82 protein-coding genes, 3 rRNA genes, 3 pseudogenes and 4 riboswitches are annotated in these 106,115 nt (G+C 46.3%); of the genes and pseudogenes, 55 read left to right on the forward strand and 33 right to left on the reverse strand.

Annotated elements, in window-relative coordinates:
- Positions 1-85 (forward strand): 23S ribosomal RNA (locus FKV70_RS22920); the annotation flags it as partial.
- 146 nt (positions 86-231) lie between these two features.
- Positions 232-348 (forward strand): 5S ribosomal RNA (gene rrf, locus FKV70_RS22925).
- Between the two features lie 175 nt (positions 349-523).
- Here the strand turns inward: rrf and FKV70_RS26215 are convergent.
- Positions 524-682 (reverse strand): hypothetical protein, encoded by a 159-nt coding sequence (locus FKV70_RS26215; RefSeq protein WP_167669747.1) that lies wholly within the window; start codon positions 680-682, stop codon positions 524-526.
- A 294-nt stretch (positions 683-976) separates the two neighbouring features.
- Between FKV70_RS26215 and FKV70_RS22930 the strand changes: the two genes are divergently transcribed.
- From FKV70_RS22930 to FKV70_RS22950, 5 genes are all read left to right on the forward strand, one after another.
- A complete protein-coding gene (locus FKV70_RS22930; protein ID WP_142614670.1) occupies positions 977-2,308 on the forward strand; it encodes an extracellular solute-binding protein in 1,332 nt (443 codons plus the stop codon).
- A 164-nt stretch (positions 2,309-2,472) separates the two neighbouring features.
- Entirely contained in the window at positions 2,473-3,363 is an 891-nt protein-coding gene (locus tag FKV70_RS22935) for a carbohydrate ABC transporter permease (protein WP_063212384.1), read from the forward strand.
- A gap of 5 nt (positions 3,364-3,368) precedes the next feature.
- Positions 3,369-4,202: a carbohydrate ABC transporter permease gene (locus FKV70_RS22940; protein WP_419866083.1), complete on the forward strand. Its 834-nt coding sequence runs from the start codon at positions 3,369-3,371 to the stop codon at positions 4,200-4,202.
- Between the two features lie 30 nt (positions 4,203-4,232).
- Positions 4,233-6,029 carry a cache domain-containing sensor histidine kinase gene (locus FKV70_RS22945; protein WP_142614671.1) on the forward strand — a complete coding sequence of 599 codons (1,797 nt, stop codon included), beginning with the start codon at positions 4,233-4,235 and terminating at the stop codon, positions 6,027-6,029.
- On the forward strand, positions 6,010-7,200 hold the full coding sequence (locus FKV70_RS22950; protein ID WP_063212381.1) for a response regulator: 1,191 nt from the start codon (positions 6,010-6,012) through the stop codon (positions 7,198-7,200). Before FKV70_RS22945 ends, FKV70_RS22950 begins: the two co-directional genes overlap by 20 nt.
- 65 nt (positions 7,201-7,265) lie before the next feature.
- Here FKV70_RS22950 and FKV70_RS22955 read toward each other — a convergent pair whose 3' ends face one another.
- Positions 7,266-8,171: a LysR family transcriptional regulator gene (locus FKV70_RS22955; RefSeq protein ID WP_142614672.1), complete on the reverse strand. Its 906-nt coding sequence runs from the start codon at positions 8,169-8,171 to the stop codon at positions 7,266-7,268.
- 159 nt (positions 8,172-8,330) lie between these two features.
- On the opposite strand from FKV70_RS22955, the gene FKV70_RS22960 reads away from it, so the two are divergent.
- From FKV70_RS22960 to FKV70_RS22985, 6 genes are all read left to right on the forward strand, one after another.
- Positions 8,331-8,921 carry a flavin prenyltransferase UbiX gene (locus tag FKV70_RS22960; protein WP_063212379.1) on the forward strand — a complete coding sequence of 197 codons (591 nt, stop codon included), beginning with the start codon at positions 8,331-8,333 and terminating at the stop codon, positions 8,919-8,921.
- Between the two features lie 28 nt (positions 8,922-8,949).
- Complete coding sequence (locus tag FKV70_RS22965; protein ID WP_063212378.1) at positions 8,950-10,368, forward strand: non-oxidative hydroxyarylic acid decarboxylases subunit C; 1,419 nt, start codon at positions 8,950-8,952, stop codon at positions 10,366-10,368.
- 41 nt (positions 10,369-10,409) lie between these two features.
- Positions 10,410-10,634 carry a non-oxidative hydroxyarylic acid decarboxylases subunit D gene (locus tag FKV70_RS22970; RefSeq protein ID WP_142614673.1) on the forward strand — a complete coding sequence of 75 codons (225 nt, stop codon included), beginning with the start codon at positions 10,410-10,412 and terminating at the stop codon, positions 10,632-10,634.
- A gap of 72 nt (positions 10,635-10,706) precedes the next feature.
- Complete coding sequence (locus tag FKV70_RS22975) at positions 10,707-11,168, forward strand: pyridoxamine 5'-phosphate oxidase family protein (RefSeq protein WP_142614674.1); 462 nt, start codon at positions 10,707-10,709, stop codon at positions 11,166-11,168.
- Positions 11,169-11,332: 164 nt separating this feature from the next.
- Positions 11,333-12,493 carry a serine hydrolase domain-containing protein gene (locus FKV70_RS22980; protein WP_142614675.1) on the forward strand — a complete coding sequence of 387 codons (1,161 nt, stop codon included), beginning with the start codon at positions 11,333-11,335 and terminating at the stop codon, positions 12,491-12,493.
- 140 nt (positions 12,494-12,633) lie between these two features.
- The gene (locus FKV70_RS22985) at positions 12,634-14,970 is read left to right on the forward strand and encodes an Ig-like domain-containing protein (RefSeq protein WP_142614676.1); all 2,337 of its coding nucleotides are present in this window, start codon (positions 12,634-12,636) and stop codon (positions 14,968-14,970) included.
- A gap of 159 nt (positions 14,971-15,129) precedes the next feature.
- Here FKV70_RS22985 and sdaAA read toward each other — a convergent pair whose 3' ends face one another.
- Together sdaAA and sdaAB are read right to left on the reverse strand one after the other, a co-directional pair.
- Entirely contained in the window at positions 15,130-16,029 is a 900-nt protein-coding gene (gene sdaAA, locus FKV70_RS22990) for an L-serine ammonia-lyase, iron-sulfur-dependent, subunit alpha (protein ID WP_142614677.1), read from the reverse strand.
- Positions 16,019-16,708 (reverse strand): L-serine ammonia-lyase, iron-sulfur-dependent subunit beta, encoded by a 690-nt coding sequence (gene sdaAB / locus FKV70_RS22995; protein WP_064796885.1) that lies wholly within the window; start codon positions 16,706-16,708, stop codon positions 16,019-16,021. The genes sdaAA and sdaAB overlap by 11 nt, the downstream gene beginning before the upstream one ends.
- 211 nt (positions 16,709-16,919) lie before the next feature.
- Positions 16,920-17,034, reverse strand: a riboswitch (glycine riboswitch).
- A 213-nt stretch (positions 17,035-17,247) separates the two neighbouring features.
- Between sdaAB and FKV70_RS23000 the strand changes: the two genes are divergently transcribed.
- From FKV70_RS23000 to FKV70_RS23030, 8 genes and pseudogenes are all read left to right on the forward strand, one after another.
- Complete coding sequence (locus tag FKV70_RS23000) at positions 17,248-18,852, forward strand: DUF6359 domain-containing protein (protein ID WP_142614678.1); 1,605 nt, start codon at positions 17,248-17,250, stop codon at positions 18,850-18,852.
- A 330-nt stretch (positions 18,853-19,182) separates the two neighbouring features.
- The gene (locus tag FKV70_RS23005) at positions 19,183-20,214 is read left to right on the forward strand and encodes an ABC transporter ATP-binding protein (RefSeq protein WP_142614720.1); all 1,032 of its coding nucleotides are present in this window, start codon (positions 19,183-19,185) and stop codon (positions 20,212-20,214) included.
- Entirely contained in the window at positions 20,192-21,118 is a 927-nt protein-coding gene (locus tag FKV70_RS23010; RefSeq protein WP_142614679.1) for an ABC transporter ATP-binding protein, read from the forward strand. The genes FKV70_RS23005 and FKV70_RS23010 overlap by 23 nt, the downstream gene beginning before the upstream one ends.
- A gap of 13 nt (positions 21,119-21,131) precedes the next feature.
- Positions 21,132-22,100: an oligopeptide ABC transporter permease gene (opp4B, locus tag FKV70_RS23015; RefSeq protein ID WP_061831945.1), complete on the forward strand. Its 969-nt coding sequence runs from the start codon at positions 21,132-21,134 to the stop codon at positions 22,098-22,100.
- A gap of 37 nt (positions 22,101-22,137) precedes the next feature.
- Complete coding sequence (locus FKV70_RS23020; RefSeq protein WP_167669748.1) at positions 22,138-23,037, forward strand: ABC transporter permease; 900 nt, start codon at positions 22,138-22,140, stop codon at positions 23,035-23,037.
- A gap of 43 nt (positions 23,038-23,080) precedes the next feature.
- Complete coding sequence (gene opp4A / locus FKV70_RS23025) at positions 23,081-24,901, forward strand: oligopeptide ABC transporter substrate-binding protein (protein ID WP_142614681.1); 1,821 nt, start codon at positions 23,081-23,083, stop codon at positions 24,899-24,901.
- Between the two features lie 160 nt (positions 24,902-25,061).
- Positions 25,062-25,142: pseudogene (locus FKV70_RS26765) on the forward strand (LysR family transcriptional regulator); the annotation flags it as partial.
- A 6-nt stretch (positions 25,143-25,148) separates the two neighbouring features.
- A complete protein-coding gene (locus tag FKV70_RS23030) occupies positions 25,149-25,904 on the forward strand; it encodes a LysR family transcriptional regulator substrate-binding protein (RefSeq protein WP_244310820.1) in 756 nt (251 codons plus the stop codon).
- A 26-nt stretch (positions 25,905-25,930) separates the two neighbouring features.
- Here FKV70_RS23030 and FKV70_RS23035 read toward each other — a convergent pair whose 3' ends face one another.
- From FKV70_RS23035 to FKV70_RS23050, 4 genes are all read right to left on the reverse strand, one after another.
- The gene (locus FKV70_RS23035; RefSeq protein ID WP_064796890.1) at positions 25,931-26,581 is read right to left on the reverse strand and encodes an amino acid ABC transporter permease; all 651 of its coding nucleotides are present in this window, start codon (positions 26,579-26,581) and stop codon (positions 25,931-25,933) included.
- Positions 26,582-26,595: 14 nt separating this feature from the next.
- Positions 26,596-27,255: an amino acid ABC transporter permease gene (locus FKV70_RS23040; protein ID WP_142614682.1), complete on the reverse strand. Its 660-nt coding sequence runs from the start codon at positions 27,253-27,255 to the stop codon at positions 26,596-26,598.
- Between the two features lie 72 nt (positions 27,256-27,327).
- Complete coding sequence (locus tag FKV70_RS23045; protein ID WP_142614683.1) at positions 27,328-28,158, reverse strand: transporter substrate-binding domain-containing protein; 831 nt, start codon at positions 28,156-28,158, stop codon at positions 27,328-27,330.
- 41 nt (positions 28,159-28,199) lie between these two features.
- Entirely contained in the window at positions 28,200-28,982 is a 783-nt protein-coding gene (locus FKV70_RS23050; RefSeq protein ID WP_142614684.1) for an amino acid ABC transporter ATP-binding protein, read from the reverse strand.
- Positions 28,983-29,267: 285 nt separating this feature from the next.
- Here FKV70_RS23050 and FKV70_RS23055 point away from each other — a divergent pair, with 285 nt between their 5' ends.
- The gene (locus FKV70_RS23055) at positions 29,268-29,732 is read left to right on the forward strand and encodes a cupin domain-containing protein (protein ID WP_142614685.1); all 465 of its coding nucleotides are present in this window, start codon (positions 29,268-29,270) and stop codon (positions 29,730-29,732) included.
- 78 nt (positions 29,733-29,810) lie between these two features.
- Here FKV70_RS23055 and FKV70_RS23060 read toward each other — a convergent pair whose 3' ends face one another.
- The 5 genes from FKV70_RS23060 to FKV70_RS23080 all read right to left on the reverse strand — a co-directional run bounded on the left by FKV70_RS23060 (position 29,811) and on the right by FKV70_RS23080 (position 37,265).
- Positions 29,811-30,413, reverse strand: coding sequence for a GGDEF domain-containing protein (locus FKV70_RS23060; RefSeq protein WP_244310821.1), 603 nt, complete (start codon positions 30,411-30,413; stop codon positions 29,811-29,813).
- Between the two features lie 150 nt (positions 30,414-30,563).
- Positions 30,564-31,214, reverse strand: a complete 651-nt coding sequence (locus FKV70_RS23065; RefSeq protein WP_244310822.1) for a class D sortase — start codon at positions 31,212-31,214, stop codon at positions 30,564-30,566.
- 106 nt (positions 31,215-31,320) lie between these two features.
- Complete coding sequence (locus tag FKV70_RS23070; RefSeq protein ID WP_142614687.1) at positions 31,321-34,902, reverse strand: collagen binding domain-containing protein; 3,582 nt, start codon at positions 34,900-34,902, stop codon at positions 31,321-31,323.
- A gap of 357 nt (positions 34,903-35,259) precedes the next feature.
- Complete coding sequence (locus tag FKV70_RS23075) at positions 35,260-36,069, reverse strand: transglutaminase-like domain-containing protein (RefSeq protein WP_244310823.1); 810 nt, start codon at positions 36,067-36,069, stop codon at positions 35,260-35,262.
- Positions 36,070-36,081: 12 nt separating this feature from the next.
- Positions 36,082-36,163: riboswitch (cyclic di-GMP riboswitch) on the reverse strand.
- 40 nt (positions 36,164-36,203) lie between these two features.
- Positions 36,204-36,282, reverse strand: a riboswitch (cyclic di-GMP riboswitch).
- 107 nt (positions 36,283-36,389) lie between these two features.
- Positions 36,390-37,265 (reverse strand): AraC family transcriptional regulator, encoded by an 876-nt coding sequence (locus FKV70_RS23080; RefSeq protein WP_142614688.1) that lies wholly within the window; start codon positions 37,263-37,265, stop codon positions 36,390-36,392.
- Between the two features lie 581 nt (positions 37,266-37,846).
- Between FKV70_RS23080 and FKV70_RS23085 the strand changes: the two genes are divergently transcribed.
- Both FKV70_RS23085 and FKV70_RS23090 read left to right on the forward strand, forming a co-directional pair.
- On the forward strand, positions 37,847-39,103 hold the full coding sequence (locus tag FKV70_RS23085) for a DUF445 domain-containing protein (protein ID WP_142614689.1): 1,257 nt from the start codon (positions 37,847-37,849) through the stop codon (positions 39,101-39,103).
- Between the two features lie 145 nt (positions 39,104-39,248).
- The gene (locus FKV70_RS23090; RefSeq protein ID WP_142614690.1) at positions 39,249-42,314 is read left to right on the forward strand and encodes a hybrid sensor histidine kinase/response regulator; all 3,066 of its coding nucleotides are present in this window, start codon (positions 39,249-39,251) and stop codon (positions 42,312-42,314) included.
- 97 nt (positions 42,315-42,411) lie between these two features.
- On the opposite strand, the gene FKV70_RS23095 is transcribed toward FKV70_RS23090, so the two are convergent.
- The gene (locus tag FKV70_RS23095; RefSeq protein ID WP_142614691.1) at positions 42,412-43,563 is read right to left on the reverse strand and encodes a response regulator; all 1,152 of its coding nucleotides are present in this window, start codon (positions 43,561-43,563) and stop codon (positions 42,412-42,414) included.
- 200 nt (positions 43,564-43,763) lie between these two features.
- Positions 43,764-44,438 carry an NAD(P)H-dependent oxidoreductase gene (locus tag FKV70_RS23100; RefSeq protein WP_064796891.1) on the reverse strand — a complete coding sequence of 225 codons (675 nt, stop codon included), beginning with the start codon at positions 44,436-44,438 and terminating at the stop codon, positions 43,764-43,766.
- A 189-nt stretch (positions 44,439-44,627) separates the two neighbouring features.
- On the opposite strand from FKV70_RS23100, the gene FKV70_RS23105 reads away from it, so the two are divergent.
- Positions 44,628-45,011: a winged helix-turn-helix transcriptional regulator gene (locus tag FKV70_RS23105; protein WP_142614692.1), complete on the forward strand. Its 384-nt coding sequence runs from the start codon at positions 44,628-44,630 to the stop codon at positions 45,009-45,011.
- Between the two features lie 81 nt (positions 45,012-45,092).
- On the opposite strand, the gene FKV70_RS23110 is transcribed toward FKV70_RS23105, so the two are convergent.
- From FKV70_RS23110 to FKV70_RS23130, 5 genes are all read right to left on the reverse strand, one after another.
- A complete protein-coding gene (locus FKV70_RS23110) occupies positions 45,093-46,340 on the reverse strand; it encodes a stalk domain-containing protein (protein WP_142614693.1) in 1,248 nt (415 codons plus the stop codon).
- A gap of 190 nt (positions 46,341-46,530) precedes the next feature.
- Positions 46,531-47,280, reverse strand: a complete 750-nt coding sequence (locus FKV70_RS23115; RefSeq protein WP_142614694.1) for a YcnI family copper-binding membrane protein — start codon at positions 47,278-47,280, stop codon at positions 46,531-46,533.
- Between the two features lie 31 nt (positions 47,281-47,311).
- Positions 47,312-49,030 carry a copper resistance CopC/CopD family protein gene (locus FKV70_RS23120; RefSeq protein ID WP_142614695.1) on the reverse strand — a complete coding sequence of 573 codons (1,719 nt, stop codon included), beginning with the start codon at positions 49,028-49,030 and terminating at the stop codon, positions 47,312-47,314.
- A gap of 253 nt (positions 49,031-49,283) precedes the next feature.
- Entirely contained in the window at positions 49,284-51,134 is a 1,851-nt protein-coding gene (locus tag FKV70_RS23125; RefSeq protein WP_142614696.1) for a bifunctional diguanylate cyclase/phosphohydrolase, read from the reverse strand.
- Between the two features lie 283 nt (positions 51,135-51,417).
- A complete protein-coding gene (locus FKV70_RS23130; RefSeq protein ID WP_142614697.1) occupies positions 51,418-52,011 on the reverse strand; it encodes a DUF5317 domain-containing protein in 594 nt (197 codons plus the stop codon).
- 203 nt (positions 52,012-52,214) lie between these two features.
- On the opposite strand from FKV70_RS23130, the gene FKV70_RS23135 reads away from it, so the two are divergent.
- From FKV70_RS23135 to nfsA, 6 genes and pseudogenes are all read left to right on the forward strand, one after another.
- Positions 52,215-53,444, forward strand: a complete 1,230-nt coding sequence (locus FKV70_RS23135; protein ID WP_063212351.1) for a multidrug effflux MFS transporter — start codon at positions 52,215-52,217, stop codon at positions 53,442-53,444.
- A 370-nt stretch (positions 53,445-53,814) separates the two neighbouring features.
- A pseudogene (locus FKV70_RS23140) lies at positions 53,815-54,258 on the forward strand (DUF3600 domain-containing protein); the annotation flags it as partial.
- A gap of 119 nt (positions 54,259-54,377) precedes the next feature.
- Positions 54,378-54,728 (forward strand): metal-sensitive transcriptional regulator, encoded by a 351-nt coding sequence (locus tag FKV70_RS23145; RefSeq protein ID WP_063212350.1) that lies wholly within the window; start codon positions 54,378-54,380, stop codon positions 54,726-54,728.
- Positions 54,729-54,785: 57 nt separating this feature from the next.
- Positions 54,786-54,986: a copper ion binding protein gene (locus tag FKV70_RS23150; RefSeq protein WP_017427195.1), complete on the forward strand. Its 201-nt coding sequence runs from the start codon at positions 54,786-54,788 to the stop codon at positions 54,984-54,986.
- 114 nt (positions 54,987-55,100) lie between these two features.
- Entirely contained in the window at positions 55,101-57,557 is a 2,457-nt protein-coding gene (locus FKV70_RS23155; RefSeq protein ID WP_142614698.1) for a heavy metal translocating P-type ATPase, read from the forward strand.
- A gap of 289 nt (positions 57,558-57,846) precedes the next feature.
- Positions 57,847-58,590 carry an oxygen-insensitive NADPH nitroreductase gene (gene nfsA, locus FKV70_RS23160; RefSeq protein ID WP_063212348.1) on the forward strand — a complete coding sequence of 248 codons (744 nt, stop codon included), beginning with the start codon at positions 57,847-57,849 and terminating at the stop codon, positions 58,588-58,590.
- 180 nt (positions 58,591-58,770) lie between these two features.
- Here the strand turns inward: nfsA and FKV70_RS23165 are convergent, their stop codons facing one another.
- The 5 genes from FKV70_RS23165 to FKV70_RS23185 form a co-directional block, all read right to left on the reverse strand.
- Entirely contained in the window at positions 58,771-59,616 is an 846-nt protein-coding gene (locus FKV70_RS23165; RefSeq protein WP_142614699.1) for a TatD family hydrolase, read from the reverse strand.
- Positions 59,609-60,562, reverse strand: a complete 954-nt coding sequence (locus tag FKV70_RS23170; RefSeq protein WP_142614700.1) for an ABC transporter ATP-binding protein — start codon at positions 60,560-60,562, stop codon at positions 59,609-59,611. Before FKV70_RS23170 ends, FKV70_RS23165 begins: the two co-directional genes overlap by 8 nt.
- Positions 60,563-60,606: 44 nt before the next feature.
- Positions 60,607-61,383, reverse strand: coding sequence for an ABC transporter permease (locus FKV70_RS23175; protein ID WP_064796897.1), 777 nt, complete (start codon positions 61,381-61,383; stop codon positions 60,607-60,609).
- Positions 61,380-61,673: an MTH1187 family thiamine-binding protein gene (locus tag FKV70_RS23180; protein ID WP_064796898.1), complete on the reverse strand. Its 294-nt coding sequence runs from the start codon at positions 61,671-61,673 to the stop codon at positions 61,380-61,382. Before FKV70_RS23180 ends, FKV70_RS23175 begins: the two co-directional genes overlap by 4 nt.
- A 494-nt stretch (positions 61,674-62,167) precedes the next feature.
- Complete coding sequence (locus tag FKV70_RS23185; RefSeq protein WP_064796899.1) at positions 62,168-63,211, reverse strand: ABC transporter substrate-binding protein; 1,044 nt, start codon at positions 63,209-63,211, stop codon at positions 62,168-62,170.
- Positions 63,212-63,404: 193 nt separating this feature from the next.
- Positions 63,405-63,514, reverse strand: a riboswitch (TPP riboswitch).
- A gap of 267 nt (positions 63,515-63,781) precedes the next feature.
- On the opposite strand from FKV70_RS23185, the gene FKV70_RS23190 reads away from it, so the two are divergent.
- From FKV70_RS23190 to FKV70_RS23200, 3 genes are all read left to right on the forward strand, one after another.
- Positions 63,782-64,216: a pyridoxamine 5'-phosphate oxidase family protein gene (locus FKV70_RS23190; protein ID WP_142614701.1), complete on the forward strand. Its 435-nt coding sequence runs from the start codon at positions 63,782-63,784 to the stop codon at positions 64,214-64,216.
- A 224-nt stretch (positions 64,217-64,440) separates the two neighbouring features.
- Entirely contained in the window at positions 64,441-66,543 is a 2,103-nt protein-coding gene (locus FKV70_RS23195; RefSeq protein ID WP_142614702.1) for a bifunctional 2',3'-cyclic-nucleotide 2'-phosphodiesterase/3'-nucleotidase, read from the forward strand.
- A 275-nt stretch (positions 66,544-66,818) separates the two neighbouring features.
- The gene (locus tag FKV70_RS23200; protein ID WP_142614703.1) at positions 66,819-67,880 is read left to right on the forward strand and encodes an EAL domain-containing protein; all 1,062 of its coding nucleotides are present in this window, start codon (positions 66,819-66,821) and stop codon (positions 67,878-67,880) included.
- Between the two features lie 131 nt (positions 67,881-68,011).
- Here the strand turns inward: FKV70_RS23200 and FKV70_RS23205 are convergent, their stop codons facing one another.
- On the reverse strand, positions 68,012-69,103 hold the full coding sequence (locus FKV70_RS23205; RefSeq protein WP_142614704.1) for a hypothetical protein: 1,092 nt from the start codon (positions 69,101-69,103) through the stop codon (positions 68,012-68,014).
- Between the two features lie 265 nt (positions 69,104-69,368).
- On the opposite strand from FKV70_RS23205, the gene FKV70_RS23210 reads away from it, so the two are divergent.
- The gene (locus tag FKV70_RS23210; protein ID WP_142614705.1) at positions 69,369-71,069 is read left to right on the forward strand and encodes a glycoside hydrolase family 13 protein; all 1,701 of its coding nucleotides are present in this window, start codon (positions 69,369-69,371) and stop codon (positions 71,067-71,069) included.
- Positions 71,070-71,351: 282 nt separating this feature from the next.
- Here FKV70_RS23210 and pdaA read toward each other — a convergent pair whose 3' ends face one another.
- Positions 71,352-72,149: a delta-lactam-biosynthetic de-N-acetylase gene (pdaA, locus tag FKV70_RS23215; RefSeq protein WP_142614706.1), complete on the reverse strand. Its 798-nt coding sequence runs from the start codon at positions 72,147-72,149 to the stop codon at positions 71,352-71,354.
- Positions 72,150-72,414: 265 nt separating this feature from the next.
- Between pdaA and FKV70_RS23220 the strand changes: the two genes are divergently transcribed.
- Together FKV70_RS23220 and FKV70_RS23225 are read left to right on the forward strand one after the other, a co-directional pair.
- Positions 72,415-73,437: a methionine ABC transporter ATP-binding protein gene (locus FKV70_RS23220; protein WP_142614707.1), complete on the forward strand. Its 1,023-nt coding sequence runs from the start codon at positions 72,415-72,417 to the stop codon at positions 73,435-73,437.
- Positions 73,434-74,099: a methionine ABC transporter permease gene (locus FKV70_RS23225; protein ID WP_063212335.1), complete on the forward strand. Its 666-nt coding sequence runs from the start codon at positions 73,434-73,436 to the stop codon at positions 74,097-74,099. Before FKV70_RS23220 ends, FKV70_RS23225 begins: the two co-directional genes overlap by 4 nt.
- An 89-nt stretch (positions 74,100-74,188) precedes the next feature.
- On the opposite strand, the pseudogene FKV70_RS23230 reads toward FKV70_RS23225, so the two are convergent.
- Positions 74,189-75,045, reverse strand: a pseudogene (locus FKV70_RS23230) (aldo/keto reductase).
- Between the two features lie 279 nt (positions 75,046-75,324).
- Between FKV70_RS23230 and FKV70_RS23235 the strand changes: the two are divergent.
- From FKV70_RS23235 to FKV70_RS23245, 3 genes are all read left to right on the forward strand, one after another.
- Positions 75,325-78,792, forward strand: a complete 3,468-nt coding sequence (locus FKV70_RS23235) for an S-layer homology domain-containing protein (protein WP_208738440.1) — start codon at positions 75,325-75,327, stop codon at positions 78,790-78,792.
- A gap of 159 nt (positions 78,793-78,951) precedes the next feature.
- Entirely contained in the window at positions 78,952-82,095 is a 3,144-nt protein-coding gene (locus FKV70_RS23240) for a hybrid sensor histidine kinase/response regulator (RefSeq protein WP_142614708.1), read from the forward strand.
- Between the two features lie 154 nt (positions 82,096-82,249).
- Positions 82,250-83,401: a response regulator gene (locus FKV70_RS23245; RefSeq protein WP_142614709.1), complete on the forward strand. Its 1,152-nt coding sequence runs from the start codon at positions 82,250-82,252 to the stop codon at positions 83,399-83,401.
- Between the two features lie 142 nt (positions 83,402-83,543).
- Here FKV70_RS23245 and rpoN read toward each other — a convergent pair whose 3' ends face one another.
- Complete coding sequence (gene rpoN, locus FKV70_RS23250; protein WP_142614710.1) at positions 83,544-84,860, reverse strand: RNA polymerase factor sigma-54; 1,317 nt, start codon at positions 84,858-84,860, stop codon at positions 83,544-83,546.
- A gap of 254 nt (positions 84,861-85,114) precedes the next feature.
- Between rpoN and FKV70_RS23255 the strand changes: the two genes are divergently transcribed.
- The 5 genes from FKV70_RS23255 to manZ all read left to right on the forward strand — a co-directional run bounded on the left by FKV70_RS23255 (position 85,115) and on the right by manZ (position 90,673).
- Entirely contained in the window at positions 85,115-87,907 is a 2,793-nt protein-coding gene (locus FKV70_RS23255; RefSeq protein WP_142614711.1) for a sigma-54-dependent transcriptional regulator, read from the forward strand.
- Positions 87,908-88,106: 199 nt separating this feature from the next.
- The gene (locus FKV70_RS23260; protein WP_013369099.1) at positions 88,107-88,526 is read left to right on the forward strand and encodes a PTS sugar transporter subunit IIA; all 420 of its coding nucleotides are present in this window, start codon (positions 88,107-88,109) and stop codon (positions 88,524-88,526) included.
- A 2-nt stretch (positions 88,527-88,528) separates the two neighbouring features.
- On the forward strand, positions 88,529-89,017 hold the full coding sequence (locus FKV70_RS23265) for a mannose/fructose/sorbose PTS transporter subunit IIB (protein ID WP_142614712.1): 489 nt from the start codon (positions 88,529-88,531) through the stop codon (positions 89,015-89,017).
- A gap of 31 nt (positions 89,018-89,048) precedes the next feature.
- A complete protein-coding gene (locus FKV70_RS23270) occupies positions 89,049-89,819 on the forward strand; it encodes a PTS mannose/fructose/sorbose transporter subunit IIC (RefSeq protein ID WP_063213883.1) in 771 nt (256 codons plus the stop codon).
- An 11-nt stretch (positions 89,820-89,830) separates the two neighbouring features.
- On the forward strand, positions 89,831-90,673 hold the full coding sequence (gene manZ, locus FKV70_RS23275; protein ID WP_269203258.1) for a PTS mannose transporter subunit IID: 843 nt from the start codon (positions 89,831-89,833) through the stop codon (positions 90,671-90,673).
- A 514-nt stretch (positions 90,674-91,187) separates the two neighbouring features.
- Here manZ and FKV70_RS23280 read toward each other — a convergent pair.
- Positions 91,188-92,990, reverse strand: coding sequence for an alpha-glycosidase (locus FKV70_RS23280; protein ID WP_142614713.1), 1,803 nt, complete (start codon positions 92,988-92,990; stop codon positions 91,188-91,190).
- Between the two features lie 146 nt (positions 92,991-93,136).
- Between FKV70_RS23280 and FKV70_RS23285 the strand changes: the two genes are divergently transcribed.
- The 5 genes from FKV70_RS23285 to FKV70_RS23305 are packed head-to-tail and all read left to right on the forward strand — an operon-like array spanning position 93,137 to position 97,659.
- Positions 93,137-93,811: a response regulator transcription factor gene (locus FKV70_RS23285; RefSeq protein WP_063213886.1), complete on the forward strand. Its 675-nt coding sequence runs from the start codon at positions 93,137-93,139 to the stop codon at positions 93,809-93,811.
- The gene (locus FKV70_RS23290; RefSeq protein ID WP_142614714.1) at positions 93,811-95,241 is read left to right on the forward strand and encodes a sensor histidine kinase; all 1,431 of its coding nucleotides are present in this window, start codon (positions 93,811-93,813) and stop codon (positions 95,239-95,241) included. Before FKV70_RS23285 ends, FKV70_RS23290 begins: the two co-directional genes overlap by 1 nt.
- Positions 95,242-95,300: 59 nt before the next feature.
- Positions 95,301-96,218 (forward strand): ABC transporter ATP-binding protein, encoded by a 918-nt coding sequence (locus tag FKV70_RS23295; RefSeq protein ID WP_142614715.1) that lies wholly within the window; start codon positions 95,301-95,303, stop codon positions 96,216-96,218.
- On the forward strand, positions 96,215-96,931 hold the full coding sequence (locus FKV70_RS23300; protein WP_142614716.1) for an ABC transporter permease: 717 nt from the start codon (positions 96,215-96,217) through the stop codon (positions 96,929-96,931). The genes FKV70_RS23295 and FKV70_RS23300 overlap by 4 nt, the downstream gene beginning before the upstream one ends.
- Positions 96,931-97,659: an ABC transporter permease gene (locus FKV70_RS23305; RefSeq protein ID WP_063213890.1), complete on the forward strand. Its 729-nt coding sequence runs from the start codon at positions 96,931-96,933 to the stop codon at positions 97,657-97,659. The genes FKV70_RS23300 and FKV70_RS23305 overlap by 1 nt, the downstream gene beginning before the upstream one ends.
- Positions 97,660-97,765: 106 nt before the next feature.
- Here FKV70_RS23305 and FKV70_RS23310 read toward each other — a convergent pair whose 3' ends face one another.
- Positions 97,766-98,722, reverse strand: a complete 957-nt coding sequence (locus FKV70_RS23310; RefSeq protein WP_142614717.1) for an L-lactate dehydrogenase — start codon at positions 98,720-98,722, stop codon at positions 97,766-97,768.
- A gap of 535 nt (positions 98,723-99,257) precedes the next feature.
- Here FKV70_RS23310 and FKV70_RS23315 point away from each other — a divergent pair.
- The 3 genes from FKV70_RS23315 to FKV70_RS26295 all read left to right on the forward strand — a co-directional run bounded on the left by FKV70_RS23315 (position 99,258) and on the right by FKV70_RS26295 (position 101,239).
- A complete protein-coding gene (locus tag FKV70_RS23315; protein WP_142614718.1) occupies positions 99,258-100,073 on the forward strand; it encodes a MerR family transcriptional regulator in 816 nt (271 codons plus the stop codon).
- A 359-nt stretch (positions 100,074-100,432) separates the two neighbouring features.
- Complete coding sequence (locus FKV70_RS23320; protein WP_063213893.1) at positions 100,433-101,014, forward strand: RNA 2'-phosphotransferase; 582 nt, start codon at positions 100,433-100,435, stop codon at positions 101,012-101,014.
- Between the two features lie 114 nt (positions 101,015-101,128).
- Entirely contained in the window at positions 101,129-101,239 is a 111-nt protein-coding gene (locus FKV70_RS26295) for a YjcZ family sporulation protein (protein WP_208738441.1), read from the forward strand.
- A 213-nt stretch (positions 101,240-101,452) separates the two neighbouring features.
- Here FKV70_RS26295 and gntK read toward each other — a convergent pair whose 3' ends face one another.
- Complete coding sequence (gene gntK / locus FKV70_RS23325) at positions 101,453-103,000, reverse strand: gluconokinase (protein WP_142614719.1); 1,548 nt, start codon at positions 102,998-103,000, stop codon at positions 101,453-101,455.
- Positions 103,001-103,258: 258 nt separating this feature from the next.
- A complete protein-coding gene (locus FKV70_RS23330) occupies positions 103,259-103,948 on the reverse strand; it encodes a GntR family transcriptional regulator (protein ID WP_063213895.1) in 690 nt (229 codons plus the stop codon).
- 191 nt (positions 103,949-104,139) lie between these two features.
- Here FKV70_RS23330 and map point away from each other — a divergent pair, with 191 nt between their 5' ends.
- Positions 104,140-104,886 (forward strand): type I methionyl aminopeptidase, encoded by a 747-nt coding sequence (map, locus tag FKV70_RS23335; RefSeq protein ID WP_013369117.1) that lies wholly within the window; start codon positions 104,140-104,142, stop codon positions 104,884-104,886.
- Between the two features lie 761 nt (positions 104,887-105,647).
- A 16S ribosomal RNA gene (locus FKV70_RS23340) occupies positions 105,648-106,115 on the forward strand; the annotation flags it as partial.

Below are 106,115 nucleotides of genomic sequence, written 5' to 3' on the forward strand. Positions count from 1 at the left end.
GAAGACGACGAGGTAGATAGGTTGGGGGTGGAAGTGCAGTAATGCATGGAGCTGACCAATACTAATCGGTCGAGGGCTTATCCTAAAGATAAAACGCAAGGAAGTTTCGGATCCAGTTTTCAGGGTGGAAGCATGGCATCGTATAAGTTCGAGTAGCTTATATGAGGCAAGCGAACACACAGCATTTGGCGATGCTGTTCCTGAGTAAAGTGTTTGCGAATCAAATACATGTTTGGTGGCGATAGCGGAGGGGTTCCACACGTACCCATCCCGAACACGACCGTTAAGCCCTCCAGCGCCGATGGTACTTGGACCGCAGGGTCCTGGGAGAGTAGGACGTTGCCAAGCATACAAAAAAGCACAGCCTTATGGCTGTGTTCTTTTTTATATCTGATTCATTTATCGCTCACATGAAAGACTCATGTCATGCCTTCGGCTAAAAGCACTATAATATTCTTGTTGTCTTTTAGATAGCGCAGCCTGAGTGCGGTTTCAACTAAGATACAGATTGCATTGTGCGATGTTAATCTATTTCAACCTGTTCTGCCTGGAGGACACTTAAGGCTTGAAGTTTACGGGTAATTTCCTTTTGCCACTTTGTATCTCCGACTTGTACGGCAAGATTAAGAAGATCTAAATAATCATCGATATGCAGGGAGGTTTTACTAAAAGCTTCTTTCACTGCGGTCCTGCCTCCTTTAAAGTCTATGTGTATTTATTATTTAATAATGATAATCATTATCAAAAATAATCTTATTTATATTATGCCTGTCTTCTGGATAAATTGCAAGATATGATATGAATGAATTTTGAAGCACGCAAATGGAGGGCTTAAGAAAACAAACCCTTCTCCTTAAGTTCACGCATTGTTCACGTCTTTTCTATGGAACATAATGAAAAGAACAAGCGGGCATTGAGTGTCCACCGACTAGGAGGATAAATTGCGCAATGCTTCAACCAGAGGAGGAAAAGGAATATGAGCAGAGCAAAAATGAGAGCGTTTGCTGTTGTAGCGGCGGGCGCCTTGGCATTGACGCTGGCAGCTTGTAATAACGGACAAAGCGCAAGTCCGGGAAATCCAGGGGAAAAGGGTGGAGGCAATGTAACGAAGGATGTGACGATTACCTTTCAAAACATCAATCCTGATCCTAGCACCCCTTCGTACAAAATGATTAAGCAGATTGTAAGTCAATACGAGCAGGATCATCCTCATGTCAAAATTGAATTGGATTCGCTAAATACAGATCAGCAAAAACTCAAGCTGAAAACACAAGCAGCAGCGAAAGAAGTACCGGATATCACGATTGTAAATCCGGCTGCACAGATGAAGCCATTTGTAGATGCCGGGCTACTCGCGCCATTAAATGATGTGGCTGATAAAGAGGGGTTAAAAGATACGTTTCAGGATGGCCTTCTTAATTACTATAGCTTCGATGATAAGCTTTATGCTTTTCCGGATGGTAACAATATAGAAGTGGTTTTTTACAATAAAGAACTGTTCGAGCAGGCGGGAATTCAAAAATTGCCGACCACCTTTGATGAGTTGATTACGACGGTCAAGACGCTGAAAGCGAAGGAAATTACCCCAATTGCCATTGGAGAAAAGGATTCATGGACCGGCTCCCTCCTTTTTATGAATATTCTATTGCGTACGAATGAAGGACCCAATTTCCTCAATGATGTGCTGGATGGTAAAAAGACGTTCAACGACCCGGCTTTTGTGGAGGCTGTAGATGCATTTCAGGAGTTAGTGCAGGCCGGAGCTTTCCCGGATGGAGCCACATCTATTGACTATAATGCAGGCGGTAATATTTTTAAAACTGGAAAAGCTGCGATGTATATCATGGGTACTTGGGAAACGGGTTCTATTGATGCATCTCCGGTAGCAGGTAAGGTTGGGGCGTTCCAATTCCCCACGGTGAATGGCAAAGGGAATGTGAATGAGTATGTCATTGCGCCGGGTAGCGCGTTTGCGGTATCGGCGAATAGTGAACATTTACAGGAGACGAAGGACTTTCTGCACTATTTTATAACTGAGATGCCCAAGATTCAGTTTGAGCTAAAAAATGCAATTGGCAGCGGTCAGAAAATGAAAGGTGATCTGAAGGAAGCGGGTTATTCTGAGTTGGCCATTAGTCTCAATGAGCTGTTCAAAAATATAAAGGGAGGAGACCTCGCTTTTGACAATACGATGAACCCCGCTATTGCGCAGGCGCATCTGAGTAGCATTCAGAACCTGTTCGTGCAACAAGAGGACTCTGCACAAGTTGCGAAGGAGCATCAGAACACTTTTGAAGCGAATAAATAAGTGAAGATATTTGCATCTTTCGGAGCGAATGGATCGAATTTTTCAAAATCCTGAATAAGCAGACTCTAGGGGAGGGAGCGAAGGTTCCCTTCCCTGATTAGGAGTCACTCATGGCTAAACATCCTCCAGAAGCTGTTCCGAATCAACATAAAGGAGATTAGTGTATGAATGTACTGAAGGTGCCGACACGCACGATTGCCGTTTTCGTGCTACCCTGCCTGTTGCTGTATACCTGTATGGTATTTGTTCCGATTCTGGTATCTGTGTATTGCGGGCTGCTGGATTGGAATGGAATTGCTGAGGCGAAGTTTGTGGGACTGGCCAATTTTAAACGAATTTTTACAGCCGATCCAGTGTTCTGGCCATCTGTGAAGCGGACGATGATGTTCGCTGTATTTTCCATGCTGGAAATTCCGCTCTGTCTGCTGCTGGCTATTTTACTCAACCGTTATGTACGTAAGGCAAATACATTGGTAACGATGTATTTTCTGCCAGTCATTCTATCGGTGGTCATTATCGGCCAGTTGTGGAAGACGATCTACAATCCGGCCTCGATGGGTGGGATGCTAAACGGTATTTTGATGGCGGTCGGGCTGGAAAGCTGGACACGCTCTTGGCTGACGGAACCGCAGGTAGCGATGTATGCTCTATATTTTGTATCATTGTGGCAATATTTTGGCTATCATTTGCTTATCCAGTTTACCGGGGTACAAAATATACCCAATGAGCTGTATGAAGCAGCTAAAATTGATGGAGCAGAAGGATTCAAAGCAGACCTGCACATTACGTTGCCGCTCATTGTGCCTATTTTTAAAATATCGATTATATTAGCCTTTATCGGGTCCTTGCAATCGTTTGATTTGATCTGGGTTATGACAGGGGGAGGACCAGCCCATGCGACGGATACAGTATCCACGTATATGTACAATATGTCCTTTTTATCTATGAAATACGGGTATGGCAGTGCATTGGCCTCGTTTCTTGTAGTCATCTGCTTGTCATTTACAATTGTGATAAATTTTGTTTTCAAACGTATTGAAAATAAGGTAAGCTAAAGGAGATGGGACTGTTGAACGCCTTGAAGAAAATGGGGGTCTTCGCCCTGTTGGCCGTCTTAGTGGTCACGCAGCTGTATCCACTCTTTTGGCTGCTGACTTATTCGTTGAAGACGAATGAAGAGATATTAGGTTCAAGCTTCTTTGCGCTCCCTCAAGTGCCCCAGTGGCACAACTACCAGGAAGCCTATGAATCAGGGAGTTACTTGCGTTATTTAGGAAACAGTGTGCTGGTGACCGGGGTTACGATGATTTTCGTCATTGTATTAAGCTCGATGACTGCTTATGCAATTACACGTTTTCGCTGGCGTTTCGGGGCTGTTGTGCTGACGTTGTTTTTGGTCGGGATGATGATCCCCATGCAAGCTACACTGCTACCGCTGATGGTGATGTTTAAAAACGTCCATATTCTGAATACGTATTTCTCGCTGATTTTACCCTACATCGCTTTTCAGACACCGATTGCGGTCTTCATCCTATCCGGCTTTATGCGGTCCATTCCCCACGAAATTGAAGAATCCGCCTACATTGACGGAGCGAGCATTTATCGTATCTTCCGCAGTGTAATCTTACCTATCTCGATTCCGCCTATCATGACAGTGTGTATTTTAACTTTCATTAACATCTGGAATGAATACATTATGGCTGCCACTTTTATCTCGTCCGAAAAGCTAAAAACTCTCCCTTTCGGCGTATATACGTTCGTCAGCCAGTATTCTGTGAACTACGGCAATATTGGTGCTTTTCTGGTCATGGGAGCCTTACCGGTTATTATTATTTATTTTGTCCTGTCCGAAAAAATCACCAAGGGCATGGTTGCGGGAGCGGTAAAAGGATAGGCGGCCGATGCGAAAGGAGCGCACGGAGTTATGCTGCGCCGTTTTCAATCCATTCAATACCGCTTGTTTGTTTTGTTCCTATTGAGCATGTCCGGCATTGTGCTGGCGGTCAGTCTATTATTCTACAACCGTACTACGGTGCAGTTCAATGATAAGGTCAGCGAGCTTGCACGTAAAAATGTATCTCAGACGGCAGGATTGTTTGAATTGCTGCTCGGCAGCTATAACAGTCTCTCCAAGTCGATCAGCAACAATATGGATTTGGTTCGTCTGCTGACGACAGATCATAGTGACTTGCCTGCTGTCAATTACATTAACGAACGTACAATTACAAACATCCTTGGAGCCATCTATTATTCGCGCGAGGACCTGATCGGCATTCATGTGATCACAGACACAGGCAAGGTATATAATTACGGGAATTATATGAATGTCGTTGATACTCATTACGAGCAGACGGAATGGTACAGGGAAATTCAAAAGTCGGCGGGTAAAATTGCATGGCTGGGTGTTTATCCTCACTCTGTCATCGACCAAGTGGAAACCAGGCCTGTGTTTGCTTTTGGACGGCAGCTCTATGATCTGGATGAACACAAGCCGATTGGTATTGTTTTGTTTGAGGCTGAGCCGCGTTCCGTTTTGTCCGCTCTCCACAATTTACGGCTGAGCACTAATAGCCAGGTCTATCTGTTGGGCCATGAAAATCGAATTGTATCGGCTACCTCTTCTGATCCGCCACCAGATTTGAGAAATCTAGAGCAACAGGTCCCGGAGGAGGATGTAATTGTAGATCGGAGTAATGAGAGAGTTGTAATCGCTTCCAAGCTTCCGTTTGCTGATTGGTCGGTGATTAGTGTAACACCCGGTGAGGATCTGAACGTGGAACTGGCGCAAACTCAAAGATACTTGTTTATCGTGGCACCCATACTTATTATGTTGTCGGCGCTAATTGCATCCATCGTCTCCAGGGGCATCTCCCATCCGCTCAAACGAGTTATTCGAGAAATGAAACGGGTAGAGACAGGCAATTTCCGCCACACGGTAAACATCACATCCTATGAAGAAGTCAACCAGTTGGCTACCTCTTTCAATCATATGGTAAGACGGATTGCAGAACTGATTGAGCTGGTGCGGGTATCATCTGTCAGCGAAAAAAATGCAGAACTGCACGCTCTACAGACGCAGGTTAATCCACATTTTCTGTACAATACGCTGGATATGATCTATTGGATGCTAGATGAAAAGGGACAGGATCAGCTCGGAGAGGTAGTGCTCTCCTTATCCCATATGTTCCGTTACAGCAGTCACTGGGAAGAGGGAGCCGATGTAAGCCTTCGGGAAGAAGTAGAGCAGGTCGGTCATTACCTCACCATTATCCAGGCCCGGCTGGAGGGCAGGGTAGCTGTCGACGTCTACATTGAAGATCGATGGCTGGATATCCGTGTACCCAAAATGACTTTGCAGCCATTGATTGAAAATGCGGTGAAACACGGGCTGGAGCCTCTTCATGCAGATACAGGTGGCAAACTGCTCGTCAGAGCGGAGGAGTATGATGGTGTATTGAGCCTACACATCATCGACAACGGTGTAGGAATGGAGTACGAACGATGGGAGGTGGTCCAGATCGCTTTGGCAGAACCCGGCAAACAGGCGGGCAGCGGGCAGGCGGGAGGCATCGGCCTGCAAAACCTAAATTTAAGGCTACGGCACATGTTCGGAGAAGAGTACGGCCTACGGATCTCCAGCGCACCAGGAGCCGGAACAACAGTCACTGTAAATGTGCCTCTGCCACAGAAGGAGGAAAAACATGAATATTCTGATAGCTGACGATGAAAATATGATTCGACAGGGGATTCGGCGTACTATTGGCCAAGCACTACCAACCTGCGGCATTCATCTCGCTGCTTCCACCGAGGAAGCAGCAGGCATTCTGGCGGAGCATCCTGTAGATATTGTATTGACCGATATCCTGATGCCCGGTATGGATGGTCTGGAATTCATGCGTATCTCCAAGCGAAAGCATCCTCATCTGCAGTGGGTTGTCATTTCGGCCCATTCCGACTTCCAATATGCACAAAGAGCAGTAAAGCTGGGTGCCAAAGACTACCTGTTAAAGCCCATCGGTAAAAAGAAGCTGCTGGAATGTATTGAAGTATTAGCAGCCGAAGCGCTTGTGGCCTCGCAACAGGCGAACGAGGGCAGGCTTCTTAAATCCAATATGGTCTATTTGCGTGAAGCTGTTTTCCAGCGTTATGCACTTGGATTGGATACAGGCAAGCTGGATATACAGCCCTTCGTTGAAAATTATCCAGAGTTCCATCTTTTTATGGTTCGCATGGAACCTGATCACAAGCAGACGCATTTAGAGCATTTTATGATTGAAAATGTACTGTCCGAGCTCATTGAGGCTGGGGGCAGCGGCTTTGTCGTCAGTCTGGACCGCCACAGTCTGCTGGGGATTGCAAGGCTAAGGGATGAAGCAGAGGCTGCACGGCTGGAGTCTTTGCTTGAATCCCATTTGAAGCGTTATGTGAAGGTACCTTTGCAAATTACACGCTCGGGTGTTCATCATAATTTCTCATCCATACCTGAAGAGGTGGCGCGACTAAGACGAACGCCAGAGGAAATTGCAGCCGCAGCCGCGGATACAGGAGAATGTCTCCGTAAGGGCATGCACACGGTTGATGTAGCATTGCAGTATATTCAGGCTCACTTTACAGAGGAGCTGTCACTGGAAAAGGTGGCCTCCATCGTATTTTTAAATCCAGTATATTTCAGCCAGTTATTCAAGCAAAAAACGGGACAAGGCTATAAGGATTACGTCATTTCCTTGCGTATGGAAGAGGCAAAGCGGCTGTTAAGTGATCCTCTTTTGCGGCTGGCTGATATTTCCGAGCGGATCGGCTATCAGGATATGAGGCATTTTACACAGGTGTTCCGGCGCAAATGTGGGATGACTCCGACTGAATATCGGCATCAAGGGAATCAAGTAAGGTGAGCACAGCCTGAATGAAGGAAGTTTATCCAGCATCAGACTGTTTCAGGAGTAGAGCGGTAGAGCATCTACTCGGGAACAGTCTTTTTCGTGTCTCCAGCTTGTAGCAGTTCAACCAATTTGCGAGCTGCAATGGATAAATAACGATCCTTGCGCCATACGACGACAGGCCGTGTGAAGGGAAACGGCTCCTTAATGGAAAGTGTGCAAAATCTATCCCCGTATTCTTGTCCCAAGCCAGCGTCTGGAATGATGGTAATTCCCATGCCTGTGGAAACGAGCGAGAGAATGGTCGATATTTCAGGACAGTCCAGTACGACACGCGGAATAAGATGGTGTTCCTGAAATTTGCGGATGACGGTTTCGTATAATCCGTGTCCTTCTGTTCGGCGTCCCAACAAGAGATCATAGCTAGCAGCTTCCTGTAAGGTAATTTCCCCACTGGGATGACGATTTGCCCATTCAGACGGAAGTACGGCAACAAAGGAAACGCCCTCCAATTCAACTGAATGGTACGATTGGTCATCTACTGGAAGCAACAAGAGGGCCAGATCAACTTTATTTTGATGCAGCAGCTCTTCCAGATGATGTGTGTCTCCGTGTCCTATTTTAATGTATACCTCTGGATAATTGTGATGAAAGCGGCTGAGCTGTTCAGTAATCAGAGACATACAGGCGGATGAAGTGCCTATAGACAGTGTGCCGGTTACTTTGTTTTCGAACTCCCCAATTTCTCTACAGGTGTCCTCCATTTCAGCCAATAATCGCTTGGCTCGTGTATACAGTGCATATCCGGCCTCGGTAACCTCCCATTTCTTTCCTTCACGATAAATCAGCTTTACGCCAAGCTCGTCCTCCATATTTTTGAGTTGTTGACTCAGCGGAGGCTGGGCCATGTTGAGCGTTCTGGCGGCCTTGGTGATTTGCCCTTCCTCCACGATGACGCAAAAGTAATGCAGATGCTTCATATCCATTGGGATTCCCCTCATTTCTAGACAACGCCTCAATTTGAATACGTTTAAAGTATGCATTACATATATTATATATATTTTTCGTGTGCATGGAACAAGCGTATAATTTTTGACAGTAATGCATGGGTGAACGTAAAACGATGGAGTGGAAGGAGGGGACATATGAAGAAAATCATTGTAGGAATATCGGGAGCGACAGGGTCAATCTTTGGTATCCGTATATTGCAGCAATTACGGGAGGCTGGAGTAGAGAGTCATCTGGTGCTATCCCCGTGGGCTATTGCCAACATTCCCTATGAGACAGGCTACACGGTGAAGGAAGTGGAGGCGATGGCGGATGCAGTCTACTCGTATAAGGATCAGGCCGCACGTATTTCTAGCGGCTCCTTCCGGGTAGATGGTATGGTCGTCGCTCCTTGCAGTATGAAGACTCTGGCCTCTATTCGTATCGGTATGGCGGACAACCTGCTTACCCGATCAGCGGATGTGATACTGAAGGAGCGAAAGAAGCTGCTGCTCATGACCAGAGAAACACCATTAAGCAGTATCCATCTGGAAAATATGCTGGAGCTGTCACGTATGGGCGTGATGATCCTGCCGCCGATGCCTGCCTTTTATAATCATCCTGCAAGTATCGAGGAATTAGTGGATCATATTGTTTTTCGCGCATTGGATCAGTTCGGTATTGTCACAACCGCAGCCAAACGCTGGGATGGGATGAAGCAGAATGACTCCAGGCTGCACCAGAATTGAGAAATCGAAAGACGAAGGAGAATGAATGATGGCTTATAAAGACTTTCGCGATTTTCTAAACACCCTGGAAAAGGAGGGACAATTACTCACGATCAGCGATGAGGTAAAGCCGGAGCCAGACCTGGCAGCCGCTAACAGAGCATTAAACAACCTTGGAGATAAGACGCCTGCTCTCTTTTTCAACAACATCTATGGATATACGGATGCTCGTATTGCTATGAATGTGATGGGCTCCTGGCCCAATCATGCCCTCATGATGGGAATGCCCAAAAATACGCCGCTCAAGGAGCAGTTTTTTGAATTTGCCAGACGCTATGAACAATTTCCGATGCCTGTGAAGCGGGAAGAAACCGCTCCTTTTCATGAAGTCGAGATTACAGAGGATATTAATTTGTTTGATATTTTGCCGTTGTTTCGTTTGAACCAGGGAGACGGAGGATTTTATCTGGACAAAGCAATTTTAGTTTCACGCGATCTGGATGACCCGGATACCTATGGCAAGCAAAATGTTGGCTTGTACCGGATGCAGGTAAAAGGCAAGAACCGTTTGGGCATCCAGCCTGTACCACAGCATGATATTGCGATCCATATCCGTCAGGCTGAGGAGCGCGGCGAAAATCTGAAGGTGGCTATTGCCCTCGGATGTGAGCCTGTGATTACAACGGCTGCTTCTACGCCGCTGCTGTACGATCAATCCGAATATGAGATGGCGGGCGCCATTCAGGGCGAGCCTTATCGTGTGGTCAAAGCGAAGGATGCAGACCTGGATCTGCCTTGGGGAGCCGAGGTCATTTTGGAAGGCGAAGTGTTAGCAGGTGAACGTGAGTATGAAGGTCCATTCGGTGAATTCACAGGTCACTATTCCGGCGGTCGCGCGATGCCAGTCATTCAGATTAATCGTGTATATCACCGCAAACAGCCTATCTTTGAGCATCTGTACATCGGGATGCCTTGGACGGAAACGGATTATATGATCGGTGTGAATACAAGTGTACCGTTGTTTCAGCAGCTTAAGGATGCTTTTCCTAATGAAATCGTAGCCGTTAATGCCATGTATACGCATGGGCTGGTCGCTATTATTTCCACGAAAACCCGGTATGGCGGCTTTGCGAAGGCTGTGGGAATGCGTGCGTTAACGACTCCGCATGGATTGGGGTATTGCAAGCTGGTGATTGTGGTGGATGAGGAGGTCGATCCGTTCAATCTGCCACAGGTCATGTGGGCTTTATCCACCAAACTGCATCCGAAGCATGATGCTGTGATTGTTCCTGGCTTGTCTATTTTACCGCTTGACCCCGGCTCTGATCCGGCAGGTATGACGCACAAAATGATACTGGATGCGACGACACCTGTAGCACCGGATATTAGAGGCCATTACTCGCAGCCGCTCGATTCCCCGCTGGGTGTAGCGGAATGGGAGAAAAAGTTGAGCCAAATGCTTCGCTAAATATTTTTAAAAACAAAGAAAGATTAAAGGAGTGCTGACAGATGCATATTTGTCCCCGTTGTGAGTCCAATCGTTCAGAAGTCGTTTCCCATTCGCCGGTTAAAGGTGCCTGGGAGGTTTTGTTGTGCCCTGTATGCCTGTTCACATGGCGAACCTCAGAACCGGATAGCATTACTGATCCAGCAAAGTATAAATCGGCGTTCAAGGTAAACCCTCAAGAAATTCCGAATGCTGCTCATGTTCCTCCTATTCCAGAGCGGATATAGGGTCGTTCGTAAGCAGCCGTGAATTATGGTAACTTTGAAGTTATAAGCCAAATGTAAAGGGGATTATACATCATGCAGATACCAAGGATTAGTAAGGATCTGTTCACGCTGCTGGACGGCAAGGTATTGGAGGATAAGCAGCATGAAGCCATGATGCTGCTGACGGTCACGGAGGATCAGTGGCCGCACATAGCGATGATTAGTGTGGGCGAGGTTGTAGCGCTGGACGAGGGGAATTTGCGTCTGGCACTATGGCCGGGTACGACTACGACGGGTAACATGATCCGTACCGGGAAGGCGACACTTGCCGTGTTTACCGGGGGAAAGGCGCATTATGTGCGATTGTCGCTGGAACATCTGCCTGCTTTGCCCGGGGCCAAGCATGTGCGTGAGCGATTTGCGGCACGGGTTTTCGCTGCCCGAGAGGATTCAGCCCAATATGCAGATATCTTGACAGGTGTCACGGTTCGTCTCAAGGAACCGGAATCGGTGATCCATCGCTGGAAGGAAACGGTGGCTGAACTGTTAATGTAAAGCCATCTGATTATGACAAATAATCTATGTATTTACCAAGTTTACCGTTAAAATAAATGCGTGGAATAAGCGCTTACAAGGAATCGTGCTGAGTTTGTTGGAACAAGAAATTAGAGCGCGAGGGGAAGCTTGTTTCTTTTGAAGGAAAAATAGGAGGGATGAATATGTCTCGTTTTGACAAGGTAGATCAGCTATTGAAGCATTTCGTAGCAAATGGGCCGGCAGGTTGCGGTTGTGCCATTGCCCAGAATGGCAAAGTGTTGTATGAAGGGTATCATGGATATGCTGATCTGGAAGCCCAAAGACCAATCACTGAGGATACAGTGTATCGCTTGTTTTCCATGACAAAGGTCGTTGTCTGTGCGGCTGCACTTATGCTGTACGAACGTGGGCAATTTTTGTTGAATGAGCCTTTATATGAATATCTTCCCGAATTTCGTAATGCGCATGTATTCAAAACCGCTCCTAACGGATACACCTACGTGGATAAGGCAGAAAAACCCATTTTAATTAAGCATATATTCAATATGAATATAGGTCTTCCTTACGCTTCCGAGTCTTCAGAAACAGGAAAAGCTATGCAGAAGGCCATTGCAGGATTAAAGGAAAAGCAGGGGAAGTATGACCTGCGCACAGAAATTAAAGCGCTTTCTGGAGTTCCGCTTGCATTTGAACCGGGAACACGATGGTTATATGGATATGGGCACGATCTTGTTGCGGGTCTTATTGAAGTGATTTCGGGTAAATCAGTAGGACAATTCCTAAAGGATGAAATATTCGACCCGCTTGGAATGAACAACACAGGCTACCGCTATCGTGGAGATATTGAATCGCGGATGGCTTCCATGTATCAACGGACAGACGCCGGAAAACTTGAAAAAATTGAGGGTTTTTTGGATGAATATCATCAGTCAGATGCTATATATGAAGGTGGAGGCGCAGGATTATATTCGACGGTCACAGATTACCTCACATTTTCACAAATGATGTCAAATGGCGGCACGGTAAACGGAGTGAAGCTATTGGGGAGAAAAACCATTGATTTAATGCGTACAAATCATTTGAATACAGCTCAGTTATCGGATTTCACCAATTCATACCATACGGGTTATGGCTATGGACTTGGTGTACGCACGTTAATGGATAAAGCGGCTGGGCATGCCAATAGCTCAATTGGGGAATTTGGTTGGTCGGGAATGGCGGGCACCTGGGTTTCTATAGATCCGAGCGAGCAGTTCTCCGTCGTTTATATGCATCAGCTTGATCCCAATATGGAAGAGTACCACCATCTGAGAATTCGTGCAGCAGCTTATAGCTGTCTGTAAATGTTCCGATTCTAGTTAATAAGGACCAAATTTTCTCTAAAGTCTAAACTATTCTTTTCCATATGACGACATAAAACGTAGGTGTAGGGATTTTGCCAAATCCTTAATTTTTAGCTTTGAAAATAGGAGGGAATTAGATTTTGAAGAAAAGATGGTCCGGTTTTCTGGCGTTGGTCATCCTGATTTCAAGTTTTACATCATATGCAGGGTTTGCATCTGCAGCAGAAGCGGTGCTTTCCAAGATTGTCCTTTCGTCTAACGAGGTAACTTTGCAACAGGGGGATACAGCTGCGTTGACGGCAACGGCTGTTTATAGCGATGGGACAACCTCAAATGTAACAGTAAGCACAGATTGGAAAAGTGATAATACATCTATTGCTACGGTGTACAATGGTACAGTTTCAGCCAAAGCTGAAGGGGAAGCCACTGTGATTGCGACCTATAAGGAGAAGGTACAATCCGTTCAGGTACATGTAACGAAAAAGGTTAAGGCGCTGACATCCAGTGTACAAAGCCTGAGCCTGCGTTCAAGCGGCACAGGACAGATTGATCTGACAGCGACTTACAGTGATAATACAACAGCTCAGGTTTCAGGTGATGCGGCCTGGACTTCGGATAATCAGAAGGTAGCGACTGTAGTCAACGGATTAGTTACTGCTCAGGGAGCAGGTTCAGCTAATATTAAGGCTGTATATGGACAACAGACCGTAACGATTGCTGTACAGGTGGAGCAGGTTAAACGGCTGGATGCCAGTACATCAGAGGTTTCTCTTTTGTTAAAAGATACGGAGAAGGTTAAATTGACAGCCACGTTCCCGGATGGATCGACTCAGGATGTTACAGAGTCTGCCGAATGGAGCTCCAGCAATACAGCCGTGGCAGATGTTCTGAAAGGCACGATTACCGGCTATAGCACAGGGAAGGCGACAATTACAGGTAAATATGGCACGATGTCGGCTACGATTGCGGTGGATGTGGATCAGACGAATAAGCTGAAAGCCAGCGAAACTAATATTTTTCTCCGTTTGGATGAATCTAAGAAAATACAGGTATCTGCTGTGTACCCGGATGGAACGGTAACAGATATCACAGATAAAGCTACTTGGACATCAAGCGATGAAAAAATTGCAACAGTGAATAAAGGAACGATTATGGCCATTGGAGCGGGTTCGGCTACGGTGACCGCTAAGTATGGAGATAAGTCCGTTTCCATTAAAGCAGATGTCGAAACCTCTAGATTTCTGGATTTAAGCGAGGACAAGCTGAGCTTGAATGCTAAGGAATCCAAAAAGCTCAAGCTGACCGCAACCTATGTAACAGGGACGGAAGAAGATATCACAAGTAAAGCAGAGTGGAAGTCCAGTAATGAAGATGTTGCTTTTGTCAGCGGGGGAGAAGTCACAGGTTATAAAACAGGTGAGGCAACGATCACAGCTTCTTATGGCGGCAAAACAGCCACAGCTACCGTATCCGTAAACGTACCGGGTGATTTATCTTTGTCCTCTAAAACGGCAACGATAGATATTAATGAGGATTATACTGCGACTCTGACGGCTACTTATGCGGACGGGCGTAAGGAAGATGTTACAAAGGATGCAGAATGGACTTCAAGTGCAGAAGATATTGCTTCTGTGTCCAAGGGAACGATTACGGGTAAAGCGACTGGTAAAGCAGTGATTACAGCGACTTACAATGGCAAAAAACTGACGATTAACGTGCAAGTAGGCCTTGTTGACCGTCTGGAAACCGATTCGCGTGTCATTGTGCTCGGTGCTCAGGAAACAAAGCAACTGAAAGTAACAGGCGTTAAGAGTGGCGGTACAAAAACAGATGTAACCAAGGATGCCACCTGGTCCACTAGCAACGTCAAGGTCGTTGAAGTTAGCGAAGGTTTGATTAAAGCGAATGCCAACGGTAAGGCAACGGTCACGGCTTCCTATGGCAAGCAAACCATTACGTTTACGGTAGAAGTAGATGTAGCGCAAAAGATTGAAGCGGATGCCATCGCGTTATCCCTCAAATCTGGAGACCAAAAAACCATTTCCATTGTGGTTAAATCCAGTGATGGTAAAGAAAAGGATGTTACGACCCAAGCGGAATGGAAAACATCCAATTATAGGGTCGCCACTGTCAAAAAGGGTCAGGTTACCGCAGTTAGTTATGGTAAAGCTAACATTCAGGCGAAGTTCGGCGGGAAAGTGATCAGCGTGCCTGTAGATGTTGATACGCTTAAATATTTGCAAACGGACGAAGTCGCTTTGACCTTGAAGGCGGGGCAGCTGGCTAAGGTTACGGCTACAGCGACATATAAGGATGAGTCGGAGAAGGATGTCTCCAAGCCGGCTGTCTGGTCCTCGTCCAGAATTATTGTTGCGACCGTCAAAGACGGTAACATTAAGGCACAGGGCAAGGGCAAAGCTGTAATTACCGTAAAATATGCAGGTAAAATGACGAAGGTACAGGTAACTGTCCAGTAATCTGTAATCGATTGAAAAGAAAAGGAGCAAGCATGTCGTCCCTAGACGTATGCTTGCTCCTTTATTTTTAAGGGCGAATTCTCTTTCCCTTGGAGAATGTAGGGGAGAAATATTCGTCTTGTTTTATAGAGGAAAAGTAGTTGGTTTAAAGCTTAGAAGCTACGACTTATCTTTCTTGGCCAGTGTGTTGAGTGTAAGGGATTCGGTCAAACGCTTGCCGGTCGGTGTCTGGGCCAAGCCGCCTTTGGCGGTCTCGCGATGCTTCGACGGCATTGCGCTGCCGACTTCAAGCATCACGTCAATGACTTCGTCAGACGGAATGGCGCTGCGCACTCCCGCCAAAGCCATATCCGCTGCGGCAAGTGCAGTCACGGCGCCCAGCCCGTTGCGCACGATGCACGGAATCTCGACGAGCCCGGCAACGGGGTCGCAAATCAGACCGAGCGTGTTCTTGAGCGCTAGGCCTACAGCGTGGACGGCCTGTTCAGGCGTGCCGCCGCGCAGCTCGACCATTGCACCGGCGGCCATCCCAATGGCTGATCCAATCTCAGCCTGACAGCCTCCCTCCGCGCCGGAAATGAAAGAATTGTTGGCGATGACGTAGCCAATAGCTCCGGCTGCGAACAAGCCGTACACCATATGCTCGTCATCCCAGCCAAAACGTTCCTGCGCACTAATGAACACGCCAGGGATGACGCCGCAAGAGCCAGCAGTGGGTGTGGCGACAATGCGTCCCATGGACGCATTCACCTCAGACACGGAGAGTGCATAAGCCATGGCGAGCGCGGAGGCGTCGCCGGAGCAGGTCTCCCCTGTCCGCAGATACTCGGCCAGACGCTTGCCGTCCCCGCCCGTCAATCCACTGCGGGATACGGTGTCTTGCGTCTGACCACGATGAACGGCTTCCTTCATGACTTCATAATAATCAGACATTTGGCGGAAGATTTCTTCTTCCGTTGTATCCGTCTCTTGTATTTGTTCTTGAATCATTAGGCGGCCAATCGTGGTGGATTCCTCAGCGCATATCGCGCTGATTTCATGCAGATGGCTAAACCGCATCGGATTCAGCTCCTTTTTTCAGATTAATCATTTTAATTTCATACATATGAGGTATAGAACGCAGTTTGGCAATCAGTTCAGCCGTAGGAGGACTGTCCGTTTCGATGGCGGTAAGTGCTTCACCATCTCGGCCTTTGCGATCCACATGCATATAGGCAATGTTAATGTCAGCAGCGCCCAATGCTGAAGTCACCGCACCTAATGTACCGGGCTTATCCGAGTGGAGAAGCACCAACGTAGGCAGTTCTCCGGTCAGGTTAACTCGGAATTCGTTGAGCTGCTGGACATGGATACTGCCGCCTCCGATGGAGGAGCCGAGCAGGGTGCGCTGATCCTCGCCTTTCCATAGCTCGAAACGGACGGTGTTCGGATGGGGCGCAGGGAGTCCGCTAACGGCAAATTCTACGGCCATTCCAGCCTGCTCCGCCCATTGCTCGGCATCGGGAATCCGGTGATCGTCCGTATCGTAATTGAGCAGGCCTGCGATGAGTGCCAGGTCGGTACCGTGTCCTTTGTACGTGTCGGCGAAGGAGCCGTACAGTGTCATGCGGGCGCGGTCAGGCTGCGCCCCGAGCCAGTGCCGGGCAACGCGTGCAAGCCGCACCGCCCCGGCGGTATGTGAGCTGGAGGGTCCGGTCATGGCCGGACCGATAATGGAAAATACATCTTTGAAACGCATGGTGTGGCCCCCTGTATGTTCTACTACCATAGTATATTGTATTTTCGCGTCTTTGCGCGGATATGACGGTTCCTGATGCTGACGTACGATGTGAGCACAAAAAAGGACAGGATAAGGAAATTTCCCTTATCTCTGTCCTCGTTACCTGAGAGTTTCGTGCGGTGTCCATACCGCCTTACCCCTTGGGTGGCTTGCGCTCTCTCCAGAGTTGCGTCAGATGACGATACATGGACCTGAGAGATTATCCGCCAGCCGGGTGCTGGCGGCTTGCTCCTTCGGTGCCGCCAGCGTGTAAGCCTCTGGACAGACTCTCCCGTCATCTTCATTCGCGTATACCGTTCTACATATCTTCCTTAGCGTAATGTATGCCGCGCTCGCTGTCAATGCAGAGTTCGATTTTTACATAAACAGGTGTGTTTCCAATAAAAAAGATTAAAATTTACATAATTATGGATCAAACCAGGAAGGAATTAGAAGATTGATAGCTAATCTGATAGAGGACAAGTACATTTATGGAATTATAGGAGGGATATTGACGTATGGTAAAAGGCTTGCGGTTCACAGGTTCACGCTTGAAAGGAATGCTGCATCTGGCGGCGATCGTATCGCTGCTGATCGGCATCTTCGTTCCATTCGGTCAGGTCAAAGCAGAGGGAGTACTGACAGTAGCTGAAGCCCTTCAGCGTCAAGGCAGTGGAGGTACGGTGACGGTGGAAGGTTACATTGTTGGACATGCTACCGGATCGAAAACGGCTAATTTTTCTTCCCCGTTTGCGAATGATTTCAACGTACTGATTGCCGACCAGGCGAATGAACGTAGCACGTCCAACCTACTGGATGTGCAGCTGTCATCAGCGTACAGAGGACAATTTGGGCTAACAGGCCATCCTGAGCTGATCGGTAGTAAAATTCGTGTGACAGGTACACTTGGCGCCTACAATAATTTTGGCGGAATAAAAAGCCCAAGCGCTGTGGAACTGGTGAATGGAAGCGAGCCGGGGGAACCTGGTAATCCAGGCGAGCCTAATCCTGGAAACCCGGGTCAGCCCGGTACGACATTGCCGGACGGCAAAGGTAAAAAAGTGCTGTTCGATAATACGCATGCACAGACGGCTGGGGCAGCAGATTGGGTCATTGACGGAGCCTTCTCTGATTTTGCCGATGGGTTGCGTAATGTAGGCTTTACTGTGGACCAATTGAACCGCTCTATTCCTTTTACTTTTGGGGAACAAGCCATAACCTATGACAAGCTGCGCCAATATGATGTGTTCATCATCGGTGAAGCAAATGTTCCCTTTAAGGCTTCCGAGCAGGCGGCTTTGCTGCAATACGTGAATAACGGGGGAAGTGTCTTCTTCATCTCCGACCACTACAATGCGGACCGCAACAAAAACCGCTGGGATGCCTCCGAGGTTATGAATGGCTACCGTCGTGGAGCCTACACTAATCCGGCAAAAGGCATGACTTCAGAAGAAGCAGCATCACCAGCGATGCAAGGACTGACTAGCTCTGATTGGCTGGCAACCAACTTTGGCGTTCGTTTCCGCTATAATGCGCTTGGCGACGTGAATGCTACGGACATTGTAGCTGCAGATCAATCTTTTGGCATTACCAAAGGTGTACGTTCAATTGCCATGCATGCGGGCTCTACGCTGGCTATTATTGATCCTACCAAAGCGAAAGGAATTGCCTATATCCCGACAGGTACGAAAAAATGGGGCAATGCTGTAGATCAGGGTGTCTATAACGGCGGGGGCCGTGCGGAAGGGCCATTTGCGGCAATCTCCAAGGTCGGTCAAGGCAAGGCAGCATTTATCGGTGATTCTTCTCCTGTAGAAGACGCTACACCAAAATATGTGCGCGAGGAAAACGGACAGTCGAAGAAGACGTATGATGGTTTCAAGGAAGTGGACGATGCCACCTTCCTGGTACAAACGGTCCAATGGCTTGCATGGAAGCAGGATTACACCAAATTATCCGATGTGGCAGGCTTAACGCTGGATCAGCCCACGAAGCTTCTACCGTTTGAGGAGCCAGCGGCTTCCACGGAACCGCAACCTGAGCCTTGGTCTGCTCCAGCAACAGGCTACAAATGGTATGATCCAAAAACGTTCAAATCGGGCTCCTATGGAGCTGCTTCGTAACAAATGTGAAAAAACCAGAGTGAGTTGTTGTGTGCTAGTGAGCTGTTTGGTCCTCTATAGGGGATCAAACAGCTTTTTTTGTGATAAAAATTAACCTGTGGTTGGTTATTTAGTTACACTTTGTGCCAGGAAGGTCGCGCTGCTGCTGGATCATTGATTTTTTAAATGATGTTGATAGCATAATCTTAATTGATATATCCATATACTGGTGATAGGATGTATTCAAATTATTCCGACAAAAAAGGTATGTAATGTTTGTGGGAGGTTTTAACATCAAACATGGTGAGAATTAGCGGGACAAGACCATGGAGAATGGAGGAAGCGCACGCATTGAATATCGAACCTGTGTTGGAGATCAAAGGGTTATCCGTATCTTTTCGCATTAACGATCAATATCACCCCGCTGTCGACCATCTGGATCTGACGGTCAACCCCAATGAAGTGCTGGCTGTGGTCGGAGAATCCGGTTGTGGCAAAAGCGCGCTGGCGCTTTCAATCCCACAACTGCATGACATGGAGCGGACACGTGTCGAAGGAGAGGTTCTTTTTAAAGGCACGGATCTGATCCGTCTCTCCTTAGGGCAAATGAATAAAATCCGCGGAGCGGGCATTGGCATGATCTTTCAGGACCCGCTAACAGCACTGAACCCGTTAATGAGCATCGGTAAGCAGATCGAGGAAAATCTCGATTATCATACGTCCCTATCGACGAAGCAAAAAAGGGAGCGTGTACTGGAGCTACTGGAAAGCGTAGATATCCCCAATCCTGTGCGCGTGTATGAACAGTATCCACATGAACTTTCAGGAGGGATGCGCCAGCGTGTGATGATCGCGATTGCCATAGCCTGCCGTCCCTCTCTTATTATTGCAGATGAGCCGACGACTGCGCTCGATGTAACCATTCAATCGCAAATTCTTGACTTGCTCAAACAGCTTCAACAGGAGACCGGAAGCGGAATTATTCTGATTACGCACGATCTTGGCGTTGTGGCCGAAGTAGCTGACCGTGTGGTGGTCATGTATGCCGGAGAAATCGTCGAAAGCGCTGATGTTTTTGAATTATTCCGGCATCCACTGCACCCGTATACGCGTTCCTTGCTGGCCTCCATGCCGGGATCGCATACCAAGGGAGAAACGCTGCATGTCATCGGTGGCATGGTTCCCTCATTGCAAGATATTCCCCGTAATAGCTGTCGTTTTGCTCCGCGTATTCCCTGGATTCAGCAGGGAATGCATGAAGACCATCCTCAATTAAATGAAATTTCCTCCGGCCATTGGGTTCGTTGTACATGTTACCAGCATTTTCATTTTGAAGACGAGACAAAGGGAGAGACTGCTCATGGCACTGCTGGAGCTAAATAATTTGAAGGTTTATTATCCGGTGCGTGGTGGTTTTTTCCAGCGCCTTGTTGACCAGGTAAAAGCAGTGGATGGTGTGTCGATCAGCATAGAGGCAGGCCAAACCTACGGACTGGTAGGAGAATCCGGCTGCGGAAAAACGACGACAGGAAGGACAATTATCGGCTTGAATAAGCTGACGAGTGGACAGATTCTTTTTAGGGGCAAGGATCTTGCGGCTTTGAGTCGTAATAACCGCCATCCGCTGCGTAGAGACATTCAGATGATTTTTCAGGACCCCTATTCTTCGCTGAACCCGCGTAAGCGCGTATTGGATGTCATTGCTGAACCGCTGCGAAACTTTGAAAGACTGAGTAATGAGGAAGAGCGGAGAAAAGTACAGACACTACTGGAGAAGGTCGGCCTGAACGCTGATGCAGCCTACAAATATCCGCATGAATTTTCCGGGGGTCAGCGGCAACGGATCGGGATTGCGCGTGCGCTGACATTAAACCCAAAACTGATTATTGCAGATGAGCCCGTATCAGCGCTTGACGTTTCTGTGCAGGCACAGGTGCTTAATTTTATGAAGGATGTGCAGCGGGAGTTCAAATTGACGTATTTATTCATTAGTCACGACCTGGGGATTATCCGCCATATGTGCGACCAAATCGGCATTATGTACCGAGGTCGCTTAGTGGAACAGGGGAGCGAGCAAGATATTTATGAGCGTCCACAGCATTTGTATACCCAGCGGCTTATTGCCACCATTCCCAGTATCGATCCTGCGAAGCGGCTGGAAAATGCTCGAAGAAGGCAGATGCTTTTATCCTCTTACAAGTCAGAGCTCCCCAAACATCTAGATGCAAGCGGAAAGCCGTTTGCCCTGAAATCCGTAAGTCCATCCCATCAAGTTGCGCTACCATAGGGAGGTACAGAATATGTGGAAATTTACACTGCGCCGGCTACTGGTTATGATCCCTCAACTTTTTGCACTAAGTGTGCTCATATTTTTCCTAGCCAAGGCTATGCCGGGGGATGCCCTGACAGGGCTCATCACTTCAACACCCAATCTGAATCCGGCTGCACTGGAAGAACAGCGTCAAAAATTGGGGCTCAATGACCCGGTGTGGGTGCAATATGGGAACTGGCTTGTCCAGCTTGCTCATGGGGATCTGGGCAAATCTTATGTACATAAAATTAGCGTTACCGATTTGATTGGCAGTCGTTTGGGCAACACGTTTTTTCTGGGCGTAGTGATTCTGGTTCTGACGTATCTGATCGCCATTCCGCTGGGAGTGCTTAGCGGTCGGTATCAGCATAGTCTGCTGGATAAAACCGTGGTGGGATATACCTATCTCAGCTTTGCAACACCCCTATTTATACTCGCGTTGTTGCTGCTGTACGTGTTTGGATTCAGGCTTGGCTGGTTTCCAACCAGCGGCAGTGTGGATGTAGGTGTGGAGCCGGGGACATGGTCATATTACGTGAATAAGTCGTATCATCTCATTCTACCGGCGGTTACGGGCGCATTGCTCAGTACGACGGCTACGATTCAGTATTTGCGCAATGAGGTCATTGATACACGTCTGAAGGATTTTGTGAAAACAGCACGTTCCAAGGGGGTACCCGAGGGAAAGATCTATTCTCGTCATATTTTCAAAAACTCTTTATTGCCTATTGCTGCTTTCTTGGGCTATGACCTGACGGGTGTGATTGCGGGCAACATTTTCCTAGAATCTATTTTTGGTTATCCGGGGCTAGGTCAGTTGTTTCTACAGTCCATCACCCAACGGGACTTTTCAGTCGTGAATGCATTGGTCATGATCTCCGGTTTCTTGGCACTCTTAGGAACCCTTTTATCGGATGTCATCCTAAGCAAGGTCGATCCCCGTATTCGAATTGAATAGAGAACAAGTCTAGAAAAAAGGAGAGATTATGGTGTCTATGCAGGTGGAGGAAGTCTTCTCGCCGGAAACCATTCGTAAATCACCATCTAGCTGGTCTGTACTGCGTCGTGAACTGGTACGTGACAAAATGGCCTTGATTTCCATTGGGTTTGTGGCTTTGTTCTTGATTTTTATATATGCCTCTGTTCTGTTTGTCAATCAGGATGTAGTCACGACAGTCGATCTGGGCGCGATCCGCGAAGCTCCCGGCTCAGTGCATTGGCTGGGTACGGACCGAGCGGGCAGGGATATCTTCGGCCAGCTGGTCATTGGGGCTCGCAATTCTTTTACCATCGGCTTTACGATTACTTTATTATCGGCCGCCATCGGCTTGACGCTGGGCTTACTAGCCGGGTTTTATGGAGGACTGGTTGATAACATCATCATGCGAATCATTGATTTTATTCTGGTGCTTCCGTTTTTGATGCTGGTCATCGTATTTGTCAGTATTGTGCCCAAAAGCGGTATAGGGTCTTTTATTTTTATAATGACCGCTTTTCTATGGATTGGAAAAGCGCGCCTGATCCGGGCCAAGGTACTGTCAGAGCGGGAATTGGACTACGTACAGGCTTCCAAAACCCTGGGCACACCCAATTGGAAGATCATATGGTTTGGCGTGCTGCCCAATCTCAGTTCAGTTGTGATTGTGAATCTAACGCTTAATCTTGCTGGAAATATCGGGATTGAAACCGGGCTTTCCTATCTCGGTTTTGGCTTGCCGGAATCTACTCCAAGCTTGGGGACGCTGGTGAGTTATGCGAATGATCCGGATGTATTGCAGAATAGCTGGTGGATGTGGCTGCCTGCCTCATTGCTGATACTGGTGCTAATGCTGGCGATCAATTTTATCGGTCAGGCGCTCAAACGTGCCACGGACGCCAGACAACGATTGGGTTAACCGAAGTTCAAGGAATAAGGACAACAACAAGGAGGGGTTTACAATGGTTAAACACTGGAAAAAAGGAATTCTGCCTGTTCTATCTGCTATTTTGACGCTTTCTTTGGCCGCATGCAGCGGCTCGCCTTCCGCTTCGAATGGTGCAAAATCGTCTGACGGTACAGGTGGAACAGGGACCGACAGCAAGCAGGTGAATACGACGGCGCTGGCAAAGGCGGTCAAGAACGATAAAACCCCCATTAAGGGCGGCATCATCAATTATGCGCTTGTATCCGATACCCCTTTTGAAGGGATTCTGAATCCTGTATTTTATGATGGAAATCCGGATTTTGAGGTCTTCCAGTTTTTCTACCCTTCCCTGTTTTCGATTGATTCCAATCTGAATATTGATGATAAAGGAGCGGCGACGATTTCCTTTTCCGCAGACAATAAGGCAGTGACTGTCAAAATTGATCCCAAATTGAACTGGACGGACGGTAATCCCGTAACGGCAGAGGACTATGCTTTTTCCTATGAAGTGATCGGTCACAAAGACTATGAAGGTCCACGTTATGATAGCTTTATGACCAATATTGTGGGGATGGAAGATTATCATGCAGGTAAAGCCAAAACGATTTCAGGCATCGAGGTGCTGAATGAGAAAGAGGTTACGATTCATTTCAAGGAACCTAATCCTTCCGTAAAGTCGGGACTTTGGTCCACACCACTGGAGAAGAAGGTGTTTCAAAACATTCCCGTAAAGGATATGGCCGGATCTGATCCTGTCCGTAAACATCCGATTGGCTATGGACCGTTCAAAATTAAATCTATGGTCACAGGTGAGTCTGTGGAATTCGTTAAAAATGAAGATTATTTCCACGGTGCGCCCAAGTTGGATGGCCTTCATCTGAAGGTGGTGAATCCGAATGTCATTACCGAGGCGTTAAAAAGCGGAGAAATCGACTGGGGCAGCTATCCAACCACCCGTTACAACGAGGCCAGCAATCCGAAAAATGTACAGTTTCTCGGTCAGGAGGAATTATCGTATAGCTATGTAGGCTTTAAGCTGGGCAAATTCGATCAGGCCAAGAATCTAAATATTATGGACCCGAATGCCAAACTGGCAAACAAGTCATTGCGTCAGGCCCTTGGCTATGCGCTGAATAATGAGCAGGTTGGCAAGCAGCTCTATCATGGGCTTCGGATTCCTGCCACATCCTTGATCCCACCTGCTTTCAAGGGATACCACGATGTGCATGCGAAGGGCATCGCGTATGATCCAGACAAGGCGAAAAGGCTGCTGGACGAGGCGGGATATGTGGATACCAATGGAGATGGATACCGTGAGGACCCTAAGGGTAAGGAATTGGTTCTCCATTATGCAGCAATGAGCGGGGATGCGACAGCCGAATCGCTGGCCAAGTTTTATTTGCAAAACTGGAAGGATGTCGGGCTTCATGTCGAGCTAGTGGATGGTCGTCTGCTGGAGTTCAATTCCTTCTATGATCGTGTGCAGAAGGATGACCCCGGCATTGATATTTTTGGTGGCGCATGGAGTACAGGTACAGATGTAGACCCTAGTGGGCTGTATGGACGCGGAGCCAGCTTTAACTACTCACGCTTTACGAGCGAAGAGAATGATAAGTTGTTGCGGGAAGGTGTGTCTGTGAAAGCCTTTGACGACAATTATCGTAAAGATATATACAATCAGTGGCAGGCGTATATGAGCGAGGAGGCTCCTATTGTACCCACATTATTCCGTTACTCGCTGGAGGCATTAAATCATCGGGTAGCCAATTACGATATTACCCGTGGTAAGGAGTACGATGCAGACGCGTTTGCGAATATTTCGTTGACTTCGGAAAAAGCAGAAGTAGATCAATAATCTAAAAAAGCGCCTTAACTTGATGAAGAAGCGCGAACCGGAATGTTCCGAACTCGCGCTTCTTTTAAACTTTTCATGACATCATTCTGGGGATTCTCGAAGGGAGAGAAGGAAGACGGAAATACGTCAGCTTCAATACTTCATAGCCGTATGCGAGGAACTGCATTTTACGAAGGCTTCGGAAAAGATTGGCATTTCCCAACCCACGCTTAGCTTGCAAATTAAGGCGCTGGAAGAGGAATTGGGTATGACGCTCTTTGACCGTGCAGGCAAGAAAATTAAAATGACAGATGCCGGGAAACTGCTGTTGCAACACAGTGCCCATGCGCTCAAGGGATTACAGCAAGCGAAGGCTTCCATTGAGGAGTTGCGTACCGAGCAGCGCGGGAGTTTACGGATTGGTATCGCATTACCGGAATTGGAAGAGCCATTGCAAGAGATGCTTGCCCATTTCCATCGGTCATTTCCTAAAATCAGCTTGCACATCTGTCCATCCTTTGATGTAACAGAACAGCTGCTGGATAACCGTGTGGACGTTGGTATCACACTACACTCAGGTACAGATGACAGGCTTGTCCAGCTTCCACTTCGCACAGAGAGTTACTGTCTTATTGTCCCGGTAAATCATGCATTTTCTAATCGCTCTTCCCTTATGCTGGACGAATTGAGGCATCTACCTTGGGCGATGCAGCCAGATTGTCATCCCGGAAGGAGGCTGATTGAAAAGTGCTTCCGTGATCGCGGGTATGCCTTTACAACCGTCTTGGAGACAAATTCTATACCTTCCATCCTGAACTGGGTGCGGGAGGGACTTGCCGCAACCATACAGACGGAGTCCCTAGCAGCAGAACTGGATCGTTCACATTTTTGCAATGTACCTATTTTGCGTGGCGTGTCCCAAGGTCAGCTAGAGTTGATTTATCGGTCTGACCGTTATCAAGGAGAAGCAATGAAGCGATTGATTGAACAGATACAAGCTGAATTAACAGAGCGTTCCAACTAGTGGCAACCTGATGAGTACCATGAGCTTTAATGTGTGCGAACCTCCAGCCTGCGTGCAATCAGTGACATACTGTAATTGACGGCAAAGTACAGGGAAGCGGCGAACAGCAGAGCAGGAATGACAAAGGATTGATTTTGTCCACCGACGATCTGAATGTTATGCGTCAGCTCCGGCAAACTGATAATGACAGCCAGTGAAGTATCCTTGAATAGGGAAATGAACTGGCTGACAATGGGAGGCACCATGCGACGGAGCGCTTGGGGCAGAATGATATGCCATAAGGTTTGAGAATAGCTTAGACCGGAGGAACGTGCGGCTTCCAGCTGTCCTTTATGGACCGAATTCAGACCGCTGCGCACAATCTCGGCAATCATGGCTCCCTCGAAGATCGACAGTCCTGTAATGGCTGCCCATTTGAGGGAAATCGAAAATCCGATGGATGGCAAAACCATACCGATGAAGAAAATAATGAGCAATAAGGGCAGGTTGCGAATCAGATCAATGATAAAGGCTGCAACCTGTGAAAGGACGAGTATACGGGTATAGCGCAGGATACCGAACACAATACCGAGAGCGAAGCTGAATAGGATAGCGTAAATGGCGACCTCCAGTGTGAGCAGGAAGCCCTCCAGTATAAAACGCACATTAGGCCATACAAACAATCCACCGAAATCCATACGGGCTTCCCTCCTTAGGATGTTTTGGACAAGCGTCGCTCCATATATAGCACGAGAAAGCTGAGCGGAACCGTCAATACAAGATACAGCAGTGCCGTGATCGCATAGACTGTGATGGGCAGGAAGGTATCTGAGTTAATGAGATCCGAGTAATACATGAGATCCAGTCCAGCCACAATCGCCAGCACGGAAGAGTTTTTAACCAAATTGATGAATTGATTGCCGATCGCAGGCAGTACAATTTTAATGGCTTGCGGTAAAATAATGCTGATCATCGTCTGGTTGTAATTCAGCCCGGAGGACCTTGCCGCTTCAAATTGTCCTTTAGGTACAGATTGAATGCCAGCACGTATAGCTTCTGCAATAAAAGAAGCTGTGTACACAGTCAACCCAAGGGTGCCAGATATAAAGCCGTCCAAGGGGATGCCTAAAGTGGGCAGACCGAGATAAAAAAACAGCACGACGATCAGCAATGGAATATTGCGAATGACCTCTATATAGACAGTACCGACCCAGTTTAACCATTTAAAAGGTGCAATTCGGAAGATGGCAATGATAGCCCCCAGAATAAAGCTTCCGATCAAGGCAATGACACTAGCTTGAACGGTATGAAGCAAGCCTTCTCTGAAGCGGTCACCATGATCGAAAAGTACGTTGATATCAAAAGTAAGCATCTACGGATATACCTCCTTTTCCCTTAACTAAGAAAGGAAGGAGCACGCATTCGCGGCTCCTTCATAAGTTCCTTATTCGGGCTTAACCCCAAACCATTGTTCGTGGAGCTTATCGTATTCACCGCTGCTTTTCAGTTCCTTGATCGTATCATTAATGGCTTGTAGTAGTTCGGTTTGCCCCTTTTTCACTGCAATGCCGTAGGGTTCCTCTGTGAAGTTTCCGCCTACTAGGGTATAATTCGGATCTTGCTGCTGCATGCCAAGCAGAATAGAGTTATCGGTCGTCAGCGCTTGCCCTTTGCCTGCCTTGAGGGCATTGAAGGCATCCTGATAGTTTTCAAATTCCAATATCGTTGCATTGGGTGCCTTTTCGCGGATATTTTTTGCAGAGGTAGAGCCTTTAACAGCGAGCACCTTGGTGTCGGGAGTCAGGGACTCCAGACCTGTGATCGGGCTTCCCTTTTTCACGAGCAGGGATTGCCCTGCATTAAAGTAGACATCGCTGAAATCGACCTGTTTTTTGCGTTCATCCGAAATGGTCATCGTGGCGATAATAGCGTCGATGTCCCCGTTTTGCAGTAGGGTGATTCGTGTTTTGGATGTAACTTCCTTGAGTTCAAGCTTGGTTTCATCACCAAAAATATGCTTGGCAACAGCCTTGGCGATGTCGACATCAAAGCCCTCGACTTTCCCGCTAGCGGGGTCCTTTAGTCCGAACAGCTTGGTGTCGTACTTCACTCCAACGACCAGTTTGCCACGCTGTTTGATAGCCTCCAGCCCATTGGAAGCTGCTGCCTCATTTACAGACGTTGCTGCTTCTTGCTTGCCTCCACAGCCGGCCAAGACGAGCAGACAGGATAACACAACCAGCATTAAAGTACTCCACTGAAATCTTTTTCTCATAAGAACGATCCCCTTTCGATTTCATTCTATTGGTAGTCTGTTTAATGATGAATCAGACGGCTCAGGAACAGGCGAGCCCGTTCTTCACCCGGATTTTGAAAAAACTCAGCAGGTTGACTGTCTTCCAAAATCTGCCCTTTGTCCATAAAAATAACGCGATCCGCTACTTCACGGGCAAAGCCCATTTCATGAGTGACGATGACCATTGTGATGCCCTGATGGGCAAGCGAGCGCATGACATCCAGTACCTCTCCGATCGTTTCGGGGTCCAAGGCTGAAGTCGGCTCATCAAACAGCATAATTTTCGGATTCATGGCGAGTCCACGGGCGATTGCAACCCGCTGCTGCTGTCCACCGGACAATTGGGCGGGGTAGCTCTGTGCCTTTTCCTCGATTCCGACACGTTTCAGATAGGTGAGGGCAGTTTGAATAGCTTCTTCCTTCGGGATGCCCAGCACCTTCATCGGTGCCAGTACAATATTCTCAATCACCTTTTTGTGGGGATACAGATTGAAATGTTGGAACACCATCCCGATATTGCGGCGGAAGGCGTTAATATCAATCTTTTTGTCATGTACAGGGACCTCATTAACGATCAGTTCCCCATCAGATATCGTTTCCAGACGATTGATGCAGCGGAGCAGGGTGCTTTTACCCGAGCCGGAGGGACCGATGATGACAACGACCTCGCCCTCCTTAATCTGAAGATTGATGTCTTTAAGTACATGAAAGTGACCGTAATGCTTGTTGACATTGCGAAATTGGATCAGAGAGCTCACCCCTTTTTTTGTCTTGGATACATCGCTTTGCAGACAGACTGACATGATGTAGTTCTATTAGAATTTTAAAAATTTCTCTCATGATACTATAAGCTTACAATAAAAAACAAGATTTTATGTCAATAAACTTAACGTAAAATACGTTTTTGGCTGTTTTTTTACTAGTTATTTGTTATTTATATGATGAAAATGAGTATATATCCACAATTTAATGTTATATAATTTGACATTAAATATGAAACCTCGACATACAGAGGGAGAAACGTGACAAAAGCAGCGCTATGTTTTACAGTAGGGGAGAAGGAATTTAGGGTAAAGGAAGGATAGACAATGACGAAAGCTATTTCACCGCTAGTCACGGCATTGGGCATGGAGCCCCATCCAGAAGGCGGCTGGTACAAAGAGATGTGGAAGGCCAATTTTCAAATTCCGAAGCCTGTATTGCCGGATGTGTATTCCGGTCCGCGCTTTGCAGCTTCGTCTACGTATTTCTTGCTGCATCCGGGTGAGTTCTCCGAGTGGCATGTGGTCCATTCTGATGAGCTGTGGCTGTACCATAGCGGAAGCCCTATAGAGTTGAAATTGGGTGGAAGCGGAGAAGAGCCTGGCGAAGAAACAATAATTATCGTCGGTGCAGATGTGGAGGCAGGACAGCATCCACAAGCACTTGTACCGGGAACAGTATGGCAAACAGCACGCCCCCTGGGGGATGAGCCTGTATTGGTAACCTGTGTTGTTGCACCAGGCTTCCACTTTGATGATTTCAAGCTGATTGCAAAAGGTAAGGTGGAGTAGGAATTTTTTTCGGCGGGTGTAATCTTGGTTAACCAAGACTTACCCGCCTGATTTTATGTTATGGTATCTTTGTTAGTGTTAGAAGGTTGCTGTTTGTTGTATACCTTGGATCTTTGTTTTTTTTCGAAAACAAGCCGCAAGCTTCATCACTCGTGCCGTACCATATGATCTGACGTTTGGCCTCTTTTTGATCCTCTCGTATACAGCATAGCAGTTTCTCCCCATTTCTTTCGCTTGGTACATGGCAATATCGGCCTCTTTCAGTAAAGAAGGCAGAGTCTTTTTGGGAGAAGGATGCATAGTAATACCAATGCTTCCTGTAACTTGAAGATTGATTCCCTGGATATTATAAGGAGCACTGATTTTTTGCAGCAGCAGCTCTGCCAGAACTGTGACTTGATCGGCATCATAATCCTTCATAATGAGTAGAAATTCATCACCACCGATTCGAAAAGCTTTCTGATTGGAGTTTGTTACCTGGAGTAAATGATCGCTTACTCGTCTGAGCAGTTTATCACCGATTTGATGTCCATATGTGTCATTAATGGCTTTGAATCCATCCAGATCAAGATACATAATAGCAAAGCCCTCTTTGCCGTTGCTTCGTTTCCAAAATAGCTCAAGTGCATTCCGATTGAATAGACCCGTTACAGGGTCCTGATAGGCAAGTTTCCGCAGCAAATTTCTTTCCATCATCACAGAATGTAAAAAAATTAACGTATATATCCACAACGCCAAAGTTAGGCCTATTAGAAGTAAGGCTGTTAAAGATATACTCAATGGGGTCACCACCAATATAGTTTATAGGTTATTCCGCTTCTATTAGCGGCATTAGGTCAGTTGTCTGGCATGAACGATGAGTCGATGTGTCGGATTTACAAGAGGATCACAGGTAATTAATGTGAGGAGTTTTTGTTTTTTGATGCTTTTTAAAACGGAGACATTTGAAGGAGTGACGACTGAAATGTTGTAGACCTTGTATACGTATTTTTCACCCCGAGTGTGAATTAGAATCTGATCTCCGATTTTCACCTCATTAAGCCGGTTAAATAAACGTCCAGTTGTTCGTGAGCGATGAGCGGCTATGGCAGCATTCCCCACCTGGCCGAGTGTCCCAGTTTCCGACATATGTACGGCTGCATATCTCATATGCTGTTGGGTCGCACCTTCGAGTACAGGAAGTTCCAGCCCGATACGATCAATCTGGATTGTAGCGATTGGGGCTTGCTCTGAAGCCGACGATGGGGGAGTGGCTTGTGACAATTGTGGCCCATCCGCTGCTGCAGCATTTGTCAGCCAATTGGACAAATTTGTATAGCCTTTAATCATTTCGGGGGTCAGTGTCGATGTATCTGTATTTGATAATGATTCGGCTTCCTGTAATAGCTCTTGTTGCTTTTGATCTTCCAACCATTCATTAGCGGTAGGAAATAACATGATGATGATTCCTAACATGATGCTCACGTACGCCAGCTTACGCAATTGAAAAGCCTCCTAATACAGTAATCCATAGATCGGACATGTAAAATAATTCCCCTTCTCGCAAATGATGAGCTGAGAAGGGGGATTTTTGATTATAAAATGTTATTTATTTTTTATGCGTTCGTCTATAACCCAGATAGGCCCCCAGAAGAATTAAGAACATGCCACTTACATAGAAGGGAGCAGGACTGTTTTCTCCAGTCTTTGGCAATGTATCCACCTTGGGTGTATGCCCCGGGTCACTTGGATCTTCTGGTTTTTCTGCCGGTAGACGGATTACACCCTTAGGTATGGGATCTTCTTCGATCTTCACGGGCGGAGAAGGTTCCTGGTGAGGATCGGCTTCTGGTGTCTCAGGTTGCACCCCTGGTTCAGCGGGGGGTTGCGCCTCTGGTTCTACAGGTGGTTGTTCAATAACCGGAACGCCCAACGGAACATCCTCATCCTCGATAATTTGCGGATCTTCGGTTGTTACGGGTGTAACAGGCGTCACCGGAGGTTCAGTTATTTCAGGGTCCTTATCATGTTTTTTGCCTGAGCCCGGATTCGTAGGTGTACCTGGATTCGTAGGTGTACCCGGATCGGTAGGTGTACCTGGGTTTGTAGGTGTACCTGGACCCGGATCAACCGGAGTGTCCTTTTTGTTAGTGATTACGATTTGTTTAATGCCTGAACTTTGTTTGATGGTTGCATCTATTTTGATTTCTGTTTTTAGGGCTGTTATTTTGTAGCCTTCAGGAGCAGCAAGCTCTTCCAAAATGTAGTCATCATAACTCAATGAAGAGAATACAATCTTCCCGTCCGAATTGGTAGTTTGGACAAGAGGTGCTCTTTTCTGCTCCTTGTCATAGAGTGCAAAACGGGCCCCGGGCAGTACCTTATTGTGATCGTCCTCATCAACTTTGGTAATCTCCAAACTTCCCGTCACTCCTCCTCCTGATCCCGAACCAGAGGATGTGCGTACGATAATTTCTTTGCTTGTTTCCCTGGTTTCGGTGGTCAAACGATCACCCTCGAAATTAACCTTATTGCTCACTTTCGCCTTGTCTTCAGCTTGAAGAAAGGATTGATATTCCAAAATATAACCCGATGATATAGCTTTCGTGAAAGCAAGCTCAAAGGATTGCTGGCCTTGGGCAGTCGTTGTTATTTTTAGCATATAATCCTGATCCTTGACTAACTCCGTGTCCTTGACAGCTTCTCCGTTGGCAGACACTCTGGTGGAGTATAGATGGAAGGAGTCTTCAATCAGAATTTGATTATTGCTAGGCATATCCACGATCTTCGCGTTGGAGACATGGGATTGCCCTTCATTGATATGGATGTTCCAGTCGATTTTATTTCCATTCTGAGCACCGGACTTTGTCACGTATTCTCCACCGTGGGGTACAGATACCTTGGCAGCCCATTCCGAATCTACATTTTTTCCATCCATAAGCAGAGCGTTATTGTTAATCTCTTTATCAATAAGCTCTCCCTCCAATGTTGTCTGGAAAGTGACCCAGTAAGGAGAGTTAATGGACTGGTTAAACTGGATATTCAGTTCGTTGTTGTTAGCGGCGGAAGGTAAAACCAGAGTATATTGGCTCGAAGGTACTTCGGCCCCTTTCTGTACGCCATTCCACCATCCAAGCAGAGTCATATCGTATACCTTAACAGAATTTGGGACCAACTTTTGGCCCTGTAACAAGGTATCTCTAATCTCAGCATGATTGAGAGTTTTGCGGTTGTAGTTGGCCTTGATATCCCATGTAATTTGCTTGGAGCTGGCATTGTAACTACCTGACTTAGCCCCGTTTTTCTGGGTCATATTGTCCGGCCATAATCGAGCTTCGGCCTCTGCGGTTTGTGTTGTTCCGTTGTATAACCAAGTGATAGAGGCTTTGTTCCAAAAATCCGGCTTGGTTTTGTCGATTTTCCATTCGTTATTAAATGTAGTTGTATAGTTGATGGTATACGTATCTTGAATCTTTTTATGAAAACGGATAGTGAACCCTTTTTTGTAATCTAGCGTAAGAGGGATCAGTTCGTAGTCTGCCGGTGATGTTAGTGTTGTTTTTCCGTCCGCGCTTTGGATCTTCAATGTGTTCGGCAATAAGGCCAGACCGCCATTCGGGAAGACATCGTCAATAACGACTTGATCCATTGTATACTTATCTTGATTAATGGAAATGACCCAAGGAATCGTTTTAGTGTTATAGTTCGGTTCCTTATAGCCCTTGGTGATAATTATACTTTTTAGCTCTGTGGTGGTTTCTTTTGTTACTCCGTCAGACGTTACACTGTTCGTTATTTTACTATTTTTGACTACACGATCTATAGCCTTTGTTTGATAACGAATGGTATACGGAGCGTCAATATCCGTATTGAAAAGCAGATTGAAACCATTGGTACCACGATCGTCAGTAACTAGGGTGACGCTGTATTCTGATGTAGGGAGCTCATCCTGTGTATCCCCTTTAAACACTTTAAGTGAATCTATGATGAGTTGTTGGCTGTTATTAAAACGGTCACTCAACGCTGCTTTAGCTGCAGGGATTTTTTTGTTGGCAAAATTATATTTGATTGCCCATGAGATCGTTTGTGTGACGGGGTCGTATTTCTCCACTTTTTTGCTTAAAAAATCCCCGCGTTGAACAGTGACTGTAGCCGTTGCAGAGGCGTCCTTCACATTATCCCCTGAAAAAGTGGCTGTATTGGAGAAACGAGTATCCTCGCTTGTTATGTTCGTGGAGTATTGAATACGGTAGGCACTGTTAATACTCTCGTCGTTAAAGCGGATTTTGAAGCCTGATACAGCCGGATCAGTCTCAACTGTATACTTATCTACACTAACAGTGTCCCCCAGCACGGTGGTTCCGTTCACATTAATTTGTAAATGATTTACCCGGATGGAGTCCTTGACTAGTTCCAGTCCTTGGGGAGTTGGGTCGGTTACTACAGCGTGTTTGATAGGGTCCAAGTGTTTATTTACGTCAACCGTCCAATGGATCTGATTTTTCCCATCAAACTTTCCTTGTTTCTCCATAGTAGGACCAGCTGCAGGCTTAATATTTACGATAGCCGTTTGCTCGCCGCCTTTGATTGGGATCGCAATAACAACTTGTGTACTGCCTTTTTCTATTTGTGTGCTAAATTCAGTTTTGATCTCCAGCTTACCGCTGACATTAGAGTGGCTTTCTACGTAATCATTAAATGTCATAACCACTTTACCTTGTCGGTCTACGGTAAAATGGCCTACTTCTCCATCTGTATTCGTCAAAGGAGACGTAATATCTGTGTAAATTTGAAATTGTTCGGGTAATTGAAAGGTAAAGGTGTCTCCAGCTTTATACGCATGGTTCGGCAGTTCCCATTCATAGCCTAAATGGATGGCGGAACCAATATCAATACGGCTATCGGGATTATACACTGCATCAATAACAGTTCCTGTAGAATCTGTAAGGGTTAGCTTGGTTAAAATACTTTCCTGAGTTGCCCTAACTTCAGAAGTTGAGCCCGCAGTTGGGATGTTAATCGGCTCTGAGGGCATTGGATAAACATCGCTAGTCACACTCTGAACCGGATCGGTTCCAAGGGTCACTGGCAGAGTAGAGTCGGGATTTTGTGCATAGACTTGTGTGGTGCTGAGCAGACACTGCAAAAAGAGCAATAACGCAACCGTTGCTGCATTCCATTTTTTTCTCATACGGTAAACAAATCTCCTATTCTTAAAATACTCTTATTTAACGGCTAATGGTTATTCCTTCGAGGGCGAGAGAACTGTATTTATATATTCATCATTCATTCATATGATGCTATGTTAGCCGCATTAATACTTAGTGAAAATTTGTGGAAATTCATATTCGGGTGTGAAACTCCTCCTTTTGTCTCGAAATTAGGATCATGGTTAGAGATCTCATTGTCTTTCTGGACTAGAATACATGCCACATCTCAACAATTTCTCAACAAGGATCGAAAAAGAGCCTTGATCATGTGATCAAGGCTCTTCAGGAAATATAGCTCTATTTCTTATTTTTAAAAATATGAATTAAAAACATTGATATTAATATTGCTTTGTTTTAATGTATTTGGAGGGATCTTTGATCATTTCAAATTTTTGTTTACCCATATACAGTGCTGCGTCTACTGTAGTGTCTACGACCACCCACTGATTGTCGATGTAGACCTCATTCCAGGCATGGTAAGTGTCCACGTAGGAGGATTTGCCCATAACCAGCTTGGTTGGTACATCTACACTTCGCAACATAGCAGCCATCAGTGAAGCATAACCATAACAAATATCTTTTTGAGAGCTTAACGTACGATCAATTTGCGGCAGATAGTCAGTCGTTAAGGCAAAGGCCTGATTAGAATCATATTTGATATGACTAATTACATAGTCATAGATTTTTTGCAGCTTTTCGCGATCTGTTGTTGCGCCTTGGGTTAATTCCCGGGCTTTTTGAATCGCTTGATTCGTACCGCTCCAGTTAATATTTTGAACGGAATTGAGGTATACCGCTTTGCTATCGTTTAGATTTAACTCGATCGTATCTTGTCCTATTACTTTGTATTGATTACCACTCAGCTGTTCCAAAATACTGATGTTATAGTTCCCATTACCCATCTGGAGAGGAAATACTTCTTCGGACTTTCCGGGTGTTAGATTATAAGAGTATTTTTGCTCATCTTTGGCAACCAAAATTTTGGTTTTAACGTTAGATTTAACGGGGTAACGCACACTGACCGTCCCATGATTTACATTGTTTTGGTCCAACCATGCAACACTATCAGCAGCGTAAATTGTCGAATTTAAGAGAATTGCGGACAGTATGAAAAATAGGAGAAGTGTGGAAAATATCATTTTCCCCATAAAAAACTTCCTTTCGGTGGCCAGGCTGCCATCATCAATAGAAGGCCCTATAGCTTTGCGTCCCTGCCTTTCGACAGGTTTGCCATTTCGTATAAAGTTTTCGGGAAAAATAAGCACGACAAAAAGCCACTTCAACCGGTAGCTGGCTGCCATCATACAGAAGGCCCTGTAGCTTTGCGTCCTTGCCTTTCGACAAGTTTGCCATTTATCCTGAATAGCTTGTACTATTATTCTATCAGTTAGGTACTCTATTAGGCAAGTTTAAATCTCAAATTTTCGCTATTTATCGACAAAACAGGCTTGCAGAATATACATAAGACCTATTTTATTCGGTTTCCCCATTTTTTGCGATAGGAATGAGGCGTTTCTCCAATATGCTCTTTGAACAGATTGATAAAATGACTTGTGTTGGGAATGCCTACATACTGTGCAATATCCACAATAGCTACATCACTAGTTTTAAGCCAGCCTTGAGCAGCCGTGATACGAACATTAATAAGATACTCAATAGGGGAAAAGCCAACCTGTTTTTTAAAGTTTTTAGCCAGGTTGAACTTGTTTAGACCAAACATGTCTGCTAGCGAATCCAGCGTGATCCGTTCACAATAGGATTGATCCAGATATTGCTTTACCTTGCGCACCTCTGCAGTCCCATCTGAATTTGCATTGGGATTGCTGTAAGGGTGCTGTAGAATAATCGTTAATAACTCAACGATTATTTTGGATGAGAGTAGCTCAGAAGATAAGCTTCTTTCTGGCTGCACATGTAACAAGGTGCGCAGCTTGTCCAATACTACACTTGAATCCTGTACTGAAATTACAGGCTTATTGTGCTTATCGAACTGTTCGTAGAAATGGTCAATAAGATTGCCATTAAGGTTCACGCTAATAAACTCCCATGTCTTCTGACAGGAAGCTTTGTACTGTACATATTCTTCGCAATTAATAAAAAGCATATCATGAGGTTTCAATATATAATCCTTGCCCCGGTATTGCAATTCCCCTCTTCCGGACAGGGTAAAAAGGAGCAAAAAAGAGGTAAGCTTTTGCCGTTCCATTACATAAGCATCTGTTTTGAAATAGCCTATTTCCTGTATATAAAAGAGGGATTTTTTAGCGAAAGCAGAGGGTGTACATATAATTGCAACTGGATCTTCGCTCAAGACATACTGAGTATTTTTTTGGTTTGTTGTCATATCCAATTCCTTTACAAAAGAACAATTTTAGTAAGACAATTGTAGTTTGTTTCACGAATATCCTTTTAGAACCGGAGTTCCCATTTACAAAGGTTATTTTATCACATTAAAGTATATTCATGTATCGATTTGAGGCTATATAGTATATAACAAAATTAACCAGAAAGCACCTGTTTGAAAAGGACAGGGTCCTTCTGGAATTCATTTCTTAACTTCATGAAATGAAGGATAAAGTTAGGAAAATTAGTTTCCTCAATGCATATGTCATAGTCTTGCAATTCCACTTTTTGAGGTATATATCCTTTCGGTTTCAGGAAAATGGGACCATATTTCGACAAAATGATTCAAAGGGCTCATTTTGTTAGAAAATAGTTGTAGTTTTATTGTGGAGATATTATTCACGAAAATGTATGGATAAGTGTGGTTATGCGAACTCGATTTAAGCTAATGTGCAAATTTTAAATATCATGCAATTTGTTGACAAGAGAGTACAGCAACCTTTGGTATCTGTACAGGCAATGATATGATGGTACTACGGATGTAATGAAACAAATTTTACAGTCAGTTTGGAGGACTACAGGATGGGAAAAACAAAAAACACAAAAACCGCAGCAGCTTGGTCACTTGTGATGATGGGAGCGGGATTTGCTGCTACGTTACCTTTTCAACAATTTGGCTGGGCCCGTCTTTTGGCCGGATCTTTTGAAGCCGGACTTGTAGGAGGATTGGCAGACTGGTTTGCCGTAACCGCGTTATTCCGTCACCCGCTGGGCATTCCGATTCCACATACAGCGCTTCTCCCCAAAAATCGGGGAAAGCTGACCGATGCCTTGGTTAACACGGTCGAAAACAATTTGCTTCATAAAGAAAGCATTGCATCTAAAATTGCCGAGATTAAACTGGCTGAGCTGGTGCTGAAAAGTGTGGAAAAAGGAATACGTACGCCCGAAGCGGTCACTTTCATAGATGTTCTTGCCAAGCAACTTGTCCGTTCGCTTCCGATAGCAGAGCTGGTCCCGGTCATCACAATCGGGATTAAGCGACAGGCGACTGAATTCGATATAGGGCCATTGCTAGAGGCACTCGCCCGGCAAGCTGGCGAGCGAAAGTATGACCAACGGGCGTTGGATTATGCGCTGGAGCAGACGGAGTCCTGGCTACTGCGGCCAGAAACCGGTGTTACGCTTGGCACTCTGGGGATGCAGGCTGTTAGCGGCTTGCAGGTCAGCGGGCTCATGCAGTTTGCCCTGAACGCCTTCCTTGGGTATTTGAATGAGGAGCGTATGGGCGAGATGATTCGTCACTTTTTGCTGGACCGCGTAGCGGAGCTTCAAGTTGAAGGACATTCGCGTCGTCAGGCCGTCCTGGATGGGTTCAACACACAGTTGATCCATCTGGCAGCCAAAGATACGGTCAGGGAGGGGCTGAATCACTGGAAAAACACCTTGATTGATTCCTGGGAAGGTGATGCAGCTATATCCGAGAAGCTCGAAGAGCTTCGCCATCATCTGCTGGATTACATGGAGGATGCCAGTTATGTAACGACATACATTGTACCCTTACTGGATCAATTGCTATCTGATGTATGGAGAAATACGGAGCTGCTGGACAAGATCAACACGTGGATCGTAGCAGGTGTTACCGGAGTAGTGGAAGCAAACCATAGCCAAATTGGTAATCTGGTTCGGGAAAATGTAAATAAAATGGATGATGCTTCACTGATCGCTTTAATGGAGGACAAGCTGGGGCAGGACTTACAATGGATTCGGATTAACGGTGCGCTTACAGGCTTTCTGATTGGAATTGTGCTTACTGGGGTTCGTATGTTGCTTGAATAGCACGGGCAATCTGTGCTCAGGAACGATAATGAAATTTGTGTAGATAAGGTTGTGAAAATATGAGGATTGGTCACCATCCAATGCTGCTGGTTCAGATGAGAGCCCGGCAACGGTACGTTGAAGTATGGTGCCGGATCACGAGTGGATGAATAAGCGGAACTTTTTTTTAATTACGCTGTTATTCCTGATCGTGATTATTGGCTTGCGTTTGTTGTGGTTTGATTATTACCACAATCAGGATTATCCCCGGGCCAAGGCAGGAATTCTAGATCTGAGGGGCGTAAATTTACAGCAGATCAAGACCCTTCCATTAAATGGGGAGTGGGAGTTTTATCCTGGAACTTTATCTTCTCCTGCCGAACTGAAATCCTTACTTATGCAGAAGCAGCGCCAGACCATCCAGGTACCAGGATTATGGAGTGAGTCGGTATCTCCTAAGGATCATAAGGCATATGGTGTTGGAACCTATCGGCTGCTTATTTTGAGTGACAGGTCAGAGGACACTTTATACGGACTTCGGATCGGGAAGATCAGTACGGCATCCAACATATTTGTCAACGGCCGTTTAATTAGTCATAGTGGTCAGGTCTCTAGCAAGGTCGAACAGCATATAGGAACAACCGTTCCATTCTCTGCCATGTTTGATGCGAACAGGCAGGCCATTGAGATTGTCATCCAAGTATCCAATTTTGATTTCTCCGCTAGTGGAGGAATTATGAAGCCTATCATTTTTGGAAGCGCGGATGCTGTGAATAGCCGAACCAACTTCACGATCGCAATGCAAATTATGGTATGTATTATTTTGCTGCTTCACGGGTTATATATAGTCGTTATATTTTTTATGAATCCACAAAAGAAGGCGCTTCTGTATTTTGCGGGAATTGTAATCTGCACGGTATTATCCATCCTGACAGACGATGACAAGCTTTTATTGGACTGGTTCCCCATTAATCTGGGTCTTTCGTTAAAGATAACCACCCTTTCCTATATTGGAATAGGCATGTGTGTACTGAAGCTGGCGCAGTCTCTGTTGGTTCGATCCCGAATCATTCAGATTGTTTTTATAGGCCACTGTTGTTTTGCGATTTTGGTGTTACTTGCACCTGCATCCAGCCTTTATGCATTTCTTATGGTTCTTATCGCATTACCGGCTATTACTCTATGTGCTACAGTTCCCTCCCTTGCTTTTCTTAGAACATTCAGAGGGCAAAAAGAGGCTGTTTTTCTGTTGCTAGCATCCATTAGCATTGCATCCAGCATGCTGTGGGGCATTTTCAAGACGAATGATCTCCCCTATTATCCTTGGGATATTGTGCTTGCTTTTGTGGCATTTGCATCCTATTGGTTCAAGCGTTTTTTTAATACGAATGCTGAACTGAGAAGGCTGTCGGACAGATTGCAGCGCGCTGATCAGGTGAAAAATGAATTTTTAGCCAACACCTCTCATGAGCTGCGGAATCCTCTACATGGGATGATCAATATAGCACAGACTGTACTGGAGAATCAGGGCAGCGCCCTGGATGAACCCAACAGGAGAAACATGCAATTGCTCGTTACGGTCGGTCGCCGTATGTCCTTATTATTGAATGATTTGCTGGATGTTACACGTCTGCGTGAAAAGGATATTATTCTGGAAAAAAGAAGCTTGAAGCCCAAGGCTGTAGCCTCAGGTGTGTTGGATATGCTTCAATTCATGACAGATGGGAAACCTCTAAACATGGTAGTTAACATCCCTGCTGATTTTCCGAATGTATTAGCGGATGAAAACCGAGTAATTCAAATCCTGTTCAATCTCCTTCACAATGCTGTTAAACATACTGCTGAGGGTACCATTTCCGTTCACGCACACACCCAAGGCGAAATGGCCAGTATTCAGGTGCGTGACACTGGCGTTGGGATGGATGAGGAGACGCAAAAGCGAATATTTCGTCCATATGAACAAGGAAATTCCCATTTGACGGTTATTGGGGATGGGCTTGGACTTGGGTTGAGTATCAGCAAGCAATTGGTGGAGCTTCATGGAGGATCTTTGAGTGTAAGCTCTGAACTTGGTCAAGGCTCAACCTTTTCTTTCACACTACCGCTCGATCCCTCACCTACCGCAGAAGAATCAAGAGATAACGAGCAGGTGTGTATCGATGAAGAAGCAGGTACTGATTTTATAGCTCTACAGAATGAAGCTGTAATGCAGGTTGCGGCAGGCTCTGCACGATCTGCCATACTCGCAGTAGACGATGATCCGGTTAATTTAAGGGTGTTAGAGGGTATTCTCGCCTCGGACTCTTACGACCTTGTCACTGTAACCAGTGCCCAGGATGCCTTGAATAGGCTGGATCATCGGGAATGGGATTTAATTATAGCTGATGTCATGATGCCCGAAATGTCGGGGTATGAGTTAACTCGGCGTGTGAGAGAATACTTTAGCATTTCGGAGTTGCCTGTGTTGCTGTTGACAGCACGTAGTCAGCAGGAGGACTTGTATACGGGATTTCTTGCAGGGGCCAATGATTATATTATGAAGCCTGTGGATTCCATGGAATTGAAATCAAGGGTCCGTGCCTTGACTGACGTTAAAAAGTCCGCAAGGGAGAGGCTTTGGATGGAGGCTGCATGGTTACAGGCACAAATCAAACCTCATTTTTTGTTTAACACCTTGAATACCATTGCATCCTTAAGTCATGTGGATCACACCAGAATGGTGAAACTGATTGAAGAGTTCGGCAAATATTTAAGATCAAGCTTTAACCCTCAAAATCTAGATAGAGTCGTATCCCTGGAATATGAGCTTGCTCTCCTGAAATCTTATCTTTATATAGAGAAGGAACGCTTTGGGAATAGACTAGATATTGTATGGGAAGTAGACGAAGATATATTCTTACTATTGCCACCGTTATCGATTCAGCCACTTGCAGAAAATGCAATCAGGCATGGTATCATGAATCGGATCCATGGAGGAACATTGTGCATTCGTATTCAGCAGCGGGAGGATGACACAGAAATAGCGATCATTGATGATGGTGTGGGCATGAGTCAAGAGGAACTGGACCGTCTGCTGAGTCCTCATCAAGAACAGGACAACGGGATAGGATTACGGAATACAGATCGACGTTTGAAGCAAGTATACGGTAAAGGATTATCTATTAGTAGTCTTCCCAACCAGGGTACAACGGTAAGCTTCCATGTTCCCCAGGTACAAAGACAAGAAATATAATATCTCTGTCCCGTAGGTCCTATACAGAACGAGGCGAAGTAAGTGACGCTTCTAATGGGGACTCTACGGGTACGGAGAAGGATTCCCAGTCGTGAAATTAGGCATGAGCCATTTGCCACTCTTTAAACCAATTTGTAATTTGTTCATTGGGCTTCTCATGAAGCTCTTCCCATAAGACGGATGATAATAAACCATGCCATTTGATCACTAAGCTATTTTTATTCATCTCAGCATAGGTCTTCATTAATCCCCAGTAGGCTTCCTCTTCTTGGGGGTGACGACTACAGATGCCCTCATAAATAGAGATCGCCTCTTCAGGCTGGGAGTTCCCTCTGTACCATTCTGCCATTTTTAATGATATGGATAACCACATTTTATGCAGCCTTTGGCGTTCACTTTCAACCCACCAAAAATCATATTCTTGTAAATAGTCCCCTTTGTAAAGCTCCATCATTTTTACATAATAAGGGATGGATTCCTTGTTCATCTGTGGAGCGGATGCCAGGAGAGATTCCCATCTTTCTGTATCTAACAGTACGTTTTGCGTATGCAAAATATAACCGCCATTAGTATTGGAAATCTCTAAAAAGGAATGATACGGCGCTATCGTTTTTCTAATATAATAAGCGGCTGTATATAAAAGAGAGTAGGCCTTATCTTCTTCATATTCTGGCCATAGTAATTCAATCAAGGCTGATTTACGAACCCATTGGTCATGATTCTGGAGCAAGTACAAAAACAGTTCCTGGGTCTTTTTAGTCCTCCACTGAATAACAGTGGGTGGCTGATCCGGTAATGTGAAGACGACATATTGAAAAACCTGTAATTGAAGAACAGAAGGCTGATTCTCAGGCATGGAGGCAGCTTGATCGTCACGCTTCAGAATGCGATTCATGGTTTTAATAAGACGTTCTGTCGTGACCGGCTTGAGCAGATAATCCAGTGCGTTAAGCTCGAAGGCTTGAATAGCGTACTTATCGTAAGCCGTAACAAAAACGATCTGAATATGGGGTTTGTGCTCCAAAATTTGATGTGCTAATTCAATTCCGCTGATCCCTGGAAGTCTTACATCCAAAAAAGCTATATCTATATCATCAAGTAGAATATAGTCCTTAGCCACGAATGGATTCGTAAAAGCTCCTGCAATATGTATGCCTTGTAACTCGCCAAGCAGACGCTTCATATAATCCAAAGCTAACTCTTCATCATCGACAATAACAATCCTTGTCAATATCTCTGATCTTTCCACGTGTACTGTACTCCTTTTTAGGCAGATACATCTTATTATATAGGATAACTTGACTACGGCTATAAGCAAACAGTTGTAGAAGAAAAAAAATTTAAATAAAGAGGCGGGCTACGATAGGCCATCGTTAAGATGACTGACCGCGAGCCCGCCTGTTCAAGTTGTGCCAAACTTAAAAATTGACTAACAATATTGGACGAATATTACAGAACCCAGCGCGTGATCTTCTCCAGGGGTTGTCTGGATTTTTCCCGCTTGGGTTCATGAGCACGATAACCGAAGGCAGCGATGACTGAAATATCCAGTAGCCCGTTCTCCAGCAGTCCTTCTTCCTCCAAAATGGCATGCACCTGATCATAGTTAAAACCTTCAATTGGACAGGAATCAATGCCAATCTGAGCTGCCGCTGTCATCATATTGCCCAAGGCAATATAGGTTTGCTTGGAGGCCCAGTCAAATAACGTGCGTTCGTTTTCCAGCAGGCGTTGACTTTCACCTTGGAAAATCTTATAGCGGCCCGGTAGTGAGGCAAAGTCTTCGTCAGACATACCCTTAACCTCTTTATACATGTACTCTACGTAAGGAGAATCATAGCGGACATCCTTACGTGCCAAAATCAGAACGACATGGCTGGCCGCTGGGATCTGCTTTTGACCGCCACTGGACACTGCCGCCAGCTTTTCTCTCAATGCTTGATTTTGTACGACCACAAACTGCCACGGTTCAAATCCTACAGAGCTAGGGGAGAGGCGACCGGTTTCGAGAATAAATTGAAAATCCTCCTCCGGTATGATGCGATTAGGATCGAATTCCTTCGTGGCATGTCTGAATAGAAAGGCATCCAGAATTTCCTGCTTTTTAGCTGATGTATTGGACATAAAATGTACTCCTTTTGATATGGGGTTAGTTGGTGCTCTATGGATTTTCTGCTACTATAATGAGAGCTAATATCGAATATATAGTTATCATATAGAAAGTTTTTGCAGGGAACAAGTACGCACATATTTGTTCCTTGTCATACATCTGAGGCTATTGGTTACACATTCCAGCAGAAAGAAGGGGTATACATGCCACGGGAGACGGAACATGCGGTTAGCGTTAATTTTGGATGTCCGGTAGCCAAAACCGTCGGGGTGATTGGAGGCAAGTGGAAGGGGGTCATTTTGTATCATTTGACCACAGGACCACGGCGCTATAACGAAATTCGACGGACCTTGCCTAATATTACACAGCGGATGCTAACCTTGCAGCTGCGTGAATTGGAGAGAGATGGCATTGTACACCGTGAAATTTATAATGAGAACCCACCCCGTGTAGAATACTCGCTTACCCCGTTGGGAGAAACGTTAAGGCCGTTGCTGGATTTTATGAGAGACTGGGGGATCTTCTATGGAGAACAGGGTTGCGAGCCTGTAACGACAACTTCCAAATCGGGCAAGGATTTTTGTTAAAGGGCATGAAGAAAGCCCGCCAAATGATTTCATAGAAGACGCCTAAGAAATCATTAGCGGGCGGAATAAGGTCAGGTACACTTATTTAAACTCGATGGCTTCGTTCATCTGCGTCCAGGCCGTTTCTCCAATGATGCCCAAGCGCCAGATAGCGATTCCTTTGAGGTCATAACGTTTGGCTAAACCGATCTTGGCGTTAACGGTACTGTCTTTTTCGCTACCCATTGAAATCCCCAAAATGAGCTTGTCCCGTGAGGTTTCCTTCAAGGCCAGTTGTATGGCTTCATCCACTTTATCCAAAGGCTCAGGCGTAGCCTTTTGTCCATAATCATAGGCCATGATGATCAGGTCGTCCGCCAGATTGCCTAGCGTTTTGTAGTCATAGCCAGAGTAAGAGCTGTTCAGCGGATGCAGAACGACGGTGAGCTTGAGCCCGGCCTGATGCGCTTTGGCCGATAGCTTTTTAATAAAGGCGTTGTAGTCTGAACGCGCTTTAGCTTTATCGCCGCTCCATCCCAATCCTTCAAGGTCTAACGTAATGCCCTTGAACTGCTTATTGGTGGCGGTGCTGACGATTTGAGAAATGGTCTGTTCTTGAAGCTGCGCGCTTTCCAAAACCTTAGTTAGCTCGTGATTGCCGTCGACAGAATAAACCATCAGGTAAGGGGAAGTCCCCTGGCTATCTGCCTCCTGTAGAATAGACTCAGGCGTTACAGCTCCGGCAGCTTGAGGCCATTTATATTCTTTGCCGGTCGTCGTGAACTGTCCGTTCGTATCAATTCGACTCCAGCCGAAGGCAACTGCGTTAAAATCCTGTATTTTGGATTTTTGGTCAAAGGAAGACAGCGCATAAAAGCCCACAGTATACATAGCTTCACGTGGCGATGTAATCGAGACCGTTCGCGTTCCCTGATTCCAGTTCACTGTGGCTCCAAACTGCTGCCCGAAAAAGCCCAACGGAATCATTGTGCTTCCGCGTACGGTTTGCGGTGCGGCTGTTAGTTGAACGGTTTGTCCGTCTACTGTGGCATCACGGCTCCCCATTTTGAGAACCACCTGCTTGGTTGCATTGCCTTGTGCTTTGGTAGCGGTGATGCTTTGACTGGCTTGATCCCATTTTACTGTAATGCCTAGAGACTCAGAAATAGCGCGAAAAGGAACCATCGTCGTGCCGTTCATCATGGCAGGCTGTACAGGGAACGGCAATGGATATCCGTCCAACATGATGCTGATCTTCCCCGCCTCCGCTTGGGCTAAGGGACTATAGATGCCCGCTGCAGTACTCAAAAGGATAGCGCTAGATAACAGAGCCTTATTTACGATTTTCATCCTATGATCTCCTATGCTCAATAGATTGCAATGCTATCATGTTAGAATCGTGAGGTTTCTATCATTTTACCAAAAAAATGATAGATAGGTGAATGTGAAAAGATAGGATGAGATCATTATAAAAAAAGCTGGTGCCTGAATGAATGGCACCAGCTTTTTTTACATGTAAGGCTTTGTTGTTATGAATGAATTACTTGCGTCGCTTGAGTGCAATGCCTACTGCTGCCGCACCAAGCACGACTGCGATGATCGAGAGGACCAGTGCTGTTGTCTGTGCAGCAGAGCTGGCTGGAGCAGAAGCGGCAGACGTAGCCTGAGCAGCATTATCCGAGGTCGGTGCCGAGCTGCCGCTATCTTCAGTTGTATCTGTGCTCGCATGGCCCTTTGCTGTGCCTGCTGAATCATGTCCGCTGTCTGCGGCAGAAGCAGAAGTTTCGGGTGTGGTATTCGCTGTAATTGTGGTAATGGAATGAGGATTGTTACTTCCTTCATCACCGGTCCATTCCACAATACTTCCGTCACTGTAATATTGGAAAGCATTCCAGGCTGCTGTGGTATTCTGGTCTGCATTTTGGGCGACAAAGCTGAAGCGTTGATACTGTCCCGCTTGAATGCCGTCTTTTTCAGCCGTCCAGGTGACGGTGGTTATTTTGCCAGAGCTGTCTTTTTCGGTGGCTACCTTCCAATCCGGTACAGGCTCGTATTGTTTGAAGACGACCTCTTTAGGAACTTTTAAAGCGACTTTGGTGGTTGGAATGTTTTTTTCCACAGGTACTTTCAACGTGTACGTTTCCCACGCATTAGGCTGTGAAACGGAAGGCTTGACCGTCACATGCGCACTGGCCATACCTGCAAAAAGCAAGGCACCAGCCGCGATTAAGCCCATCGAGGTTGCTAACCTGGAAAACCTGGATTTTGCTGTTTGAATCGTTTTATTCATCTTTATTTCGCTCCCTTATAACATAAAATAATTATTTTTTACCGCCTACCTGTAGGGTAAATTCCGCGTCAACTGCATCGAGTGATGCCGTCAGGGCATGTACCTTGACTGCCCATGTTCCTTCGGAGGTTATCAATTCCTGACTGCGGAAGGGCTGTTGCTGCTTCACAGGCAGAACGAATTCCTGTTGGTCTTGGTCAGGATTGGATGGAGTAAGCGTTAATGTGACCTGCTGGATACCTGAAACGGCAGTACCCTTGCTATCCTGAACGGATACCTTGAATTCATTGCTGCCCACAGCATTTGGGCTAACTGCCAGTGTAACGCTGTATTCGCTAGTAGTGCGAGTCTCCTCAAACGGTACGGCAGGTGCCTGACCGGGTGACAGGTGAGTGAGCACTGCTGCCAACAGCATGACGAGCAGGCCGACGGACAGCTCGGCACGCAATCCTCCGGCGGCTCGCTTGCTCGCCGCTGCTTGCCGAGCGCTGCGGAACTGGCCGGCTGCAAAGACCAGCATCACTAGCAGTAGCGCTGCTTTGCCGAGCAGAACGAGTCCGTAGGACGTGTTCAGCAGCATGGAGGGAGTCGGTATGTACAGCACGGCTCCATATATACCAGTGGCGAGCAGCGCCGCCACCATCGCCATGCCCCAGCCAGCGAAGCGGCGCAGAGCGGCTTGTCGCAGAGTTGCCTGCCCGGATACAGGCAGCTCCGATCCGGCAACAGGCAGGCACACCACCATGACGGCAAGCGAACCGATCCAAAAGGCAGACGCCGCAAGATGAACGAAATCTGCCACAATGGCTGGAGCCGGATGGGTAGCCGCTGCTGGATGCCCGACAAAAGCCTTAGACAGCATAAGGCCGAGCGTTAGTAGAACGGAGCAGTATCCCCACACATAGCGCTGACGATTGGAAATGCTGGGATCGATCGCATAAATTAGCGTTACGCTCAGAAGCAGCACGAGAATCATCTGGATAAACCAGATTTGCCCCGCCCCCGTAAATTGAAGGGCTTCTCCCAGAATGGGGAGTGAAAAGCCCTCTCCGATGGATACTCCGGCATCCCAAGACGCCTGAAGTGGTAGGCTGATTAAAATGGCGGCAGACGTTATGCCGTAGCCACTCCATAGCAGCTTAGTCCAGCGGGGTAATGTGTCAGAGGGCCGCTGACTAAGCACCTGCTGTTCATTGCGGTTCCTGTCGCGGTTTATGTTTGGTAAGAGGAACAGCCGGAAACAAATCGCTCCAAAAAGCAGCGATAGCCCTATGTAAAAAAGCCAACGGACAGCGATTAAGTCGATTCGTGATGTCCCAGAGCCTTCAGAAGCGGTAGCTTGATGGGGAGATGTATTGGAACCGCTGCCTACTTGAAATGGAATCACTCCATTGACTGGATGTCCATCTGCGGACAAAGCTCTCCAAGTGATGGTGTAAATTCCACTTTTCATCCCTGGAATCAATTGGATTCCCATGGTGGATGGGTGCTCTGGGTTGAGCTGTGCTTTTCCTGTGTCGACCCGCTTGCCTGTTTCATCGGTCACTTTGATGGACATGAAGGCAGACTGCAAATCTTCGTTGAAGGTGATGGTCACCTGGGAAGGAGACTTGTCCAGAACCTGATTTTCGGTTGGACTGGATTCAACGACAAATGCATGAGCCCATGATAAGTGAGGAAACAGGAGCAGAAGAGGGAGACACAGCAATAAAAGACAAGCCGCACGGGCTGGTCTAGACAGTTGCAACATGCCTGTGAAGTCACCTTCTCTCGATTACTTGAAGCGAGGATATCCTCATTTGTAGCATTTTATACGGACAATCCAATTCCTATCTTAATCATAGTGCATATAACGGGAATAGATGGAGCAAATTATGACATTTATATGAAATTTGAAATAATCTGCAGTATGCAAAATGCCTATTATATGAAAAAAACTACCGTAACTAAAATCCAGGGGATTTCGTTCACGGTAGGTGGTAAGATGAGGAGGCTATAAGACATTAGAGACCTGCTTCTACAGACTGTGTGAAAGCAGGTTGTTTATGTTGAATATATTGGATAAAAATAGCCGTTAGTTCGGGATCGAATTGGCTACCTGAACAAGTACGCAATTCTTCGATGGCCTCCTCGAACGTTTTGGTCGGTTGATAGGGACGCTCCGTTGTCATCGCATCAAAAGAGTCGATAATTGTCAGCATCCGACACAGCCTTGGGATTTGCTCACCCTTAAAGCCGAATGGATAGCCTCCCCCGTCATAACGTTCATGATGCAGTTCCACAAAAGGAACTAAATCTATGAATCGATCGTTGGCCTCGACAATACGCTTGCCCCACATGACATGGGCTTGTACCATCCGCCATTCCTCGCCGGATAGCTTCTCTTTTTTATTAAGGATATTCCAGGGTATTTCCAGTTTTCCGATGTCATGAATGAGAGCTCCCAGTAAAAAACGCCGCTTCTCCTTCGGCCCGAGCTGAAGCACATCGCTCATGTCGGCTGCATATCTGAATACCCGTTTGGAATGCTTGAAGGTGTTAATATCCTTGTACAAGAACAGGTTAAGCTGCTGCTCCAGATCACGAATATCCTGTCCCAGATCGACCTCGCGTTCCACTTCATTTAGACTGCCGTGGGTATGAACGATGTTTTTGCCTTGTTTCTTGGCGTAGTACAGTGCTTTATCCGCTAGATCGACCAGCTGTGATTTGTCGTAGATGTCAATGCGGCTTTGTGCAATGCCTGCGGAGAAGGACAGACAACCGTGTGGGAAGATTTCGACTCCCTCGTAACGAGAATCATTCAGTTTTTTGCGGATAGCATTGACTTTTTCATAGGCTTGTTCAGCGGTATGATCAGGCATAAGCAGAGTGAATTCTTCTCCACCATAACGGGATACGGTAATAGGAGTGCCGAACGTTTCCTTTTTAAGAAACTCACCGAGGAAACCCAGGAGTTGGTCGCCCTTGAGATGACCGAAATGATCATTGTATTTTTTGAAATCATCAATATCAATCAGCGCGAGACTTAGGGGAGTGTTCTGCGATCTGGATACATTCAATTCAGTTTCAAGTGTATTTTCAAAGTAGCTATGATTGTACAGTCCTGTTCTGCGATCTGTGTTGGCTTTTTCCTCAATCTCACGATACATTGTGAACATTTGCTTGAATGCGTGGGATAAGAGCATGCTTAGCCCCAGGAACAGCAAAAGTCCTAAAATGCCGTTATAATAAATCAGCGTGGTCAACACCAAAGACAGGATGAGTGTACATAAGTATACAAGTAGGGATTCGGCCAAAAAAGCTTGTTTGAGCTCATTGAAAGATCCTTTATATGCGACATAAAAGTAGATGCCCAGGGTGATTGTGTTCACCGTAAAGTAGCAGATTAATGCGAGCAGGTAGGAAGCAAAATGGTCCTCGCTTAAAGCTCCCTGCGTTCCGCCGCTTAGTTCGAATACGGTGGAAGACAGGAAGATAGCAAGTGCGTAAATGGAAAAATTGACGGCATGCTTCCACCAGGATAGCTCTGTGTGCCGAAACGCAGCAATGACCACATTGAACAGCAAAATCAAAATGGCGATTTCAGTCCCATGCACAAAAATACAAGCGAGATACACGGAGGAATCCATGGACTGCTTGTTACTGGCTGGTGGTAGCTGGAATGTAAAATGCTCCAAAATCAGAACTGCTCCCAACAGGGAATAGATCGTGACCCACTCTGTCGTCGAATAATACAAAAAGGACCAATGGTTCGAATACAAGAGGACGATCAGGCCGGCCATGCATATGAAAAACACGTATATTCCCGTCGTGGTAACCCGTTCTTGCAGCTTTTTTAATATACTCATCATTTCTTCTCCTGCCTTGTCGTATCTTGATGTCAAAGCTACCAGGGGTGAATGAGATAATTTACAATTTTGTAATCGAAAATTTCACATGAAAAAACAGGCCGGAATCCAGCCTGTTTTGTTGAGCCTGTGCTTCCCTTTTTATCTTATCGGTGACTAGCCTCCGATTTTGTAACCGGAAGTCAAAGCGATTACGACAGAAGCAACGATAATAGCATTGATAATCACACGGGAGTATTTCAGGTTTTTCATAAGGTTCCCTCCCTTCCTTGGAATAAGATCTGAACTAGGCGTGGTGGGGGTTGGTTTCTTGTTGATTATCCTTAATTCTGTTCACGACCATCACATTTTGGATAAACAGGAACATCCCGAAGTTCATGACGACATCTCCAATACTAATCACCTGTGTGCGAGGATAGGGCTTGGATAGGGGGATGATGTCACCAAGAAATGATAAACGTGTGCTCGCATCCATCATGTAATGTTTCGAGATGACGCTTCCGGATTTCAGCATATCTGTATAATAGGGACCAAGCACCTCTGAAGCGCTCAACGAGACCGGCATTCTGCCACCATTTACCGCCATCACGATAAAATTCATTAATACGCCGATTAAAATAAGCTTGAAGCCCTTATGATGTCTGTTCAACCAGAGAAATATCAATCCGATCATGTAGATTCCCATAAATAGATACCCGTTCATGGCTGCTAGCCAAGCCCACTTTTCCTGAGCATAGAAAATAATAAATTGAACCACCAGCAGCAGCGGGAACATCCAGCCGGCTATAAGGCGAATATGACTGAAACGAATCAGACCTTGCCGCCAGCCTCCTCTGAACAGACCTACAATGAGACCCAGCAACACTCCATCATAGACCATTATCATTCTCCAGATTCTACAAATTTTTTGTTTTGGTTACCCTGATAATTCGACCTGAAATTGGTAAATTCCTGCCTGATTTATAGCAGTTTTGAAAAAAAAATGCGGATTAGCGTGTAATTATTCGAAGCCAGGCGAAATGAATGATATCATAACATATTGAAGTCAATATTTACATCTTAGTGAAAAGGATGATTATTATCATGAACCGGTTATCCAATACGGTAATGGTTGCCGCAGATATGACCAAATCACGGATATTATGGATTGCCTTTGTCCTGGGTGCTTTAAGTGCCTTCGGACCGTTGTCCATAGATATGTATTTGCCGTCACTGCCTACTTTAGCCGACAATTTGCATACGACGACTTCGCTGGCACAGCTTAGTCTGACAGCCTGTCTGTTGGGCCTGGCCGTTGGTCAGATCGTTGCTGGTCCGCTTAGCGATGTGAGGGGGCGCAGAGGACCGCTGGTTATCTCGTTAATTTTGTACGCTGCAGCATCGCTGTTATGTGTGTTTGCGCCGAATATCGGTGTGCTCATTGCGCTTCGGTTTATCCAAGGCCTTACGGGGTCAGCGGGGATCGTAATTTCTAGAGCTGTGGCACGTGATCTGTACTCGGGCAAAGAACTGACACGTTTTTTCTCACTGCTCATGTTGGTGAATGGCGTGGCTCCCATTGCTGCACCTGTGCTGGGCGGTGCCATTTTGAATTTTGTTTCCTGGCGCGGTGTATTCATGGTGCTATGTGTAGTTGGTGTAGCTATGCTGATTGCCGTCGTATTGGGTCTTCCAGAAACGTTGCCAACGAATCGCCGTTCATCCGGTGGCTTGAAGCAGACGCTAGGAACACTCGGTCATCTGTTTGCGGATCGACGTTTTATGGGCTATGCCCTTTCGCAGGCGCTGATTACGGGGGCGATGTTCGCGTACATCGCCGGCTCGCCTTTCGTGCTTCAGGATATTTTCGGGGTTTCTCCCCAGATGTATAGCATCATTTTTGCGGTGAATGGCTTGGGGATTGTACTGTTCTCCCAATTAACCGGTAGACTCGTAGGTCGATTTAGCGAACGACAGTTGCTCTTGTCGGGCCTGGTGATTGCGGCTGTAGCCGGGATCAGCTTGCTTGCCGTAGCTTTTACCGGAGGCCAATTGTTCGCTGTATTAATTCCGATGTTTTTTGTCGTATCTTGCGTAGGTATTGTGAGTACAACGACGACTTCACTGGCAATGCAGAGTCAGCAGCGTTCCGCAGGCAGTGCCTCCGCCATGCTTGGCTTGTTGCCTTTATTGCTGGGCTCCATTGCTTCACCGTTGGTGGGCTTGGGTAGTGGAACAACCCCCGTACCGATGGCGGTCGTTATTGCTGTAGCTGAGCTTGGTGCGTTGTTAAGCTTTGTTGTACTTGCCAAGGAAGCACACGCGAAGGCTTAAAACAGGGCAATTTGAACTGAAAACTCCCATGGACTGATGCATGAATCACTTCAGACCACGGGAGTTTTTTTATCGTTCTACAATCGAGCTATCTTCGGCTTCCATTGCAGGGGAAGGTGTCTGTTTTAAGTACATACGAGAAGGTTTGTGAATCAGAATCGAAATCAAAATGATGATATGAACGGGAAAGAAAGATATGCAAAGACTATCTCATCTCCTATTGATACAAAAAAATCGAACGATATTCCCCGTGCCTTCCAATATATAGTGTGAGCCGAAAGAGAGGAGGGGATTAGGATCGAACAGCGCAAGGAGGTGGCTAGATTGGCACAGGAAGATCAGATGACAATGCTTGTAGCTCCAACAAGCACAGGGACGTTTGTCGAAGGAAGAGTTTAGTGTTTTTATGGGATTACTAAAGGAACTGGGAGCCTATAATCTTAAAATAACGGGCAAAAACGGGACGCTCTATAAGGAGCGTTTAAGCGCCGAAGAACAGCGTGAGTATAATCGGATAACCGCCGAGCTGGAAACGTACTTTGATAAATTGAATCTGGAGGAATTTCAAACTCCTAAGCGTATAGATTTACAGGAGGAGTTAGACTATGCGAAAAAGGCATTAAGTGAGGATGAATTTGTGAAGTTCCGTGTTTTGTTCACGGAGTTTTATAAGTATGTTCCGCGCATAACGGGCGAAAATGGGGTATTGTATCCAGATCGTTTGTCTGAAAGAGAAAGGGAAGATTACGAGGGGCATTTGAAGCTGCTTCAGCCTTATTTTGATCAGTTTAAATCGCTTGAGAAGAAACAGTGACGAAAATTAAGGCGAAAAGGTGACATTTTATTGGAATGTTGACATACCCCATGGGGGTATATTATGATGGTGATATAACAAAAGCATGAATGCATATACACCACACAGGAGGCTGATGTATGGCTGAGGAGCAACCTGTTTCCCACACTGAAGTCCACGGGACTCATTGTGGAACAGATGGGGAAAAGACAGTTAGAAAAAGTCATCATTCGGCGGAATTTAAGAACAGCCTTGTAACCCGGTTAAACCGTATTGAGGGTCAGGTTCGTGGGATTAAGGGCTTGATTGAGAAGGACACCTACTGTGATGATGTGCTGAACCAGATTGCGGCTGTTCAATCGGCCCTGAATGGTGTCGGCAAGCTATTGCTGGAAGGGCATATGAAAAGCTGTGTCATTGAGCGCATGCAGGCAGGAGAGCAGGAAGTGATTGATGAACTGCTGGTGACGGTTAAGAAGCTAATCCGTTAAAAGTAGCAGGTATACACATTACGGGTATGAACGTACCCTTGAGGAGGAAACGAAAATATGGCACAAGTTACATTGAACGTAGAGGGCATGAGCTGTAATCACTGCGTAAAAGCCGTAGAAGGAGCTTTGGAGAAAGTAGGCGCTACCGGTAAGGTTAGCCTCGAAACGAAACAAGTAAGTGTAGAATATGACGAATCCAAGCTGAGTGTTGAGGCTCTGAAAACAGCTATTGAAGACCAAGGATATGATGTTGTTTAAGGTTAAGATGCTTTATGCGTGAACAGATTTGTTCGAAGGAAAAGCTTCCATATTAGGAGCTTTTTCTTTTTGAACATAACATACCCCTCAGGGGTATGTGGGAGGAGGCCTACCATGGAAAACCGTACAACTGACGGTGATAAGCATACAACGCTTCATATTACGGGGATGTCTTGCGCAGCCTGCGCAAGCCGTATTGAAAAAGGTTTAAATCGAATAGACGGCGTGGCGCACGCTAATGTGAATTTGGCTTTGGAGCAGGCGTCCATATCCTATGATCCCAAGCAGGTGGAAATCTCTGAATTCCGCGATAAAATTGCTTCTCTTGGTTTTGGAACTGTGAGTGAAGAAGCTAATTTGAATGTGACGGGCATGACTTGCGCGGCCTGTGCAGCTCGAATTGAAAAAGGATTAAACCGAATACCGGGTGTAACAGGTGCTACGGTAAATTTGGCGATGGAAACAGCTCATGTGGAATATGCTGCTGGGAGTACTACGATTAGTGATCTGGTAAGCAAGATTGAACAGCTGGGCTACGGGGCGATCCCGCAGAGTGCTGAGGACAATATTGCAGATGTCCGCAGTAAGGATATCCAGCGTAAAAAATGGAAGTGGATGATATCGGCAGTGCTGTCGCTTCCGTTGTTGTGGGCGATGGTGGCTCATTTTTCCTTTACCTCATGGATTTATGTGCCGCAATTGTTCTTGAATCCATGGTTTCAACTTGTACTTACAACACCCATTCAGTTCATTATTGGATGGCAGTTTTACGTAGGTGCTTATAAAGCGCTTCGCAACGGCAGTTCGAATATGGATGTATTAGTTGCTCTGGGTACGTCTGCAGCTTATTTTTACAGCTTGTACCTTACTCTACGTCCATCCGATGCTATGGAGGGAATGACGGGAATGCCTGTCATGACCATGCCAGAGCTGTATTACGAGACAAGTGCGGTACTCATTACGCTTATACTGGTCGGTAAATGGTTCGAGGCGGTAGCCAAAGGGCGCTCGTCTGAGGCGATCAAGAGCCTGATGAACCTACAGGCGACGACGGCACGTGTGGTACGTGATGGGCAAGAGCTGGATATACCGATCGAACAAGTGCGTGTAAAAGATATCTTTATTGTGCGCCCAGGGGAGAAAATTCCCGTCGATGGTGTGGTCGTGGATGGACGTTCGGCAGTGGATGAATCCATGTTAAGTGGGGAGAGCCTTCCGGTTGAAAAGGGAGCGGGTTCCCCAGTCACAGGAGCCACCCTCAATAAAAATGGAGTACTTCGTATTCAGGCTGAGCGTGTAGGTGGGGATACGGCGTTGGCCCGGATTATTAAGGTCGTGGAAGATGCGCAAAACTCCAAGGCCCCGATTCAGCGGATTGCGGATCAAATTTCGGGGATCTTTGTACCCATCGTTGTTGCTGTTGCCGTGTTGACGTTTCTCGTCTGGTTTTTCCTTGTGACACCGTCTGATTTTGCAGGGTCATTGGAGAAAATGATTGCAGTTCTCGTCATTGCTTGTCCTTGTGCGCTCGGATTGGCTACCCCAACGTCCATTATGGCAGGATCGGGACGTGCCGCTGAATACGGTATTTTGTTCAAGGGTGGCGAGCATTTAGAAATGACCCGTTCTGTCAACGCAGTGATTTTGGATAAGACAGGTACGGTTACGAACGGCAAGCCAGAATTGACGGATGTTATGGTTGGAGCAAGCAGCCTGACTGAAACGGATTTGCTGCGATTACTCGGTGCGGCAGAAAAAAGCTCAGAGCATCCGCTGGCGGAAGCTATTGTAAAAGGGATTACTGATCGAGGCATTGAGTTAGTGGATCCGACGGATTTTGAAAATATTCCGGGCTATGGTGTGAAGGCCCATGTGGAAGACAAACAAGTATTGGTGGGCACACGTCGATTAATGAGCAGGGAAGCCATCGCGATTGATGATTCAGTCGAGCAGCAAATGAATGAATTGGAAGGCGCAGGGAAAACGGCGATGCTTGTCGCTGTGGATGGTTCCTATGCCGGATTGGTGGCCGTGGCAGATACGATTAAAGAAACGTCACGGGAAGCTGTTGCCCGTTTGCGAGCAATGAACATTGAAGTCATCATGATTACAGGTGACAATGAAAGGACGGCGCAGGCCGTTGCCGCCCAGGCGGGAATTGAACGTGTGCTGGCGGAAGTGCTGCCTGAAGGAAAGGCCAAAGAAGTGAAACGACTTCAAGAACAAGGCAAGATCGTAGCCATGGTCGGGGATGGTATTAACGATGCGCCAGCGCTGGCCACAGCCCATATAGGGATGGCAATGGGCACAGGTACGGATGTAGCTATGGAGGCTGCCGATATTACTCTCATGCGTGGTAACCTGAACAGCATTCCGGACGCGATCGAAATGAGCCGCCGGACCATGACAAACATACGGCAAAACCTATTTTGGGCGCTCGGTTATAACGTGATCGGCATTCCCATTGCTGCTTTGGGCTTTCTTGCTCCATGGTTGGCGGGAGCGGCCATGGCATTTAGCTCTGTTTCGGTCGTACTGAATGCGCTGCGTCTCCAACGGGTGAAACTGTAAGTGTAGTTATGTATCAGGCAGACGCACGCTGCTGGAAATTTCCGCAGCAAGATCAATTTGTAATTTGGAGCAAGCACGCACCATTTTGGCTTTCTGTGTGCTTGCTTTTTTGTTGTTTTTTATTTTATGTATTCCATAGTGTCGTCCTTCATTGCGTTAGGTTGCTTATCACTGGCGAAAGTTTCATAATATTTGTAGGAGTGCCATGTAAGCATGCAAGAACTTTTTCGCGTACTCACAGCTTGAAGCAGATAAAGAGCTTAAATTATGGATTAGGAGTGAAGCAGTCATGAATGATACGATTTCCTTGTTGATGAACCATCGGTCTGTACGGAAATTCAAATCAGACCCCATTACCGACGAGCAGCTCGCAGCTATTGTGGCAGCTGGCCAAATGGCATCCTCGTCCAGCAATGTGCAGGCATATACCGTTATTGCCGTTACAGAGCCCGCTTTAAAAACAAAACTGGCCGAGTTGGCCGGAGGGCAGGCTTACGTTGAGCAATGCCCAACATTTCTGGTATGGTGCGCAGACCTGTATCGGTTGAAGCAGGTGACGATTCACCATCAGCCAGGGCAGCCTTCCTACGAAGGGTCCGTCGAAAATTATACGGTTGCAACCGTCGATGCCGCTTTAGCCGCACAAAATGCAGCGGTGGCCGCTGAATCACTGGGCCTGGGCATCGTTTACATCGGGGGCATTCGTACTAAAATAGCAGAGGTAGCCGAGTTGTTAGGGCTGCCAGAGCTGGTGTATCCAGTATTCGGGATGTGTATTGGTGTACCGGATCAGGAAACGGGCTTACGTCCACGTCTTCCGCTGTCCGGTGTGTTGCATATGAACGGCTACGACAAAAATCAGACGATGAAAGCTGTAGAGGCATACGACCACACATCAGCCGAATATTTGAAGGAACGTACGGGTGGTCAACGCTCTACACCTTGGTCTGAGCAAATGGCCACGAGATTGACCGAACCAGCGCGCTTGCAGCTAAAGCCATTTTTGGAACAGAAGGGTTTCTTGAAGCAATAAAAGTGGAATAGCGACAAAAAATACTTCCATGTGAAGTGGTGTTTGAGTAACATGTATATTTAAAATTAAAATTACAAGAACCTCCCTAATTACGCATGAAGTTTCGCGTACATAAGGAGGTTCTTTGCTTTGACTAGAAGCCTGTGATTGTGAGCTTTTTCGTAAATAGCTGATATGCCTTTAGGAATTAGACAGGGAGTAGAAGCGTTTCGTATTATCATAAAATAATTGACGGACAGCAGCCTCATCTTGACGGGTCAGTTTGCTATACGCGCGAATGACCTCGGCAGTCATCCATGGATGCGTCTGTTGTCCGGTAAAAGGACCCTCAAACGGCCATGGGCCGTCTGTCTCTGCCATAACCTGATTAGATGGATATTGTCTTGCCAAACTGCGGATCTCTTCTTCGTACAGGAGATCCGGAGTGAAGGACACATAATAGCCGTTCCGGGCCATACGTTCAGTCGTGGCGGCCGAGCCCTTGAACCAGTGAAAATGCGCCTGCGTAACGCCGTAACGCTCCAACAGGTCGCAGGCAATATCTGCGTCCTCGTAAACGGTGTGCAGTACGACGGGCTTGTTATGCTTGCTTGCAAATTGGACAAAACGCTCCAGCAACGCAATATAGGGAGCGAGGTCAAAAGCATCTCCACTGCGGGTAGCCTCCAGCCGATTGTAATAGGGCAAGCCGACTTCACCCACCGCGACCATCTGCTGTACATGTTCGTCCATCCAGTCAAATAACAGGTCAAGCTCGGTTTGTGGCGGTAGAGCCTGTTCGGGATGGAAGCCGAAGGCTGGTCGTACCAGCCCGGGCCAACGCTCTGCTAGGCGCAAGTTGGCTTGACTGGAGGCAAGATGCATGGACACAGCTATGATGGCTTCGACGTGGTTGTCGGCAAGCGAAGCGAGCAATGGCTCCTGTTGTTCCGGCGCGTAACTGTCTACATGAATGTGCGCGTCGATTAAGGGAACGGTTGCTGCCGCTTTCGAGTTATTTGCAGCGCGTAGGTTCCAATCATTCATAATGGTTTACCCCGCCGTCAGAGGTGTTTTTATGTACACCTTCAGCGTTGTTTATGTTATCGTCCAGTTTGTACTTCTCCTCACGCATCCAGCCAGTCATTGTCCGCTTCCATTCCACAAAGCGTGGATCGAGGGTGATTTCTTCCCTACGCGGACGGGGAAAAGGAACGTCTACGACATGCACCACTGAAGCAGGTCGCGCTGACAGCACATAGATGCGGTCGGAGAGCAGCAGGGCTTCCTCGATGCTGTGAGTGATGAACAGCACAGAGCGGCGGTTCTTCTCCCACATCTGCAACAACCATTGCTGCATATCTGCGCGTGTCAGCGCATCGAGTGCGCTGAACGGCTCATCCAGCAGCATTAGCTCCTGCGGGCTAAGCAGGGCGCGAAGAAAGGCCGCTCGCTGCTGCATGCCACCAGACAGCGTATGCGGGTATGCCTTCGCAAACTTGCCCAGTCCAACCTGCTCAAGCCATTGCAAGGCTTCTTTGCGGCGTTCACGTTCGCTGACGGATCGTGAGCTCGCTGCCGCATCTTTTCGCGGTGCGTTTTCCTGCCCGAGCAGTATGTTGTCCAGTGTAGTGCGCCACGGGAAAAGAGCGGGCTGCTGCGGCATGTAGCTGATATGCCCGCGTTCACCAGTTATATCCCGTCCATGCATACGAATACGTCCCTGCTGCGGCTGAAGCAGCCCGCCGATAATGTGAAACAGCGTGCTTTTGCCACTGCCTGACGGACCGATGAGGGAGACAAATTCTCCCGGCTTGACGGTGAGAGATACTTCCTGCAATACAGGCAGTGAGCTTCGCTTTTCCCGGAAGGCGAGGCTGATCCCGTCCAATTCCAAAGCAGGAGGAGTAGACGTCAATACCTGCGCTTCTCCGGCTCGTTGCTGTTCATCAGCCATGTGTGGTGATGTCAAATCCGTCGGATGCAGACTCATATGTGCCACGTCCTTTCGTTGAGGCTTTTAATTCAATATGGATGCTATTCTTGATCGGGTTTCCAGCGAACCAGCCATTTTTCCAGTAGTAGAATAATTACAAACATCAGCAAGCTGAGTGTAACAATAATACCGATAGCGGCAAAAATGAGATCTGTGCGATAGGCAGATTTTTGCAGCAACATATAATATCCAATTCCCTCACTGGCCCCAATCCATTCCGCAATGATCGCACCCATCACACTATAGGTAGCAGCGATCTTGATGCCGGAGAATACTTGCGGCAAGGAGTGAGGTAGCTCTAGCTTCATAAAAATAGCTCTGCGGCTAGCACCCGACATCCGCATATAGTTCATCATCACACGGTCTGTCCGTGTCAACCCGTCCATAGCCGCTACGGCCACGGGAAAAAAGCATACTAAAGTAATGACCATAAGCTTGGGCAGCACGCCAAAACCGAACCATACCATGAGCAACGGACCGAGAGCGATGATCGGAATGTTTTGACTAAGGATCAAGAGCGGATACAGAGCAGATTTGAGAAAAGGAATGATATGAAGAACGATGGCGATCAGCAGTCCCGTTGCAGTCCCTATAGCGAATCCCGCAAGCGTAAGGCGAATCGTAGCCCAAGTATGGGCACCAAGCAACGCCGATTGCGCCATACCCTCTTGAACGATTAGGGAAGGAGCTGGCAGCAGCCAGGATTCAATATGTAAATAGGAAACCGCTCCCTGCCAAGCCGCTAAAAAGAAGAGGACCGCCACAAGGGGCGGCCATACGCTTTTCCACCAGGATGCGTGCTTGCCTTTCAGATTCATGGGCGATACTTCTCGGTCAGCTTGCTCATGCTGATGCCCTGTGGGTTATGTGCGATTTTGATCTGTGAAATGACGCTGGGACTTCCGGCTTCTGTCAAGGCCTCATGCATGTCTTTGACCACTTTCAGCAATTCGTCCAGTTCGCCCTCCATTGTCGTATCCAGTGGGTTCACCTGATGCTTGACGCCGGAACGCTGAATCACCTCAATCGCCTTGTCTACATATGGGTAAGAATCTTCGTTATTAGGAGTTTTAGGGATGACTTGAATACTGAGCAATGTGTTAGCCATGCGAATTTCACCTGTCCTTTATTTGGAGTAGTATTGGGAAATAAATTGGTTTAAGGTGGGGAGACCGCTTCGCGTTTCATTTGATCTTACGATCGCTGTTGCCGTGGGATTCTTGAATAAATTTCAAAGGTAAGAATCCAACAGCAAAGGCGACCACTTCGTTTCTTCAGATTCAAATGAACCGCTCCGCTGCCAACCGCCTTAAAAGCACTTTAGTTTTTTTGATAGATTGGATGGCATTTTTACACATAAGCGCATCTGTTTTTGCGCTTTAGATACTATGAGACTAAAGAATAAACCAAGAGGAACGAGAACGAAGTGCACGGAATGGTGCTGTACAAGCGAAGCGGTCGCTTTTGTCCCCGGATTTCTACCCTGCTGAGGCTTTATTCTGGAAATCCGGAGGCGGTGGCGATGGGAAGCACCATCCGTCCGCGTAGTGGCGCTTCGTTCACTTCTTAAGTCGAGTCTTATTTAGTGTTTTTACAAAATGATCAACGCTTGGGCAAGAAGTCGTTTGTGAAAGCTTTATCGACTTCCAAAGGTTTGCTGAGCAGCTTGCGTTCGTACATCCAGTCCGAGTAGTTTTTCCATACCTCTGCTTTTTGTACGCCCCATTGCGCGGCATCGTCCTGATAACGCGGGCTTAGCCATTTTTGACTAGCGAGTACCAGTTTTTTGTCCAGCTCTGGCACAGCTTTACTTAAGATATCTGCCGCTTCTTCCGGATGAGCGATAGTGTATTCATAGCCTTGTGCAGTAGCGTCCATAAACGCTTTGACCAGGTCAGGATCATTTTTTATCGTCTGCTCATTGCTCACAATTACAGGTGTATAGTAATCGAGGCTTTTGGAATAATCTTTTACATATAGCATATCCAATGGCTCACCTCGAAGCTTGGCCTCAATTCCGGTCCATGCGTAGAAAATCCAGGCAAAGTCAATATCCCGCTTCACAGCTGTAAAATAGTCTGCATTGCCCATGTTGACGATCTTCACTTTGCTCACATCACCTTGGTCTGAATCCATGATGGATTTCATGACCGCTTCTTCTACAGGTGAACCCCAGCCGCCGTAGCTTTTACCCTCGAAATCTTTCGGGCTTTTAATTCCGCGGTCTATCGGGGCTGCGAAGCCAGAGGTATTATGCTGAATCACCGCAGCGATGGATACGAGCGGCACGCCTTGGATGCGAGCCTGAGTAACGCCTTCCTGATAACTGATCCCAAAAGGTGCGGCATTCGAAGCAACCATCTGATCAGCTCCGCCTGAACCTGGTTGAACAATTTGGACATTCAAACCCGCTTTTTCGTAAAATCCCTTGTCCTTGGCGACATAGAGCCCCGTGTGATTCGTATTGGGTGTCCAATCAAGCACGACTTTAACATCTTTAAGCCCCTTTGCCGGAGTAGACGTTGAAGTGCCAGCAGCAGGAGCAGCCTGTTGAGATGTAGGGGGATTACCGCCGCAAGCGGTCAGAGTCAGAGCCATGAGCCACAGAGTGATCAGACCCAGGCTTAACATGTTCATGCGCTTCATTCGTTGTGTTCTCTCCTTTTAATTACCCGTTATCCGTCCAATCAGACAGTTATGTTCCCCATTTTCACAAAAATAACATCTGCCAGAATGCAATCTTTCCAACTACTTCATCTTCAACAAAAAAAGCGTCCCGAGATTCCGGGACGCTTGCGCTTGTATATACCAAAGTAAGGGATGTCCTGTATTAAAAAGGCACATCTTGCTCAAGCATTCCTACGCTGGCATTACCCAGATCAGGTTGTAAGGGTCAGTGTCTTGGGACACACTCTCAGCCGGCCGATTCCAGCACCCCTGGCATTGTATGGTTTAATGGGTTTGTTTATTCGGGTTTACTACGACGATTATATGCCTTGATCGCGGGTCTGTCCAGCCTTGAGGGAGGGCTTACGGTTCATTTAGCGAATGACAGGGTACACTTTTACTGTGAGCTTTGATCTGAAAATGTACATGAATCATCAGTCTGATTCGGTCATGTTATTTTTAGAGCAGCCGCACAGTATGTTCTGAAGGGCTGATGCCAGGTGGCAAAGCCGTATAGAATTCTAATTCGTAAAAAGGAGTTGTTGTACTATGGGTAAAACGGAGACATTGGATCGCAGTCAGCTGGAACAAGCCATTGTGAAGGCTTTGGATAACAACAAATTTTGCTCGTTAGGTACGGTAGAGGGCGGAAAACCGAAAGTACGCTATATGGCCCTTTTTAACGATGGAATGAACATTCATCTAGCAACGGATCGCAAAACACATAAAGTGGAGGAGCTAAAGGACAATCCGAATGCTTATCTGCTGCTGGGGTATGAGGTGGGGGGCACGAAGGAAGTCTTGGAAGTCGAGGCTACCGTCCAGGTTACAGCTGATGAGGGGTTACGCAAACAAGTGTGGAATGAATCTCTGAAAAAATGGTTTTCTGGACCTGATGATCCCGATTATGTCATTTTAGACGTAAATCCGACTCGTATTGAGTACGTGGGTCAACAAATGGAACGCCAGGTGTGGACAAAATAGAAATGATATAAAGGACAAGCCAGCAAATTTCCAATCTTTACAGGAGAATTGCTGGCTTTTATTTATTTTTATTCGAAAACTAATTATTTTTTCATAAATATTTTAAGCAAATGACTACTCTTTTGTCCTCCATTGGATTAAAATAGGAATGGTGGGTTCAAAGCTTACATATATGTGCAAAAGTATGTATATGAGGCATACACCTTAATGAGGAGGGGTATATTTTGTTATTTCGTAAAAATTGGTTTAAAGGGTTTACAGCAGCAGTTGTAACTTGCAGCCTGCTGGTGTTTTCGGCCGCTCCATCCTGGGCAGCTAGCGATTCTCGCGATAGCGGTACGGTGAATCTGCGGATCATGGAAACCACGGATATTCATGGGGCCCTGATGAATTATGACTACTATTCAGACAAAGAAACCAACGAATATGGCTTGGTTAGTACAGCTAGTTTGATCCAGAAGGCACGTAGTGAAACAAGAAACAGTATGCTGTTCGATAATGGTGATTTGCTGCAGGGCAATCCATTAGATGATTATATGGCTCGCAACAAAACCTTCGAAAAAGAAGGCGGTGTCCATCCGGTCTACAAAATGATGAACTTGATGGGCTATGATGCAGCTACAGTGGGCAACCATGAATTCAACTACGGCCTCGACTTTCTGGACAAATCGCTCAAGGGAGCTGATTTTCCTTACGTAAATGCGAACGTCTATGTTGATAAAGAAGGCCAAGCTACTAAAAATTATTTTACCCCTTATCAGATTCTTGATAAAACAGTAATGGATGAGAAGGGCGAAGAGCATACACTCAAAGTGGGTGTAATCGGTCTGGTAACACCTCAAATTATGCAGTGGGATGAAGCTAATTTGAAGGATAAGGTTGTTACAAAGGATATTGTGGAAACAGCCAAAAAGTTTATTCCTCAAATGAAAACAGAAGGTGCTGACATTATTGTTGTGCTTGCCCATACAGGCTATGAAGATGTGCCGCAAACGCCAATGATGGAAAATGCCGTTAAATATTTGAGCAAGGTCGACGGAATTAACGCGATTCTGTTTGGGCATGCTCACAAATCTTTCCCAAGCTCAGATTTTAAAGATATGAGCGGGGTAGATCTGGATAAAGGAACCATTAACGGCGTGCCAGCAGTAGAAGCTTCATCATGGGGCAAGGATCTGGGCATTATTGATATGAGCTTGGAAAAGAAAAACCGTGAGTGGCACGTAATCGACTCTCAGTCTCAAGTGCGTCCGGTTGTGAGCACTACTAATCAGGCTGCGCAGTTTATTCCTGATTTTAAACTGGTTGATGCGATTAAAGAAGAGCACCAAGGAACGCTGAATTATGTTCGTCAACCTGTCGGTACAACGACTGCGCCGATTACCAGCTATTTTGCATTAGTGCAGGATGATCCGTCCATTCAAATTGTGACCAATGCACAGAAATGGTACGTTCAGAACCATCTTAAAGGAACAGAATATGAAAATCTTCCTGTATTGTCGGCAGGCGCTCCATTCAAGGCCGGTGGTCGCAACGGTGCCGAGTATTATACCAACATTCCTGAAGGTACAATAGCGATCAAAAACGTATCCGATCTATACGTATACCCGAACACGGTTAATGCCGTAGAAGTTACGGGTGCTGAAATTCAGGAGTGGCTGGAATGGTCTGCGGGTCAGTTCAACCGTATTGATCCTAGCAAAACTGAGGAACAATCGCTGATCAACAAAGATTTCCCGACCTACAATTTTGATGTGATTGACGGTGTGAATTATCAGATTGATGTAACTCAGCCTGCACGTTACGATGCCAAGGGTACTCTTATTGATTCTTCAGCCCATCGTATCAAGGATTTGCAATACAATGGGAAGGCTATTGATCCTGCCCAGAAATTTATCGTCGCAACCAATAACTATCGTGCTTCCTCTTCCAAGCTGGCCAATCCAGATGGCAAGCGAATTGTGATGGCAGCCCCGGATGAAAGTCGTCAAGTCGTTATTGATTATATCCGGACGAATGGAACGATCAATCCGTCAGCGGACGGCAACTGGTCTATTGCTCCTTTTGGTCAGGCTAAGGTGACTTTCGAGTCCTCTCCTGACGCCAAAGATGTGCTGGCCGGAAATCAACAAATTTCATACTTGAGCAGTGCGACAGACGGGTTTGCCAAGTATAGCTTAAAAGCTGGCGCGAAGCCTAGTACAGCAACAACTCCTGTAAAGGAAGCTGTAGCTCCCGCGAAGGCGACTGCGAAGCCAGCTGTTAAAACGGCCAAACCTGCGGCTGCAAAACCAGTTCCAACAACGAAGCCAAAGACATCCAAATAACTTCGGATTTTAACTTCCGCTGATCACCAAAAAATGAAGCAGCAATCTCTTTAACTAAGAGATTTGCTGCTTTTTTGATGTCAAAGACAACACACCCCAAAATTATCTTGAGTGATAAAAAAGGTTTTGTTTTTGTCGAATATGTACTTAAGTCCTAGTTTATCGTTGAAAAAAAGCTGATTTTTTGTAATAACACGTAATTATATAGTACTTTTGTTCTAGTTGTTTGTGATATAATGATAAAAAACCGGAAAATTGTTCCGAGGAGGACCATTATGACTTGCAGCAATTGCAGCATCATATTACCTATTAAGGATCAAGGATTGCTGAAAATTAGGCATTCTAGGGTGTTGCTTACTCCAGCATTAGACGGCTTGGGTATGCTTTCGGAACAAGTGAAACAAGAACATTGGTGTGAGGATACCATTGTGTTTCGCTATGACAGTCGTTCAGAGTTGGAGCGGCTGGTTAACGGACTGGCTCGTCTGCCACAGGAATGCTTGGATGGCATGCAAGTTGTGGTGACTGGCTTGCATCATGTTGAGGGATATGAGGACTGGCTTTTATTTAGCCAGTTGCAAGCCCGACTACAACATCCGGATCTGGTGAGTATTATTAACAATCAAAGCTTTACCAGCCATATGCAGCCCATCGTTAACTACAAGCTGAATATTATCGGCTTTGAGTTTTTGCTGCGTCCGTCACAGCCAGATAAGTCTTTTCAGCCTTTCCGACTGTTTGAAGTGGCCCGTGAAGCTGGCTTGCATGCTCATTTGGATCGCTCGGCTCGTATTTCCGCTATTGAAAAAAGTGCGACATGCCTTCCGGCGGGAATTAAACGATTTATTAACTTTCTCCCTTCAACCATTTATAATCCGGCTTATTGCTTGCATCATACTTTTGAGACGATTGAACGGTTATCCATGAATACAGAGGATTTTGTGTTTGAGGTTGTAGAGACGGAAGAAATAGATGACCTCAATCTTTTGCATCAAATCTTTGAACAATATCGTACACGGGGAGTTTCGGTGGCATTGGACGATGTAGGGGCAGGCTATTCTACGACAGAGCTAATGAATTGCCTCCAGCCGGATTATGTTAAAATTGATCGCAGTATAATTGATGGTTGTCATCGAAACAGTGATCAGAAACGGCAAATTACAGGGATCGTGGAATCTGCTTTTCGTTTTGGAGGTCAAGTGTTGGCTGAAGGCGTAGAGCAATTGGAGGATTTTGAATTTTGCCGTGATGCAGGAGTGTCACTGGCCCAGGGCTATTTGTTTGGTAAGCCCGAGTCTGCTCCGCCTTCGAACTTTATACTGAGCAGAGTAGTGTAATCAGAAATAGCGTTTTCTATATAATAAAATCGATATAAATAACCCGGTGATCTATGATCACCGGGTTATTCCACATTTTTAGAGCAATCAAGTTTTTTTATGCATGATTAAGCCAGCTCATGTGATTACGATTATAGCGTGATGACGTATATCCCCAGCGGTGTGGTTGCACTACCTGCAACCATGAAGCTAAGAGAATAGCTGGTCTTGCCGGGAGGAACGCTAATGTCAGCCAGTCGGCATACTTTGGTATTATCTTGAAGCAAGGGGATACCATATACATGACCATCCACGCGTACAGACCCGGCGAACGCACCTCCACGTGGATTGGCATAGATTCGTACAGTACGTCTCTCACTACTGTGATTAAGGATAGGAATGGTTGCGTTATATATCGTTCCGAATTGTCCACGATTATCAAGGGCAGGTCCCAGCTCGCTACGTGCCCCGGTAAACAGCAGATCGACAGGAGTTTCACCGTTCAGCTTCTTAGTAGCACATGCTCGGTAGTTGGCACTTTGCCCTACTACATACTCCGGCATGCGCGCATTTGTTTCAGAAAAGGGCCATACTCCCCGCGGATGCGCCTGCGGCGGGGGAACGGGAGGGAGCGCATCCATATGAATGTCGCGCAGATCGGTCTTCGTATCTTTGCTGACTACCGTGCGAATCACGTAATCCAGCGTCCCGTGGCCTTCGGCGTATTCTACCGTGAGGTCGTAGATGAATCCGGCCAGTGATCCTTCGGGCAGCTCAAATTCCTCCAGCAAGGCGGTGCCTTTGCCGAATTTGTGGCGGTCTGCTGGCTTCAGACGTTTCATCGTACCTGCCAAACAGCTTTTGGCAATAGATTGCCCAACATCAATGATCCAGTTGCCGTCCTCGGGTACAATCTCAAGCGCACGTTCAATATGGCGTACTTCCAGTTGGGCCGTGCCTTTGTTCTCTACGGTGATGCCCAGCTTAACAGGTCTGCCGATTTTGTTATAATGCCAGCCGAAAATCCGGTGCTTGACTGTCCGGGTGGTGGTGCGAACCACATCATGCCACAGAGTGGCTTGCTCGGTAGGTACCGTCACATGGGTAAGCGTCTCCGGGTTATCGCTAAGCATTAGGCGGCGTGTTCCTCCCTCAATGGCTGACTCGACATCCACATGGATGTTGGGTGGGATCACAGCTGATTCTACAATCAGATCCTTTGGCTCCTTGGGTCGAAGGTTCATATAAATTCCTCCCTAAATTCAAGAATGGCACCGCTTTTGGTTCATGTATATGGACAGTTCATAAATATAGGTAACGCCAGATCAATGTACACAACCTGTTTTTTTAAAAAAAATTAAAATATATCTTAGTCTATCAGATCTGCTCATGCGCTGAAGCAAGCATACAAGTATCTCACTTCCCTGCAACAACGATTCGCATACAGGTATTGCGTGTATGTTAAAAGCATAAGCTATTGGATGTACAGAGAAGACACAGGAGGGAAACATGCCTAAAAAAATATGGTGGAAGGAAGCTGTTGTTTATCAGATATATCCAATCAGTTTTCAGGATTCTGACGGAGACGGAAAAGGGGACTTGCGCGGTATTTTGTCTCGGCTGGATTACCTGTCTGAGCTGGGTATTGATGTCATCTGGATTTGCCCGATATATAAGTCGCCCAATCATGATAATGGATATGATATTAGTGATTATTATGCCATTATGGATGAGTTTGGAACAATGGAGGACTTTGATGAGCTTCTCCACCAGGCGCATGAGCGAGGCATTAAAATTATGATGGATTTGGTATTAAACCATACGTCGGATGAGCATCCGTGGTTCACGGAGTCACGCTCGTCGAAGGATAATCCGAAGCGGGACTACTACATATGGCGAACAGGCAAAAATGGCGGATATCCGAATAATTGGGAGTCGTACTTCTCCGGTTCTGTGTGGAAATATGACAAGCTTACAGACGAATATTACATGCATTTGTATTCCGAGCATCAGCCGGATCTGAACTGGGAAAATGAAGAGATGGTGGATGAACTCTATCGTATGGTGGAATGGTGGTTAAAAAAGGGAGTCGACGGCTTCCGTTTTGATGCCATTGCCCATATTGTGAAAGCCGAAGGGCTGCCGGATGCCCATAATCCCGACAAACAAACCTTAGTGCGGGCCTATCAGCTCTTTTCCAATCTAGAGCAGGTACATGTACTTCTACGGATGCTGAACGAAAAGGTACTGGAACGTTATCCCTTAATGACGGTTGGTGAAACTTCCGGCTTAGGACCGGAGCAGGCACTGGATTATGTGGGGGATCAGCGACATGAGTTGAATATGGTGTTCCAATTTGAGCATATGTTTATTGATGCACAAGGGTTGGGAACGGAAAAATGGAAGTACAAGTCGTGGACGCTGGTAGAGCTAAAAAAAATAATGAGTAGTTGGCAGACGGTGCTTCATCAGGAAGGATGGAATGCCAATTATCTTAACAATCACGACCAACCGCGGGCTCTTTCCCGATTTGCGAATGATAGACAATATCGTGTCGAATCTGCCAAAATGCTGGCAACCTTCACACATATGCTTGAGGGAACGCCTTACATTTATCAGGGTGAGGAAATTGGAATGACGAATATTTCCTTCCCGTCGATTGATGATTACCGGGACGTAGAAACATTGAATTATTATGAGCAGCAACGGAAACTCGGTGAGCCAGAGGAGCAGATTATGGCCGAAATCTGGCGAAAAAGTCGGGATAATGCGCGCACGCCCATGCAGTGGAATGCTGGACCTGCAGCCGGATTCACCGAGGGAGAGCCGTGGATGAAGATTAATGATAACTACACGCACATTAATGCAGAGGCAGAAAGAAATAATCCAAACTCGATTTTCCACTATTATCGCAAGTTGATTGCTCTGCGCAAACAACATGAGGTCATAGTTTATGGCGAATACAAGCTGTTGTTGCCGCTGGATACAGAGCTGTATGTATTTACGCGCATGCTGGGGCAAGAGCGTTTGCTGGTCATTTTGAATTTCTTTGATCGTGATCCAGTGTTTCACTGGCCCGAAGATGAGGAGCTCTCTGCCGCCAAGGCTGAACTGCTTCTCTCCAACTACGAACCAATAAAAGGAGAAAACCTGCATGCCTTGAAGCTGCGCCCTTATGAAGCCAGAGTGTATAAGGTAACCTTGAAATAAGCGTTGTTATTCTTTGGATGGTAAAAGGGAAGGGGAGGCCCTCCAAACAGCCTGCGATCTTATCCGACACGCACTGCCCCTTGAAGCAGATCGTCCCATCCAGATCAATACAAAGTGCATGATGTATGTACCTCCAATAAAAGTGCTTTTCAGATCGTTTCTACAGTCATTATATCCAAGACCTTCCTCATTCGTAAACGAAAAAGCCCGATTCACACTGTCTGCTATGACATATGTGGATCGGGCTGATGAGGATTTTGACTCATTAAGTTAGACACTTTTTTAGTGATAATGCTTAACTTTAAGATCATCTAGACTTTTGAACTCGTATCCTTGCTTGCGAGCCTCGTCAATGATCGAGCCAAGTGCCTCGGCATTATCCTTGGATACGGAATGAAGCAAAATGACCGCGCCGGGGTGGAGCTGCTCCATAACTTGGCGATATGCATAGTCCGTTCCTCGCTGAATATTCGTATCCCAGTCCTTGTAGGCCACCGACCAAAATACACTCGTATATCCGGCTTCTCGACAGGATGCCAATGCTTTTTCATTAAAAATGCCGCGCGGCGGTCGGACATATTTCATTTCCTTTTGCCCAGTCAAGTCTGCAGACGCGGCTCGTACCCGATCAAGCTCAGACCGAATCTCAGCCGGAGAAATGGTGCTCATATCAGGATGGCTCCATGAGTGGTTTCCGATAATATGGCCTTCACTCGCCATGCGGCGCATCAAAGCTGGCTGGTCTTTTACAAAATGCCCGGTTACAAAGAAGGCGGCTGGAACTTTTTTGGCTTTCAATACATCCAGTACCTTGGAGGTATATCCATTCTCGTAACCGTTATCGAAAGTGAGAAACAATTCTTTTTTAGTGGTATCTCCTAAAAAGATGCCACCTTGTCTTTCGATCAGGTGCATAAAGCCTTCTTGCGCAATGGAAGGCAGCTCGCCTCCCTTACTTTTTTTAAACCCAAAATGGTACGGTTGTCCGTCCAAAGCTTGGGTAGCTGATGCTGATTCTCCGATAACTGCGGACATCCCCACAATTGCAATGCATAGCCACAAGGTAAATATTCGCTTCATCTATGCTCCTCCGTTTTCGTCCCGATTCGGGTAAGATGTGTATTCCTCGCATATTTCATACCATCTGCAATATCATGTTCATTTATGCACAGAAAAAAATGCTTTCATCAAACTTAAAACTCAATATTGACAGCAATATAAAATCGAAGTAGTATACTCTATAAAACTTACTAAAATACTCGGATTAATTTGGGCGTTCATACAAAAGGAAATCAATCAACTCAGAGAGATTTACATCATTGATGGAGTGGAGGAATTAGGAGCTATGATTGAACTTAGGAATGTATCCAAAACCTATGTAAGAAAAGGCTTAAGCATTCAAGCGTTAAAAAATATAAATATCACAGTGGATAAAGGAGATATCTTTGGCTTTATCGGATTCAGTGGTGCAGGGAAAAGTACGCTCATCCGTTTGGTCAATCGTCTGGAGGAAGTAACGACAGGTGAGGTTCTTGTTGAAGGGGAACAGTTAAATGCTTACTCGACCTCTGGCCTTCGTAAAGTAAGAAAGAAGATCGGAATGATTTTTCAGCATTTTAATCTGCTGGAATCGAAAACCGTATTCCAAAATATTGCCATTCCGTTGGTGCTGCTCAAGCGCAACAAGCGGGAAATTGAGAGACGTGTAACAGAGCTGCTGGCATTTACAGGATTGTCGGACAAGGCAAATAGCTATCCCAGCGAGCTCTCCGGTGGACAAAAGCAGCGTGTCGGGATTGCGCGGGCGCTTGCGAGCAACCCATCCATTTTGCTCTGTGATGAGGCAACTTCGGCACTTGATCCGCAGACCACGCAGTCTATTCTTGATTTGCTTCGCAAAATCAACAAGGAGTACAAGATCACCATATTGATCATTACCCATGAGATGTCGGTGATCCAGCGGATTTGCAATAAGGTGGCCGTCATGGAAAAGGGAGAAATCATTGAGCAGGGCAATGTGCTGGAGGTATTCGGGCAGCCGAAGCACCCAACGACGCAAAGCTTTGTACGCACAGTTATTCACGATCAAGTGCCAGACAGTGTGCTGCAGACGTTCGAGCAGCAAGAGTCGCAACGCATCTACAAACTGGAATTTATCGGACAGGCAGCTTCCGACCCAGTGGTTCATGAATTGATTCGGAAGCACGACATCCATGTGAACATTTTATTTGCTAATATGACGGAGATTCAAGAAACGACGATTGGCTATATGACACTTCAACTGCGCGGTGAGCAGCATGCCGTTCAGCAGGCTGTTGATTTTATCAAGAGCAAAGGAGTTCATATTCAGGAGGTGGAGAGTTTATGATGATTACAGGAACAACGATAACTTGGGATCAGCTGTGGGAAGCTTTGTATGAATCCGTACTCATGGTCAGCATATCATTATTTATTGGTGCTCTGATTGGTATCCCTATCGGTATTTTACTCGTCGTCACCCGTCCAGGCGGAATTTTGGAGAACAAATGGCTGTACAATCTTTTGAATCCGATCATTAACATTGTTCGTTCCCTACCGTTTATTATTTTGCTGATCGCGATCATTCCATTAACCCGTTTGATTGTGCACACATCCATTGGGACTAGTGCAGCGATTGTCCCCTTGATTATATATATAGCACCCTATATCGGCAGGCTGGTTGAAAATTCGCTGTTGGAGGTCAATCCGGGGATACTAGAGGCAGCAGATGCGATGGGAGCGACCCCGTTCCAGGTCATTCGCTACTTTTTGCTGCCCGAGGCATTCAGCTCCCTGATTTTATCGTTAACAACAGCTGCCATTGGATTAATTGGTGCAACTGCTATGGCGGGTGCGGTCGGCGGCGGCGGAATTGGCGACCTGGCGATAGCGTATGGCTATCAACGTTTTGATACGCTGGTTATGCTGATTACCGTTATCATTCTAGTCGTGTTTGTACAAGGTGTTCAGTCTTTGGGCAATCTGCTCTCCCGCAAAGTTCGCAGGGGTTAATGAATGTTTTAATTTACAATTTCTGATCAAGAAACGCCCTATGTAATGGATAGGGCGTTTCTTGTCGTTTCATATATTGAAAATGTCATTTACTGAGCGCCAATGACCGGATGAGGAACATATGATTCTTCCAGCGATGCAATTTCTTCAGGCGTTAATGTAATGGAAAGAGCAGCTACGGCATCCTCAAGATGAGACGTTTTCGTAGCACCGATAATGGGAGCTGTGACCGGTTCTTTTTGCAGCAACCAAGCAAGTGCGATCTGAACGCGGGGAACTTTACGTTGTTCTGCGATAGTCGCAACCTGCTCCACGATCAATCGGTCAGTATTTGCAGTCGCATCGTATTTCGATTTCGCAACTTGGTCGGTTTCAGACCGATGGGTTTTTTCCTGCACATCGCGTGTCAGTCTTCCACCTGCGAGTGGGCTGTATGGAATTACGCCGATTTTTTCTTCCTTGCAAAGCGGTAGCATCTCTCTTTCCTCTTCACGATATAAGAGGTTCAAATGATTTTGCATCGATATAAATCGCGTCCATCCATTTCTCTCGGCGACATGTAATGCCTTTAGAAACTGCCATGCGTACATGGCAGAAGCACCAATATATCTGGCCTTCCCGGCCTTCACAACCTCATGTAATGCTTCCATCGTCTCTTCAATAGGGGGATTGTAATCCCACCGATGGATTTGATACAGATCGACATAATCTGTTCCCAGTCGCTTAAGGCTCTTATCAATTTCGCTCAGCTAGTCCCATCTGAATTTACATTTGCGGTATCAAAAAAATTGATGCCTAGCTCCAGAGCTTTTTTGATAATTGGACGACTGCGCTCTTCATCTAGTATCCATGGATGAATCCACCGTTCTGCCACCCCAAAGCCCATGCATCCCAAACAAAGCGGGGATACATCCAGGCCGGTATTACCAAGTTTGACATAGTCCATTTGATCATACCTCGCTTTCCTAGCAATTGTTTTATCCAAATGCAGTCTAATCTAGCTGCTTCCACCGGATATTATTACACTTGGAGTTCACTCTAAGTCAAGCAATTTTGCTGTGTGAATTCATTTGTATAGGTCTAATTGTTCAGAATTGGTTCAGTGGGGTTTCATATAATCCTCTTAGCATAGTTCCTTGGTTGTATAAAACGTAGAACTAAACATGACTAAAGACTTTGATGAAACCGGATATATGCCAATAAATAGCATCTAGGAGTGAAAAAGTTGAAACTTGTAAATCGAAATAAATGGATTGCATCGGCCATGGTATTAGGAATTGCTTCAGGCTCTATCGTATCTCTACCTTGGCTGGGGAGTGCTCAGACTGCCTATGCAGCGACAGCAGATGCACAAAGTGAAACTGGATTTGTAGCGCAAGCTCGGACTTTGGGTTTGATGACAGGAGGGAACCAGGGCGATTTTATGGCACAAAAGAATTTGACCCGCGCAGAAGCGGCTAAAATTTTGTGCAGTCTGTTCCAGCTGGAAGTTAACAATCAGCCGCAGACTTCTTTTATGGATGTGTCCTCGGATGCATGGGGTGCTCCCTATATTGAGGCTGTACGTGCAGCCGGGTATATGACAGGCAACGGAGAACTGTTCCGTCCAGGGGATGCCATTACCAAGGAAGAACTAATTGTTTCGCTCGTACGTGCAATGAACTTGCAGGATACAAGTACTGCGGATGCACAGCAAAATGCAGTTCAAGTAGCTCGCAATTATGGTTTGTTATCAGAGGATGCTTCTGCAACGGATTTGAAAAATCCATTGAACCGGGAAAATAGTGCGGAAGTATTCGTCAGCCTGCTGGATCATCCAGTAGGAGAAGTGAAATCAGAGGGGAATACGGTTCGAATCGGAAATATCCCCTATCAGCTGGAAGGATCTTTGCAAGGTTTGTTTGGTGAAAATAATAAAGCGGTATTAAAAGGGGCAAAAATCGATCTTAACCGTAATTTGCGAACGCTCACAGGTGTAAAGAAGCTGGAAATTAATGCAGACGGCGGCGTATTTGACGGAAAGGGTGTATCTTTCGAGGGACGCCTGATCGTCAATGGTTCGATAACCTTGAAGAACATGTCCTCCACAGGCGTATTAGAAATCAAGGGCTCAGGGACTCAGCCTGTATCGGCCATTTTGGAAAATACAACATGGTCCGGTGTGGAACTGGGCTCCAAGGATGCCAAGTTGACTGCAACCGGGACGACAAAGATTGACAACCTGACGCTGAAAAATGATGCATCGATCGCGACCGAAGGAAATGCAGCGATTAGTCGTGTTTCATTGCAACAGGGACTAGGCAAGCTGTTGGTGAGCGGAAGTGTTGGTTTGCTGGATGCATCACAATATGTGGGTGTTCCTTTTATCACACTGGCCAAGGGGGCTGCAATCAACCAGCTCAACCTGCCGGAACAAAAACAGCCGCAGGATGTTATTGTTAACTATAATGCGATGAAAGAAGCTGTTAGTCTCGTAAATGGTACGACGAACTCATCCTCTGCTGGATCGGTTATCACGGATACAGACAGCAAAGATAAGAAGAAACACAACAGTGACATTGTTAGCGTAGACCGCAGTCAGTTGGAGACAGAAGTCCATGCTGCCAAAGAACTGCTGGAGCGTGCAGGCGAGGGTGGACCGGATCAAGCGCTTTACTCGGCTGTAGCGAAGGAAAGCCTGTCCGTAGCAATCAATCAGGCTATGCTGGTACTGAACAATACGGCGGCTACACAGGCAGAAGTGGATCAAGCGCTCAGCACATTGAAACAGGATGTTTCTGTGTACACAACCTCAGCCACAGAGCCGGTGATTGGAACACAGGAATTAACTAGACTGATTCAGTTAGCTTCGACTACCCTTGAACAAAACCGAATGGTTGGTGACGAATTTCCACCTCTTTGGGATAACTCACTAAGTCAAGCGATTCAATTTGGCAACAATGTGTTGGAAGGAAATGCGCCTCAAACTATTGTAGATCGGGAAGCAGAAAGCTTGCGTCGAGTAATAAAGGTATACAAAGCATCAGTAAAACTCAGAGATGCCTATCTGCATTTTGTCGATGTAACGGATCGTGTGGATAATTTGAAAACAGATAAAGCGCGTTACAAGTCCTTAGTAAGGGAAGGATCAAACGTATATATGGATCCATTGGCTACAACTGAGCAGTTGGAAGAATGGACACAAAAGATAGAACTTGCTACAGACTCATTCTTAGCGCTGCAAGCAGCGGACTTCTCGGTGCTTAAAAATACTTTACAAGAAGCGCAGGTTATCTACGATCAGAATGGTTCTCAAAATGCTGAACTAGACAACCTGATTCAGGAATATACAGAGAAGATGCACACTGCTATGACCCAGCAGGACGTATTGAACTTGAACATGGAGCTGAGTCAAAGGCTTACGGAGTTCACTGTGCCATTGCCTGCTACAACTCGGGAAAAACTGCAGCAGCTGGTTCAAGATATTCAACTAAAACTGCTGTCTAATCCTGTGGCTCGTAATTACTTGAATACGGAAATGCTGTCTTTAGAGCAACAAACAGGACAAGCCAACTTTGCACTCATTATGCCATTTACTCCTGAGGAGCAATTGGTCATCTCTTATAATCAATTAAGTCAGGCTAAAGGGACCTATCTTGAAAAATATAACGAGAAAAGACTACAATTGAGAGACAAAGTCATTGAAATGCAGACTTCGATCAATGGGATTTTGCTGCAAAATTCAGGCGCATTAAGCGCTGAGGCTCAGCAAGCCTTGTCTTCTGCTTCAGAGCATGCCTCTACTTTCTTAGGCTTGTCCAGCTTTGAGTTACAAGACGTTGTTCCTGTATATGAGGAGCTGCAACAAGTACAGAGCCAGTATGCTGCACCTATAACGGTGGATACTACGTTGTTGAATCACAATATCAATTTGGCTAATAATGAAATTTTGACGTTCGGCCGTCATTATACGGAACAAGATAACGAAGAACTTCAAGGGCAAATTAATCTGGCAAACCTTGTGCTTAATAATCCGGATAGCACACAGCTACAGGTAGACCAAGCTAATACGGATCTGATTACAGCGTTTGCGAACTACCAGTTCAAATGGATCGTAACTGATCTTGATATCAATGAGCTTAAGAACATTGCGAACAATCTGCTTACAGTAAATGGTACAGATCCTACGACGGTCTACTTTCACAGAGTAGTGGATGCATTCAATCGTCTGGACCAGTATTTGCCTATGCCAGAACTTAAGAAAAATTACATGGATCTGGAAGATGCGATTCAGGAGTATAAAGATTTTGTAGCCAGCCAGCAACAAAGCAGCGCTGGAGCAACGCCGCCGAGCGATAGCAGCGGAACAGGAAGCGGCGACAGCAGTGGTGGAGCAACACCGCCGAGCGATAGCAGCGGAACAGAAAGCGGCGACAGCAGTGTTGGAGCAACGCCACCAAGCGATAGCAGCGGAACAGGAAGCGGCGACAGCAGTGTTGGAGCAACACCGCCAAGCGATAGCAGCGGAACAGGAAGCAGCGACAGCACTGGTGAAGTAACGCCGCCAAGCGATAGCAGCGGAACAGGAAGCGGCGACAGCAGTGTTGGAGCAACGCCACCAAGCGATAGCAGCGGAACAGGAAGCGGCGACAGCACTGGTGACGGTGCAGGATCGATTCCTGGCGGCGGTAATGATGACAGTATGATTCCTTAATAGGAGAGGCTAGAAACTACAAGTACGTATAGAAGGGGACGATTCTGCTCAGATTTTATCTGCGGCGGGCGTCCCTTTTTGTATGGACAACGCTTCTAATGTAGCTGAATAAAATAACCGATACAAAAGATAGACGTTATTGAAAAGAGCGGAGGATTTATGAAAAAACAGGGTGTTTTATTTTTTATTATACTTCTGCTTGCGGTTGCGTTGCCGGTGTATCCGTTAGTGTCGGGTGTATTATCCGGAAACAATCATTGGAAAGCTCACAATGGTGTTATTGATTTGCGTAATTGGGATCCCGAAAGAGAAGGTGCTGTACAGTTGGGGGGAGAGTGGGAATTTTACTCTAATCAGCTTTTACAGCCCTCATCTTTTCAGGAAATACGAGATCAGGATTGGGGAAATCGTCAATATTCGCAGAAATTGGGCTTAGGCACTGAGTCTTCTGCCAAAATTGTAGATGTGCCTGGCAAATGGAATCAGTGGATGCCTGGGGGACAGGCGACTGGATATGGAACCTACCATGTTCGTGTATTGTTACCTGCAAAAACGGAAAATCTGTACGGCATCCATATGCAAAATATTCGCAGTTCCAGCCGAGTATGGATTAACGGAGCAGAGGTGGGTTCGAGTGGTAGTCCCTCTGTTTCGGCCGACAAGGGCGAACAGGGCAACGTACCCTATGTTGGATTTGCTGCAGTAGACGGACATTCGGCTGATATTACCGTGCATGTGGCTAATTATAGCTATTCCTCCGGGGGGATCATTTATCCGCTGCTGTTTGGTGATTCTGCCAGTATTACGCATAGCCGGGAAGTAGCGATGGTGGAGGATACTGTACTGGTCGCAGGATTTTTCATCCCTGCCGTATTTTTTATCATGTTGTACCTTTTACGTAAAAAAGAGAAAGCTCTGCTTTACTTAGGATGCTGTTGCACTGCGGCTTTATTTTATATTTTGACACATGGGGAAAAGCTGCTGGTTTGGGGAATGCCGGACTTCTCTTATGAATGGGTACTGAAAATACAGTTATTCTCTTCAACGCTGTTCTATTATTTTTTGATCCGCTATGTTCATCTTTCGACGCAGATTGGTATGAACCGGATCGTGTTGCATCTCTATAATTTGACCACTGCATTGATGCTGGGTATGGGACTGTTATTGCCTACACTGACACTCTCATCCTTTGAAGCGTTTATTCTTCTTTTTGGGATAGTCAGTGTGGGATATGTACTACTGATCTTGATTCGTGGACTTCTTCAACAGACGGATGACGCTGCACTGTTAGTCATTAGTATTATGAGCATTCTCATGATTGTGGTGACTAATTTTGTGTATATTCTGGGCTGGGGAGAGGTGCGTGGGGTGACAGCCTATGAAATGCTTATATTTGTATTGGCTCAAACGCTGCTGCTGGCCAAACGTTTTGTAGATTCGTTCATGGAGGTTGAGAACCTCTCACGACGGTTGCTGACACTGGATGGGTTAAAGGACGAATTTCTGGCAAACACGTCACACGAGCTGCGTACACCTCTACATGGCATTATTAATATCGCTCAGTCCATGCTAGACCGCTATGGGACGCAATTCAATGAGCCGCAAAAGCACAACTTGGTCTTGATTGCAAAGGTAGGGCGCAGGCTCTCCTATTTGATTAACGATATTTTGGACTTTTCTAATTTAAAAAATGGAAGATTAGCTTTAAACCGCCGGCCTGTAAACGTGCAGGCTGCTGTGAACTCTGTGCTGGAGGTACTGGGTCATACGGTGGGTAAGAAAAAGCTTCAATTCGTTAAAGAATGGCCCACTTCGTTGCCCAAGGTGGATGCAGATGGGGATCGGCTGAATCAGATCTTATACAACTTATTGGGGAATGCGATGAAATTTACAGAGGAAGGCGAAATCGTAATCTCTGCCAAGGTGAGAAACCGTGAAATGGAAATCAGTGTGAAGGATACCGGACCAGGTATTGCTCCGGATTATCTTTCGCACATATTTGAACCTTTTAACCGAGGTGTGAATGCTGAGGACAAAGGATATAGTGGAACTGGGCTTGGGTTAGGCATCACTCGTCGTCTGGTGGAGCTGCATGGAGGTCATATCCGAGTAGAATCCAGATTGGGTAAGGGTTCGACTTTTTATTTTACCCTGCCCGTAGCGGAAACTGGGACGCCAGCACATGAAGCTCAAAAAGAGGTTTTGTCTGAGGTCATATTGCAGCCTGGTGTGACCTCAAGTCAGGATGTGCATTCGCTTGAAGAGGATGCAGTGGAGCAAGTAGGGAATGTTCCCTACAGAGTGCTGGCAGTAGATGATGATGAGGTGAACCTTCGGGTATTGGAGGAGCTGTTATACACCACAGGCTGTAGCGTGGTGGCTGTGGATCGGGCCGAGGAGGCGCTTCAGCTGCTGAATGGTCGAACCCGATTTGATCTAGTTATCACGGACTGGATGATGCCAGAAATATCCGGTATTGAGCTGTGCCGACGAATTCGCGAACGGTATTCTCTCTCCGAGCTACCCGTATTGCTGCTGACGGCACGCGACCTGCCCGGCGATATCCATGCAGGCTTTATGGCCGGAGCAAATGATTTTCTGCGTAAGCCTGTTGATGCGGAGGAATTAAAGGCGCGTGTGCGCACTCTGTTGAACATGCGTCATTCGGCAGAGGAAGCGGTTCGTTCGGAGATGGCCTTTTTACAGGCACAAATCAAGCCGCACTTTCTGTACAATGCATTAAATGTCATTGTTTCGACCGTAGCAGTAGACCCGGACAAAGCTGCGGAGCTGCTCATGGAGCTGAGTCAGTACTTGCGGGGAAGCTTTGATTTTCAAAACAGGGAGAATACTGTGCCGCTATCCAAGGAGCTAGAATTGGTAGAATCGTATGTGGCATTGGAAAAAGCCCGATTTGAAGAACGGTTACAGGTGACTGTAGAGGTAGGGAGAAACATCCGGTCGCTGATCCCGCCGTTAAGTATTCAGCCCATTGTGGAGAATGCGATACGGCATGGTGTGATGCAGCGGGGCACAGGTGGAACGGTGCGCGTAGTTGTACAAGAGGATGGGGCCGACTTTGTGGTCAGCGTGACCGATGACGGGGTAGGGATTCCACCAGAGCGACTGCAACAGCTACTGTCGGAGGAGCATGTATCCTCCAGTGTGGGACTGCGTAATATCCATCGCCGTTTGATCCATATGTATGGGGAAGGATTGCGGATTGAGAGCAATCCTATGCAAGGGACGACGGTAAGCTTCCGTGTGCCGGAGACGACCTTACCTCACATCGCTGATGAATAAAAAAATATAGTATACCTGTCGGAAAAGCTAATGTCACGCCCGTATGGATACGATATATAAAATATAAGAAATTAAAAATCAGATGATAAAACAGATAGCTTGGTCATAGAGCATTGTGATGGATGGTTGCAGCAGGAAGGGAGCGCGGACACAGATGAAGGCGATATTGATTGATGATGAAAGGTCGGCATTAACCTACCTGGAACGGTTGTTGGAGGCGGACGGACGATTAACGGTTATGGGCAAATATACGTCTGCACAAGCCGGGTTGGATCATCTGGCGGCAGAGCGTGTGGATATTGTTTTTATAGATATCGGAATGCCTGAGATGAACGGACTGGAGGCCGCCGAGTGGATTCAACAGCTGGACTCACATATTCATATCGTCTTTGTGACTGCGTACTCCGAATATGCTATTGAAGCATTCGAACTGCAAGCACTGGATTACTTGTTAAAACCTGTTCATGCCCGGCGACTAAATAAAACGTTAGATCGGATTGTAGCCACGCTGGCGGATTCCCGTCCTTCCAGCTCGGTCGTCGCAGCGGAGCCATTACCCAAAGTGCGTTGTTTTCAAAAGCTTGAAATTTTGGAGGATGGACAAGGAGTCGTGGGAGCGAAGCCATTCAAATGGCGTACATTAAAGTCGCAGGAGCTATTCTCCTTTTTACTGCATCATGAAGGGGAATGGATTAGCAAGGAGCAATTGCTGGATGCGCTGTGGCCCGAATATCATTTGGACAAGGCGGTTGTTCATCTACACACGTCCATATACCAGATCCGCAAGGCGTTGAAAGAGCGGATGCAGGATACGAAGCTGGAATACAACCTGGATCGCTACCGTTTGAACCGTAATGGCTGGGTTACAGATGTGGAGCTATTCGAGCGTGGCATTTCCGAGTGGGCGGCTTCTGGCAATGGTGGTACACCGCGTATCGAGAACCTGTTGGCTCTATACCGTGGTAATTATCTGGAGGAGCACGATTACCCATGGGCGTATGCAAAAAGAGAAAAACTACGCAATATGTATCTGGCATGTGCTTCAGAACTGGCTAAGGAAGAGCTTCGTTCAGGTCGTGCCCGCCAGTCTGTCCAGCGCTTGCTCAGCCTACAGCAGAGGGAGCCCTACTCAGATGATATCTGTGGTCTGCTGCTGACAGCCTATGCCCAGCTGGGCGAATATACAGCTGCCCAAAAGCATTATGAAAGCTTCGTCAGCTTACTAGAAGATGAGTTGGGTATTGAGCCACAGCAGGTGACGCACCAGTTGTACGTGCAATTGAAAACACAGTCACTACCTGCGTAGACTGCTGTACTGGCTCAGGTCATATGAATAGGCCAACCAGGGATTTACTGGTTGGCCTATTCTATTGGAGCTTCTACGAGGGAGGCAGCCGGGAGAATGTGATAGCGCTGCTTCTTGGTTTTCACAATCGCTTGCTGAAGCTTTAATACACTTTTCTCCTGGCGGAGGATAAATACCCCAATTCCTCTCGGTATTTGGCTACCGTTCTGCGTGAGAGCTCTACTCCTTCCTTTGCCATCAGTTCTGTGATTGCCTGATCTGAAAATGGTTTTTGCTTCTCTTCACCGTCGATGATCTGCTTTATCCGCATTTTTGCGCTCTCTGATGAAGTAGCATCTCCGTCTTTCGATCCCAGGGCGGAGGTGAAGAAATATTTGAGTTCAAACAATCCACGGGGCGTCTGCATGTATTTATTACTGACCGCCCGGCTGATCGTGGATTCATGCAGGCCGGTTATTTCAGCAATCTCCTTTTGGGTCATCGATTTCAGATGATAAACGCCATGCTCAAAAAATTCCCGCTGCCTATCAACAATAGCCTGGGCCACACGCATCAGGGTCAGGCGGCGCTGCTCAAGGCTATGAATAAGCCATAATGCCGTATTCATCTTCTCACGAAGAAATCGTTTCTCTTCCTCCATCGCCGGCTTCCGAAGCATACTTTGGTAAAAAGGATTAATTCCGACGTGTGGGACTGTGATATCATTAACTGTCACAATGTAGTCGTTTTTGAATTTCTCCACTGAGATATCTGCTATATGATGCTGGCGTTCATATGGAGCAAATGCCGCTCCCGGACAAGGATTCAGCTTGCGTATCTGATCGGTCATTTGTTGTACCATGTGAATGTCGATACCCAGAGCATCCGCGATTTTTTGTATACGGTTACATGAAAGGTTGACCATGTGATGTCGCACGATTTCTTCCAGATAAACATCATCATTCCCGGTATATCGCAGCTGCAAAAGAAGACATTCCTCCAGACTGCGGGCAGCGATTCCTGCCGGTTCAAAGCCTTGGATCAGGGCAAGTATATTTTCGACCTCATCGGTGGGGACGTCAAGTATTCCGGCAGCTGTATTTACATCCAGCTCAAGGTAGCCTTTTTCATTTAAATTCCCAATCAGAAACATGCCAATCATCTGTTGTAGCCTGGATAGCCCGCGGACCATCCCAAGCTGCGCTTTGAGATGTCTATATAAATTATCTGCGGGATTAGAGACAAAGTCCAGAAGGTCTACCGGATTATCATTTTTTCGTGGCGAATATTCTTCTCCTGTATTGATTCTTTCGATGGACATATCGATCTCTGCCAAGTCAATGATCGGATTTTCATTTGCTTGCTCATGAAGATATGACATTAGATCGACCGAAGAATATTGAAGGATCGTGATGGCTTGTCGTAATTCTGGAGTCATAGCCAGCCTGAATGTTTGCTCTTGCTGGAATCCGTAGCGCATTATTTTATCTCAGCTCCTTACTGGGCAACAAAAATAACTTTTTATGCAGCTTATTCGTGAAGCTTATGCAATTATACTGCCAACCTTTGAACTTGGAAAAGAAGTGAAGGGAATGGGCTGAATTTAAGTTTTGGATAGATTCAATAAAAAGGGTATCAGATTAATGATTAACTTGTCAGTTTATTTTCTTGTAGAGGATTATTTCTTTTTTTATATACTAATTAAATAAGAACTAGTCAGCATGGGGGAATACCGTGAAACGAATTGATGAGATCTTAGAGTATATTGCCAATGGGACAAAGAAACTGTCGGTAGAGGCCTTGCAGGACGGCGGTGGAATTACGGCTGCGGAAATAGCCGATCATCAGAATATGTTAAGAAATAATGTAAGCAAGGAGCTTAATAGCCTACTTCGCGCCGACTTGATTATTAAAATCAAGGGGAGACCCGTCAAGTTTTTGCACAAGCAGGTGATCGAGGAGACCTTTCGGGTTCAGCTTAAAGAGAAACAAATCCAAGTCAACAGTATTCATGAAATATTGCTGCCTGGAGAGCAAGTGGATCCGTTTCACGCCTTAATTGGTTTCATGGGGAGTATGAGGAACCAGGTTGAGCAGGGAAAAGCGGCAATATTATACCCGCCGAAGGGCTTACATACGCTGATTGTGGGGCAGACTGGCGTTGGGAAAACAATGTTCGCTAGGTTGATGTATAATTATGGAAAATATATGAAGCGCTTTTCAGAGCAAGCACCGTTTATCGTATTCAACTGCGCCGATTACTACAATAACCCTCAACTGTTACTTTCCCACATTTTTGGTCATGTAAAAGGAGCATTTACCGGGGCTGATCGGGAGAAAGAGGGTCTGGTTGAGAAAGCGGATGGGGGCATCCTGTTTTTGGATGAGATTCATCGGCTCCCCCCAGAAGGCCAAGAAATGATATTTTATTTCATGGACACGAACAGTTACAACAAATTGGGCGAGTCGGAGCGCAAGCGGGAAGCGAATGTGCTGCTCATCGGCGCTACGACCGAAGATCCCGGTTCTTCTATGTTGAAAACCTTTATCAGACGGATACCGATTACGATCAACATTCCTTCCTTGCAAGAGCGAACCGTTGAAGAGCGGTTTTTGATCCTGAAACATCTCTTTGCAAACGAAGCCCATCGTGTGAACAAGCCCATTAGGGTTGAATTGGAAACTGTAAAAGCACTGATTGGCAGCGTAACCTATGGCAATATCGGCCAGTTAAAATCGAACATTCAGCTTGTGTGTGCCAAAGGATTTTTGAACAGCATACATGAAAATAAGGAAGAGATTGAACTTGATTTTAAAATTTTGCCTGGAAATATCAAGGAAGGTCTATTTAATATGGGGAAGAACCGCAAGGAGATTGCCGAAATGGAGATGGTCAACTCCTCGCTGTATATTACTCCTGAAGGCAGCAAAGGAATGGATGAAGCAGACGCTTCTGAACTGCCGTTCAACCTGTACAAATTGATTGAAGACAAGATAGGGATGCTCAAAGAAGAGGGACTCGATGACAGTTTTATCAATAAGTTTATAACTACAGATGTCAATATTCACATCAAAAGTTTTTATAACCGATTTTATAACATCAAAGGGGGACGGGAACGGATTCTTAAGATCGTAGGCAGAAATATCCTGGAGTTCGCTGAACAGGTGCAAGAGATGGCTCAAAAAGAATTGAATAGAAATTACAGCGACAGGTTTGTTTATGCCTTCAGTCTTCATTTGAGTGCCTTCTTAAAGCGAATCCGGGAGAAAAAATATGTCAGTAAACAAATCTATGATCCGATGAATGATCAGGATGAAGAATACAGACTGGCACTTATGATCAAGGATTTGATCGAATCCAAGTTTGAAGTCAGCGTACCCGATGCCGAGACTACCTATGTGGCGATTCTTTTGAAATCGGTAGAAGAGGAGCACCAGGGAAATGTGGGAATCATCGTAGCTGCCCATGGCAACAGTACGGCAAGCAGTGTCGTTAGCGTTGTCGACAGCCTGCTGGGAAGCTCGAATATTTGCGCAGTAGACATGCCTTTGGATGTTAGTCCTAGAGAAATCCTGGAAGTTATTGTGGATAAGGTTAAGGACATTGACAATGGCAGAGGCGTATTGCTGCTGGTTGATATGGGCTCCTTGCTCAATCTTGAAGCAACCATTATGGAACGTGTCGGGATTAAGGTGAAGACTATTGATATGGTTTCAACCCCGCTTGTGTTGGAGGCTGTGCGAAAGGCTAGTATTTTTGATATGAATATAGAGGAAATTTATCAATCTTTGAAGGATTTTCGTGGATATAACACTGGAAATGCTGGAGTGAAAACGGAAAAGACCAGTAATAAGGTAATCGTGACGGTCTGTTCCTCCGGCAAAGGCGCCGCCGCCAAGCTAAAGGAGTTTGTAGAGAAGGTCGTTTATGACTTAACCGAAGAGAAAATAGTTGTTGTACCGGCAAAGGTCAGGGAATTGGATAAAGTGGTGAAGGATTTACGGGCCAAGCATACGCTTCTTGCGGTGATTGGAGTTAAGCGTCCAAGCGAGCTGAATGTACCGTTTATCCCTTTGGAAAAACTGATCGAGGCAAGCGGTGAACAGGCATTAAGAGAATTGTTGCTCAACAATCAGTTACCTGTTATGCATGAACACGGAAGCGTGGTCGTAAGAGATCTATGTGAGGAAACGCTAAAGGAGTTTATGACTTATTTGAATCCTCACAAAATTTTAGGGATTTTGATGAAGTTTATCGAGCAGCTGGAACAGGAACTGGAGGCTGATTTCCATTATGCAAAGAAGGTTCAGCTTGCTGTTCATACGGCTCATGCGCTGGAACGAATGGTCATTGGAGAAGGGCTAGTGTATCAGGAGGATGTTTCCTTGCTTGACCAACGATTGCTCGATGTGGTGAACCGTTCCTGCAATATATTTGCCTCCAGTATTAACATTAAGCTGACTAATGATGAAAAGTATTATATTTGCGAAATCCTAAGCGAAGTATATAACTGTATCCCCAAGTAGTGGCGTAAGTGTATAAAACGATACTGGATGTGTATTAATCATGCGGATAAGGATAATAAGCAGGTGGTGAGAAAAGACCAAATTCCCGGAGTAGCCGAGGGTTTGGTCTTTTTTTTGATAGTTAATCGCCTCATACAGAATTTTGGCATGAGACTTGCATATAAGTATAGGCGAAGGATGCAAGGAGGGGGTGAAACAAATGATAGGTGTTATTGTTGGCACTCATGGAAAATTTTCCGAAGAGATCCTAAGATCCACGGAAATGATTTTCGGCCATCTGGAAAATGTGGTGGGTGTAACGTTTGAGCCAGGTGAAAGTGTTAACGGACTTGTTGAGAAGTACAAAGCGGCCTTGGAAACAATTGATTGGACGGACGGATTGATTTTTCTCGTCGATTTGTTTGGTGGCAGCCCCTATAATGCGGCCAGTAGGATTGTGGCCAGGTATGAAAAAATGGACATTGTAACAGGGGTAAACCTGCCAATGATCGTAGACCTGCTGACCAATAGAGGGCTGGAGAACGTGGAGAATCTAAGTGATCTGGCCATCCGTGCGGGTCAGGATTCAATGAAGTCTTTTCGTGTCATCCGGGACATACAAACAGAGGAGGAATTATAGGTATGGAAATATCATTTGTTCGTATTGATGACCGTCTGATTCATGGTCAGGTAGCTACGGTGTGGGTGAAGGAAACGAAGTGTAACAAAATTATCGCCGTCAGCAATGAGGTCGCTGCGGATACGCTGCGCAAAACCTTATTGTTACAGGTGGCGCCGCCAGGAATTAAAGCTTATGTGGTCACGATTGCGAAAGCGATTGAAGCTTATAACAATCCTAAATATAACGATTTCAAGACCTTGTTCCTGTTTACCAATCCCACGGATGTACTGCAGGTTGTAGAAGGTGGGGTACCGTTTACATCGGTAAATGTAGGTGGAATGTGCTTCAAAGAAGGCAAAACACAAATTACCGGAGCAGTGTCCGTAGACAAGCAGGATGTAGAGGCATTTTATAAATTGCACGAAAAGGGGATAGAACTGGAGATTAGAAAAGTGGCCAGTGATCCTAAAATTAATTTGATTAACAAGCTCCAAAATGTCCAGTTTTAACAACACGTACGCATAAGAGAGGGGGTCAAACATGAGTGTTTTTGAAATCGTAATGGTCACGCTGGTTGCAGCCATTTGCGGAATGGGCAGTGTTTTGGATGAAGGACAGACTCATCGTCCTATAATTGCGTGTACACTGATCGGTCTGGTCCTGGGAGATCTCAAAACCGGTATCATTCTAGGCGGTACGCTGGAATTGATGGCTTTGGGCTGGATGAATGTCGGGGCGTCCATGGCTCCGGATGCGGCTTTGGCCAGTGTAGTCTCAACCATATTGGTTATTGTCGGGCACCAATCGATCGGTGCCGGAATTGCCGTTGCGATTCCGATTGCGGCTGGCGGACAAGTGTTAACCATTTTTGTTAGAACGATCACCGTGTTCTTTCAGCACCTGGCAGATAAATATGCCGAATCTTCAAATTTCAAAGGAATTGAATTATGTCACTTCATAGCCCTCCTTCTTCAGGGATTACGTGTCGCTTTGCCTGCCGTATTGGTGGCTATTGCTGCAGAAACCGGTCTGGTTACGACTTTGCTGGATGCCATCCCGGAGGTCATTACAAAAGGGCTGCAAATTGCAGGGGGATTCATCGTCGTTGTAGGGTATGCCATGGTTATTAACATGATGGCAGCCAAATATCTGATGCCTTTCTTTTTCTTGGGCTTTGTCATCGCGGCATTTACAAGCATCAATCTGGTTGGCTTTGGAATCATGGGGGCGGTTCTGGCTCTGCTGTATATCCAGCTCAATCCCAAGTATAGCCAGCGCAAAGATCAAGTGGGTGAAATTGAAGAGCTCTAAAGAAATTCTTAATGAAAGAGTGGGGTACTATGGAAGAAAAAAAGTTGACCAAAAGCGATTTAAACAAAATGTTTTTCCGTTCATGGTTCCTGCTGGGCTCGTTTAACTTTGAGCGTATGCAGTCGATTGGTTTTTGTGTTACCTTGATTCCGGCAATCAAGCGGCTATACAGCAAGAAGGAAGACCAAAAAGAAGCACTAAAGCGGCATCTGGAGTTTTTTAATACGCAACCATTTATCTCTGCACCGATTATGGGGGTAACGGCCGCTATGGAGGAGCAGAAAGCCAATGGACAGCCGATTGATAATGCTACCATAAGTGGCGTGAAAGTTGGTTTAATGGGACCTTTGGCTGGAGTAGGGGACCCTATTTTCTGGGGAACATTACGCCCCGTTCTGGCTGCATTAGGAGCTTCCATTGCGTTGTCCGGAAGCGTTATCGGGCCTGTCCTATTCTTCTTGCTTTTTAATGTTATTCGCTTGGCCACTAAGTGGTACGGACTGAAATACGGTTACCAAAAAGGGACGGAGATTGTGTCCGACATGTCCGGAAACCGGCTGCAAAAGCTTACGGAATCGGCCTCCATCCTGGGACTTTTTGTTATGGGCGCCCTCGTATCCAAATGGACTACTCTGAATATACCACTCGAAGTTTCCCGATATACCCGTTCGGATGGGGTAGAAGTTGTTACGACGATACAGATGATTCTGGATCAATTGATACCTGGTCTGTTACCTCTCTTGCTGACTTTTTTATGCATGAGACTGCTCAAAAAGAAAGTGAATGCTATAGCTCTGATTTTTGCTTTATTCGCAATAGGAATTATTGGATACGCTCTTGGTGTACTGGCTTAAGCCAATTTATAAAGTGATCCGGTCAAGCAGCCGTCTCTGACCGGCAACCTGCTTTAACTTGTAAACGCTTTAAATTTTACGGAGCTCGGGTACTAACAGCCTCTTTCTCTATGATCTGATATTCGCCGAGACCTGTTTTCTTCAGCGGCATATGCATATAGCATATCTCTCCACAGTTAGGTCATATTGAGAGGTTTATGAAGCCACGAAGACTTAAGGAGGCCACTGCATTGGGAAAAAGGAGACGAACTGGCTTTAAGGGCAAAAGAATTAGGGTGGACGTTAGACAATCTTTTTCAGCTCAAACAGGGCAAGGCGGCAACCCCATTTCTATCAATGCTTCGGACGTTGGGGTAGTAAGAACAGATGTCCAAAATAAATAATCAGATTGTATAAAAAGCTATATCCTCAACGTAAAAAGATCGCCAGGAATAAGTTATCTTACATGTTCCCGGCGATCTTGCTTTTTTCTACAGTCGGCAGGTACTTTCACTAGCATCCGCGTCTACATAGCCTATGCCTTGCTTTGCGTCTTGTCGTCGACTTCTTTTGCAGAGTTGACTGATCGCACAGGCGTTGCCTTCAGCACAGCATATCCGTAAGGCGGAAGCTCGGCATGCAGCCCCTTCGGTCCTACGGACCACTGGCTTTCGCCAAAGGCTACCTCCCATTCCTGCTCTGAAATAGACAATTCAAAAGTGTGATCCTCATCGGAACGGTTGAATAGCACAAGCAGCACTTCTTCGTCGCTGCGGCGCTCGTAGGCGAGTGAAGCGCTCTCCGGCTGTGCCTCCAGGAAAGTGATGCTTCCTTGATCACGAAGGACAGGGTGTGCCTTGCGAAGAGCGATCAGCTTACGATAAAAGTGGAACAACTCGTGGTCCTGCTTATCGGTGTCCCACTCCATGCACTGGCGGCAGCCTGGATCGGCATCCCCATCCAGGCCAATCTCATCGCCGTAAAAAATGCAGGGCGCGCCCATATATGTGAACTGGAACAAAGCAGCCAGCCGCATCAGTCGCTTGTCGCCCCCGCACAGTGTCAGCAAGCGCGGTGTATCATGGCTATCCAGCAGATTGAAGGCAACCTCGGCTGCCTGCAGCGGATAGCGGGCAAGCTGTCGCCCAATGGCAAAGGCGAAGCTCTGGGCATCGGTCACTTTTTTGACGAAAAAATCATTCACCGCATAGGTGAACGGATAATTCATCGTCGCGTCAAACTGGTCACCCTGAAGCCATTCTGACGATTCGTTCCACATTTCGCCCAAAATGTACGCCTCTGGATTGGCCTGCTTGACCGTCGTGCGGAATTCTCGCCAAAAGGCGTGATCCACTTCGTCAGACACATCCAGTCGCCAACCGTCGATGCCGATCTCTTCGATCCAATGCTTTGCCACATTCAGCAGGTACTTTTTTACCTCAGGATGTTCTGTGTTCAGCTTGGGCATCATCGGTTCCAGCCCGAATGTATCATAGGTCGGTGTCCCATCGTTCACTTCCAGTGGAAAGCTATGTACATGGAACCAGTCCCTATAAGGTGAGGCCTCACCTTTTTCCAGTACGTCAACGAATGGCTTAAAAGTACGCCCCGAATGGTTGAACACTGCATCCAGCAGCACCCGGATTCCTCGGTCATGGCAGGTCTTCACCAGTTTTTTTAATGTTTCCTTGTCCCCAAAGTGTGGATCTACCTCCATGTAATCCTCGGTATCATATTTATGATTGGTTGTCGCCTTGAAGACAGGAGTCATATAAATAGCGTTGATTCCCAACTCGCTCAGATGATCCAGATGGTCCAGAATCCCTTGTAAATCACCACCAAAAAAATTGTCTTTTTGCGGTGTGCCACCCCAAGCCTCAGCACCTTTCGGGCTAATAGAGGGGTTGCCGTTGGCAAACCGTTCCGGGAAAATCTGATAAAATACAGCATCTTTGACCCATGCGGGAGGCATTAAGATATCAATCGGATTCAAAAATGGATATTGGAACAGCTTGTCTGCATTTTGAGGCTCTTGAGTGGTAAAGTCGTCCTCGTTCATCCAAATTCGCTCCTCGCCATCTTCCAGCAAAAATCCATATTTCAGGCGGCGATGAGTTGGTTTTACGACGCATTCATAGTAATCAAATCTGTCATCGGTAGCGAATTTGGACATCGAAATGAGCTGTCGAGTGCGGTCCCAGTCGTACTTATCTACGGCTAGGGCGTAAACAGTGGTCACATCATTTTTCTTTGTACGAAGCCGTAAAAATATCGTCTCATCATCATAACCAAAAGCCCAATTACGTTTCGGGTGGTGGTAAATCGCTTCCAGCAGCATCAGATAGGCCTCCTTTTATGTGCATCAAATTGAAATTGTGAAGCGTATGTCGTATAAGGTAGTTATTAACCTTTTTAAGTGGGTTATGTACCATAAATGCTATAATGCCCATTACATAAAAGAAAAACGATAAGTAGGTGTCTAGGATGAAAACAAATGTGCTCTACATCGAGGATGACCAAGATATTGGTGCTTGGACACATCAGTATTTGGAAGAGCGGAATTACGCTATAACCTGGCTTCGCAGCGGGGAGGGGGCTGTGGAAGCTGCTCATACGTGCCAGCTCGTGATTCTGGACGTGATGTTACCCGGTCTGGACGGATTTACCATTGGGAAGAGGCTCAAGAAGGAATACCCAGAGCTTCCCATTCTTATGTTGTCTGCCCGTACGTCCATTGACGACAAACTGCAAGGGCTGGATTTCGCAGACGATTATGTGACAAAGCCCTTTCACCCCGATGAACTCATAGCACGTATGGAGATTTTGCTGCGGCGATCAGGAAGCGCTCCGGAAGAATCATTGCAATTGGGGCATCTGTCTGTGTTTCCTCCAGATAACCGTATTGTAAATCGTGATACCGGGGAGGAAATTACGCTAACAGGCAAGCAATATCATATTTTTGCTTATTTGCTACGGCATTTGGGCCAGATTATGACGAAGGAACAAATGTATGAGGCGGTATGGGGAGATCCATATATCGACGGAGACAAAACCTTAATGGTCCACATCCGGCACTTGCGGGAAAAGCTGGAGATTGATCCTGCGGCACCTCGTATCATTGAGACGATCCGCGGTGTAGGTTATCGGGTGAAAGCATAATGAGCGGTATGCGTAAGAGGTGGGTAAGGTTGCATCGCAACTCCCGTTCAGGTCAGAAGGGGCGGTTTCGTAATTCACTGTTGTTCCGCTATCTGGTCATTATTGTGTTTGCTATGATGCTGTTGCCCATTGTATTGCCTGTTACAACCTTGATATATAGCATACTGTTGAATTTGCAGACAGATGTCAAGCCCAAGAATCCTTACTATCCCTCTACGACCCAAACTGAACATAGCTGGCACCGAGAAGCTATCGCCTTGAAGGGAGCTAGTCCAGAGCAAGTTTCAGCCCGTCTGCGCAAAATACAGCAGGATATGTTCCCGGATTCACAAATATTTTGGGTCGATACCGCAGGGTTAACCAAATTAGAGCTGCCAACCCAACCTAACCTTCCAAAACAATGGAGCGCGGCGCAGGCTATAGCTTTTATGAAACAAGCCAGCTCTGAGGGGCCGTTTACGGTGGTGGCCTTTATTGGTGGGGGCAAGGATGATGTGAACCAGGGCTATATGGTATTAAAAGTGCCCCGTTCGTTTTTCGAACATCCGACTAGTGACAACGGCATGTTGATGTATTATCTCCTTTTTATTCTATTGGTTTTGGGAGCTTTTATATTCGTATCCCTTCTGTTTTTTGGAGGCATTCGGCGGAGGTTGTTGCAACTTCAAGCCGCCATGTCGCAGCGAGGAGAGGATGGAATGCCCATCCTTGTTGCCACTGGACGTCCGGATGAAATCGGCAAACTGGAGGAGGCGTTTAATCGGATGGTTGAGCAGTTGGCAGAAAGTCGAGGACGTGAGCGTCAGGAGGAAGAGCTGCGGAAAAGACTGGTCGCCGATCTATCACACGATATTCGAACGCCGCTTACAGTTGTGCGTAGCCATCTGTATACCCTGGATGCGGAAAATCTCAGCAGTAGAGGGAAGCAGTCGGTTACATTGATGGAAAATAAGTTAAAGGACCTTGGGAGTCTGATCGACAATTTGCTGACCTATAATCTCCTATCCAGTGGCAAATACACCATGAATAACGAACCGCGTGATATTTTGCGGCTGGTGCGTGAGTGTGCGGCCAGCTGGTACCCGGTGTGGGAAAAAGAAGGCTTTGAAGTGGATATCGATTTGCCCGAGCATAGTCTGGTGTGGAATGTCGATGAGCAAGGCTTCCGCCGTCTGCTGGACAATCTCTTTCAAAATGTAGTTCGTCATGCTGCCTCAGGCCGATATATTGGTATTCAAGTTCAGAAGGATAACGGGAGAGAGGCATTGGTCATTGCGGATAAAGGCCCGGGAATGGAACAGCAATCCAGTGAAAAAGGAGCTGGAATTGGCTTGGCAATTACAGAACTATTGGCCCGCGAAATGAATTTAGAGAGGGAGATTCTCAGTTCATCAGCCGGGACACGAATCCGTTTTTTAAACAAAACTTAAACTCAAAGTTCCCTTGGCTTTAAACTTGGCACGTTACGATAGGTGTCGAGGTGAGGAACTTGAACGAATTAATCATTGAAACGAACGGTCTCAGCAAAATATACAAAGGCCGCGCTGCGGTTAATCAGCTGGACCTGAAAATAGCGCGGGGAGATATTTACGGATTTCTTGGACCCAATGGAGCAGGGAAAACGACAACGATCCGCATGCTGCTCGGGCTTATCCGTCCAACCCGAGGAACGATCCGTATATTCGGCAAGGATATTCGCAGACATAGACTCGATATTTTGCGTAAAGTCGGTTCATTGGTAGAGTATCCTTCGTATTATGGTCATTTGAACGCCATCGAAAATCTGGAGGCTATTCGTCGTATTTTGAATGTGCCTAAAGATAACATTACAGAAGTATTGGAGGTCGTTCGGCTGACCAAGCACGCCAAACGCCCGGTAAAAGGCTACTCGCTGGGAATGAAGCAGAGACTTGGTATTGCAGCTGCCCTGCTCGGTAATCCCGAAATGCTTATTTTGGACGAGCCAACGAATGGTTTGGACCCCGAGGGCATTCAGGAAATGCGCGAATTGATCCAGGCGATGCCTAAGCAGCGGGGAATCACTGTGCTGGTATCCAGTCATCTGCTAAGCGAGGTAGAGCATATGGCGAATACCGTCGGCATTATTCGTGAAGGACAACTGGTCTTCCAAAATACGATTCACAATCTCCGCCAGGAGTCCGCAGGGGGGATTCGGATTGTGGTATCGGAGCCGGAAGCAGCCCAATTGATTGCACGTGAACAGGGCTACCATTCAGTGAAGGACGGGGCAGCACTGAATTTTGACAACATGAATGATGCCGCTGTTGCGCTGCTGGTCAGAAGATTGGTCGAAAACACACATGCTGTATATCGTGTGGAGGAACGCCGCAAATCGCTGGAGGATATGTTCATGCAGGTGGTAGGCAAAGGAGGGGGCTCCCTATGATGCTGCGAGCGCTGACAGCGGATCTGCTCAAAGCACGCAGAAAGGGAATCTGGTTCCTGGTGTTCCTTGGTCCTCTTGGACTGGTGGCCATGCAGGGACTGAACTTTGGGCTCCGCTATGACTATCTGATTCCGCGATACAAGGGCCGCTTATGGGAAAGCTTGATGGATAACATCGCGCTGTTTGTTCCCCTTGCGCTGGTGCTAGGAGCCACGATGGTTGCTTCCATGTTGGCGAATGTGGAGCATACCTCTAACTCCTGGAAACAGCTGCTGGCTTTACCTATTTCCAAGTCCAGTGTTTATATGGCAAAGCTAACCCTGGCCATTGGAATGCTGTGCGTGTCCTGTCTACTCTTGACGGTAGGGACTTGGACCTTGGGGATGCTTCTTGGCTTTGGGGGAGAGACCGTGCCGATTGGGGAGCTACTGCGGCTCGGATTTTGGCCTTTGGGTGGCACGCTGCCTATACTCGTATTGTTGTTGTGGCTAACGGTCACGTTCCATAATCAAGCGCTGCCTGTAACACTGGGCATTACGTTAGGCGTTGGCAGCTTGTTTGCTTCCCAACTGTCGGAATGGTTTCCGCTGGCTTGGCCGCAATTCGCCTGGGTTGCGCCACAAGCATGGATATTCGCGTCCATCGGATGCGCAACAGGTATAATTCTCAGCCTGCTGACCGCAGCTCATTTTAGCCGAAAGGATGTGGCGTAATGTTCGGAAGATACGTACGGCTACTTTCTGTCGAACGCATGAAAATGGCAAAATCGCCCGTCTGGCTGCTTGCGCTCGTCAGTCCAGCAATTGCCGTACTGATTGGTTTGCTGGCCAATCCAGGAGGAAACTGGCTGTTGCTGTTGGCGGCCATGCTTACAATACATGCAATGCTGTTTCTGCCGATGCTGACCGCTGTGTATGGGTCTCTTGTCTGTCGTTTTGAGCATGGGGGCGGCGGCTGGAAGCAGCTGATGTCGTTGCCGTTATCCCGCACGGGTCTGTACGCAGCCAAGCTGACCATCATTATGGCTATGGTCGGTTTAACCCAGCTCCTGTTCGGAGTAGCGCTGCTGGGTGTTGGAGCTGCACAGGGGATGAACGGACCGATTCCTTGGGCCGTAATCGCCCAAAGCCTGCTTGCAGGCTGGGTTGCATGTTTGCCGCTGGCTGCCCTGCAACTGATGGTGTCCTTTTTGTGGTCCAGCTTTGCTGCACCACTTGCTTTGAATTTCGTCTTCACCGTGCCCAATATGCTGGTCGCCAACTCTCAGACCTATGGTCCGTACTATCCATGGACCCAGCCTCTATTGGCGATGATGCCGAGTGGGGGGGACAACTTCGGGGCGTTCATGGTGCCAACGGATACACTCTTGACGGTGGTACTGGGTAGCTTTGTCGTGTTTGGGTTGGCCGGCCTGACGTTATTTCGTTATAAAGAGATATAAAATGAAATGTAGGAACTGCAAAAAGCTCCTTACCCTAAATGAGGGTAAAGAGCTTTTTTTGCTGTACTACAGGTTCGTGTTTTGAATTAGGGTACTTGCTATTGGATTATACTAAGTCTGAAATGGCGCGAATATTTTCGCTGATCAGGCGGCAAGAGGCGTCGAACTTGGCTAGTTCTTCTGGATTTAGCTCAAGCTCGATAATCTCCTGAATTCCTCTACTGCCGATGATTGCTGGAACGCCTGTACAGACATCCGTGTGTCCGTACTCGCCATCCAATACCGCAGAGATGGCTATAATTTTACCATCGTCATTCAAGATGGAACGGGTAATGTACGCTAGCGCATTGGCAATACCGAAATAAGTGGCACCTTTGCGGGTGAAAATCTCCCAACCGGCATTCCTTGTTTTACGGGCGATGTCATCCAGATCAACATGCCTGAATCGTTCTTTATGCTGACGCAAAATGTGCAAGAGCGGCTTGCCGCCAATCGTGACGTGTGACCAGGCCACGAATTGGGATTCGCCATGCTCGCCCAAGGCATACCCCTGTACACTGCGTGGATCAATGGAAAATACCTCAGAAAGCAGCGTCTTGAGCCGGGATGAGTCAATAGAGGTGCCCGTACCAATCACCTTATTGCGTGGCAGACCGGAAATACTCTGCACAAGGTAAGTGACAATGTCGACAGGATTAGCGGCGATAACGAAAATACCGTCGAAACCGCCCTCCATAATAGCTGTCACAATCTCTCTGGTGATACGCACGGCGTCGTCCAATACAGATAGGCGGTCTTGACCCGGTTTAGGGTTGGATCCAGCTGTTATAATCACAACATCCATATCCGTACAGTCTGCATATGTGCCTGCACGGACCTTGGTGCGTGTAGATGTAAAATCCATACAATGAGACAGATCCAGTGCGTGGGCCAAAGCTCGATCATACGTGCGGTCAATCATCATGATTTCATCACAAATGGACTGATTGACCATTGAGTAGGCACAGCTCGAACCGACCATTCCCGCGCCGACAATCGCTACTTTCCTTGCCTTCCCCTTCATTTATGTTTCCTCCTCGTTCCAGCGAACGTTAATATGCTACAAATTATGCCTGAAATCCATTTTACGTTACATAACATAACATATTGCTGATCTTTTGAAAATATCCATTTTTTTGTCTTCATTCCGATAAATTAAAAACGAACGGAGAATAAGGGGAGTAATTTAGGATGAATAAAAAGAAATAGCGTGAATTATCCATATTTTTATTGGAAGACAAGATATAATGTATTCATTTATTTATAAGTTATTTTTGTATGAATTATAACATGTACTATATCCATGGAAGAAATGTTGCCATGAGAGTATTAGAAGTATGACATTTATGTGACGTTCTTAAAGAGCCTCGTGTGTATATAGTGGAGAGTCATTCTCAGCGATGTCGCTTCTTGTACGTTTTTAAATTATTCGTTTATGACAAAGGTTCTTAGCAGTCTGCAATATTAGAACTATTTTGCCAAAGGATTTCCAATGGTTTCCGCGAATCCTACATATACAAGCTTTTTCTTTCCATACCATCCGGGGAGGTAATGATTAAATGGAAGAAAGCAAGTCGACGACGGAAGCAGCAAAGCAACTGGGAATCGGGGCAAGTACCCTTCGTAAATATGCAGCGGCGCTGGAGGAACAGGGGTATGTGTTTCAGCGTTCCGCTAATCAGTCTAGAATGTTCAGTGCTGAGGATGTTGAGTGCTTGAAGGTGATGCGAAGGGCGTTGCGTGAGCAGCATATGACGATGGAGCAATCAGTTCAGATGGTACTTGAGAGAATAACCGCTCCCTTCCAACAGGAGGATGAAGAATTCCGCTTGCCACCCGTCTCGGATGCTGAGTCACTGACCGCAACCTGGCAAGAAATAATGGCGGCGGCTGAGGGCCGAGAAGAGATGACCATTCAGACGGAAGCTGCTGCTACGGTTGAACTGACAGCGTTAGAAGATGAAATGAGTGTTCAGGAATTGCCGGAGGAACCCATGCAACCGCAGGGGCAGTTTCAGGCTTTGACACCAGCCATTGAATATAGATTGACGCAAACATCTGTACCCGAACAAACGCAGGAGTCCGTAGAGCAACCAGAGCTGGCGCAGATGCAGGATATGGTGCAAACCGCTTTATTAGAAATGCGGAGCCGTTTGGAAGAACTGGAAGCAGAGCATAGCCGTTTGGTGGAGAAAAATGTTAGCTTATCTAACCAGCTGGAGGACCATAAACGTTGGATGAAAGAGAGGGTCGAAGAAGAAAGGGATCGACAGTTAATTACCAATTTACGTACCTACCAGGGCCGACAACGTAAATCGCGCAGTTCGCTGCTGTCCTGGCTCGGTCTGACACCGCGTAGCCGTAGAGAGGCATAACGATCATTATTTTGTCTAAAAGACCATCAGCCCTTTTTGGTTCTGATGGTCTTTTAGCGTATTGTGTTTGTTCGCTTTGAGGCACGAGGCGTTGGGGTCTGACTTACTTCGAAGATTAATAATTCCTGATTTGATATGGAAAAGTATAAAGAAGAGATAAGAGGAATCCTTAATTTTATGTAGAAGTATCTTTTAAATCTACAAGGTTCAATGGTGTATTCTTCGAAATCACAGTAAAAAACAATCAGAAGCGGTCGTTCAGAATTATCAAGTCATGACGGGAATGTATTTAACATCATTTAGAAGAAAACATTCAAATAAAAAGATGAAACTCTTTTGTTAAAGGCAGGAGAAATTCGATGAAGAAACAAACGGAAGATATGAAGCTAAGTAAAATAATGAGCAAAATGCTGCGACACAAGCCTGAGGAATCCGGGCTTAAGTTAGACATTACAGATGGCTCCTGTACTGTAGAACACTTACTTCAAATCATTCAAAGCTTGCCAGGCTGGTCAGGTGTAAAACAGACTGATATTGAGCGGATCGTGCGCAATTCAGATAAGCAGCGTTTTGAAATCCATAACGGTAGAATCAGAGCTAGATATGGACATAGCTATCAAAAGATAGAGTATACTCCCGGGAATCCACCAGATGTACTATACCATGGTACGAATAAGCAAGCATTGCCATTTATTATGGCAGATGGTTTAGATCCTGTGGGGAGACAGTATGTACATTTATCTGAAAGCACTAACTTTGCAGCATTGGCAGGGAGCCGAAGAGGTGAATTGGTCATGCTCAAGGTAAACACGATTAAAGCAAGAGAAGAGGGGATCGCCTTTTATTATGCAGGGCATGAAGTATGGCTAGCCGAGTGGATTCCTTGGGAATTGTGCAGTATTGATGATGAGGAAAGCAACAGTGGAGAGGTTAATACATAATGCTAGTCCCCAAAATAAACAGGCATTCGCCGCAAAAATGGGGGAATGCCCCCTTACACATTAGACCAGGTCTACATACAATGATTCTGTAAATGAGCGAAAGGAGTGCTGCACATGAGTGGCGTAGGCGGTTGGGGTCACGGTATGGGAGCCTGGACATCTGTAGGAGCGATTCTGGTACTATTTATATTGCTGGTGATTATCTCCAAAACCCTGTTTCTATAATTTCGGTCATAGCCGATTTCCTGTGAAATACACTGATGTTGCTCTACATGACGAAGGGCGCACAATAATAAAGCGAAGACCCTGATGAGATGGGTCTTCGCTTTATAAGTTTAAGGAGCCTATGGCTTCGCTGCTTGGTTTACATTATATTTCGTCACTGTTTTCTGTGGTGTGGATAGGAATTGGTGTAATGACGATGTTTATTCTTGTAACTCAAGACTGTAGGGACTTGGCCTGAAATTCTGCAATATCCTTGAACTCTTCTTCAAATTTACGCGAAATACGAATATAGATCGGCAGTAAATCGCGATAGATATCTACATGCTCTGGCGCAGGTTTATGCTGATGAGTGGTGCCGATCATACCAGATACTGCATCTAGCGAGTCAATTCGCCCCAACGCATACAAGCCTAGAATAGCTGCGCCCAGGCATGAGCTTTCCAGACTTTCTGGAATAATGACTTCTTGATCAAAAATATCCGCCATGAGCTGCCTCCATAGCTCGGAGCGTGCAAACCCACCCGTGGCGTGAATGACTGACGGTCTGTCGATGACCTCCTCCATGGCGAGCATGACTGTGTATAGATTGAACAGTACGCCCTCCAGTGCGGCACGAATCATATGCTCTTTTTTGTGGCGGAGGGACAGGCCGAAAAAGGAGCCGCGCGCATTAGGGTCCCACAGAGGAGCGCGTTCGCCGGATAAATACGGAAGGAAAAGCAGACCGTCCGAGCCGGGACGCACCTGTTCCGCGATTTGGGTCAGTACATGATACGGATCAATTCCTAAGCGTTTGGCAGTTTCCACCTCAGAGGCTGCAAATTCATCCCGTATCCAGCGGAACACGATACCGCCATTGTTTACCGGGCCGCCGATAACCCACAGCTTTTCGGTCAGGGCGTAACAGAAAAAGCGCCCTTTATCATCGGTGAGAGGCTTATCAACTACAGTCCGGATGGCTCCGCTGGTGCCGATGGTAACAGCGACAACTCCAGGTTTGATCGCATTCACACCGAGGTTGGACAAGACACCGTCGCTGGCTCCAATCACAAAAGGGGTCGTCTCCAACAAGCCCATGTCATGTGCATAGGTCGCATCCAGTCCTTTCAGTACATGAGTTGTCGGTACCAGCTCAGACAGTTGCTCCTTCCTCACCCCTGCAATGGTGAGCGCTTCCTCGTCCCAATCTAGCTGTTTCAAATTCATGAGTCCGGTAGCGGAGGCGATCGAATGGTCCACCACATATTGGTGGAATAAACGGGCAAAGACGTATTCTTTTATAGAAATAAATTTGTACGTCTCGGCTGCAACATCCGGTAAATTCCGTGTAATCCACATCAATTTCGTCAGTGGTGACATAGGATGAATGGGTGTTCCAGTGCGTAAATAAATATCGTGTCCGTTGTATTTATGCTTGAGCGCTTCAGCCCATTTGGCACTACGGTTATCTGCCCAAGTGATGGAGGCAGTCAGTGGCTTACCGTTCTTGTCCACCGCCAGAACGCTGTGCATAGCCGAACTGAAGGAGACGAACAGTACATGTTCGGCGGGTACTCCGCTTTGTGTCATGACCTCTTGCACTGTCGTTACGACAGCTTTAAAAATATCTTCAGGGTCCTGTTCTGCCGCATCCGGCTCAGGTGTATGGAGTGGATATCCCACATGATGCTGCGCAGCAATATTGCCGCTTTCTTCGAAAAGCACTGCCTTGGTACTGGTCGTGCCGATATCGACGCCGATCATATATCGGGTGTTGGTCATGTTCAATCTCCCCCTCACTTACCTTATTAGCTATTATCGTTAAATTAACACATTCAGCAGCATAATCAAACCGAATGCGATCAGGGAGAGGATGGTTCATAACATTCAAAAGAATGAAGGCAATAATATGTATAGATAAATGTATACTTGTCGACAATCTAGTCTAAAAAGAGAACCGCGTCAGTTGGAGTGCGCATGGGACTGGCCCCATAAAGGACGCGATACATTTGGCCTTTGTCAGGTATGTTCCGGCTAGGATCATGTCTTTCTATAGGAGGATAATACGCTATCGTTAACAGCGTTGCGAGTGTCCCGGTAATGTTCCTCAATGAGTCGGGATAACTCTTGATCATTCCCTTGTTTCAAAGCATTTGCGAAGGTGCGGTGCTTGTGAATCGTGACTTGAGATTCTTCGATGTTGGACGCAAATCGTTGTTCTGTCGCAGCCAGCATAACCGTCAGGATCAACTGTCTCATGCCATTCCAGGTATGGAGAATACGGGTATGGCCTGCTTCCAGAACCAGAGCTTCATGAAAATTAAAATCTTGAAGAGAAAACTCAGCGATATCCTTGTGCTTGAGAGCGACTTCCATTTTGTCGATCATCTGATTTAAAGTGGTTACCAATATGGTGTTATCCTTATGTACATACCTTTGAACAACAAAATGCTCGATCAGCATTCGTACGTCGAATAGCTCCTCCATATCAGCGGGTGTCATGCCGATCACAACCGCCCCCATACGCTCCAAGCGGATAAGTCCTTCGCCCGAGAGTACTTTCATGGCTTCACGCACAGGAGAACGACTGGTACCAAAATCAGCAGCAATCTGATTTTCAGATAGAACAGTGCCGGGCGTCTGCACACCGCGTATAATCTGAAGCCGTAGCTCACAAGTAATCCTTTCTCCGAGTGATGCTCCCTGTAACCAGGTTGTTGGATATTTCATAGAATACTCCTATCCTGCAAATAATTTTGCATACTTGTATACAAATTATGGAGTATTATATAACCCGTTTAGGCCCTTGTAAACGGTATCAATTGACATCGGTTCCATTTCACTGCTTTTAGCGTTACAATAGAAGCAGAAAAAGAAACAGTGAAAAGTGGAACGAACACGGATAAGAAGGAGAACGTTTAATGATTATCATTAAAACCAAAGAACAAATTGAAAATATGAAAAAAGCTGGCGAAATTTTGGCTGCCTGCCACCGGGAAATTGCTAAAATGATTAAACCAGGTATTACGACACTGGAAATTGACGCCTTTGCGGAATCATTTATGAAGAAGCATGGTGCAACACCGGAGCAAAAGGGCTACAACGGCTACCAGTTTGCAACTTGTGGTTCACCTAATGATGTAATTTGCCACGGTTTTCCGAACAAAACACCGTTGAAGGACGGCGACATCGTGACGATCGACATGGTTGTGAACTTGAATGGCTGGCTGGCAGATTCTGCTTGGTCGTATGCGGTAGGGAATGTGTCTGAGCAGGCACAAAAGCTGTTGGACGTTACCAAAGAGTCTTTGTATAAAGGAATTGAGCAAGCCGTTGTTGGTAATCGGATCGGCGATATTTCCCATGCAATCCAAACTTACGCGGAAGCCGAAGGGTTCTCAGTCGTACGCGAATTTATTGGGCATGGCATTGGGGAAGAAATGCATGAGCAACCGCAGGTTCCGCATTACGGACCTCCACACCGTGGACCACGCTTGAAAGAGGGTATGGTCATTACAATTGAGCCGATGCTCAACACAGGCACATACCGCAGTAAAATTGATGCGGACGGCTGGACCGCACGTACGTTGGACGGCGGTTTGTCGGCACAATATGAGCATACGTTGGCAATTACAGCAGACGGTCCAATTATTTTGACGCAGCAATAAAAGCAGCATCCAATAGTAGTTTACAGATGAGCAAATAAAGAGAGTTAGGCATATTACAGAAAAAGGGGTGTCCAGAGGGGCAACCCCTTTTTGTTACGTTCATTCTATAAAAGAATTTTCTGGTGCTGATCCTCCGCCATTTTTAAACAATTGCTGGATTTTACTTTTCGTGCTCCAAAACACATGAAGGTTTTCGTGGTATTCAAAAACAAGGTCATTTTCTGACTCAGTTATGGTGCTTACTCTAAAGCAACGCCTACATTATTGATCGCCCACTCTAGACGTCCGCAATGTCATCAAGCCACTAAGCATGAAAAGCATTTTTTAGATGCAATAGATCTGTTTAAATACTCGTGTGAATTATAATGAAGAAAAACAAATTCGTTGATGTACATATATAGTAGAACCGGTATTTGCAAATCGATTATTTATTATTAATTGGGATTATTTTCATGTTGTAATCAACAAAACAAAATGGTATATTAATTGAGCTGACAACAAAACAGCCGTTTCACAAGATGGTAAATAGGGTGAGATAATCTTTGTAAGAAAGAAGAAAAAATAACCCTTGCATTTTTGAAACGAACATGATATGATCTTATAGCTGCTGAAAAACGCGGCGAAGAAGAAAGTTTGATCTTTGAAAACTGAACAACGAGTGAGTAAACTGATTTTGTTCGCAAAATCAAACATGAGATATTTTATCTCGTCAGTTTCAAATGAGCTAATCGCTCTTTTAATAAACCAGCTTCGGTTGGTCTTTAATGGAGAGTTTGATCCTGGCTCAGGACGAACGCTGGCGGCGTGCCTAATACATGCAAGTCGAGCGGGGTTACTTAGAAGCTTGCTTCTAAGTAACCTAGCGGCGGACGGGTGAGTAACACGTAGGCAACCTGCCCACAAGACTGGGATAACTACCGGAAACGGTAGCTAATACCCGATACATCCTTTTCCTGCATGGGAGAAGGAGGAAAGACGGAGCAATCTGTCACTTGTGGATGGGCCTGCGGCGCATTAGCTAGTTGGTGGGGTAAAGGCCTACCAAGGCGACGATGCGTAGCCGACCTGAGAGGGTGATCGGCCACACTGGGACTGAGACACGGCCCAGACTCCTACGGGAGGCAGCAGTAGGGAATCTTCCGCAATGGGCGAAAGCCTGACGGAGCAACGCCGCGTGAGTGATGAAGGTTTTCGGATCGTAAAGCTCTGTTGCCAGGGAAGAACGTCTT

Origin of the sequence: Paenibacillus ottowii (genome assembly GCF_006874425.1) — a bacterium.
Taxonomy (GTDB): Bacteria; Bacillota; Bacilli; order Paenibacillales; family Paenibacillaceae; genus Paenibacillus; species Paenibacillus ottowii.

Bases quoted from the DNA above. Each gene is read 5' to 3' on its own strand.
- FKV70_RS23270 (WP_063213883.1), top strand. From the start codon at position 89,049: ATGAGTGTTTTTGAAATCGTAATGGTCACGCTGGTTGCAGCCATTTGC.
- FKV70_RS23135 (WP_063212351.1), top strand. From the start codon at position 52,215: ATGAACCGGTTATCCAATACGGTAATGGTTGCCGCAGATATGACCAAA.
- FKV70_RS23145 (WP_063212350.1), top strand. From the start codon at position 54,378: ATGGCTGAGGAGCAACCTGTTTCCCACACTGAAGTCCACGGGACTCAT.
- FKV70_RS23050 (WP_142614684.1), bottom strand. From the start codon at position 28,982: ATGTCAGTCTGTCTGCAAAGCGATGTATCCAAGACAAAAAAAGGGGTG.
- FKV70_RS22960 (WP_063212379.1), top strand. From the start codon at position 8,331: ATGAAGAAAATCATTGTAGGAATATCGGGAGCGACAGGGTCAATCTTT.
- FKV70_RS23090 (WP_142614690.1), top strand. From the start codon at position 39,249: ATGAATAAGCGGAACTTTTTTTTAATTACGCTGTTATTCCTGATCGTG.
- FKV70_RS23085 (WP_142614689.1), top strand. From the start codon at position 37,847: ATGGGAAAAACAAAAAACACAAAAACCGCAGCAGCTTGGTCACTTGTG.
- FKV70_RS22930 (WP_142614670.1), top strand. From the start codon at position 977: ATGAGCAGAGCAAAAATGAGAGCGTTTGCTGTTGTAGCGGCGGGCGCC.
- FKV70_RS23075 (WP_244310823.1), bottom strand. From the start codon at position 36,069: ATGGGGAAAATGATATTTTCCACACTTCTCCTATTTTTCATACTGTCC.
- FKV70_RS22965 (WP_063212378.1), top strand. From the start codon at position 8,950: ATGGCTTATAAAGACTTTCGCGATTTTCTAAACACCCTGGAAAAGGAG.
- sdaAB (WP_064796885.1), bottom strand. From the start codon at position 16,708: ATGCGTTTCAAAGATGTATTTTCCATTATCGGTCCGGCCATGACCGGA.
- FKV70_RS23040 (WP_142614682.1), bottom strand. From the start codon at position 27,255: ATGCTTACTTTTGATATCAACGTACTTTTCGATCATGGTGACCGCTTC.
- FKV70_RS23180 (WP_064796898.1), bottom strand. From the start codon at position 61,673: ATGGCTAACACATTGCTCAGTATTCAAGTCATCCCTAAAACTCCTAAT.
- FKV70_RS22950 (WP_063212381.1), top strand. From the start codon at position 6,010: ATGAATATTCTGATAGCTGACGATGAAAATATGATTCGACAGGGGATT.
- FKV70_RS23290 (WP_142614714.1), top strand. From the start codon at position 93,811: ATGAGCGGTATGCGTAAGAGGTGGGTAAGGTTGCATCGCAACTCCCGT.
- FKV70_RS23280 (WP_142614713.1), bottom strand. From the start codon at position 92,990: ATGCTGCTGGAAGCGATTTACCACCACCCGAAACGTAATTGGGCTTTT.
- FKV70_RS26295 (WP_208738441.1), top strand. From the start codon at position 101,129: ATGAGTGGCGTAGGCGGTTGGGGTCACGGTATGGGAGCCTGGACATCT.
- FKV70_RS23105 (WP_142614692.1), top strand. From the start codon at position 44,628: ATGCCACGGGAGACGGAACATGCGGTTAGCGTTAATTTTGGATGTCCG.
- FKV70_RS22980 (WP_142614675.1), top strand. From the start codon at position 11,333: ATGTCTCGTTTTGACAAGGTAGATCAGCTATTGAAGCATTTCGTAGCA.
- sdaAA (WP_142614677.1), bottom strand. From the start codon at position 16,029: ATGCGGTTTAGCCATCTGCATGAAATCAGCGCGATATGCGCTGAGGAA.
- FKV70_RS23315 (WP_142614718.1), top strand. From the start codon at position 99,258: ATGGAAGAAAGCAAGTCGACGACGGAAGCAGCAAAGCAACTGGGAATC.
- FKV70_RS23030 (WP_244310820.1), top strand. From the start codon at position 25,149: ATGACGCTCTTTGACCGTGCAGGCAAGAAAATTAAAATGACAGATGCC.
- opp4A (WP_142614681.1), top strand. From the start codon at position 23,081: ATGGTTAAACACTGGAAAAAAGGAATTCTGCCTGTTCTATCTGCTATT.
- FKV70_RS23300 (WP_142614716.1), top strand. From the start codon at position 96,215: ATGATGCTGCGAGCGCTGACAGCGGATCTGCTCAAAGCACGCAGAAAG.
- FKV70_RS23220 (WP_142614707.1), top strand. From the start codon at position 72,415: ATGATTGAACTTAGGAATGTATCCAAAACCTATGTAAGAAAAGGCTTA.
- FKV70_RS22955 (WP_142614672.1), bottom strand. From the start codon at position 8,171: ATGGATATGAAGCATCTGCATTACTTTTGCGTCATCGTGGAGGAAGGG.
- FKV70_RS23165 (WP_142614699.1), bottom strand. From the start codon at position 59,616: ATGAATGATTGGAACCTACGCGCTGCAAATAACTCGAAAGCGGCAGCA.
- FKV70_RS23080 (WP_142614688.1), bottom strand. From the start codon at position 37,265: ATGACAACAAACCAAAAAAATACTCAGTATGTCTTGAGCGAAGATCCA.
- manZ (WP_269203258.1), top strand. From the start codon at position 89,831: ATGAAAGAGTGGGGTACTATGGAAGAAAAAAAGTTGACCAAAAGCGAT.
- FKV70_RS23240 (WP_142614708.1), top strand. From the start codon at position 78,952: ATGAAAAAACAGGGTGTTTTATTTTTTATTATACTTCTGCTTGCGGTT.
- FKV70_RS23070 (WP_142614687.1), bottom strand. From the start codon at position 34,902: ATGAGAAAAAAATGGAATGCAGCAACGGTTGCGTTATTGCTCTTTTTG.
- FKV70_RS23150 (WP_017427195.1), top strand. From the start codon at position 54,786: ATGGCACAAGTTACATTGAACGTAGAGGGCATGAGCTGTAATCACTGC.
- FKV70_RS23000 (WP_142614678.1), top strand. From the start codon at position 17,248: ATGGTAAAAGGCTTGCGGTTCACAGGTTCACGCTTGAAAGGAATGCTG.
- FKV70_RS23205 (WP_142614704.1), bottom strand. From the start codon at position 69,103: ATGAACCTTCGACCCAAGGAGCCAAAGGATCTGATTGTAGAATCAGCT.
- rpoN (WP_142614710.1), bottom strand. From the start codon at position 84,860: ATGCGCTACGGATTCCAGCAAGAGCAAACATTCAGGCTGGCTATGACT.
- nfsA (WP_063212348.1), top strand. From the start codon at position 57,847: ATGAATGATACGATTTCCTTGTTGATGAACCATCGGTCTGTACGGAAA.
- FKV70_RS23125 (WP_142614696.1), bottom strand. From the start codon at position 51,134: ATGATGAGTATATTAAAAAAGCTGCAAGAACGGGTTACCACGACGGGA.
- FKV70_RS23100 (WP_064796891.1), bottom strand. From the start codon at position 44,438: ATGTCCAATACATCAGCTAAAAAGCAGGAAATTCTGGATGCCTTTCTA.
- opp4B (WP_061831945.1), top strand. From the start codon at position 21,132: ATGTGGAAATTTACACTGCGCCGGCTACTGGTTATGATCCCTCAACTT.
- FKV70_RS23155 (WP_142614698.1), top strand. From the start codon at position 55,101: ATGGAAAACCGTACAACTGACGGTGATAAGCATACAACGCTTCATATT.
- FKV70_RS23120 (WP_142614695.1), bottom strand. From the start codon at position 49,030: ATGTTGCAACTGTCTAGACCAGCCCGTGCGGCTTGTCTTTTATTGCTG.
- FKV70_RS23200 (WP_142614703.1), top strand. From the start codon at position 66,819: ATGACTTGCAGCAATTGCAGCATCATATTACCTATTAAGGATCAAGGA.
- FKV70_RS22975 (WP_142614674.1), top strand. From the start codon at position 10,707: ATGCAGATACCAAGGATTAGTAAGGATCTGTTCACGCTGCTGGACGGC.
- FKV70_RS23055 (WP_142614685.1), top strand. From the start codon at position 29,268: ATGACGAAAGCTATTTCACCGCTAGTCACGGCATTGGGCATGGAGCCC.
- map (WP_013369117.1), top strand. From the start codon at position 104,140: ATGATTATCATTAAAACCAAAGAACAAATTGAAAATATGAAAAAAGCT.
- FKV70_RS23285 (WP_063213886.1), top strand. From the start codon at position 93,137: ATGAAAACAAATGTGCTCTACATCGAGGATGACCAAGATATTGGTGCT.
- FKV70_RS23130 (WP_142614697.1), bottom strand. From the start codon at position 52,011: ATGGTCTATGATGGAGTGTTGCTGGGTCTCATTGTAGGTCTGTTCAGA.
- FKV70_RS23190 (WP_142614701.1), top strand. From the start codon at position 63,782: ATGGGTAAAACGGAGACATTGGATCGCAGTCAGCTGGAACAAGCCATT.
- FKV70_RS22970 (WP_142614673.1), top strand. From the start codon at position 10,410: ATGCATATTTGTCCCCGTTGTGAGTCCAATCGTTCAGAAGTCGTTTCC.
- FKV70_RS23210 (WP_142614705.1), top strand. From the start codon at position 69,369: ATGCCTAAAAAAATATGGTGGAAGGAAGCTGTTGTTTATCAGATATAT.
- FKV70_RS22945 (WP_142614671.1), top strand. From the start codon at position 4,233: ATGCTGCGCCGTTTTCAATCCATTCAATACCGCTTGTTTGTTTTGTTC.
- FKV70_RS23035 (WP_064796890.1), bottom strand. From the start codon at position 26,581: ATGGATTTCGGTGGATTGTTTGTATGGCCTAATGTGCGTTTTATACTG.
- FKV70_RS23170 (WP_142614700.1), bottom strand. From the start codon at position 60,562: ATGAGTCTGCATCCGACGGATTTGACATCACCACACATGGCTGATGAA.
- FKV70_RS23260 (WP_013369099.1), top strand. From the start codon at position 88,107: ATGATAGGTGTTATTGTTGGCACTCATGGAAAATTTTCCGAAGAGATC.
- gntK (WP_142614719.1), bottom strand. From the start codon at position 103,000: ATGACCAACACCCGATATATGATCGGCGTCGATATCGGCACGACCAGT.
- FKV70_RS22940 (WP_419866083.1), top strand. From the start codon at position 3,369: ATGGGACTGTTGAACGCCTTGAAGAAAATGGGGGTCTTCGCCCTGTTG.
- FKV70_RS23320 (WP_063213893.1), top strand. From the start codon at position 100,433: ATGAAGAAACAAACGGAAGATATGAAGCTAAGTAAAATAATGAGCAAA.
- FKV70_RS23330 (WP_063213895.1), bottom strand. From the start codon at position 103,948: ATGAAATATCCAACAACCTGGTTACAGGGAGCATCACTCGGAGAAAGG.
- FKV70_RS22935 (WP_063212384.1), top strand. From the start codon at position 2,473: ATGAATGTACTGAAGGTGCCGACACGCACGATTGCCGTTTTCGTGCTA.
- FKV70_RS23305 (WP_063213890.1), top strand. From the start codon at position 96,931: ATGTTCGGAAGATACGTACGGCTACTTTCTGTCGAACGCATGAAAATG.
- FKV70_RS23010 (WP_142614679.1), top strand. From the start codon at position 20,192: ATGGCACTGCTGGAGCTAAATAATTTGAAGGTTTATTATCCGGTGCGT.
- FKV70_RS23020 (WP_167669748.1), top strand. From the start codon at position 22,138: ATGCAGGTGGAGGAAGTCTTCTCGCCGGAAACCATTCGTAAATCACCA.
- FKV70_RS23245 (WP_142614709.1), top strand. From the start codon at position 82,250: ATGAAGGCGATATTGATTGATGATGAAAGGTCGGCATTAACCTACCTG.
- FKV70_RS23045 (WP_142614683.1), bottom strand. From the start codon at position 28,158: ATGAGAAAAAGATTTCAGTGGAGTACTTTAATGCTGGTTGTGTTATCC.
- FKV70_RS23310 (WP_142614717.1), bottom strand. From the start codon at position 98,722: ATGAAGGGGAAGGCAAGGAAAGTAGCGATTGTCGGCGCGGGAATGGTC.
- FKV70_RS23175 (WP_064796897.1), bottom strand. From the start codon at position 61,383: ATGAATCTGAAAGGCAAGCACGCATCCTGGTGGAAAAGCGTATGGCCG.
- FKV70_RS23225 (WP_063212335.1), top strand. From the start codon at position 73,434: ATGATGATTACAGGAACAACGATAACTTGGGATCAGCTGTGGGAAGCT.
- FKV70_RS23265 (WP_142614712.1), top strand. From the start codon at position 88,529: ATGGAAATATCATTTGTTCGTATTGATGACCGTCTGATTCATGGTCAG.
- pdaA (WP_142614706.1), bottom strand. From the start codon at position 72,149: ATGAAGCGAATATTTACCTTGTGGCTATGCATTGCAATTGTGGGGATG.
- FKV70_RS23115 (WP_142614694.1), bottom strand. From the start codon at position 47,280: ATGAATAAAACGATTCAAACAGCAAAATCCAGGTTTTCCAGGTTAGCA.
- FKV70_RS23185 (WP_064796899.1), bottom strand. From the start codon at position 63,211: ATGAAGCGCATGAACATGTTAAGCCTGGGTCTGATCACTCTGTGGCTC.
- FKV70_RS23110 (WP_142614693.1), bottom strand. From the start codon at position 46,340: ATGAAAATCGTAAATAAGGCTCTGTTATCTAGCGCTATCCTTTTGAGT.